136 protein-coding genes and 2 tRNA genes (1 of these 138 running past the window's edge) are annotated in these 111,470 nt (G+C 44.1%); 123 read left to right on the top strand and 15 right to left on the bottom strand.

What is annotated here, in order from left to right; genetic code table 11:
* Nucleotides 1-131: 131 nt before the first annotated feature.
* The 12 genes from fba to EDD59_RS08970 all read left to right on the top strand — a co-directional run bounded on the left by fba (nucleotide 132) and on the right by EDD59_RS08970 (nucleotide 14,994).
* Nucleotides 132-998, top strand: coding sequence for a class II fructose-1,6-bisphosphate aldolase (gene fba, locus EDD59_RS08915; RefSeq protein ID WP_132381084.1), 867 nt, complete (start codon nucleotides 132-134; stop codon nucleotides 996-998).
* Nucleotides 999-1,142: 144 nt separating this feature from the next.
* Complete coding sequence (locus EDD59_RS08920; RefSeq protein ID WP_132381086.1) at nucleotides 1,143-3,257, top strand: glutamine synthetase III family protein; 2,115 nt, start codon at nucleotides 1,143-1,145, stop codon at nucleotides 3,255-3,257.
* Nucleotides 3,258-3,301: 44 nt separating this feature from the next.
* Nucleotides 3,302-3,820: an HD domain-containing protein gene (locus tag EDD59_RS08925; RefSeq protein WP_132381088.1), complete on the top strand. Its 519-nt coding sequence runs from the start codon at nucleotides 3,302-3,304 to the stop codon at nucleotides 3,818-3,820.
* Between the two features lie 240 nt (nucleotides 3,821-4,060).
* Nucleotides 4,061-5,764, top strand: a complete 1,704-nt coding sequence (locus EDD59_RS08930; RefSeq protein WP_132381090.1) for an ABC-ATPase domain-containing protein — start codon at nucleotides 4,061-4,063, stop codon at nucleotides 5,762-5,764.
* Nucleotides 5,765-5,774: 10 nt separating this feature from the next.
* A complete protein-coding gene (locus tag EDD59_RS08935; RefSeq protein WP_132381092.1) occupies nucleotides 5,775-6,929 on the top strand; it encodes an exonuclease SbcCD subunit D in 1,155 nt (384 codons plus the stop codon).
* 1 nt (nucleotide 6,930) lies between these two features.
* Nucleotides 6,931-9,600, top strand: a complete 2,670-nt coding sequence (locus EDD59_RS08940; RefSeq protein WP_132381094.1) for an AAA family ATPase — start codon at nucleotides 6,931-6,933, stop codon at nucleotides 9,598-9,600.
* Nucleotides 9,601-9,708: 108 nt separating this feature from the next.
* The gene (locus EDD59_RS08945) at nucleotides 9,709-10,701 is read left to right on the top strand and encodes an ABC transporter ATP-binding protein (RefSeq protein WP_132381096.1); all 993 of its coding nucleotides are present in this window, start codon (nucleotides 9,709-9,711) and stop codon (nucleotides 10,699-10,701) included.
* Nucleotides 10,685-11,551 carry an ABC transporter permease gene (locus tag EDD59_RS08950; RefSeq protein ID WP_132381098.1) on the top strand — a complete coding sequence of 289 codons (867 nt, stop codon included), beginning with the start codon at nucleotides 10,685-10,687 and terminating at the stop codon, nucleotides 11,549-11,551. Before EDD59_RS08945 ends, EDD59_RS08950 begins: the two co-directional genes overlap by 17 nt.
* Before the next feature lie 12 nt (nucleotides 11,552-11,563).
* A complete protein-coding gene (locus EDD59_RS08955; protein ID WP_132381100.1) occupies nucleotides 11,564-12,958 on the top strand; it encodes a GldG family protein in 1,395 nt (464 codons plus the stop codon).
* 10 nt (nucleotides 12,959-12,968) lie between these two features.
* Entirely contained in the window at nucleotides 12,969-13,871 is a 903-nt protein-coding gene (locus EDD59_RS08960) for a DUF4340 domain-containing protein (protein ID WP_132381102.1), read from the top strand.
* A 121-nt stretch (nucleotides 13,872-13,992) separates the two neighbouring features.
* Nucleotides 13,993-14,400 (top strand): competence protein CoiA family protein, encoded by a 408-nt coding sequence (locus EDD59_RS08965; RefSeq protein ID WP_132381104.1) that lies wholly within the window; start codon nucleotides 13,993-13,995, stop codon nucleotides 14,398-14,400.
* Between the two features lie 354 nt (nucleotides 14,401-14,754).
* Nucleotides 14,755-14,994: a helix-turn-helix domain-containing protein gene (locus tag EDD59_RS08970; RefSeq protein ID WP_132381106.1), complete on the top strand. Its 240-nt coding sequence runs from the start codon at nucleotides 14,755-14,757 to the stop codon at nucleotides 14,992-14,994.
* A gap of 83 nt (nucleotides 14,995-15,077) precedes the next feature.
* Here the strand turns inward: EDD59_RS08970 and EDD59_RS18295 are convergent, their stop codons facing one another.
* The 8 genes from EDD59_RS18295 to EDD59_RS09005 form a co-directional block, all read right to left on the bottom strand.
* Complete coding sequence (locus tag EDD59_RS18295; protein ID WP_279233347.1) at nucleotides 15,078-15,203, bottom strand: hypothetical protein; 126 nt, start codon at nucleotides 15,201-15,203, stop codon at nucleotides 15,078-15,080.
* 144 nt (nucleotides 15,204-15,347) lie between these two features.
* The gene (locus EDD59_RS08975) at nucleotides 15,348-16,466 is read right to left on the bottom strand and encodes a site-specific integrase (protein ID WP_132381108.1); all 1,119 of its coding nucleotides are present in this window, start codon (nucleotides 16,464-16,466) and stop codon (nucleotides 15,348-15,350) included.
* Nucleotides 16,467-16,781: 315 nt separating this feature from the next.
* Complete coding sequence (locus EDD59_RS08980) at nucleotides 16,782-17,558, bottom strand: type II toxin-antitoxin system PemK/MazF family toxin (protein ID WP_132381110.1); 777 nt, start codon at nucleotides 17,556-17,558, stop codon at nucleotides 16,782-16,784.
* Nucleotides 17,559-17,632: 74 nt separating this feature from the next.
* Nucleotides 17,633-17,893: a hypothetical protein gene (locus EDD59_RS08985; protein ID WP_132381112.1), complete on the bottom strand. Its 261-nt coding sequence runs from the start codon at nucleotides 17,891-17,893 to the stop codon at nucleotides 17,633-17,635.
* 81 nt (nucleotides 17,894-17,974) lie between these two features.
* Nucleotides 17,975-18,328, bottom strand: a complete 354-nt coding sequence (locus EDD59_RS08990) for a thioredoxin domain-containing protein (RefSeq protein WP_132381114.1) — start codon at nucleotides 18,326-18,328, stop codon at nucleotides 17,975-17,977.
* Nucleotides 18,329-18,424: 96 nt separating this feature from the next.
* Nucleotides 18,425-19,150: a hypothetical protein gene (locus EDD59_RS08995; RefSeq protein ID WP_132381116.1), complete on the bottom strand. Its 726-nt coding sequence runs from the start codon at nucleotides 19,148-19,150 to the stop codon at nucleotides 18,425-18,427.
* A 52-nt stretch (nucleotides 19,151-19,202) separates the two neighbouring features.
* On the bottom strand, nucleotides 19,203-19,670 hold the full coding sequence (locus EDD59_RS09000) for an ImmA/IrrE family metallo-endopeptidase (RefSeq protein WP_330572014.1): 468 nt from the start codon (nucleotides 19,668-19,670) through the stop codon (nucleotides 19,203-19,205).
* An 18-nt stretch (nucleotides 19,671-19,688) separates the two neighbouring features.
* Nucleotides 19,689-20,177 carry a helix-turn-helix domain-containing protein gene (locus EDD59_RS09005; RefSeq protein ID WP_132381118.1) on the bottom strand — a complete coding sequence of 163 codons (489 nt, stop codon included), beginning with the start codon at nucleotides 20,175-20,177 and terminating at the stop codon, nucleotides 19,689-19,691.
* Nucleotides 20,178-20,342: 165 nt separating this feature from the next.
* Here EDD59_RS09005 and EDD59_RS09010 point away from each other — a divergent pair, with 165 nt between their 5' ends.
* Nucleotides 20,343-20,561, top strand: coding sequence for a transcriptional regulator (locus tag EDD59_RS09010; RefSeq protein ID WP_132381120.1), 219 nt, complete (start codon nucleotides 20,343-20,345; stop codon nucleotides 20,559-20,561).
* A 101-nt stretch (nucleotides 20,562-20,662) separates the two neighbouring features.
* Here EDD59_RS09010 and EDD59_RS09015 read toward each other — a convergent pair whose 3' ends face one another.
* On the bottom strand, nucleotides 20,663-21,148 hold the full coding sequence (locus EDD59_RS09015) for a hypothetical protein (RefSeq protein ID WP_132381122.1): 486 nt from the start codon (nucleotides 21,146-21,148) through the stop codon (nucleotides 20,663-20,665).
* 71 nt (nucleotides 21,149-21,219) lie between these two features.
* Between EDD59_RS09015 and EDD59_RS09020 the strand changes: the two genes are divergently transcribed.
* From EDD59_RS09020 to EDD59_RS09100, 19 genes are all read left to right on the top strand, one after another.
* Nucleotides 21,220-21,468 carry a hypothetical protein gene (locus EDD59_RS09020; protein WP_132381124.1) on the top strand — a complete coding sequence of 83 codons (249 nt, stop codon included), beginning with the start codon at nucleotides 21,220-21,222 and terminating at the stop codon, nucleotides 21,466-21,468.
* Nucleotides 21,469-21,482: 14 nt separating this feature from the next.
* Nucleotides 21,483-21,653 carry a hypothetical protein gene (locus EDD59_RS17770; RefSeq protein ID WP_165920899.1) on the top strand — a complete coding sequence of 57 codons (171 nt, stop codon included), beginning with the start codon at nucleotides 21,483-21,485 and terminating at the stop codon, nucleotides 21,651-21,653.
* Nucleotides 21,654-21,678: 25 nt separating this feature from the next.
* Nucleotides 21,679-21,819, top strand: a complete 141-nt coding sequence (locus EDD59_RS17775) for a hypothetical protein (protein ID WP_165920900.1) — start codon at nucleotides 21,679-21,681, stop codon at nucleotides 21,817-21,819.
* A gap of 15 nt (nucleotides 21,820-21,834) precedes the next feature.
* Nucleotides 21,835-22,017 (top strand): hypothetical protein, encoded by a 183-nt coding sequence (locus tag EDD59_RS09025; RefSeq protein ID WP_132381126.1) that lies wholly within the window; start codon nucleotides 21,835-21,837, stop codon nucleotides 22,015-22,017.
* 89 nt (nucleotides 22,018-22,106) lie between these two features.
* Entirely contained in the window at nucleotides 22,107-22,310 is a 204-nt protein-coding gene (locus tag EDD59_RS09030; RefSeq protein ID WP_132381129.1) for a hypothetical protein, read from the top strand.
* 13 nt (nucleotides 22,311-22,323) lie between these two features.
* The gene (locus EDD59_RS09035; RefSeq protein ID WP_132381131.1) at nucleotides 22,324-22,554 is read left to right on the top strand and encodes a PC4/YdbC family ssDNA-binding protein; all 231 of its coding nucleotides are present in this window, start codon (nucleotides 22,324-22,326) and stop codon (nucleotides 22,552-22,554) included.
* A 2-nt stretch (nucleotides 22,555-22,556) separates the two neighbouring features.
* Nucleotides 22,557-22,991, top strand: coding sequence for a hypothetical protein (locus EDD59_RS09040; RefSeq protein ID WP_132381133.1), 435 nt, complete (start codon nucleotides 22,557-22,559; stop codon nucleotides 22,989-22,991).
* On the top strand, nucleotides 22,991-24,217 hold the full coding sequence (locus EDD59_RS09045; RefSeq protein ID WP_132381135.1) for a DUF2800 domain-containing protein: 1,227 nt from the start codon (nucleotides 22,991-22,993) through the stop codon (nucleotides 24,215-24,217). Before EDD59_RS09040 ends, EDD59_RS09045 begins: the two co-directional genes overlap by 1 nt.
* A 91-nt stretch (nucleotides 24,218-24,308) precedes the next feature.
* Nucleotides 24,309-24,845, top strand: a complete 537-nt coding sequence (locus EDD59_RS09050) for a DUF2815 family protein (protein WP_132381137.1) — start codon at nucleotides 24,309-24,311, stop codon at nucleotides 24,843-24,845.
* A 6-nt stretch (nucleotides 24,846-24,851) separates the two neighbouring features.
* Entirely contained in the window at nucleotides 24,852-26,861 is a 2,010-nt protein-coding gene (locus tag EDD59_RS09055; protein ID WP_132381139.1) for a DNA polymerase, read from the top strand.
* Nucleotides 26,862-26,873: 12 nt separating this feature from the next.
* Nucleotides 26,874-29,360, top strand: a complete 2,487-nt coding sequence (locus tag EDD59_RS09060; RefSeq protein ID WP_132381141.1) for a virulence-associated E family protein — start codon at nucleotides 26,874-26,876, stop codon at nucleotides 29,358-29,360.
* A gap of 219 nt (nucleotides 29,361-29,579) precedes the next feature.
* Nucleotides 29,580-29,768, top strand: a complete 189-nt coding sequence (locus tag EDD59_RS09065; protein WP_132381143.1) for a UBA domain-containing protein — start codon at nucleotides 29,580-29,582, stop codon at nucleotides 29,766-29,768.
* Nucleotide 29,769: 1 nt separating this feature from the next.
* On the top strand, nucleotides 29,770-30,063 hold the full coding sequence (locus EDD59_RS09070) for a PDDEXK family nuclease (RefSeq protein WP_132381145.1): 294 nt from the start codon (nucleotides 29,770-29,772) through the stop codon (nucleotides 30,061-30,063).
* Nucleotides 30,044-31,417, top strand: a complete 1,374-nt coding sequence (locus EDD59_RS09075) for an SNF2-related protein (RefSeq protein ID WP_132381147.1) — start codon at nucleotides 30,044-30,046, stop codon at nucleotides 31,415-31,417. Before EDD59_RS09070 ends, EDD59_RS09075 begins: the two co-directional genes overlap by 20 nt.
* Nucleotides 31,414-31,596, top strand: a complete 183-nt coding sequence (locus EDD59_RS09080) for a hypothetical protein (RefSeq protein ID WP_132381149.1) — start codon at nucleotides 31,414-31,416, stop codon at nucleotides 31,594-31,596. Before EDD59_RS09075 ends, EDD59_RS09080 begins: the two co-directional genes overlap by 4 nt.
* A 5-nt stretch (nucleotides 31,597-31,601) precedes the next feature.
* Nucleotides 31,602-31,985 (top strand): hypothetical protein, encoded by a 384-nt coding sequence (locus tag EDD59_RS09085; RefSeq protein WP_132381151.1) that lies wholly within the window; start codon nucleotides 31,602-31,604, stop codon nucleotides 31,983-31,985.
* A 105-nt stretch (nucleotides 31,986-32,090) separates the two neighbouring features.
* A complete protein-coding gene (locus EDD59_RS09090; protein ID WP_132381153.1) occupies nucleotides 32,091-32,420 on the top strand; it encodes an LPS biosynthesis protein in 330 nt (109 codons plus the stop codon).
* A 128-nt stretch (nucleotides 32,421-32,548) separates the two neighbouring features.
* Nucleotides 32,549-32,806, top strand: coding sequence for a hypothetical protein (locus EDD59_RS09095; protein WP_132381155.1), 258 nt, complete (start codon nucleotides 32,549-32,551; stop codon nucleotides 32,804-32,806).
* Nucleotides 32,733-33,278, top strand: coding sequence for a TRM11 family methyltransferase (locus EDD59_RS09100; RefSeq protein ID WP_330572015.1), 546 nt, complete (start codon nucleotides 32,733-32,735; stop codon nucleotides 33,276-33,278). The genes EDD59_RS09095 and EDD59_RS09100 overlap by 74 nt, the downstream gene beginning before the upstream one ends.
* Nucleotides 33,279-33,374: 96 nt before the next feature.
* Here the strand turns inward: EDD59_RS09100 and EDD59_RS09105 are convergent, their stop codons facing one another.
* Nucleotides 33,375-33,785, bottom strand: a complete 411-nt coding sequence (locus EDD59_RS09105; RefSeq protein ID WP_132381157.1) for a cupin domain-containing protein — start codon at nucleotides 33,783-33,785, stop codon at nucleotides 33,375-33,377.
* Between the two features lie 149 nt (nucleotides 33,786-33,934).
* Between EDD59_RS09105 and EDD59_RS17780 the strand changes: the two genes are divergently transcribed.
* From EDD59_RS17780 to EDD59_RS09230, 26 genes are all read left to right on the top strand, one after another.
* The gene (locus tag EDD59_RS17780; RefSeq protein WP_165920901.1) at nucleotides 33,935-34,114 is read left to right on the top strand and encodes a hypothetical protein; all 180 of its coding nucleotides are present in this window, start codon (nucleotides 33,935-33,937) and stop codon (nucleotides 34,112-34,114) included.
* A gap of 143 nt (nucleotides 34,115-34,257) precedes the next feature.
* Nucleotides 34,258-35,298: a tyrosine-type recombinase/integrase gene (locus EDD59_RS09110; protein ID WP_132381159.1), complete on the top strand. Its 1,041-nt coding sequence runs from the start codon at nucleotides 34,258-34,260 to the stop codon at nucleotides 35,296-35,298.
* Nucleotides 35,299-35,307: 9 nt separating this feature from the next.
* Nucleotides 35,308-35,520 carry a hypothetical protein gene (locus tag EDD59_RS09115; RefSeq protein ID WP_132381161.1) on the top strand — a complete coding sequence of 71 codons (213 nt, stop codon included), beginning with the start codon at nucleotides 35,308-35,310 and terminating at the stop codon, nucleotides 35,518-35,520.
* Nucleotides 35,507-36,010 carry a helix-turn-helix domain-containing protein gene (locus tag EDD59_RS09120; protein WP_132381349.1) on the top strand — a complete coding sequence of 168 codons (504 nt, stop codon included), beginning with the start codon at nucleotides 35,507-35,509 and terminating at the stop codon, nucleotides 36,008-36,010. Before EDD59_RS09115 ends, EDD59_RS09120 begins: the two co-directional genes overlap by 14 nt.
* A gap of 143 nt (nucleotides 36,011-36,153) precedes the next feature.
* The gene (locus tag EDD59_RS09125) at nucleotides 36,154-36,654 is read left to right on the top strand and encodes a terminase small subunit (RefSeq protein WP_132381163.1); all 501 of its coding nucleotides are present in this window, start codon (nucleotides 36,154-36,156) and stop codon (nucleotides 36,652-36,654) included.
* Entirely contained in the window at nucleotides 36,644-37,915 is a 1,272-nt protein-coding gene (locus tag EDD59_RS09130) for a PBSX family phage terminase large subunit (RefSeq protein ID WP_330572018.1), read from the top strand. Before EDD59_RS09125 ends, EDD59_RS09130 begins: the two co-directional genes overlap by 11 nt.
* The gene (locus EDD59_RS09135) at nucleotides 37,916-39,319 is read left to right on the top strand and encodes a phage portal protein (protein WP_132381167.1); all 1,404 of its coding nucleotides are present in this window, start codon (nucleotides 37,916-37,918) and stop codon (nucleotides 39,317-39,319) included.
* Complete coding sequence (locus EDD59_RS09140) at nucleotides 39,270-40,691, top strand: minor capsid protein (RefSeq protein WP_132381169.1); 1,422 nt, start codon at nucleotides 39,270-39,272, stop codon at nucleotides 40,689-40,691. Before EDD59_RS09135 ends, EDD59_RS09140 begins: the two co-directional genes overlap by 50 nt.
* Nucleotides 40,660-40,899, top strand: a complete 240-nt coding sequence (locus EDD59_RS09145) for a hypothetical protein (protein ID WP_132381171.1) — start codon at nucleotides 40,660-40,662, stop codon at nucleotides 40,897-40,899. The genes EDD59_RS09140 and EDD59_RS09145 overlap by 32 nt, the downstream gene beginning before the upstream one ends.
* Nucleotides 40,900-40,967: 68 nt before the next feature.
* Complete coding sequence (locus EDD59_RS09150; RefSeq protein ID WP_132381173.1) at nucleotides 40,968-41,273, top strand: hypothetical protein; 306 nt, start codon at nucleotides 40,968-40,970, stop codon at nucleotides 41,271-41,273.
* Nucleotides 41,270-41,557: a ribosomal-processing cysteine protease Prp gene (locus EDD59_RS09155; protein ID WP_132381175.1), complete on the top strand. Its 288-nt coding sequence runs from the start codon at nucleotides 41,270-41,272 to the stop codon at nucleotides 41,555-41,557. The genes EDD59_RS09150 and EDD59_RS09155 overlap by 4 nt, the downstream gene beginning before the upstream one ends.
* Before the next feature lie 93 nt (nucleotides 41,558-41,650).
* The gene (locus EDD59_RS09160) at nucleotides 41,651-42,310 is read left to right on the top strand and encodes a capsid assembly scaffolding protein Gp46 family protein (RefSeq protein ID WP_132381177.1); all 660 of its coding nucleotides are present in this window, start codon (nucleotides 41,651-41,653) and stop codon (nucleotides 42,308-42,310) included.
* A gap of 5 nt (nucleotides 42,311-42,315) precedes the next feature.
* Nucleotides 42,316-43,191, top strand: a complete 876-nt coding sequence (locus EDD59_RS09165) for a N4-gp56 family major capsid protein (RefSeq protein ID WP_132381179.1) — start codon at nucleotides 42,316-42,318, stop codon at nucleotides 43,189-43,191.
* A 164-nt stretch (nucleotides 43,192-43,355) separates the two neighbouring features.
* On the top strand, nucleotides 43,356-43,685 hold the full coding sequence (locus EDD59_RS09170) for a phage head-tail connector protein (protein ID WP_132381181.1): 330 nt from the start codon (nucleotides 43,356-43,358) through the stop codon (nucleotides 43,683-43,685).
* On the top strand, nucleotides 43,682-43,984 hold the full coding sequence (locus EDD59_RS09175; RefSeq protein WP_132381183.1) for a hypothetical protein: 303 nt from the start codon (nucleotides 43,682-43,684) through the stop codon (nucleotides 43,982-43,984). The genes EDD59_RS09170 and EDD59_RS09175 overlap by 4 nt, the downstream gene beginning before the upstream one ends.
* Nucleotides 43,977-44,324, top strand: a complete 348-nt coding sequence (locus EDD59_RS09180; RefSeq protein WP_132381185.1) for an HK97-gp10 family putative phage morphogenesis protein — start codon at nucleotides 43,977-43,979, stop codon at nucleotides 44,322-44,324. The genes EDD59_RS09175 and EDD59_RS09180 overlap by 8 nt, the downstream gene beginning before the upstream one ends.
* Nucleotides 44,325-44,333: 9 nt before the next feature.
* Nucleotides 44,334-44,723 carry a hypothetical protein gene (locus tag EDD59_RS09185; protein ID WP_132381187.1) on the top strand — a complete coding sequence of 130 codons (390 nt, stop codon included), beginning with the start codon at nucleotides 44,334-44,336 and terminating at the stop codon, nucleotides 44,721-44,723.
* 11 nt (nucleotides 44,724-44,734) lie between these two features.
* Nucleotides 44,735-45,247, top strand: a complete 513-nt coding sequence (locus EDD59_RS09190; RefSeq protein ID WP_132381189.1) for a phage major tail protein, TP901-1 family — start codon at nucleotides 44,735-44,737, stop codon at nucleotides 45,245-45,247.
* 87 nt (nucleotides 45,248-45,334) lie between these two features.
* Nucleotides 45,335-45,715, top strand: coding sequence for a tail assembly chaperone (locus EDD59_RS09195; RefSeq protein ID WP_132381191.1), 381 nt, complete (start codon nucleotides 45,335-45,337; stop codon nucleotides 45,713-45,715).
* A 23-nt stretch (nucleotides 45,716-45,738) separates the two neighbouring features.
* Nucleotides 45,739-46,062: a hypothetical protein gene (locus EDD59_RS09200; RefSeq protein WP_132381193.1), complete on the top strand. Its 324-nt coding sequence runs from the start codon at nucleotides 45,739-45,741 to the stop codon at nucleotides 46,060-46,062.
* 1 nt (nucleotide 46,063) lies between these two features.
* Nucleotides 46,064-48,961, top strand: a complete 2,898-nt coding sequence (locus EDD59_RS09205; protein ID WP_132381195.1) for a tape measure protein — start codon at nucleotides 46,064-46,066, stop codon at nucleotides 48,959-48,961.
* Entirely contained in the window at nucleotides 48,954-50,483 is a 1,530-nt protein-coding gene (locus EDD59_RS09210; RefSeq protein ID WP_132381197.1) for a distal tail protein Dit, read from the top strand. Before EDD59_RS09205 ends, EDD59_RS09210 begins: the two co-directional genes overlap by 8 nt.
* Entirely contained in the window at nucleotides 50,483-52,804 is a 2,322-nt protein-coding gene (locus EDD59_RS09215; protein WP_132381199.1) for a phage tail spike protein, read from the top strand. Before EDD59_RS09210 ends, EDD59_RS09215 begins: the two co-directional genes overlap by 1 nt.
* Nucleotides 52,805-52,883: 79 nt before the next feature.
* Entirely contained in the window at nucleotides 52,884-53,105 is a 222-nt protein-coding gene (locus tag EDD59_RS09220; protein ID WP_132381201.1) for a hypothetical protein, read from the top strand.
* A gap of 3 nt (nucleotides 53,106-53,108) precedes the next feature.
* Complete coding sequence (locus EDD59_RS09225; protein ID WP_132381203.1) at nucleotides 53,109-53,393, top strand: phage holin family protein; 285 nt, start codon at nucleotides 53,109-53,111, stop codon at nucleotides 53,391-53,393.
* Between the two features lie 27 nt (nucleotides 53,394-53,420).
* Nucleotides 53,421-54,377 carry an RICIN domain-containing protein gene (locus EDD59_RS09230; protein ID WP_132381205.1) on the top strand — a complete coding sequence of 319 codons (957 nt, stop codon included), beginning with the start codon at nucleotides 53,421-53,423 and terminating at the stop codon, nucleotides 54,375-54,377.
* 252 nt (nucleotides 54,378-54,629) lie between these two features.
* On the opposite strand, the gene EDD59_RS09235 is transcribed toward EDD59_RS09230, so the two are convergent.
* A tRNA-Leu gene (locus EDD59_RS09235) sits at nucleotides 54,630-54,713 on the bottom strand.
* 317 nt (nucleotides 54,714-55,030) lie between these two features.
* On the opposite strand from EDD59_RS09235, the gene EDD59_RS09240 reads away from it, so the two are divergent.
* From EDD59_RS09240 to EDD59_RS09305, 14 genes are all read left to right on the top strand, one after another.
* On the top strand, nucleotides 55,031-55,993 hold the full coding sequence (locus EDD59_RS09240) for a beta-ketoacyl-ACP synthase III (RefSeq protein WP_132381207.1): 963 nt from the start codon (nucleotides 55,031-55,033) through the stop codon (nucleotides 55,991-55,993).
* Between the two features lie 131 nt (nucleotides 55,994-56,124).
* The gene (locus tag EDD59_RS09245) at nucleotides 56,125-56,349 is read left to right on the top strand and encodes an acyl carrier protein (RefSeq protein ID WP_132381210.1); all 225 of its coding nucleotides are present in this window, start codon (nucleotides 56,125-56,127) and stop codon (nucleotides 56,347-56,349) included.
* 22 nt (nucleotides 56,350-56,371) lie between these two features.
* Nucleotides 56,372-57,310 carry an enoyl-[acyl-carrier-protein] reductase FabK gene (fabK, locus tag EDD59_RS09250; protein ID WP_132381212.1) on the top strand — a complete coding sequence of 313 codons (939 nt, stop codon included), beginning with the start codon at nucleotides 56,372-56,374 and terminating at the stop codon, nucleotides 57,308-57,310.
* Nucleotides 57,303-58,223 carry an ACP S-malonyltransferase gene (gene fabD, locus EDD59_RS09255; protein WP_132381214.1) on the top strand — a complete coding sequence of 307 codons (921 nt, stop codon included), beginning with the start codon at nucleotides 57,303-57,305 and terminating at the stop codon, nucleotides 58,221-58,223. The genes fabK and fabD overlap by 8 nt, the downstream gene beginning before the upstream one ends.
* On the top strand, nucleotides 58,217-58,957 hold the full coding sequence (gene fabG / locus EDD59_RS09260; RefSeq protein WP_132381216.1) for a 3-oxoacyl-[acyl-carrier-protein] reductase: 741 nt from the start codon (nucleotides 58,217-58,219) through the stop codon (nucleotides 58,955-58,957). The genes fabD and fabG overlap by 7 nt, the downstream gene beginning before the upstream one ends.
* Nucleotides 58,958-58,979: 22 nt before the next feature.
* Nucleotides 58,980-60,218: a beta-ketoacyl-ACP synthase II gene (fabF, locus tag EDD59_RS09265; RefSeq protein WP_132381218.1), complete on the top strand. Its 1,239-nt coding sequence runs from the start codon at nucleotides 58,980-58,982 to the stop codon at nucleotides 60,216-60,218.
* A gap of 9 nt (nucleotides 60,219-60,227) precedes the next feature.
* Nucleotides 60,228-60,695: an acetyl-CoA carboxylase biotin carboxyl carrier protein gene (accB, locus tag EDD59_RS09270; RefSeq protein ID WP_132381220.1), complete on the top strand. Its 468-nt coding sequence runs from the start codon at nucleotides 60,228-60,230 to the stop codon at nucleotides 60,693-60,695.
* Between the two features lie 49 nt (nucleotides 60,696-60,744).
* Nucleotides 60,745-61,176, top strand: coding sequence for a 3-hydroxyacyl-ACP dehydratase FabZ (fabZ, locus tag EDD59_RS09275; protein ID WP_132381222.1), 432 nt, complete (start codon nucleotides 60,745-60,747; stop codon nucleotides 61,174-61,176).
* Nucleotides 61,177-61,191: 15 nt separating this feature from the next.
* Nucleotides 61,192-62,526 carry an acetyl-CoA carboxylase biotin carboxylase subunit gene (locus tag EDD59_RS09280; protein WP_132381224.1) on the top strand — a complete coding sequence of 445 codons (1,335 nt, stop codon included), beginning with the start codon at nucleotides 61,192-61,194 and terminating at the stop codon, nucleotides 62,524-62,526.
* Nucleotides 62,527-62,587: 61 nt separating this feature from the next.
* Nucleotides 62,588-64,285: an acetyl-CoA carboxylase carboxyltransferase subunit alpha gene (locus EDD59_RS09285; protein ID WP_132381226.1), complete on the top strand. Its 1,698-nt coding sequence runs from the start codon at nucleotides 62,588-62,590 to the stop codon at nucleotides 64,283-64,285.
* A 21-nt stretch (nucleotides 64,286-64,306) separates the two neighbouring features.
* Nucleotides 64,307-65,365, top strand: coding sequence for an NAD(P)H-dependent flavin oxidoreductase (locus EDD59_RS09290; protein WP_132381228.1), 1,059 nt, complete (start codon nucleotides 64,307-64,309; stop codon nucleotides 65,363-65,365).
* A 56-nt stretch (nucleotides 65,366-65,421) separates the two neighbouring features.
* Nucleotides 65,422-65,868: a MarR family winged helix-turn-helix transcriptional regulator gene (locus tag EDD59_RS09295; protein ID WP_132381230.1), complete on the top strand. Its 447-nt coding sequence runs from the start codon at nucleotides 65,422-65,424 to the stop codon at nucleotides 65,866-65,868.
* An 83-nt stretch (nucleotides 65,869-65,951) separates the two neighbouring features.
* On the top strand, nucleotides 65,952-66,536 hold the full coding sequence (locus EDD59_RS09300) for an HD domain-containing protein (protein ID WP_132381232.1): 585 nt from the start codon (nucleotides 65,952-65,954) through the stop codon (nucleotides 66,534-66,536).
* 99 nt (nucleotides 66,537-66,635) lie between these two features.
* On the top strand, nucleotides 66,636-67,364 hold the full coding sequence (locus EDD59_RS09305) for an NAD-dependent protein deacylase (RefSeq protein ID WP_132381350.1): 729 nt from the start codon (nucleotides 66,636-66,638) through the stop codon (nucleotides 67,362-67,364).
* Nucleotides 67,365-67,436: 72 nt separating this feature from the next.
* Here the strand turns inward: EDD59_RS09305 and EDD59_RS09310 are convergent, their stop codons facing one another.
* Complete coding sequence (locus tag EDD59_RS09310) at nucleotides 67,437-68,297, bottom strand: class I SAM-dependent methyltransferase (protein WP_132381234.1); 861 nt, start codon at nucleotides 68,295-68,297, stop codon at nucleotides 67,437-67,439.
* A gap of 457 nt (nucleotides 68,298-68,754) precedes the next feature.
* Between EDD59_RS09310 and yedF the strand changes: the two genes are divergently transcribed.
* Genes yedF through EDD59_RS09345 form a run of 7 tightly spaced genes read left to right on the top strand, consistent with a single transcriptional unit; the run spans nucleotide 68,755 to nucleotide 76,144 of the window.
* Nucleotides 68,755-69,372 carry a sulfurtransferase-like selenium metabolism protein YedF gene (gene yedF, locus EDD59_RS09315; protein ID WP_132381236.1) on the top strand — a complete coding sequence of 206 codons (618 nt, stop codon included), beginning with the start codon at nucleotides 68,755-68,757 and terminating at the stop codon, nucleotides 69,370-69,372.
* A 37-nt stretch (nucleotides 69,373-69,409) separates the two neighbouring features.
* Nucleotides 69,410-70,459 carry a selenide, water dikinase SelD gene (gene selD / locus EDD59_RS09320; RefSeq protein WP_132381238.1) on the top strand — a complete coding sequence of 350 codons (1,050 nt, stop codon included), beginning with the start codon at nucleotides 69,410-69,412 and terminating at the stop codon, nucleotides 70,457-70,459.
* Between the two features lie 42 nt (nucleotides 70,460-70,501).
* Nucleotides 70,502-71,956, top strand: a complete 1,455-nt coding sequence (gene selA, locus EDD59_RS09325) for an L-seryl-tRNA(Sec) selenium transferase (RefSeq protein ID WP_132381240.1) — start codon at nucleotides 70,502-70,504, stop codon at nucleotides 71,954-71,956.
* A complete protein-coding gene (selB, locus tag EDD59_RS09330) occupies nucleotides 71,919-73,835 on the top strand; it encodes a selenocysteine-specific translation elongation factor (protein ID WP_132381242.1) in 1,917 nt (638 codons plus the stop codon). The genes selA and selB overlap by 38 nt, the downstream gene beginning before the upstream one ends.
* The gene (locus EDD59_RS09335) at nucleotides 73,832-74,752 is read left to right on the top strand and encodes a selenium metabolism-associated LysR family transcriptional regulator (protein WP_132381244.1); all 921 of its coding nucleotides are present in this window, start codon (nucleotides 73,832-73,834) and stop codon (nucleotides 74,750-74,752) included. The genes selB and EDD59_RS09335 overlap by 4 nt, the downstream gene beginning before the upstream one ends.
* 5 nt (nucleotides 74,753-74,757) lie before the next feature.
* The gene (locus tag EDD59_RS09340; protein ID WP_243117376.1) at nucleotides 74,758-75,894 is read left to right on the top strand and encodes an aminotransferase class V-fold PLP-dependent enzyme; all 1,137 of its coding nucleotides are present in this window, start codon (nucleotides 74,758-74,760) and stop codon (nucleotides 75,892-75,894) included.
* A 13-nt stretch (nucleotides 75,895-75,907) separates the two neighbouring features.
* Nucleotides 75,908-76,144, top strand: coding sequence for a putative Se/S carrier protein (locus EDD59_RS09345; protein ID WP_132381246.1), 237 nt, complete (start codon nucleotides 75,908-75,910; stop codon nucleotides 76,142-76,144).
* A 58-nt stretch (nucleotides 76,145-76,202) separates the two neighbouring features.
* Here the strand turns inward: EDD59_RS09345 and EDD59_RS09350 are convergent, their stop codons facing one another.
* Nucleotides 76,203-76,760 (bottom strand): hypothetical protein, encoded by a 558-nt coding sequence (locus EDD59_RS09350; RefSeq protein ID WP_132381248.1) that lies wholly within the window; start codon nucleotides 76,758-76,760, stop codon nucleotides 76,203-76,205.
* Nucleotides 76,761-76,867: 107 nt separating this feature from the next.
* Nucleotides 76,868-77,455 (bottom strand): TetR/AcrR family transcriptional regulator, encoded by a 588-nt coding sequence (locus tag EDD59_RS09355; protein ID WP_132381250.1) that lies wholly within the window; start codon nucleotides 77,453-77,455, stop codon nucleotides 76,868-76,870.
* 515 nt (nucleotides 77,456-77,970) lie between these two features.
* On the opposite strand from EDD59_RS09355, the gene EDD59_RS09360 reads away from it, so the two are divergent.
* The 44 genes from EDD59_RS09360 (at nucleotide 77,971) to adhE (ending at nucleotide 110,252) form a co-directional block, all read left to right on the top strand.
* Complete coding sequence (locus EDD59_RS09360; protein WP_132381252.1) at nucleotides 77,971-79,221, top strand: glycine/sarcosine/betaine reductase component B subunit; 1,251 nt, start codon at nucleotides 77,971-77,973, stop codon at nucleotides 79,219-79,221.
* Between the two features lie 29 nt (nucleotides 79,222-79,250).
* Nucleotides 79,251-80,558, top strand: a complete 1,308-nt coding sequence (prdC, locus tag EDD59_RS09365) for a proline reductase-associated electron transfer protein PrdC (RefSeq protein ID WP_132381254.1) — start codon at nucleotides 79,251-79,253, stop codon at nucleotides 80,556-80,558.
* Nucleotides 80,559-80,626: 68 nt separating this feature from the next.
* Nucleotides 80,627-82,408, top strand: coding sequence for a D-proline reductase (dithiol) proprotein PrdA (gene prdA, locus EDD59_RS09370; RefSeq protein WP_132381256.1), 1,782 nt, complete (start codon nucleotides 80,627-80,629; stop codon nucleotides 82,406-82,408).
* Complete coding sequence (locus EDD59_RS09375) at nucleotides 82,408-82,857, top strand: CBO2463/CBO2479 domain-containing protein (RefSeq protein ID WP_132381258.1); 450 nt, start codon at nucleotides 82,408-82,410, stop codon at nucleotides 82,855-82,857. Before prdA (EDD59_RS09370) ends, EDD59_RS09375 begins: the two co-directional genes overlap by 1 nt.
* Nucleotides 82,858-82,882: 25 nt before the next feature.
* The gene (gene prdB / locus EDD59_RS09380) at nucleotides 82,883-83,608 is read left to right on the top strand and encodes a D-proline reductase (dithiol) protein PrdB (protein WP_132381260.1); all 726 of its coding nucleotides are present in this window, start codon (nucleotides 82,883-82,885) and stop codon (nucleotides 83,606-83,608) included.
* Nucleotides 83,609-83,853: 245 nt separating this feature from the next.
* Nucleotides 83,854-84,438: a TetR/AcrR family transcriptional regulator gene (locus EDD59_RS09385; protein ID WP_132381262.1), complete on the top strand. Its 585-nt coding sequence runs from the start codon at nucleotides 83,854-83,856 to the stop codon at nucleotides 84,436-84,438.
* Nucleotides 84,439-84,835: 397 nt separating this feature from the next.
* A tRNA-Sec gene (locus EDD59_RS09390) sits at nucleotides 84,836-84,933 on the top strand.
* 210 nt (nucleotides 84,934-85,143) lie between these two features.
* Complete coding sequence (gene prdC, locus EDD59_RS09395; RefSeq protein WP_132381264.1) at nucleotides 85,144-86,469, top strand: proline reductase-associated electron transfer protein PrdC; 1,326 nt, start codon at nucleotides 85,144-85,146, stop codon at nucleotides 86,467-86,469.
* 88 nt (nucleotides 86,470-86,557) lie between these two features.
* Nucleotides 86,558-88,426 (top strand): D-proline reductase (dithiol) proprotein PrdA, encoded by a 1,869-nt coding sequence (prdA, locus tag EDD59_RS09400; protein ID WP_132381266.1) that lies wholly within the window; start codon nucleotides 86,558-86,560, stop codon nucleotides 88,424-88,426.
* Between the two features lies 1 nt (nucleotide 88,427).
* A complete protein-coding gene (locus EDD59_RS09405) occupies nucleotides 88,428-88,727 on the top strand; it encodes a CBO2463/CBO2479 domain-containing protein (protein ID WP_132381268.1) in 300 nt (99 codons plus the stop codon).
* Nucleotides 88,724-89,449, top strand: coding sequence for a D-proline reductase (dithiol) protein PrdB (prdB, locus tag EDD59_RS09410; protein WP_132381270.1), 726 nt, complete (start codon nucleotides 88,724-88,726; stop codon nucleotides 89,447-89,449). Before EDD59_RS09405 ends, prdB (EDD59_RS09410) begins: the two co-directional genes overlap by 4 nt.
* Before the next feature lie 198 nt (nucleotides 89,450-89,647).
* Nucleotides 89,648-90,349 (top strand): proline reductase cluster protein PrdD, encoded by a 702-nt coding sequence (gene prdD, locus EDD59_RS09415; RefSeq protein ID WP_408632283.1) that lies wholly within the window; start codon nucleotides 89,648-89,650, stop codon nucleotides 90,347-90,349.
* 41 nt (nucleotides 90,350-90,390) lie between these two features.
* Nucleotides 90,391-90,855 carry a glycine/sarcosine/betaine reductase component B subunit gene (locus EDD59_RS09420; RefSeq protein WP_132381274.1) on the top strand — a complete coding sequence of 155 codons (465 nt, stop codon included), beginning with the start codon at nucleotides 90,391-90,393 and terminating at the stop codon, nucleotides 90,853-90,855.
* 611 nt (nucleotides 90,856-91,466) lie between these two features.
* Nucleotides 91,467-91,784: a 30S ribosomal protein S10 gene (gene rpsJ / locus EDD59_RS09425; protein WP_004607300.1), complete on the top strand. Its 318-nt coding sequence runs from the start codon at nucleotides 91,467-91,469 to the stop codon at nucleotides 91,782-91,784.
* Nucleotides 91,785-91,864: 80 nt separating this feature from the next.
* The gene (gene rplC, locus EDD59_RS09430; RefSeq protein ID WP_132381276.1) at nucleotides 91,865-92,545 is read left to right on the top strand and encodes a 50S ribosomal protein L3; all 681 of its coding nucleotides are present in this window, start codon (nucleotides 91,865-91,867) and stop codon (nucleotides 92,543-92,545) included.
* A gap of 31 nt (nucleotides 92,546-92,576) precedes the next feature.
* Nucleotides 92,577-93,197: a 50S ribosomal protein L4 gene (gene rplD, locus EDD59_RS09435; protein ID WP_132381278.1), complete on the top strand. Its 621-nt coding sequence runs from the start codon at nucleotides 92,577-92,579 to the stop codon at nucleotides 93,195-93,197.
* A complete protein-coding gene (gene rplW, locus EDD59_RS09440; protein WP_132381280.1) occupies nucleotides 93,197-93,496 on the top strand; it encodes a 50S ribosomal protein L23 in 300 nt (99 codons plus the stop codon). The genes rplD and rplW overlap by 1 nt, the downstream gene beginning before the upstream one ends.
* Nucleotides 93,497-93,534: 38 nt before the next feature.
* Nucleotides 93,535-94,377, top strand: a complete 843-nt coding sequence (gene rplB / locus EDD59_RS09445) for a 50S ribosomal protein L2 (RefSeq protein ID WP_132381282.1) — start codon at nucleotides 93,535-93,537, stop codon at nucleotides 94,375-94,377.
* A gap of 26 nt (nucleotides 94,378-94,403) precedes the next feature.
* On the top strand, nucleotides 94,404-94,685 hold the full coding sequence (rpsS, locus tag EDD59_RS09450) for a 30S ribosomal protein S19 (RefSeq protein WP_132381284.1): 282 nt from the start codon (nucleotides 94,404-94,406) through the stop codon (nucleotides 94,683-94,685).
* A 33-nt stretch (nucleotides 94,686-94,718) separates the two neighbouring features.
* On the top strand, nucleotides 94,719-95,105 hold the full coding sequence (gene rplV / locus EDD59_RS09455; protein WP_089982814.1) for a 50S ribosomal protein L22: 387 nt from the start codon (nucleotides 94,719-94,721) through the stop codon (nucleotides 95,103-95,105).
* 11 nt (nucleotides 95,106-95,116) lie between these two features.
* On the top strand, nucleotides 95,117-95,773 hold the full coding sequence (gene rpsC, locus EDD59_RS09460; RefSeq protein WP_132381286.1) for a 30S ribosomal protein S3: 657 nt from the start codon (nucleotides 95,117-95,119) through the stop codon (nucleotides 95,771-95,773).
* Nucleotides 95,773-96,210, top strand: coding sequence for a 50S ribosomal protein L16 (gene rplP, locus EDD59_RS09465; protein WP_132381288.1), 438 nt, complete (start codon nucleotides 95,773-95,775; stop codon nucleotides 96,208-96,210). The genes rpsC and rplP overlap by 1 nt, the downstream gene beginning before the upstream one ends.
* Complete coding sequence (rpmC, locus tag EDD59_RS09470) at nucleotides 96,200-96,400, top strand: 50S ribosomal protein L29 (protein ID WP_132381290.1); 201 nt, start codon at nucleotides 96,200-96,202, stop codon at nucleotides 96,398-96,400. The genes rplP and rpmC overlap by 11 nt, the downstream gene beginning before the upstream one ends.
* 99 nt (nucleotides 96,401-96,499) lie before the next feature.
* Nucleotides 96,500-96,784 (top strand): 30S ribosomal protein S17, encoded by a 285-nt coding sequence (gene rpsQ, locus EDD59_RS09475; RefSeq protein WP_333791671.1) that lies wholly within the window; start codon nucleotides 96,500-96,502, stop codon nucleotides 96,782-96,784.
* A gap of 70 nt (nucleotides 96,785-96,854) precedes the next feature.
* Complete coding sequence (gene rplN / locus EDD59_RS09480) at nucleotides 96,855-97,223, top strand: 50S ribosomal protein L14 (protein WP_132381295.1); 369 nt, start codon at nucleotides 96,855-96,857, stop codon at nucleotides 97,221-97,223.
* A 13-nt stretch (nucleotides 97,224-97,236) separates the two neighbouring features.
* Nucleotides 97,237-97,548, top strand: a complete 312-nt coding sequence (rplX, locus tag EDD59_RS09485) for a 50S ribosomal protein L24 (protein ID WP_089982808.1) — start codon at nucleotides 97,237-97,239, stop codon at nucleotides 97,546-97,548.
* A gap of 23 nt (nucleotides 97,549-97,571) precedes the next feature.
* A complete protein-coding gene (gene rplE, locus EDD59_RS09490; protein ID WP_132381297.1) occupies nucleotides 97,572-98,111 on the top strand; it encodes a 50S ribosomal protein L5 in 540 nt (179 codons plus the stop codon).
* A 13-nt stretch (nucleotides 98,112-98,124) separates the two neighbouring features.
* Nucleotides 98,125-98,310, top strand: coding sequence for a type Z 30S ribosomal protein S14 (locus EDD59_RS09495; protein ID WP_089982806.1), 186 nt, complete (start codon nucleotides 98,125-98,127; stop codon nucleotides 98,308-98,310).
* 172 nt (nucleotides 98,311-98,482) lie between these two features.
* Nucleotides 98,483-98,884 (top strand): 30S ribosomal protein S8, encoded by a 402-nt coding sequence (rpsH, locus tag EDD59_RS09500; RefSeq protein WP_132381299.1) that lies wholly within the window; start codon nucleotides 98,483-98,485, stop codon nucleotides 98,882-98,884.
* A gap of 179 nt (nucleotides 98,885-99,063) precedes the next feature.
* Entirely contained in the window at nucleotides 99,064-99,606 is a 543-nt protein-coding gene (gene rplF, locus EDD59_RS09505; RefSeq protein ID WP_132381301.1) for a 50S ribosomal protein L6, read from the top strand.
* Between the two features lie 18 nt (nucleotides 99,607-99,624).
* A complete protein-coding gene (rplR, locus tag EDD59_RS09510) occupies nucleotides 99,625-99,993 on the top strand; it encodes a 50S ribosomal protein L18 (RefSeq protein ID WP_132381303.1) in 369 nt (122 codons plus the stop codon).
* A gap of 15 nt (nucleotides 99,994-100,008) precedes the next feature.
* On the top strand, nucleotides 100,009-100,518 hold the full coding sequence (gene rpsE, locus EDD59_RS09515) for a 30S ribosomal protein S5 (RefSeq protein ID WP_132381305.1): 510 nt from the start codon (nucleotides 100,009-100,011) through the stop codon (nucleotides 100,516-100,518).
* Nucleotides 100,519-100,534: 16 nt separating this feature from the next.
* Complete coding sequence (gene rpmD / locus EDD59_RS09520; RefSeq protein ID WP_132381307.1) at nucleotides 100,535-100,714, top strand: 50S ribosomal protein L30; 180 nt, start codon at nucleotides 100,535-100,537, stop codon at nucleotides 100,712-100,714.
* Nucleotides 100,715-100,740: 26 nt separating this feature from the next.
* A complete protein-coding gene (gene rplO / locus EDD59_RS09525; RefSeq protein ID WP_132381309.1) occupies nucleotides 100,741-101,181 on the top strand; it encodes a 50S ribosomal protein L15 in 441 nt (146 codons plus the stop codon).
* On the top strand, nucleotides 101,181-102,533 hold the full coding sequence (gene secY, locus EDD59_RS09530) for a preprotein translocase subunit SecY (RefSeq protein ID WP_132381311.1): 1,353 nt from the start codon (nucleotides 101,181-101,183) through the stop codon (nucleotides 102,531-102,533). The genes rplO and secY overlap by 1 nt, the downstream gene beginning before the upstream one ends.
* Nucleotides 102,534-102,614: 81 nt before the next feature.
* Nucleotides 102,615-103,259, top strand: coding sequence for an adenylate kinase (locus EDD59_RS09535; protein WP_132381313.1), 645 nt, complete (start codon nucleotides 102,615-102,617; stop codon nucleotides 103,257-103,259).
* 132 nt (nucleotides 103,260-103,391) lie between these two features.
* A complete protein-coding gene (gene infA, locus EDD59_RS09540; RefSeq protein WP_132381315.1) occupies nucleotides 103,392-103,610 on the top strand; it encodes a translation initiation factor IF-1 in 219 nt (72 codons plus the stop codon).
* A gap of 119 nt (nucleotides 103,611-103,729) precedes the next feature.
* Nucleotides 103,730-103,843: a 50S ribosomal protein L36 gene (gene rpmJ, locus EDD59_RS09545; protein WP_073105013.1), complete on the top strand. Its 114-nt coding sequence runs from the start codon at nucleotides 103,730-103,732 to the stop codon at nucleotides 103,841-103,843.
* 318 nt (nucleotides 103,844-104,161) lie between these two features.
* A complete protein-coding gene (gene rpsM / locus EDD59_RS09550) occupies nucleotides 104,162-104,530 on the top strand; it encodes a 30S ribosomal protein S13 (RefSeq protein ID WP_132381317.1) in 369 nt (122 codons plus the stop codon).
* Between the two features lie 39 nt (nucleotides 104,531-104,569).
* Complete coding sequence (gene rpsK / locus EDD59_RS09555; protein ID WP_089982794.1) at nucleotides 104,570-104,965, top strand: 30S ribosomal protein S11; 396 nt, start codon at nucleotides 104,570-104,572, stop codon at nucleotides 104,963-104,965.
* Nucleotides 104,966-105,063: 98 nt separating this feature from the next.
* Nucleotides 105,064-105,657: a 30S ribosomal protein S4 gene (rpsD, locus tag EDD59_RS09560; RefSeq protein ID WP_132381319.1), complete on the top strand. Its 594-nt coding sequence runs from the start codon at nucleotides 105,064-105,066 to the stop codon at nucleotides 105,655-105,657.
* Between the two features lie 76 nt (nucleotides 105,658-105,733).
* Nucleotides 105,734-106,693: a DNA-directed RNA polymerase subunit alpha gene (locus tag EDD59_RS09565; RefSeq protein WP_132381321.1), complete on the top strand. Its 960-nt coding sequence runs from the start codon at nucleotides 105,734-105,736 to the stop codon at nucleotides 106,691-106,693.
* Between the two features lie 124 nt (nucleotides 106,694-106,817).
* Entirely contained in the window at nucleotides 106,818-107,348 is a 531-nt protein-coding gene (locus tag EDD59_RS09570) for a bL17 family ribosomal protein (protein WP_132381323.1), read from the top strand.
* 285 nt (nucleotides 107,349-107,633) lie between these two features.
* Nucleotides 107,634-110,252: a bifunctional acetaldehyde-CoA/alcohol dehydrogenase gene (gene adhE / locus EDD59_RS09575; protein WP_132381325.1), complete on the top strand. Its 2,619-nt coding sequence runs from the start codon at nucleotides 107,634-107,636 to the stop codon at nucleotides 110,250-110,252.
* 207 nt (nucleotides 110,253-110,459) lie between these two features.
* Here adhE and EDD59_RS09580 read toward each other — a convergent pair whose 3' ends face one another.
* A protein-coding gene (locus tag EDD59_RS09580) for a cell wall hydrolase (RefSeq protein ID WP_132381327.1) crosses the window boundary here: on the bottom strand, nucleotides 110,460-111,470 show its 3' portion. Its footprint extends 87 nt past the window's final position; only the last 1,011 of its 1,098 coding nucleotides appear in the window; its start codon lies beyond the right edge, outside the window; the stop codon is at nucleotides 110,460-110,462.

Here is a 111,470-nt window from a genome sequence, read left to right on the forward strand (position 1 = left end):
GGAGATCCAGATTACATGTCACCCAATTCAACGTTGAATGGCGGGGAACATTTGTTATATTTTCAGATTGTCTTTTTTCCCTTGATAAGCTATAATAAGAAAAGATTTGACAGAGAAGTGGAGGATATAATATGTTAGTATCAGCAAAAGAAATGCTTCAAAAGGCAAAGGCCGGCCACTATGCAGTAGGTCAGTTTAACATTAACAACCTGGAATGGACAAAAGCTATCCTGGCAACGGCTCAGGAATGTAACTCACCGGTAATTTTGGGTGTGTCCGAAGGGGCCGGAAAATATATGACCGGATACAAGACAGTTGCAAGTATGGTGAAGGCCATGCTGGAGGAAATGAACATTACCGTTCCAGTTGCTCTTCACTTGGATCACGGCAGTTATGAGGGATGTCTGAAATGTGTAGAAGCAGGATTTTCCTCCATTATGTTTGACGGATCTCATTACCCAATTGAGGAGAATGTAGCTAAGACTAAGGAGCTTGTAGGCATTGTAAAAGAACATGGAATGTCTCTGGAAGCAGAAGTCGGTTCTATCGGAGGTGAGGAAGACGGAGTTATCGGAAGAGGCGAGTGTGCTGACCCTCAGGAATGCAAGATGGTTGCAGATCTTGGGATCGATTTCCTCGCAGCAGGAATTGGTAACATCCACGGCAAATATCCTGAAAACTGGGAGGGACTAAGCTTTGAGACGCTGGATGCTATTCAGAAGCTGACAAAAGAGATGCCTCTGGTGCTTCACGGCGGCACAGGTATCCCGGATGATATGATTAAAAAAGCTATTGATTTAGGAGTCGCAAAAATTAATGTAAACACCGAATGCCAGTTATCTTTTGCAGCTGCAACGCGTAAATATATAGAAGCAGGAAAAGATTTGGAAGGAAAGGGCTTTGACCCGCGTAAACTATTGAAACCAGGCACAGATGCAATTGCTGCGACTGTGAAGGAGAAAATGGAATTATTCGGCTCAGTCGGAAAAGCTGAATAAAATTTAAAGTTTTGCTTGCCTTTTTTTGACGGTTGAGGTATACTGACACACGTAGATATGAACGAAGGCGTTCCAAGATGACTTGGAGTGCCTTTTTGTTTTAGAAAACAGGATTTATAAAAAGCAAAGAGGAAGGGAAGAATTATGAGCGCAGAATTGATCAACGTTGCGGATATTTTTGGGGAAAACGTGTTTAATGATACTGTAATGCAGGAACGTTTGCCGAAAAAGGTCTACAAAAATCTGAGAGAGACAATTGAGGAAGGGAATGAATTGGATCTTGCGACTGCTGATGTGATTGCACATGAGATGAAGGAATGGGCGATTGAAAAGGGGGCAACCCATTATACGCACTGGTTTCAGCCCTTGACAGGAGTGACTGCCGAAAAACATGACTCTTTCATTTCTGCTCCTCTCCCAAGCGGCAAGGTGCTGATGAGTTTTTCGGGGAAAGAACTGATTAAGGGAGAACCGGATGCATCCTCGTTTCCGTCAGGCGGGCTTAGGGCAACTTTTGAAGCAAGAGGATATACAGCCTGGGATTGTACGTCGCCTGCATTTATAAGAAAGGATGCGGGAGGGGCGACACTTTGCATCCCCACAGCATTTTGCTCTTACAAAGGTGAGGCGCTGGATCAGAAAACACCTTTACTGAGATCTATGGAAGCGATTTCCGTTCAGTCTTTAAGGCTTCTTCATCTTTTTGGAAACACTACATCAAAAAGAGTTACACCCTCTGTCGGTCCGGAGCAGGAATATTTTCTTGTGGATGCAGAGAAGTTTTTACAGAGAAAGGATTTAATTTATACAGGACGAACATTGTTCGGGGCAATGCCGCCAAAGGGCCAGGAGATGGATGATCATTACTTTGGCACTATCCGGCAGAGAGTTGCGTCCTATATGAAGGATATAAACGAAGAACTGTGGAAGGTAGGCGTTCCCGCGAAGACTCAGCATAACGAAGTGGCGCCGGCCCAGCATGAGCTGGCATCTATTTATTCGCCGGCCAATATTGCCGTTGACCATAATCAGCTGATTATGCAGACCATGAAAAGGGTGGCCTGCCAGCATGGCATGAAATGCCTGCTTCACGAAAAACCTTTTGCAGGTGTGAACGGTTCCGGCAAGCATAACAACTGGTCTCTGATTACAGACGATGGAATCAATATGTTGGACCCCGGCGTGACCCCTCACGAAAACACACAATTTCTGTTGGTTTTGATGTGCATTTTGAAAGCAGTCAACAAACATGCGGATCTTCTGCGTGAATCTGCCGCTGATCCGGGAAACGATCACAGACTGGGAGCAAATGAGGCACCTCCGGCAATTATTTCTGTTTTTCTTGGAGAGCAGCTTGCGGATGTGATGGAACAGCTGATTAGCACAGGAGAAGCAACCCACAGTATAAAGGGCGGCAGGCTGATGACCGGAGTTAAGACATTGCCGGATCTTACAAAGGATGCTACAGACAGAAACAGGACTTCGCCATTTGCATTTACAGGAAATAAATTTGAATTCCGCATGGTTGGCTCCAGAGATTCCATAGCTGCTCCAAATATTGTTTTAAATACTATTGTAGCCGAAGCATTTTCTGAGGCGTGCAATGTGCTGGAAGAAGCAAATGATTTTGAGTTAGCACTTCATGATTTGATCAAGGAATATGCAACAGAAAATCAGCGAATTGTTTTTAATGGTGACGGATATTCAGAGGCATGGGTGGAAGAGGCTGAAAGGCGGGAACTTCCAAATATTAAATCTATGGTGGAGGCTATTCCTGCGATGACGACAGAGAAGGCTGTAAATTTGTTTGAGAAGTTTAATGTATTCACAAAGGCAGAGCTGGAATCCCGCGCAGAGATTCAGTACGAAACCTATGCGAAAGCCATTAACATTGAAGCACGTACCATGATTGATATGACAAGTAAGCAGATTATTCCTGCAATCATGAAGTATACGAAGACACTGGCAGATACAGTTCTTGCCGTAAAAGAAGCAGGGGCAGATGCGTCTGTGCAGTTAGAGGTTTTAAGCAATGTTTCTGCATTGCTGACCCATACGAGAGATGCCCTGGAAGCTTTGATTAAAGTTACAGATGAAGCTGCAGGTAAAGAGGAGGGAGCTGCTCGGGCAAACTTCTATCATACGGACGTATTTCCGGCTATGGAAGTGCTTCGTGCACCGGTTGATAAACTGGAAATGATAGTAGATAAAGAGGTATGGCCGATGCCATCCTATGGTGATCTGATTTTCGAAGTGTAAGGTTCTAAGGCGTAATGTACATAAGAAGTGTGAAAGGCGTCGTGATGAAAAGTAGTGTGGCCATAGAAAAAATGATAGAGTTTTATGGGGGAAATCTGCATGATATCAATCATTTCCTGAAAGTATATGCTTATGCGAAGACTATAGGTGAATTGGAAAAACTAGATATCAAAACCCAGGAAACTCTTGAATTAGCGGCAGTTGTACATGATATTGCGTGCCCGCTCTGCCGTGAAAAATATGGCAGTACAAATGGGAAATACCAGGAGGCAGAAGGTGGTGCTTTGACAATGCAGTTTTTGAGGGAGCTTGAATGCGACGCAGAGATGACTGAAAGAATATGCTACTTAGTTTCGCATCATCACACATATACAGGTGTTGACGGGGTGGATTATCAGATACTGCTGGAAGCAGACTTCCTTGTAAATGCAGATGAAGCTGACATATCAAAAGAAGCAATAATCGAGATGATGAACCGGGTATTTAAGACGGAAACTGGAATATGTCTATTGAAATCTGTTTACGGACTCTCTGAAAACAAAAAAGAGAAGCAGTCATCTTGAGACACACTTCACACTAAAATTTAAAAAGTTTATACTTTTACAACATTGCCGCAGGGGTATCCCCTGTGGCTTTTTTCCGCAATTAGGAACAAGTTTATGGGATTGAAAAGGTTTGCGCGGCCGGAAAAAAGAGGTATAATAGGACAGACAGAAAAGTACACAGAAAAAATATTCAGAATATTCTGAATACGGAGCGCAAAAGGGTCTGACCCCTTTTAGTAGAGAAAGGAGTTTACGATTATGAAGACATCTACGGAGTTGAGGGATTTATTGAACAGGATTGATCGCAGGAGTTATCCCGCTTATAAAGATACAAAGGGGGCTTATCGGTTTCCGGGTTACCAGCTTTCCATTGACCATGTACAGGGGGATCCGTTCGCATCGCCCTCAAAGCTGAGTGTTCATATGGAAGGGAAGACTGCGGGCTTTCCCAGGGAGCTGTTTGAGACAGAGCACCGCAGGGCGGCGCTGCAGGACTATCTGACGAGACAGTTTGGTTGCGCGGCGGAACAGTATGCTTTCAAAGCAAAGGGCTCGGGCAAGAGCGGTCTGATTGCGGTGAGCCGTTGTGGGCAGGAGGTGCTGGAACGCACCGCATGTGTGATTGAGCCAGAGAGTGGAAATGTAATTCTCAGGCTGGAAGCAGGGTTCCCGGCGAATGGGAGAACGATTAATGCAAGGGAATTGATAAAGATATTGTTTGATTTTCTTCCGGAAAGTGTAGAAAGCTCACTTTATTATAAGAACAGTGATAAGAAAAGGATTCAGCAGACGGTATTTCTCACCGACGATCAGCAGTTTATCAGAGAACAGCTGCCAAAGATGGGGCTGATTGCTTTCGTGGCTGATGGATCAGTGCTGCCCAGAGAATCTGGGATTTCTTCAAAGCCTATGAAGGGTGCAGTTGTGTTCGAGTCTCCGAAGGAGCTGAAAGTGACTATGGAACTGCCGCACAGAGGAAAAATAACGGGGATGGGAATACGCCGCGGCATCACTCTGATTGTGGGCGGGGGCTATCATGGCAAGTCAACCCTTCTGAAGGCGCTGGAGCTGGGAGTTTACAATCATATTGCAGGTGACGGGAGAGAGTATGTTATCACGGATGACACTGCTGTGAAAATCAGGGCTGAAGATGGCAGGAGCATTAAGAAAACAGATATTTCCATGTTCATCAATGACCTCCCCAACGGAAAAGAGACGAAAGGATTCTGTACGGAAGATGCCAGCGGAAGTACATCCCAGGCAGCAAACGTGATAGAGGCCATGGAGGCAGGAGCAAAACTACTTCTGATTGATGAGGATACAAGTGCAACGAACTTTATGATCCGGGATGAGCTGATGCAGCGGGTAATTCACAGAGACATGGAACCCATCACACCGTTTATTGAACGGATAAAGGAGTTGTATGAGGAATATGGTATTTCTACGGTAATAGTGGCGGGAAGTTCAGGAGCATATTTCCATATTGCAGACTGTATCGTTCAGATGGATAGATATGTGCCCAAAGATATTACAGTGCCTGCAAAAAAAGAGGCAGAGAATTTCCCTATGCTTGAAGGGCCGGAAGAAAAAGCAGACAAGCCTGTATTTTCAAGGTGTCCGAGAGCTAACAATGCATTTCGCGGGGAGGGCAGGATTAAGATGAAAACAATGGGAAAAGAGGCCGTTCAGATTAACAGGGAAACTATAGATCTGCGCTATGTGGAACAGATTGTGGATAGTGAGCAGGTATCAGCTCTCGGATACTGCGTTCGGTATGCACAAAAGCATTTGCTGGATGGAAGGAAGAGCCTGCAGAAGACAGCAGAAGAGCTGGAGCAGAAGATTCGAAGAGATGGGCTGGCGGCTTTATGTGAGAACAGTTCAAATATTGCAAATCTTGCACTGCCGAGAAAGCAGGAAATCCATGCCTGTCTGAACCGCTGCCGGGGACTGAAATTATAGGAGGAACATTATGCGCTTTTTTCACTTATCCGATCTGCATATAGGCAGGCGGCTGCACTATTACAATCTGTTGGAGGATCAGAGATATATTTTAAATGAGGTGGCTGGTTATGTAGAGCAGATGCACCCTGATGCAGTTGTGATTGCGGGTGATATCTATGATAAAGCTGTGCCATCTGCGGAGGCAGTGTCACTTTTTGATGATTTTTTGACCAAACTGGCAGATATAGCACCCTATGCTGCGGTTCTGATTATTAGTGGAAATCATGACTCCTCCCAAAGGCTGGATTATGCCAGCCGGCTTCTTGGCCGCCAGAATATTTATATTGCAGGAGAACCCCCCGCTGAAAAAGAAGATCATTTAAAAATAGTGACTCTTTCAGATGAATATGGAGAAGTGAATTTTTATTTGCTCCCTTTTTTAAAACCAGGTTATGTAAGAAATGTGTTTGAGAAGGAAGCTCCGGAGAACTACAGCGAAGCGGTAGCCCGGATTCTGGAGCGTGAGGAGATAGACTGTACGAAGCGGAACGTACTGGTCTCTCATCAGTTTTATACCGGGAATGGCGATATACCAGATACCTGTGATTCTGAAATGTTTTCCGTGGGAGGAATTGATAATGTAGACATTCGTCCCCTGTTGCAATTTGATTATGCGGCTCTGGGACATATCCACCGAGCCCAACAGGTGGGGAAACCCTTTATCCGTTATTGCGGCACGCTTCTAAAATATTCTGTAAGTGAAGCCGAACATAACAAGACTCTTCACATGGTAGAACTGAAAGGAAAAGGAACGGAGATTCATGTGGAATTACTGCCCCTGCACCCTTTGAGGAATGTGTGCAGAGTACGTGGGGAAATGGACGAAATTCTGAAAAATGCCAAATTAGAAGACAAAGATGACTATGTCAGTATCACGCTGACTGACGAGATAGAGCCTTACAGGCCAAAGGAACAGCTGGAGAAAGTTTATTCTCATATCCTTGAAATTCGTATGGATAATACAAGGACAAGAAAACGTCTGGGAGAATTCGACATGAAGACAGAAATTACAGACCCTTTGACTTTGTTTAATGATTTTTTTCGGGAAATTCAAGGCAGAGAAATATCTGGGAAGGAACGGGACATTTTAGAGCAGGTATTGGACAGGGCGAAAGGAGAATAGTATGAGACCGGTGAAGTTGACAATGTCCGCTTTTGGCTCCTATGCAGGAGTGGAAGAGATTGATTTTACAAAAGTCCGGCAGGGCCTTTTTCTCATTACGGGGGATACAGGAGCAGGGAAAACAACCATTTTTGATGCTGTGACTTATGCTTTGTATGATAAGACGAGCGGAGGCAGGCGGGACGGAAATATGATGCGCAGCCAGTATGCCCCGGAGGATGTGGACACTTATGTGGAATATACATTTTCTTATAAGGAGAAGGAATATACAGTCAGAAGAAATCCGGAATATCTTAGAATAGGGAAGAGGCGGTCATCTGACGGGTCTCCCAGATATGTAAAGGAAACTGCAAAAGTGAGTCTGCTGATGCCGGATGGAAAAGAATATCAGGGAAAGAAAAAAGATATCAATCAAAAAATAGAAGAAATCATGGGATTGGATGTAAATCAGTTTACCCAGATTGCTATGATTGCCCAGGGGGATTTTCTGAAGCTTCTCCATGCGGAGTCCAGGGAGCGGAAACGAATCTTCTCCAGGATTTTTCAGACGAAATTATACTGGCAGGTACAGGAGGGGCTGAAGGAACAGGCAAAGCAGCTCTATATAAGTCTTGAGGATAATACAAAAGACTGCCGGCGGGAGATGGAGCGTGTGGAGCCCCTCCCGGATAGTGAAGAGAAAGCGATGTGGGATAGATTGCTGGCGTTGGAAATGCCGGCAGGGACAGATGTACTTCTTACATTGAAAGAAATATGCAGGCAAGGAAAGACATTGGAGATGGCTGCCCGGCAGCAGGAAGCGGAAATTCAAAGGAAAGTGGACGAACTGAATATCCTGATCCGAAATCAGGAAGAAGTCAACCATCTTTTCATACTGAAGGCGCAGACAGAAGATAAGCTTGCAGAATTGGAAGTGCAGAAAATAGACATGGAAGAACTCCGCCGACAGGTTGAAGAAGGAGCGAGAGCAGAGAAGGTATCAATAGAAGAAGAACAATATAAGCGAACCAGCGCAGAGTTGGATAACCTGAAACAGACAGTAGCAGAAACAAAGGGCTGGCTTGTGGGTCAGAAGGAAAAAACAGTGGCAGAAAAAGCGGAAGTAAAGCAAAAGGAAGAAGAACTTCTGCAGAAAGAGCCTGTGCTTCAGCAGCAGATTGTCACGCTTAAAGGTATCCTGCCAAAATACGCCCGAATACGCAGGCTTGAAAATTCTTATAATGAGCAGATGAAAAAAATGGAATTAATTCTGGAAGAATGCCGGAGAGCCTCTGTAGATTATGAAGAGAAATATCAACGTTTCTTTGAGGAGCAGGCAGGCATTCTGGCAGAAAAATTGAAGCAGGGGGAGCCCTGTCCTGTATGTGGTTCCACTGTACATCCCCAAAAAGCAGAGGTCTTGGACGGGGCGCCGGGTCAGAAAGAGGTAGAGCAGGCAAAGGTAAAAAGGGATAAAAAGGAAAAGGAGCGTTCCGATATTCAGGAGCAGTTCCAGGAATGTAAAAGTAACCTCCAATCCGAGAAAGGGAGTTTAAAGGAAGCTATTGGAGAAATCTGGAATGACTTGGATGCTTCAGAGGTGTGGATGGAGGAGGAACAGGTAAAAGGTAAGCTGCAGAAGCTTGAACTAGAGCTGCGGCAGAAGAAGGAAGACTTTCAAAAAAGAGAGAAGCATCTTCAGCGGTTAGTGGGAGAATTTAAGCACAAAAGCGGGCTTTTAGAAAGCCAGGAAAAGCAGCTTCAGGAATTGAATATAAAGCAGGAAGAACAAGAAAAGGATTTCCAGGCAGGGCTAAAAGAGCAGAAATTTTCAACTTATGCAAGCTACGTCCGGGCAAAAGAGTGGATAAACGGCAGGGGAGAAAGGAAGCGGCGCCTGAGCGAATATGATGCACGGTGCCTTGAGGTAAAAACCCGGCATGAAATGTTATGTCAGCAGAGCGCAGGAAAAGAGCCTGCCGAGTTGACGGAAGAAAAAGAAAAGTTGGAAGCATTGACAGCTTCTCAAAAGAACCAGAGAGAAAAATGGATTTCTCTCTATAGTAAAAACCAAAGGAACGAAGAAGCAAGAATGAAATTGAAAAAGTATTTTGGTGATAAGGAGAGCCTGACGGCTGAATATGAGATGGTAAATAATTTAAGCTGTACAGCAAATGGCAATTTGTCAGGAAGTGTAAAACTGGATTTTGAGACTTACGTGCAGCGAAAATATTTTAAACAGATTATTCAAGCAGCAAACAGACGCCTTAGTAAAATGACCTCCAATGAATTTATTCTGCAGTGCCGTGAGATAAAGGATTTGAGCAGCCAGGGCCAGGCGGGACTGGATTTGGATGTCTATCATCTTGTCAATGATTCAGTGAGAGATGTAAAAACTTTGTCCGGCGGAGAATCCTTTATGGCCTCCTTATCCATGGCGCTGGGTCTGGCAGATATTGTACAAAATACTGCAGGTGCCATCAGTTTGGAAACGATGTTTGTGGATGAAGGCTTCGGCTCTCTGGATGATGTGGCAAGAGACAGGGCAATTCAAATATTGCAGAAACTTGCGGGAGAAAAGGGTCTGGTCGGAATTATATCCCATGTGAATGAACTAAAAAGTCAGATAGAATGGCAGCTTGTAGTGAAAAAGACGGAGCGGGGGAGCCATGCACATTGGGTATTAGAATAAACGGACAAATAATCTGCCTCAAAAATTCCACATTTATAACACAAATATTTCACAAAGTTCTGCTAACCTTATCGTTATGTGAAATTCATATGACAGGGAGGTAAGGATTTGATAGAGGTAAAGAACTTAGTGAAAAAATATGGAAATCATCTGGCCGTAGATAACCTGAGTTTTAAGATTGACAAGGGGAAAATCTATGGCTTTTTGGGGCCTAACGGTGCAGGGAAATCTACCACCATGAACATTATGACGGGATACTTAGGGGCCACAGAAGGGGAAGTGTTGATTGATGGGCATGACATACTGCGTGAGCCTGAAAAAGCAAAAAAATACATAGGATATCTTCCTGAGATTCCCCCTCTTTACATGGAGATGACAGTGCAGGAATACCTAGATTTTGCGGCAGAGCTGAAAGGGATACCAAAGGAAAAGCGGGAATCCTCCGTGGAGGAGGTTCTAAAACTTGTAAAGCTTAAGGATGTCAGAGAACGTCTTATCCGCAATCTGTCCAAGGGGTACCGGCAGAGAGTGGGACTGGCACAGGCCATATTGGGTTTTCCGGATATCATTATTTTGGATGAGCCTACAGTGGGACTGGACCCAAAGCAGATTATTGAAATCAGAGAATTGATTCGAGATTTGGCAAAAAAGCATACAGTTATTTTGAGTTCACACATTCTGGCGGAGGTGAAAGAAGTCTGCGACTATATCATGATTATATCAAAAGGCAGGCTTGTTGCCAGTGACACCCCGGATAATCTGGAACACCTGTTGGATGATGCCGAATCCTTGGAGCTTCAGGCAAAAGCCGAACCCTCCCGTGTCAGGGAAATACTGGAGCCGATTCATGAGATTCTATCCATAAAGATGGAAAAAAGAACAGACGGAACTACATTTGCTTCATTGGATATAAAGGAAAATACGGATATCAGAGAAAAGGTATTTTTTGCATTTGCGGATCAGAAATGCCCGCTCCTTATGCTGAATACAAATCGTGCAAGCCTGGAGGAAATCTTCCTGGAGCTGACACAGAAGGAAGAGGAGCCTAAATCACAGGTTTTGGAAAAGAAGGAGGCGAAGACGGATGCTGGCCGTTTATAAAAGAGAGCTTAAAGGATATTTTCAGTCTATGATTGGATGTGTGTTTGTCGCATTTCTGGTGGGTTTTACAGGAATTTATTTTGTGGCATATAATCTGAATGCGGGATATCCGTACTTTTCATATACCTTGTCGGGCTCACTGATTGTATTTCTCGTAGGGATTCCGCTGCTCACTATGAAAAGTTTTTCGGAGGAACGAAAAAATAAAACGGATCAGCTGCTTTTAACTGCACCGGTGAGTCTTACTAAAATCGTGCTGGGAAAATACCTGGCTATGGTTTCTGTTCTGGCTGTTCCCAATATTATTTTTTGCCTTTTCCCGTTAATCATTAAACTGCAGGGGATAGCTTATCTGAAGGTGGACTATATATCGATTAGTGTATTCTTTCTCCTGGGGTGTGTATATATTGCTATTGGAATGTTTTTGTCTTCCCTGACAGAAAGCCAGATTATTGCTTTTGTCACGACTTTTGGTGTACTGCTGGCTCTTTATCTGTGGGATGGCATCCTGTCATTTCTGCCAAGATCAGCTTCCGGCGGAGTCATTGGGATTATTCTTATTTTGACAATAGTGGCAGCCTATATCCAGCACATGACCGGAAATTGGCTGATAAGTGGTGGGGTAGAACTGATTGGTGCTGCCGTCTGTGTTATTACCTATATTATGAAAGCCGGTTTATTCGAAAATATACTGAAGAAAATTCTAGGCAACCTTGCACTTGCAAATTTTTTTACGGACATTACTTCAAATAACATTGTAAATATCAGCGGAATCATTCTGTACCTGTCTATTATCGTAGTATTTATTTTTCTTACGATACAGACCATACAGAGAAGACGCTGGAGTTAGGAGGGGTAGAAGGTGCAAAAAATTAAAAAATTATTTCAGACAGCGGGAACTAAAAACGGAGCTTTCAGCGTAGGAATAACCATCATGGTAATCGCTGTCATAGTAGTGATAAATCTCATTTTCGGACAGCTGCCTGAAAAATACAGGAATATTGATGTCAGCAGTACAAAGATATATGAAATATCAGATACAAGCCGTAAGCTTTTAAAAAAGCTGGATTCAAAAGTGACTCTTACAGTACTGGCAGAAAAAGAAAATACAGATGACAGAATAAAAACATTTTTAAGCAAGTATGATGCTTTGTCCAAAAATGTTTCGGTAAAATGGATTGACCCTGTACTTCACCCGTCGGTATTGAAAGAGTATGATGTGGATAAAAATACAATTGTTGTATTAAGTGAGGCCTCAGGGAAGAGTACAAACGTTTCTTTTGACAGTATTATTGTGAAGGATGAATCGTCATATTATTACACAGGAACTGCATCTGAATCTCAGTTCGATGCTGATGGACAGCTTACAAGTGCTGTAAATTATGTGACCAGCGATGTAAACAAGACAATCTACCGGACAACCGGACATGGAGAGGCAACTTTGTCGGGCTCTGTTTCGGATATGATGAGTAAGAACAATTATAGTACGAAAGAGTTAAATCTTGTGATGGATGCTTCCATACCGGACGACTGTGACTTATTGCTGATGTATGCGCCTGCCACAGATTTATCGGCGGACGAATTGAAGACCATAAAAGATTATCTTTCCGGAGGCGGCAAGATTATGGTACTGCTGGGAGAAACCGGTACTTCAGATTTACCGAATTTGTCCTCCATCTTAAAAGAATACGGGATGCAGGAGGCAGAAGGCTATATTGCAGACCCGCAGAGATGTTATCAGAACAACTACTACTATATATTCCCCAACCTTTCACTGTCCGGTGATATGGCAAAGGGAATTTCATCCCAGATGGTACTTCTGATGAATGCAAAAGGCCTGAATATGGTGGATGCAGCCAGAGATACCATCACAACTGACTCCTTTATGACAACTTCGGAACAGGCTTATGCAGTGACAGAAGATAAGCAGACCCAGGGTACCTATACACTGGGGGCAGTGGCAACAGAAAAGACAGACAAAGCAGAAAGCCGGCTGACTGTTATCTCGGCAGCCAGTCTGATTGACTCTCAGATTACAGATACGTTTTCTCAGCTTGAGAATGTTACTGTGTTTATGAATGCAGTGGGCAATAATTTTGATGATGTGCAGAGCATCACAATTGAGCCAAAGAGCCTTGCACCGGAGTATAATACAGTGCAGCATGCCGGCCTGTTCAGTCTCCTGGTGGTATTTGGAATTCCGATTCTTGTGTTGGGTTCTGGGTTTACAGTCTGGTTTAGACGAAGAAAAGCTTAGGAGGAGAAACATGGAGCAGAAAAGGAAAAGGCTGTTTATACTTCTGTTTGGCGTTCTCCTGATTCTTCTGGCTGTTTATTTTGGCATTCAGGCACGAAATAAAAGTGAGGAAAAAAAGAAAGAAGCAAAAGCAGAGGCAGAGACTATTTATGTTACGGATATAGAGGATCTAAAAGAAATTAAATATAATGTTGGAAATGGCGATTTTAACTTAAAAAAAGAAGGCGGTACATGGTATGCTGCAAAGGATAAAGATTTTCCACTTGCGCAGAGTTATCCCAAGCAGATGGCAGAGACTTTCAGCAAATTAAAAGCAAAACGGGCATTGGAAGGCGGTGATTCTCTGGAGGATTACGGACTAAAAGATCCGGTGTATACAGTTGTACTGACAGATAAGCAGGGGAAGGAGACTACGCTGTATTATGGAAATGTAACTGGAGATGATTATTATATTACGGTTGATAATACAGGAAAGGTCTATACAGTAAACAATACGTCTATATCTGACCTTCAGAACAAACTGGAAGATATGGCACAATTAGATACTTATCCAAATATCGGAAGCGGCAATCTGAAAAAGGAGGTCATCACTCAAAATGGCAGTTCCACTACCTACGATTCAAAAAATGATGATGATTCTAAGAATATTGCGGCGGTTGCAGGAGGACTGGGAGCTGTCAAGTTAGGAGCTGCGGCGGACTATTCTGTGGCGGACAAAGACCTTTCGAAATTTGGCCTGGATGAGACAGCCAGAATTACAGTGGAAGCAACCTATACGAAAGACAAAAAAGATGAAGTCCTGACATTGTATATAGGCAGTGCAGACGGTAAGGGAAACCGGTATGTAATGATGAATGATTCAAGAATTGTATACCTGATATCAGAAGATATCTGCAACAATATTTTATACTAATTTAATATGCATTTTATTGACAATTGACAGGTGATGGAGGAGAATGTTCTATAGGCTGCTACAGAATTGAGCTCATGGCTGAGCTGCAGCTATAGGTTAGTAAAAGCGAGGATGGTAGATTATGAGAGAAAAGATGATGCGGTTTATGCAGGGAAGGTATGGAGTAGATACATTTTCTAAGTTCCTGCTTGTTGCTGGTTTGGTAGTTGTACTCTTCTCCTCCGTTTTTAGAGGAAGAATTCCCGGCACAATTTGCTATGTTGTGGGCTGGATTTTAATTATCTATTGCTACTTTAGGATGTTTTCAAGGAACGTCACAAAGAGATATAATGAAAATCAGACATTTTTAACAAAAACATATAAGATACGCAGTTTTTTTTACAGGCAGAAAAGTATATGGAGACAGAGAAAGACACACCATATATATAAATGTCCGACCTGTGGTCAGAAAGTCCGTATTCCAAGAGGAAAGGGGAAAATAGAGATCCGATGCCCAAAATGTAGTACCACATTTATTAAGAAAAGCTAAAAATTTATTCCCGCGAGCAACGAGCCAAGCGGAAATGCTTGCATTTTCATTTGGTGACTGCCGCGAGCTCAGCTTGCTGCTGGGTATTTGACTGAAATAGCGAAAGAGATAGACAAACCAGTCTGTCTCTTTTTATAGTTTACAACTAAATAAACAAACTTACTTGAAATAACTTACGCAAATCACGAAAGGTAAGAACATTGTTGATTATATATAATATGCGGCGGCATATTTCGTGTATTTGCCAGATTGACTTAAATTGTCGAAAAATATATAATATCAACATAGGTGAGGAGCATAAATAATGATTCCTGTGGATGATTTATAGATATTTGAGAAGGCAAGGTATGAACAATGACAGATAATATTATTGGACGTAATATAAAGTCTCTGAGAGGGCAACGAAATATGACACAAGAGCAGCTGGCACAGAAAATGTACATGAAGAGGCAGACACTTTCCAACTATGAGGTTGGAAAGAGGATGCCGGATATTTTTGAATTATGGGCTATGGCGGATATTTTTGAGGTATCACTTGACGAAATTGCAGGAAGGGGAACACCCTGTGCAAAAAAGCGGGACTGCAAGCGTTGACCTGATGTTCCGAAGAGATACGATGCTTTTGAACTAAGTGTATATCTTCGGGTATGCTGGCCGGTTCTGATTGCAGTCAGAGGCTATTTTTTAGCCCACGTCATTAGCTTTCTCCAAGGATCACCGAAATCAAAGCCAAGTATCCAGCAGAATGCAATATAATACAGGACACTCAGCAAGGCTGCCATAAAGAGTTTTATATATTTCATAATGCGTACCTCCTGCTCTTATTATATGATTATTAAACCCAATAAAAACAAAGGAAAATAAAAAAACTGCAATCCGCAAGGATTACAGTAAACCTGCGGAAGAAGAGACTTGAACTCTGTCAAACCGCGCCAAGAATGGCTAATTTACTGCGTTCCCTGTGGTTCGTGTTGCATTTCGTGTTGCATGTTTTCAAAGTGGTTTAAGGCTTTATTTGTCATTTTGTCTTGTACTTCCGGCAGAGCGTGTCTGTAAACCTCCTTAAGCACAGAATCATTCCCCCAGCCGCCTGACTGCATAATGTAGGCATCCGGTATCCCAAGGGCGTGCTGGATGGATGCGTTGTAGTGGCGTAAATCGTGAAAACGGAAGTGAGGCAACTCTGCGTGCTTCAGGACGGTCTTAAACCTGTTGGACAATTCATTTGGCGTAAGTCCTACGGTATCGTCCGGCATCTTCCGGACTTTCTTAATCACGAAACTTGGAAAGGTTACATAGCGATCGCCGGCATAAGATTTAGGCGCCTTGATTACCCAGTTAGAGTCTGGGTTCATCACCATTGTTTTGGACACGTGGATAGTGTTCTTCTTTAGGTCTCTTTTCCGGTCAAACGCACAAATTTCCCCTCTTCGCATTGCCCCAAAAGCCGCCAGCATAACAGGCACCTCCATTTGGGTGTCCTCTACTGCTGTCAGCAGACGCTTTATTTCGTCCTCTGACGGCACATAGATGTTAGGGCGTAGTTTCTTTGGCAGGCCAATCTGCAGCCTTAATTCGGGGCGATATCGGTTCATGACAGCAACGATAAGTCCATTCATATCCCTCACAGTCTTGGGAGACTTTTTAAGCGCAGCCGTGTTGATTATCTCCTGTATGATATCCTCGGTAAGGTCCTTTAATTTATAATTATCCAGAGGAACCATACAGTTTCGCTGCATACTCCGGTATTTGCGGATACTGGCAGGAGATAAGACTCCCGTGCGTTCTTCAATGTACTTTTCAAGAGCGTTCTTGAATGTGTATTGATACACGGGCCGGCTTCTGCCTTCTCTCTGTTCTGCGAACTGTGCCGCCTGTGCTTCTACACGCCGCTTTCCTGCCCTGGTTGGGTCTTCGCATGTAAAAGATTCGTAGATGCGTTTTCTTTTCTGTTTTCCCGTCTTTTCGTCAATGACCGGTTTTCCGTCTTTGCCGCAGAGGTCTTCGTAGTGGCTAAAAACTTGGCACCGCCAACTACCAGACGGCAGTTTTTTTGCTGTTGGCATAAAATCATCTCCTTTAAAGTATAAAAACAGTCTCCAAACAAACGTTCTTATTGCTTGGGCGCTCCGAAGATGATACAATATTCTTGGTTAAAAGAGTGCATATCTTCGGATATGTTCACCGTCTGGTGCTACCAACACTAGGCGGTTTTTCTATTATGTAACGTAAAAGACCTCGTATTTCTACGAGGTCTTAATAATGAATACCGCTCGCCAGCTGTCTGGGAGCTTTGTCTTCTATACTGCCGGTAAACGGCTTTGTTTTCTTTGCGTATTCATTATATACCTCAGTGTATGAAATTGTCAATGAAAATATACTTATCGCTGTCCTGTGAAATTATGTATAATTTCGGTATCAATTAAATCAAGTTTTTCATTTGAAAGTTTTACATTGCTCAAAACATCATGATTTGTTTTTGGATCATATATTCTGATTTTACTTATCGTTCTAATCTGTGATACGAGTGCTATACTGCCGATTTTCATTTTCTGGACTTCTTTATGCATGCGTGTTAGTAATTCCGCTTCTTTAGCAGCACCTACTGCCTTTTTTGTAATGTCTTCCATTTTGGCGATTGAAGAATCAATGCTATCTGGTTTCTGTTTTGCTATCTCTTCAAAATCAATGATGATATCATCAATTTTTTTCTGCAAGGTCAATATTTTAGAATTTAAGTTTCTGAAAAGCTCATTACCTAAATATATATTTCCCTTGTGTAGATGATTCAAGTCAGTCTTTTGCTTTACCGATGTGAGAGGGACAATAGTGACAACGGGTGAATTTACTGAGTTGTTTCTGTCGACTACAACGCAGTAGTGAAGTCCACCTTCCTCGCTTCCAACATTATACCCCAGGTGAGCCTTAATAATTTCGCCCCGTTTATATCGCCTCAGGCTCAAAGGAGAGAATTGAGCTTCGAACTCTAAAAAGGTAATCCAATCTTCGAGCCAATAGCTGAGCTTGTCTGATTTACCTTGGTTTCCTCTGTCCCCTCTGTCCCCATCGGTAATCAAAGCTGTCATGTATCGATCTAATGATTTTAATGCACTATCCTTATGCTTTATTAATTGCTCTTCGGATAAATTTCTCCCCATCTATATATGCCTCGTCTCTTTTTCTTTAGATTTATGTTGTACCCTTCGTCATAACACCGCTTATCACCTTGCCCTTATGCTGTTTTCTTCTTTAGTTCTTCAACATCTTTCTGAAGAGATTCTATCATTTTTAGAAGCAAGGTAGTGTTGTCATTTTCAAGCCGAGTAATTCTGTAATACTGATTTAATTCGTCAATATTCTTCTTGACTTCTGAAATCTGCTTTTCAAGGTATGACTGTGTTCTGCCGATTTCATCCAGCAGAAGATCTTCCGTCTTTTCGGCACGTGCGTCAATCAACTCGGCAATTGCCTGTAAATCTTTTTCGTCTAACATTTTGTCATCCTCCTTTTACGTCCTTCTCAAACCCGAAAGGGTTAACGGTCCACTTCCGTTGGTGCAGGGGCAGTTTTTTATTTATTGAACTTTCTTACCCTTAACAAGTGATATAATAGCAAGTATGACACATATCAGGCACCATGCGGCCCATATGTTTAGGTCTTTATAGCTTCCCGCCATTGTGAATCCAAACAAGGCACCAAGTCCAAACAATACTATGAGCGCAATGTTTCCGCCTTTGCTTCCCCTTCGAGAGGCAATAGACACAATCCCTCCGGCCAGTAACAATATCGCTACTATAACCCCAGCGGATCCACCAACTTCCCCGTTGGCCTCCAGTGAGTTAGATACGCCAGCAGCGCAGGACTGAAATGACACAAATACAAACATTACAATCGACAAGATTCCTGATACCAATTTCCAAGTTTTCATTTTTTAGTTCCTCTCTTTTCTTTAGATTTATCATTTGATTTATATTAAACCTTTGGCGAAACATCTTTTTGTTCTGCTTTATCCGGAGAATGCTTTTTACTTCGCTTCTCCAACGGGTACAAGTTGCACGGAGGTGCCTGAAATTTCAAGAGTTGTCCCTTCTTCAAACACAGCATTGTTAAATTGTGTAACACTCACCCCATCACTTGGGTCGGTTCCTATAATTTCGTTTAATCCGCCATCATACATATTATCTGAACTGACGTTCCCACTTGCTCCAGTACCAACTATATTATATGTTCCAGCTGGAAAGTCCGTACCCACAGTATAGTTCCCAGGTCCTAAATCAATTGCAGCAGCATCCGTAGCGGTTCTTGCTGTTATTCCTGACACTTGAGCATTTTCGGAAGTTGCGTGTAGTGTAACTGTTCCACCAAGAGACAATGTATCCCCGCTTGCTAATTTGAGTCCAGTAAAAGCATCAACGGAATACCCTTCTTCTGCAGGTGATCCCATTATCTCATTAAGTCCTCCAGTGTACATGTTTGATGAGGAAACATTTCCAGTTCCGCCAGTTGCTGTTAAATTGTATGTTCCGACGGGGATATCAATCCCTACGGCATAATTTCCTGCCGAAAGATCCACCTCATAATGTTCTTCAACAACTTTTGATTCTTCTTCACTGGAAGCGTCCTTCAACACATCCTTTACTTTTGCTTTTGTATCATCCACAGAAGGGGTGTCCGCTCCTGAGCTTCCGCACCCTGCAAATGATAGAGCTACCGTTGCAGTTAAAATAAGTGTTAAAATCTTCTTTCTCATAGTTCCTTTACCTCTTTTTCATTAGATTTATGTTATGCCTAAGCCTAACATCTTAAATTAATTTTCCCACTGACAAACAGGGAATAAACATAATATAGTAATTATCCACTCTTGTTCCTAATCCATATTTACTGCGGTAACAGTCTACACAGTCCTGTAAATATTCTTCGGTGACTTCCAGGTATTCCGCCGTTTCGGTACGCCCCCGACAACCGTGCTCAAAAGCATCAATAAGACCACGCAATCCTATCATCTGATTATATCCTCTGATTCGGGCCTGCCATTCTTGCTTTTCATCAGCAAGGTTGGAGATATATACAATATTTCCGATACCTGTATGGTGGTGCCCCAGTTCCTCTGCTAGTACACATGCCTTTTCAACAGATGTTTCTATATCTTGCCTGATTGCGATTCTACGCCCCTTTATTCGTCCATTGCTGGATTCTAGCGGCTTTTCTTTTACCATCAGTCCTTCATTGTGTGCTTCGTCTATAAGTGCTTCATATTTGGTCGTAATCAACACCCCCGTCCTCAGATTTTAAAAATCGTCATCGTCCATGATATCATCATCATGTTTTCGCATTTCATCAGTTACCTCTATATCAGTACGCTCATGAGCGGCAGCAACTTCCAAGTCATTATCCATTTTTTGAACTGAAAGTAATTTCTTTGTATAATTGTCAACTTTGTCCATGTTTGAATCATTTAACTGTATAAAGTCTTTAAAGTGGTTCACTTCCTTGTCGCTGAACCCCGAATAAAGAGCGCCAATGGCATTTGCCCGTGTGGCTCGCAAAGATTCCTCTGCCCATTCCTTTTCACTTTCATTTTCCCAGCCCATTAAACGAGCGGGGCTTGTGTTTAAGGCCTTTGCTAAAACAGACATTAAAGTAATAGGAAAGTTCTCAATTTCATTGCTTTCATACCTGTAAACTGTGGCTCGGTTCTTCCCTAGTCTTTCGGCTAATTCATCAACGCTCAATCCTAACTCCAGTCGCCTTTGCTTTATTCTATCTCCAATTGTCATGCCGATAACCGCCTTTCTAAGATACCATTATAATAACACACTGTTCGCATATTTGCAACAAAAAAATTGCGCAACATGCGAAAAATGTATTGACTTTTGAAACGTCATAGGCTATCATGTACTTAGTCGCATAGCATGCGAATACGGTGAAAGGAGGGAAAAATATTGGTCAACATCAATAGGCTTCGTGGAAAAATGGTAGAAAACGGAATTACTGTAGATGAATTGGCAGAGATAATGGGAATAGATAGGGCCACCCTATATAGAAGACTTAACTCTCAGGGAAAAGAATTTTCCATTAAAGAGGCAGACACCATTGTCAAAGCATTGAAGCTAGGCAAGGAAGAGGCAAGCAATATTTTTTTTAGTCAATTTGTCGCATGATATGCGAAACAATCAGAGAAAGGGAGGAGGTGTGAGAAATGAATGCAATGCAAATAGCCACCGTCGTGGTAAATATCGCAACAGTGGTAGTCATCATATGTCTAATCTGGTATATCAGAAAACATAGTGACGAATGACTTTGATTTTCGAAAGAGCCTGATGTGCTCCAGACAAGTTACTTTAATTGTCATGGTTCTGTATACAGAATCGAAGTAATACCCCAGATCCAGAGAATTATAGGGCTGAATCACCTGAGGGGAATCTAAAGGTTCTGCGTATTTATAGTCTGGGATTATGTACATGGGAATTTGTGTGGGCTCGTGAGTGAGCAGTGGAGATATATCTTCTCCTTTACTGTTTAAAAAGGCAATGTCAGCCACTGTTATTGAAACTGGCGAAGTATTGTGAATCGTAAACCATGCAATTGGCGGATCCATCTCATCAGAATGAAAGACGCCGCTGCCGATTACGATTTTACGGCGATTGAACCGATGGGTGTAATAAATGCTATATAATGCCAAAAGTAATGCCAGAAGGGCGATAACGAGGTTCAGAAAATCAAAATTAGTCAACAAATTTTTAAACATAACATCCCACTCCTTTTTACTGAATTATAGCAGAAATGGAGTTAATAGGGAAGAAAAAGAGGAGGTGTGACATGCCAAAATTATCAATGAGCAAAGATGAAGAGATGAACCGCATCATTCGGGGCAGTATCAAGAATGCACAAGAGCTTCAGGGAATGACTGTCGGCAAACTTGCAAAGTTAACGGGAATCCCTGTAAGCACATTGTACTATAAGATGCGGAATCCGACCGAATTTAACATCGGGGATCTGCGGACAATCTTTAAAGTGCTGCGGTACAGGGATGAAGAGAAGGAGAGGCTGGCAAGGGAAGCTATTTGAGAGGAGGACAAGCCATGTTGACACGAAAAGAACTTGATGCCGCTGCAGAAAAGATAGCAGAGCAACTGAAGGTAAATGATCCAGAGTTTTTGAAACGTCATGAGGAAATTATGTCGGACATTGAAAAAGCAAGGGAGGGGTTAGGTGAGAGCAAGAGACAGACCGAAGCCGGCCCTGACCTGTAGGCAGTGTAAGTTTTACAATCGGTGTATGGAAAGCAGCAGATTGTATCCCTGCCAAGAGTTTCAACCCCGAAAAGAGGACATGTCTCCTATAGACTGGATGGTGATCGGGGCGTTGATTATCGGGATATATGCCGGGATGATTTTAAGCTACATAGCGCTGGCGTGAAAGGAGGCGGCAAGAATGGTAGGAAAGTGGAAAGTACAATCAAATCCAGTTGGTGGCAATATGATGTATGCCGTATACAGATTAAGAGATGTGGATGCAGTAGACCACTCCGGCAACAGGGAATACGCTTCGGGTTATATTGAAGATAAGGACACAGCCCTCACGATTGCGGAAGGGCTAAACAGGAAAACAGAATAAAAAAGAGCGCTTACATATGCCCTGACCGGGGCGTAAGCACTCTGGTATCAATTCAACTACATTGTAGAACACAAGGAGAAAATAGTCAAATGGAAGATAAACAAAAAATATGCGACCTGCTTCTGCCGGCACTGCAGGCAACCAGGGGATTATCTGATGTAGTCAAGTTGGAATATGACGGTGCGCAGGAAATTGTTACAGCTACATTTGAAAACGGTTACCAGAAGACAGCTAATGTAGCTATGGATTCAGGCACAGCCATGATCAGGGATGTTATCTATCAGATCCGTTAGGAAAGGAGACTAAATGCCAGATAATTACGAAATTAAGAAGAACATCATCTCCTTGCAGAAAGTGAAGGATACGGATGTCTACCATATGGAACTGAATGTAATCAGCTGGTTTCATAAACCAGACAAGCTGGACATCCGGGGGTGGTCAGATGATCACACAAAAATGACAAAAGGAATCAGCCTCACAGAGGATGAATTCATAAAAATCGCCCATGCAGGGCTTGAAAAAATAGGAGGTAGGTAAGTATGTCACAGATAAACATCACATTTAAGGATTTTGCAGAAATGAAGGAATTCGCAAGGGAATTACTGAAAGGAGAAAATGCAGCACCCGTACAGGCAACTCCTGTAACAGCTACCACAGCTACGGCTTACGGCCAGCAGATTGCAGAGCATTTCCCAGAGGCAAACAAGAGCCAGGTGCAGCAGACGGCTCCCGCGGCACAGCAGGTACCAACAGCGCCACAACAGTCAGCCCCAGCAGTACAACAGCCAGAAGAGGAGACACCTGTAAAAAAGTCCTACACATTAGTGGAGGTAAGGTCAACCCTTGCGGCGTTGAACAAGGCAGGAAAAAAAGACCGGGTTCAGGAACTGATCAATAGCTTTGGGGCGGAAAAGCTGTCCCAGATAGGTGAGGAACATTACACAGAGTTGATGCAGAAAGCAGGTGAGCTTTAATGCCGGACGTACACGCAAAGTTAAGCGCCAGCGGGGCAAAGCGGTGGATGAGCTGTCCGCCCTCCGCCGAACTGGAATCGCAGTTCCCAGATAAGTCAAGCGAATACGCAGAGGAAGGCACCTTTGCCCACAGCCTGGCGGAACTGATCTTACGCTATAACAATAAGGAACTGACAAAGAAGACATTTACCACCAGATTAAACAGGCTGAAAAAGGATCATTATTACAGCCCGGAATTACAGGAATACATAGAGGACTATGCAAACCTCGTATGGGAACAGGTCAATGAAGCAAAGGTTTCCTGCCCTGATGCGCAGGCACTCTTTGAACAGAGGCTGGACTTTTCCGAATATGTGCCTAAAGGGTTTGGCACCGGTGATGTGGTTATCATTGCGGATGATCTGGTGCAGGTGATTGACCTGAAGTATGGAAAGGGTGTAGGCGTATCCGCAGAAGGAAACCCACAGCTTAGATTATACGGGTTAGGGGCCTACCTGGAGCATTCCATGCTGTACGATATCCAGAGAGTGAAAATGACCATTATTCAACCCCGGCTGGATAATATCTCCACAGAAGAACTGACAGTGGAGGAACTGCTTACCTGGGCGGAGACAGAAGTAAAGCCGAAGGCGGAGCTTGCGATGAAAGGTGAAGGAGAATTCTGTACCGGGGATCACTGCCGTTTCTGTAAAGCCTTTGCAGTGTGCCGGGTCCAGAAGGACCGACAGATGGAGCTCATGAAATATGAGTTTGCGGAGGGAGACCTTTTAGAGGATTCTGAGATTGGAGATATTCTTTCTAAGCTGGATCCACTGGTGAAGTGGGCGGAAGCAATCAAAGCGTATGCTTTTGATCAGGCCCTGTCCCATGGTGTGCATTATGACGGTTGGAAATTGGTAGAAGGCAGGAGCAACCGGAAGTATGCAGATGAGAAGCAGGCTGCCACTGTCCTGGAAGAAGCCGGCTATCAGGATATTTATAAGCTTAAAGGATTTACAGACATGGAAAAACTTGTGGGTAAAAAGAGATTTGCAGAACTCCTGTCTGATCTGATCATAAAACCTGAGGGCAAACCCGTACTTGTTTCGGAGAAGGACAAGCGTCCAGAGCTCAACAAAGCAGAGCAGGTCAAAGATGAATTCAGTGATGACGATTATGACTGTGCTCGGGAAATGAGAGAGTACAAACAGGCACATGATGGAAGTCTGGGAGGGCCGTCTTATTAGAAAGCCAGACTCAAAGATAAATTCGATACCGTAACAATCGAAACCAATTACCAATCAGTGGACGCAGAAGCGTAGAAAAGGAGAATAAAGTATGAGTGCAAAAGTAGTGACAGGAACTGTGAGATTTTCTTATTTAAATGTTTTCAGGAAAAGTGCATTGGATGAAAAATATTCCGTAACCTTATTGATTCCTAAAGACGATAAAAAGACCCTGAATGCAATTCGAAAAGCTATTGATACCGCAAAAAGAGAGGGGATTAAGGAGAAATGGAAAGGAAAAGAACCCAGAGATTTATGGAATCCGTTGAGGGACGGAGATGAGGAGAAGGCGGATGAACACCCGGAATACGCGGGAATGTATTTCCTCAAGGCAAAATCTGACAGCAAACCCATTCTTCTGGATGAATACAAAGATGAAATTCTGGATGAGACCGAACTGTACAGTGGATGCTGGGGGCGTGCAAATATTAACTTCTTTGCCTTCGACAACAACACCAAGGGGGTCAGTGCGGGCCTAAATGCTCTTCAAAAGAAACGGGATGATGATGCCTTTGGGGGCAGAGTCACTCTTGATGAAGCCAGAACCTCTTTTGACGAGGATAATGACGAAGACGATATGTTAGGATGATGAATCATGCAGGTAATGAATGTAGATATTGAAACCTACAGCAGTGTGGATATCAGGGAAGCCGGGGCCTATGCTTATGCAGAAGCTCCAGACTTCGAGATACTTTTGATTGGATATAAGATAAACAATGATCCGGTGAAGGTCCTGGACCTAAAAACAGGCCCCGCAAAACAAGGGGCTCTCCTAACGGAGAAGCAGAAAGCCTTTAGTCAAGAGTGTAACGCATTTTATAGCGCACTGACAGATCCGGATTATATCAAGACCGCTTACAATGCGAACTTTGAACGTACCTGTCTTGCATCTTATTTAAAACAGGCGATGCCTCCGGAGCAGTGGATGTGTACCGCAGTCCATGCAGCTACGCTGGGGCTTCCTGCTACACTGGGAGCCGTAGGTGATGCCCTGGGACTGCCGGAGGATCAGCAGAAAGATAAGGTGGGTAAAAGCCTGATCCAGTATTTCTGCAAGCCCTGTAAACCCACTAAGACAAACGGCGGGAGGACACGCAATCTTCCGGAACATGATAGGAAGAAATGGTCCTTATTTGTGGAATATAACCGGCAGGATGTCGTAACAGAGAACGCTATACGGGAGAAGCTTTCTATTTATCCAATTCCGGAGGACGAACAGAAACTGTGGTGTCTGGATCAGAGGATGAATGACAATGGGGTAAGACTGGATATGCCTTTTGTGGAAAATATACTGGATTATGATAAAACCTATCAGGAAAGGCTGCGGGAAGAAGCGGAAAGGATAACTGGACTTGACAACCCCAACAGTCTGGCTCAGCTGAAGAACTGGTATAAAGAAAACTATGGGATGAATATAAAATCCATAACCAAAGATACGATACCAGAGATAAAAGATACCTTGAAAGAAAAAGCTCAGACACAATCCGGCATCCGGATGCTGGAAATCCGGCAGGAGATGGGAAAGACCTCTACCAAGAAATACACCGCCATGAAGAACGCGGTATGCAGAGACGGCAGGCTAAAGGGAGTGCTGCAGTTTTACGGAGCCAACCGGACCGGCAGATGGGCAGGGCGTATCGTGCAGGTACACAACCTGCCTCAGAACAAGATACCAGATATTGACCTTGCAAGGGAACTTGTAGCGGAAGGGGACTTTAGTTCTCTGGAAATGCTTTTTGAAGGCATGCCCTTTGTGTTTTCCCAATTAATACGGACTGCGTTTATCCCTTCTGAAAGCTGCAGATTCTGTGTAGCTGATTTCTCTGCCATTGAAGCCAGAGTGATCGCCTGGCTGGCAGATGAACAGTGGAGACTGGATGTGTTCCGGACTCATGGAAAGATATATGAAGCCTCCGCTTCCCAGATGTTCCATGTACCCTTAGAGAATATTAAAAAGGGAAGCAAGCTAAGGCAACAGGGAAAAGTAGCTGAACTGGCGTTAGGCTACGGTGGAGCTTTTGGTGCAATCAAAGCTATGGATAAGGCAGGAAGTATCCCAGATGAGGAAATACCGATGCTGGTGGCGAACTGGAGAAAGGCAAGCCCGAAAATATGTAAATTCTGGAGAGAAGCTGAAACAGCAGCAAAAATGGCTATTAAAGAAAGACGAACGGTCAGATTAAAAAACGGGATTGCTTTTTCTTATATCAACCGGATATTGTTCATTCACTTATTGTCCGGACGAAAACTGGCTTATTTTGATGCCAAGATAGAACAGACAGATAAAGGAGAAAGCATTACCTATGCAGGCATTGAACAGCAGAGCAAGCGCTGGGGGAGATTGGAGACCTGGGGCGGGAAACTGGTAGAAAATATCGTACAAGCCACTGCAAGGGATTGTCTGGCGGTTACAATGCAGCAAGTCAGCCAAGCGGGATATTCAATCGTCATGCATGTACACGATGAAATTATCTGTGATGTGCCAAAGAAAGATACGGGCGCCCTGAAAAAAATAACAGACATCATGGCAGAATCCATTCCCTGGGCACCGGGGCTTCCCTTAAGGGGGGACGGCTATGAGACCGATTTTTATAAGAAGGATTAGGAGAGGCGAGACATGGGGATTCCATCAATAGAGGATTACAAAAAGAAAATAAAGCATGATGGTTCTCTTTCCATTGCTACAGGCAAAAGCCGGATGGAGAAGAACTGGAAAAATAAAAAAATCCTGTGGTCTGCCCTTCTTGCTAAACTGGAAACCCCTACAAGAACACCCGAGAGTTTGGTGGAGTATCTAAATCTGCCCAAGGCTGAACAGGATCATATCAAGGATGTAGGCGGATTTGTAGGCGGATCATTAAAGAATGGGCACAGGAAAGCAGACAGCGTAGCTGCCAGGCAGATCATCACGCTGGATGCAGATTTCGCACCGGGGGATTTACTGGATTCCCTGTATTTATATATAGACGGTGGATTTGCAGTGTACTCCACCCATAAGCACAGCCCGGAAAAACCAAGGCTCAGGGTTCTGATACCATTGGATCGGGAAGTATCACCGGACGAGTATGAAGCAATCGCAAGGAAGATTGCAGAGGGAATCGGGATTGATTACTTTGACGATACTACCTACCAGCCGAGCCGGCTCATGTACTGGCCGAGCGTGGCATCTGACGGGGAATATATCTTTACCTACGAAGATGTACCGTGGCTGTCAGCCGACAGCGTGCTGTCACAGTATCCAGACTGGATGGATACAAGTTATTGGCCGGAAAGCAGCCGAACGGTGGAAAACCGGAAAAGAACAGCAAAGAAGCAGGGGGACCCTTCGGAAAAGAAGGGGTTGATAGGGGCCTTCTGCAGGTCCTACACCATAGAGGAAGCCATACAGGGGTTTCTGCCAGATACATACATACCCTGTGCATTACCGGGAAGATATACCTATGCAGAGGGCAGCACAGCGGCAGGACTGGTACTATATGATGATAAGTTTGCCTACAGCAACCATGCAACGGATCCGGCCGGCGGAAAGCTCTGCAATGCCTTTGATCTGGTAAGGATCCATAAATTTGGAATGCAGGATGAAGACGCTGCACCAGATACGCCAAGCACCAAGCTACCCAGTTACAAATCCATGATGGAGTTCCTCCAGGATGAGGACAAAACCAAACTGACACTGGGGAGGGAGAGAAAACAACAGGCTCTTATGGATTTTTCCGATGACGCTGACGGTGATGGATGGATGACAGACATCGAGTGGGATAAAAAAGGGAGTATGAAGAACAGCCTGAATAATATCCTGCTGATCATGGAGCATGATCCGGATCTTAAATCCATTGTATTTAACCAGATGGCAGACAACCTTGAAATTCGGGGAGGAATACCCTGGAAGAAGCAGGGAAAGTTCTGGAGGGATGCGGATGATGCCCAGCTGGAAGCTTATCTTGCAAAGGCCTATACAGAGTTTTCAAAGGCGAAGATACTATCCGGAATCACCAAGGTGGCGGATGACCGGAGTTATCATCCGGTGCGGGAATACCTGGACAGCCTTCCTGATTGGGATCAGGTGCCGAGGGTGGATACCCTGCTTGTAGATTACCTGGGGGCGGAGAACACACCTTATGTCCGGCAAGTGACCAGAAAGACGCTCTGTGCAGCGATTACCAGGGTAAAGCATCCGGGATGCAAGTTTGATACAGTACTGGTTCTCTGTGGTCCTCAAGGGATAGGAAAGAGCACTCTGATATCCAAAATAGGAGGAGAGTGGTTTTCAGACAGCCTGAACCTGGGTGACACGAAAGACAAGACCGCTGCAGAAAAGTTGCAGGGTTACTGGATCATAGAGATAGGTGAAATGGCAGGAATGGGCAGTGCAGGAGTAAAGACACTCAGAAGCTTCATTACTACCCAGGATGACCGATATAGAGCGTCCTACGGACGCAGGGTAAGCTCCCATCCAAGGCAGTGTATTTTAATAGGAACCACAAATGCAGAAGAAGGATATCTAAATGATGTAGAAGGCGGAAGACGGTTCTGGCCTGTCAACACACCCCGTATAGGAAATAAAAGGGTGTGGGATCTGACATCCGATGAGGTTGACCAGATATGGGCAGAAGCAAAGCAGTATATAGAAGAAGGAGAAACCCTCATCTTATCCGGGGATGCAGCTGACGAGGCCTTGAAGCAGCAGAAGGCTGCCATGATAGCGGATCCACGGGAGGAGAAAGTAAGAGAGTACCTGGATGTCATGCTGCCGGAGGACTGGTACAGCCGTGATCTGGATGCACGCAGGGACTTTTTATATGATTCGGAATTCCCGAAACCCGATACACCTTTAAAACGGGAGTTCATCAGCCCTCAGGAGATATGGTGTGAATGCTTTGGGTATAACCTGACGAGAATGGAAACCAAGGACACTTACATTATAAAAAAGATCATGACGAGAATGGAAGGCTGGGTCTATTCCGGAGAAAGAGAGCGTCTCGGTGCGGTATATGGAAGGCAGAGAGTGTATAAAAGAGTGGGACAACCCCCGGGACAACCCGGGACAACCCCCGGGACAACCTCCAATTTTGGGACAACCTCCAATACAGGTGGGACAACCTAAAAATGAACTTGTCCCATAGTTGTCCCAGTGGTTGTCCCGATAAAAAGCAAGTAGCCACAAGGGATTAAGGCTTGTTGGGACAACTGGGACAGTCTAAAACCCCTATAGATATAAAATAATAGAAATATAGGATATATAACGTAATATCACGCAATATATGCGTCATAACGCGCGAGAGTGTCACATTGTCCCATAGCCCCAGAAAGGAGAATAGCCGAAATGAATGATCAGTGTGCAAGCCGGCTGAGAAAAGAATTGATGAATAAAGGTGATATGCCAATAGATGATATACGAGGGGAAGCCAGAAAGATGGGTTTCACGAAGACAGAGCTAAAAGAAACCAGAAAGATTTTAGGTGTTCGTCTTCACACTACATACCAGGGGTATTTCTGGTGCTTGGAGGTTTGAAATGCTAGAAAAAGATATAGAAGCCTGGCTGAATAAAAAAATCAGAGAACTTGGAGGAATGTCTTTCAAGTTTGTATCCCCAAACAATCCGGGGGTTCCGGATCGGATTTATATCTTCCCCGGAGGAAAAATATATTTTGTAGAGCTGAAGACGGAAATCGGAAGAATGTCAAATATTCAGAAATGGCAGAGAGAACGGTTCACAAAGATGGGCTGCAGGTTCTACCTGGTGAAAGGGATGGATCAGGCAAAAAAATTCATAGAGGAGCTGAAGCATGAAATACCGGCCGCATGATTACCAGGAATATGCAAGTGAAAAAATCATAGAGCTTCCGGAAACGGGTTTATTTCTGGATATGGGTCTTGGAAAAACAGTGACCACACTGACCGCCATTGATGAACTGATGTTTGATAGATTTGAGGTCAGCCGGGTGCTGGTGATAGCGCCTAAAAGAGTAGCAGAGGACACCTGGACGACCGAAACAGAAAAATGGGATCACCTACAGCACTTAAAAATATCCAGAGTGCTGGGAACACAAAAGGATCGGATAGAAGCATTGCAGACGGAGGCAGACATCTATGTGATCAACCGGGAAAATGTTGTATGGCTGGTGGAGCAGTACAGAAAGGACTGGCCCTTCGACATGGTGGTCGTGGATGAGCTGTCCAGCTTCAAGTCCAATAAAGCAAAACGGTTTAAGGCGCTGAAGCGGGTACGCCCCCTGATAAAACGTTTTGTAGGCCTGACTGGGACTCCCACGCCCAACGGATTATTGGATCTCTGGCCCCAGATGTATCTGATAGACAGAGGCGAACGGCTGGGAAAGACCATATCCAGCTATAGGGACCGGTACTTTTATCCAGGGAAATCAAATGGCCATGTAGTGTATACCTATGAATTAAAAACAGGAGCCGGGGACGCCATACAAAACAGGATTGCTGATATCTGTATTTCCATGAAGGCGGGGGATTATTTAAAGATGCCGGAGCTTACGGTGAATGACATCCCTGTCAGATTATCCGGACCAGAGATGGCTACTTACAAGGAATTGGAAAGAGAAAAATTGATGGAGGTAGATGGTCTGCAGATTACGGCGCTGACAGCCGCAACAGTTTATAACAAGCTGCTGCAGATGGCAAATGGCAGTGTTTATTCAGATATGGGGGATCCCGTAGAGATCCATCAGAGAAAGCTGGAGGCACTGGAGGAGATACTGGATACCGCAAATGGACAGCCTGTCCTGATATTTTATAATTACCGACACGACTATGATCAGCTGATGCGGAAATTCAAAAAGTATGATCCCCAGACACTAAAGGGGCAATCAGACATCCGGTCATGGAATGACGGAAGAATTCAGTTACTGCTGGCACAGCCTGCCAGTATGGGGCATGGCTTAAACCTGCAGGCCGGGGGGCACATCATAGTCTGGTATGGACTGAACTGGAGCCTGGAACTGTATCAGCAGGCAAATGCAAGGCTGTACAGGCAGGGCCAGAAAAAAGGTGTGATTATCCATAGACTAATTACTTTAGGGACTGTTGATGAAGATGTCATACAGCGTTTAGAAAATAAAGATGCCACGCAGGAAAGCCTGATGCAGAGCCTGAAGGCAAGGATAAAACGGATAAAGGAGGAAGCCAGATGACAGATGCAGCAAAGCAAAAAATATTAGCAAAGTACTGGGATACAGAAGTTACCTGTCCTGGATGCGGAGAAGAGATACGAGATTCAGATGATCTGTCCAAGGTCGAATATGTTCGAACGAAGAGGAAGACGGATATCTTCTTCCACGCGGAGTGCTTCGGAAAGATATGGAGGGAGTGAGACATATGGGAAAAGTAGATGATTATACTTCTGGACGTGCGGCGGGAATGCTGTTAGCCAGAGATATTGTGAAGAAAGACGGTCTGGAAGAACTGGAAAAAGAAATCCACTTCCGGAATATCACCGGGATAAATACGATACTGTCCAAGAAAGAACTGGACAAGGCCTGCGAGAAAATAAAGGTGCGGACGCTTGACACCATGCTGACTATCGCTGTGGCAACGCTTCATGATGAGTTCGGTTTCGGGCAGGCACGGTGCAAGCGGTTCATTGACAGGCTGAACCTGAAAGCGGATTGCCTGGTTGATGATATGGCATCCTGGGACGATTATGTGAAGCTGATTAAGGATGAGATCGGCATTGAGATGACAATCCGGGATAATGATTAAAATTAGAATTTTGTAGATTATCGTACATTGAAAACTTAATATTGATAGTTGGTAGAATTTGAGTTAAAATTATAATCAAAAGAGATTTGTAGAGGTGAAGTTGTTATGATTATAGATGGAAATGAAATAGAGAAAGAAGCTATGAAAGCTTTTCATCAAGGAAACAGAGCAGAGGGTTTGAAGATTCAAGAAGAATTTGCGGCAAAATTCCGAGAAGAATATAAAGAAAAAGATCATTGCTCATGCAAAAAGGCTTGCAGATATCATGGTAATTGTAAAGAATGTGTAGCTATTCACAGAGCGCATCAAGAACACTTACCAAATTGTATGCGACCGATTGTAAATCAAAAGCTTAGACTTCTTTCGGAACTTACCGAACATACACTTGCAAATGAAATAGAGCCGCCAAAAGAAATTTTGAGACGGGAAAAATAAGTGAATAATTTATGAAACTACTAACTATCAGTGTTGAGCTGGTAGTTTTTTTATGTGGAAATTTAATCTATTAAACTGAAATTTAGGAGGAAAAATGGAAATAGAGAAAGCAAAACAGGTTTTAGCTTATGGGCAGACAGCGGAGAGGTTGTTGCCTGGATGCCACTGCCGGAACCGTACAAGCCATTATAGGAGGAATTATGGTAGGAAGAAAAGAAAACGGACACATTTATGTTAATGATTTGGATATGAGGATATTTTTTGATGATTTGTTTTCGCACTGTAAAACGGAAGAGGAGATAGATTTCGTACTTGAAAACATACAGACTATTGTGGAAGATTCAGCGGAAGAACAAGAAGAAAGAGTTGGAGCGTCCGGCTGCTGAGCCGGGGAAAGAGGTAGAGATGGAGCCTATATTAGATGCTTGCTGTGGGAGCAAGATGTTCTGGTATGACAAAGATAATCCATTTGTGATATTCATGGACAACCGAGAGGAAAACGACATCTTATGTGATGGTAGAAAACTCATAGTGAAACCGGATATTGTAGCAGATTTTAAAAACATGCCGTTTCCTGACAATACATACGGGTTGGTAGTGTTTGACCCGCCGCATCTTATAAGCGCGGGTGCAGATTCATGGCTGGCCAAGAAGTATGGAGTATTGCCAAAGGAATGGAAACCGTATTTAAAAGCTGGATTCGATGAATGCATGAGGGTTTTGAAACCGGGCGGAGTATTGGTCTTTAAATGGAATGAGGACCAAATTAAAACAGCGGAGGTGCTAAAGGTATTTGAAAGGCAGCCTTTGTTTGGAGATAGAAGAAGTAAAACCAGGTGGACCTTCTTCATGAAGTAAACCGCCAGTTAGCTGATTTGAAGAAATGAAAACAAGACCAGGACAAGAGTGGCTATTAATTAGCGCATCAAAATAAAAAGTGATGCGCCAGAAAGATTAGTATCCAGAGTTGTCTGAATCAAATTTTGTGTGATGAACTGTGCCGAATGGATGCTGTGGAGGAGCATAGATAGAAAAAAGTTTTAAATCACAACATCCATTGTTCTTTAGATTGTGCCATGTTCCGGCAGGAATAATAATGGCTGATTGACTAGAAACGTTATACTGATATTTAAGATAATCCTTTTGATTGCCCATCATCATGAGTCCACCACCGCATTCAATATAAAGAAATTGATCAAGATGGGGATGCATTTCTAATCCGATTTCAGAATTTGGAGGTATACACATTAAAGTAAGTTGAAGGTTTGCACCTGTCCATCTGGTGGTACGAAAATTATTGTTAAAAAAAGTTTCTCTTTTGAGATTTGTAACAAATGGGTTATCCCCACAATCATAAATATTCATGATATCACCTCTATAATAGAATATGTAAGGCTCTAGAAACAGTGCAAATTTGAAAGCGAAAAAAAATAAAGAATATGGCAAGAGAAAATGCCCAATATGTAAGGGTAAGGCTTAGTCAGTAAATCAGCGTTTAGAGAAAGGAGACATTAATGAAATTCAGTAAAGATAAATTCCGTAGGAATGCGCCCCACGCTATTCGGAAGGCGTTGCCAGAATCCCATCGGGATGTGTTGGACGGTATGGAAGTAGATAGGTGCGAGATTGAATACACGGTTGACGGGGAAGAGTACAGTCTCTACCCAGTAGAGCCAGATTGGTGTGAAGAGTAACCGGAAGTAGGGAGCCGGTAGAAATGGGTGAGTGAACGTTGACAATAAAACAAGCAGTAGACCGTCCGGGAAGACACTATCTACTGCTCACTTACCTAAGGACAGTATACCATAGCAGTCCTTGGGATACAAGGAGGATTATTATGGCAAATACACAGGCAATTAAATCACAGATGCGCGATTCAATCTTAGTAGCAATGAGTCAGTATATGGATGCAGCGATACTGGATATTCTCAAAAAAGTAGTGGAGGAGCAGTTTGTACGGGTCAATATGGAGGAAATAACAACCCTGCCGGCAGAAGTTACGCGAACTATAGATGAGCAGAACAAGTATGTTATACAGCTATTCTGCATCAAGAAAGAGGCTCTTCGGGAAGAGACGAAGTACAATTATCTTAATGCCGTTAAGAAACTTCTGACACAGGTGGACAAGGCTCTGACAGATATGACGGACATTGACATTGCGTACTATCTCCGGTGGTATGAGACACGCAACGTTGCAACTACGGGAAAGCGCAACTTGAATAGTACAATCAACAACGAGCGCAGATATTTGTCAGCGTTCTTCAGCTGGATGCGGCAACAGAAGTTGATATATGACAATCCGGTGGAAAGTACCGAAAAGAAACGTGAGGATAGGAAGCCGATAGATTTCTTTGAGCCGGCCGACATGGAAGTCCTGCGAGAGGGATGCAAGACCAAAAGGGACCGGGCGATTATAGAGGTGCTGCGGAGTACAGGGTTGCGTGTCGGAGAGTTCTGCAACATAGATATTTCGGATGTAGATTTTAGGACGGGGGATGTCTGGGTACGCCGGGAAAAGGGAGGAAAGCATACACCAGCCTACCTAGATGATGTGGCTATGTACTACCTCCGTGAGTACCTGGACGAGCGGACAGACAAAGCACCGGGGCTGATCGTAAGCACCAGGAACCCACACGGTAAAATGTCACCATGCGGAATCAGGACAGTATTGAAGAATATTGCCGAGAGACAGGGCATGACTGTTAGGGTATATCCACATAAGTTAAGAAAAACGCTGGGAATGACACTTAAGAACAAAGGTTACGATATCGGGATTATCCAGGAGGTGCTGGGACACAACAGCCCTACTACTACCAGCAAGTATTATGCAGAGTCCACTAAGGATACTTTGCGAAGCATCCGCAGGCAGGCGGCATAAGGAGGTATTATGAGTGTAGAGAAAATGAAGAGGGCGAAGCGCAAGGCCGCTGATGTCCGAAAAACGGAAATGAAAGACATGTCGAAAAACACAGACAAAAATGCCAGGGAGTGGATGAAGCGTCCAGCTTATCAGAAGAGCAGACTGTCTTCAGCGGCAAAGGCATTGATCAGGGCCCAGGCAGAGCAGATTTTTAGAAAAGAGGATGATGCGGGTGAATAAAGAGACAGCAGAACAGTTGGTAAGGGCGGCTGCTTTAGATGCCGTCCGGGAATTTGAAAAAGAGCAGAAAAAGAATAAAAGGGTTCATGTTTTTCAAAATGCCAAAAAGCTTATGGAAAACTATAATCGGATATGCCAGAGCGTCCGGGAGGGTGTGTCTGAGATATCTGATATGGACAACAGTATTGAACTGGAGGAGTTTACAGAAGAGGACATCTACATAAACAGCATCCTCAAAAGCAAGTTGCGAAGCATTGTCATGATAGCACATATTGACAAATGTCTAAAACTTTTGGAAGAGGAAGAGTATCAAAAGGGAACTCCTGAGAAATATTTGGCTTTTAAATATTTTTATTTGGACGAAATGACTTATGAGAACGTCGAAAAAGTATATGGATACGGCGAGAGAACTGTGAGGCGCTGGGTTACTGAACTTACAGGCATATTGGGAGTGTATTTATTTGGTTCCGATGCAATTATGCTTGAGTAAGAAATTTATATTTGTCAAAAACGTGTCATTGACATGTCCGGTTGACCGTGTTACAATGATAGTATCTAAAATTGTATAAATTTGCGGGCACTCTTTAAAAGGGTGCCTTTTTTATTGCAAAAAATGAAGGTGAGGTGAGCCTGATGGCAAAGTTAACAGCAAAACAGCAGAGATTCGTAGAAGAATATTTGATAGACTTGAACGCTACTCAGGCAGCCATAAGAGCAGGATATTCTCCGGGGACAGCGAAAGACATAGGATGTCAAAACTTAGCAAAACTCAACATTTCGGATGCCATCGCAAAGAAAATGGCTGAACGGTCAAAAAGAACTGGAATCAACCAGGACAGAGTTGTCCAGGAACTGGCACGAGTTGCCTTTGTGAATATGGGTGAGCTTGTGGATCCGAAAGACGGCTCTATCCGAAGCAATGCTACCGACGATGATCTTGCATGCATTGAATCGGTCAAGGTCAAACAATCAGACAGCGACACCGGATCCAGTACAGAGAGAGAAGTGAAAGTTGCATCCAAACTGAAAGCACTTGAGTTGCTGGGTAAGCACCTTGGCATGTGGAATGATAAGCTGAATGTGAACCTGAATCTTCCGGTGTTCTATGAAGGGGAAGAGGATATTGAAGAATGAGAAGGTTATCAAGATATTTCTCCTCGCCATAATCGGAAAAGGGTATAAGACATTCTGGAACTTCAAAGGCAGGTACAGGTGCTGCAAGGGGTCCCGTGCATCTAAGAAGTCGAAGACCACGGCTCTCTGGTACATCTACAACATGATGAAGTGCCCAGGGGCGAATACACTGGTTGTCAGGAAGACATACAGAACGCTGCATGATTCCTGCTTTACGGAATTAAAGTGGGCGGTGCACCGGCTGCAGGTAGATCACTTATGGAATTTCAAGGAATCACCATTGGAAGCCGTATATAAGCCAACCGGACAGAAGATATATTTCCGGGGCTTGGATGATCCACTGAAGGTTACATCCATTACCGTAGACGTTGGTTATCTTTGCTGGATGTGGATAGAAGAGGCATACGAGATCATGAATGAATCTGATTTTGATATGCTGGATGAATCCATCCGTGGTGAGTGCTCTGATAATCTGTTTAAGCAGATTACGCTGACTTTCAATCCCTGGAATGAGCATCACTGGTTGAAGAAAAGATTCTTTGATGCTCCTCCAGATCCGGATATACTGGCCATTACCACAAATTACAGGTGTAATGAGTGGCTGGACAAAGCTGACTTAAGGGTATTTGAGAGAATGCGGAAGAACAACCCCAGGCGGTACGCTGTTGCAGGTTTAGGCGGCTGGGGTATAGTTGAAGGCCTGGTATATGAAAACTGGCGGGAGCAGGAATATACGCTATCAGAAGTACGAAGTAAATACGAATTAGAATCAGCACTGGGATTAGATTTCGGTTACACAAATGATCCTAGTGCTCTTTTTGTGGGTTTCATTGACAAGAAAAACAAGAAGCTTTTTGTGTGGGATGAAATGTACAAAAAAGGTTTGAGTAACAAGAAAATTTCCGAGAACATCTCTGTTATGGGGTACAGCAAAGAGAAAATTATTGCTGACTCCGCTGAGCCAAAGTCCATTGATGACCTGAAAGAATTAGGCTTGCGGGTAAGGCCTGCTGAGAAGGGCAAGGACTCCATCAATAATGGGATTCAGTTTATTCAGGATTTTGAGATTATTATACATCCAAGATGCGTGAACTTCCTGACTGAGATAAGCATCTACACATGGGACAAGGACAAATTCGGAAAGAAATTAAATGTTCCGATAGATGACTTCAATCACCTTATGGATGCCATGCGATATGGACTTGAGCCATACAGCCGGAACCACAAAGTTAAGTTAAAAACATTTCGAGGAGGGATATAAATGAGCGATGCAAAAGTTACACGTATGAACAGCAGGCGGCCGTATAAGTTGCCGGAACCACTGATCTGTGATGCGGATGCAGTGATAGATATCTCCCTGGTGCATAAGTACATAGACAAGCACGAGGAGCGGCTGCCGAGGTATAAGTACCTGGAAAATCTCTATAAGGGATTTCACGATGTATTCAACCTTCCGGAAAAGGAATCGTGGAAACCGGATAATAGACTGGCCGTGAATTTTCCCAGGTACATCACAGATACCTTCTTGGGGTATGCATACGGTGTTCCGGTGAAGCGGTCGCATCCAAAAGAGAATATTGACGAAGCGATTAAAGAGTTTGACCAGAGCAATGACATGGGAGACCATGACTTTGAGCTAGAGAAGCAGGCCTGCATTTATGGCCATGCTTATGAGTACCTTTATCAGGATGAAGAAAGCCAGACGAGGATCGCAACGGTTAAGCCTAAACATGGCTTCATCGTGTATGATGATACAGTTCAGAGAAGAGCCATGTTTGAGGTGAGATATGGATACAAAGGTAACGGTACAATCAGAGTCGGAGAGGTCATGACACGGGATGAGTTTTATGAGTTCACTGGAAGCACGATGAATGAGGGCATAATAAATCCTTACGGCCGGCTGCCAATGATTGAGTATGCACTGAACCAGGAACGCATCAGTTTGTTTGAAGGCATTGCCGGCATGACAGAGGTCTATAACAAGACAATCGGTGAGAAAGCCAATGATGTTGACTCTTTTGCGGAGGCCTATCTTGCGATTTTGGGAGCAGAACTTGACGATGACGGAATATACAGGATCCGGGATAACCGGATCATCAATCTGTACGGTACTGATGATGCAAAAGATATTGTTGTACAGTTCCTGCAAAAGCCTACGGCAGATGGCTCCCAGGAGAACCTACTGGACAGACTGGAAAAGCTGATCTATCAGACAAGTATGGTGGCAAACATTTCTGATGAGAACTTTGGGCAGGCTTCTGGTACTGCACTAGCCTACAAGTTGCAGGCTATGAGCAATCTGGCACTTACTGCTGACCGAAAGATGATAAAAAGCATGTCTGCCAGATATAAATTATTCTGTTCCCTGCCTACGAATGTTCCGGATCCGGATGCCTGGAAGGATATTGATTACAAGACAACCAGAAACATCCCCAAGAATCTGCTGGAGGAAGCACAGACAGCACAGGCCCTTGACGGTATTACTTCCCAGGAGACCCAGCTATCTGTTTTAAGCGTTGTGGGGAATGCATCCGATGAGATTAAGAAGATGGAAAAGGAACACGAGAAAGCGCAGGAAACAGCTACAGGCAACGATTTATTGGAGAGGTTGAGAGATGGACAGCAGGACATACTGGAGCCAGAGAGAAGCGGAACAGCTTCGTAAAAATATCAAAGACGAGCTGGTGTACAATAAAAAAATCAAAGAGACCTATGATTACATGCTGGATAATATCCAGAAAGAGATCAATGGCTTTTATGCCCGTTATGCTACTAAAGAGGGGATAACCTTAAGCGAGGCAAAGAAGCGTGTTAGTCAGCTTGATATCGATGCTTACGGGCGAAAGGCTAAGCGGTATGTAAAGGATAAAACCTTCACGAAAGAAGCCAATGAAGAGATGCGGTTGTACAACGCCACCATGAAGATTAACCGATTGGAACTCTTAAAAGCGAACATTGGTCTTGAGCTGGTGGATGGTTTTGACGAATTGCAGAAGTATTTTGACACCACGCTGACAGATCGGACATTGGCAGAGTTCAAGCGCCAAGCTGGAATCCTTGGCAAGTCGGTTCTGAACAACGAAAAGACAGCACATTCCATCGTGAATGCCTCTTACCAGAATGCAAAGTTCTCTGACCGGATATGGATGTACCAGGATATGTTGAAAGCAGAATTGTCCAGTCAGCTAAAAATTGGTCTGATACAAGGGAGAAATCCCAGGGAGCTGGCAAGGCATATCTCTAAAGTGTTTGGAGTGAGCCGGAATAATGCGGAGAGACTTATGCAGACAGAGCTTGCCAGGGTACAGACAGAAGCCCAGAAGCAGTCCTATGAGAGAAACGGCTATGATCAGTACGAATTCATTGCTGAACCTACCGCTTGTCCCATATGCCAGGCGCTGGACGGGAAAGTATTCGATGTTAAAAAGATGCTGCCCGGGGAGAATGCATCTCCCATCCATCCACATTGCCGCTGCAGTACTGCAGCACACATGGACAAGGAAGAATTCGACAAGTGGCTGGATTTTTTGGGCAAGGGCGGAACTACGGAAGAATGGGAGAAGATTAAAGCAAAAAGTGTTGTAAAGTCGATGAAAAGTGGTAAGATAATATCAGGAGCGGTAAGTGGTGCAAGAAATCCATATGGAAAGGCTGCGGATGTACATGCTAAAAAGTATTATGGATCAGTCAGGAAGATGACTACGGATGTCTCAAGGATTGCAAAGAATACAGGATACTCAAAGGAAGAGATCCGGGCAATTAAGAATTATCTGTTTGTTGATGAGCATGATTTGGGGGATAACGGCGTTAAACAGTTCGATCCGGATTATATGATCGCAGAATCGTGGCAACGTCTTATAGACGGAAAACCAGAATCCCACGATTTGACTTTAATAATCCATGAGATAATGGAGAGAAAGCTGATAGAGCAGGGCCTATCCCAAGACGAAGCGCATAATCAGGCCACTGCTAAATATAATTACGATAAGGAGGCAAGCGAGTTCTATGGTAAGATTAAAAAATTTAAAAAAGAATAGCGCTACGGTAGAGTGCGATATTATTCCGGAAGACAGCGAACAGCGCGGTCATATCGTAGTAAATTTAGTTTCTGGGGAGCTGGAGGGATATTCCTTGCCAGAGGGGTATGAATGGTGTAAAAATCACGTTCACCACGCACAAACGACTTTATACGAGCTGGCCAAGGAAAAGGATATGCCAGATGAAAAATTAGTAATGTGGTATTAGATAGCATCAGTCGATAATGACCGGTGCTATTTTTATATCCAATTTTAAGAGAAAGGATGGTGAAGACAATGAAATTCCGGAAAAAGCCTGTAGTGGTGGAAGCGTTCTGTTTTAAAGGAGCCGACTCTGAAATTAACGCTCCTGATTGGTTTGCGCAGGCATTACAGAATGAGAAAGCAATATTGGATCGTGCTTTAAAAGACGGACATGCGCATGTCTATGGCTGCACGATTGACACGCTGGAGGGTAAGATGCATGCAAGGATTGGTGATTACATTATTCGTGGTGTGAACGGGGAGCTGTATCCATGCAAGCCGGATACTTTTCGTAAAACATATGAGGCAGTTGAAGTGAGAGGAGGAATGATAAATTGATTGAAGTAAATGTCCAAAAGGACAGCATATCAGTAATCGGGCATGCAGGGTATGCTCCACCGGGGCAGGACATTGTGTGTTCTGCGGTAACAACCCACGTACAGGCCTTGGCAGCTTCCATAGATAATCTGACGGATGATACCCCAGATTATACGATTGCCCCAGGAGTATTTATTTTAAAAATTAAGGATTTATCGGAGAAGTCGCGAACTCTGGTAGATTCTTTTTTTATTGGTATCTGCGGTATTGTGGATGCCTATCCGGATTACGTCCGGATTGTATAAACTTTGTCTTTTTTCCGTTAGACATTAAATAAATGGATTGGGCCGGCGGGCATTGTACGATAGACCATTAAAAACCAGATGGAGGAAAAGAAAATGAAGTATATGAATAATCACTATGGGGAATCAAGAATCTTTGAGAAAGCGTCCTTACAGCTATTTGCAGAGGATGATACTGAGGACGAAGAAGAGGATCCGGACGATGACCCTGAGGACGGTGAGGACGAAGAGGAAGAGAACGAAAAGGCAGACAAGAAAGGAAAGGGCGATGGCAGGCTCTACACAAAGAAGGAGCTGGGGGCCATTGTTGCCAGAGAAGTTCAGAAAGTCTTAAAGGAAAAGAAGCCAAGTCAATCCGAGGCTGAAAAGCTGGAAAACATGACAGAGGAACAGAGAAAGCATAAATCCGATTCCGAGCTGGAAGAACTAAAGCGTAAGGTGGCCCGGATGGAATTGTCTAAAGTTGCATCCAAGGCCTTAAAGGCTGCTGACATTGATGTGACAGATGAAATCCTTGATTTTGTTGTTGGCGATGATGCTGAGAGCACTAATGAAAAGATTGAGAAATTCATTGAGGTAAAAAATGGGATTGTTAAGTCTACCGAAAAGGAGCGGAGTAAGGGGAAAACTCCTAAGGTTGCTACCAATGAAGGAAAGCAGCTGACCCGTGAGGAACTTGCCAAAATGTCCTATAAGGATGTACTGGCATATAAAACTAAGAACCCGGAAGGGTACAAAAAAGCAATGGAGGAATAGAAGATATGAAATATAAAGTATTTAAAACACTGCAGTTATTTGCAGACGAATTGACTACACTTGCACAGATGGTTGATCCGGAAGTCATGGGGCAGATGATTTCTGCGCAGCTTCCGAAAGCTATTAAATTTTCAGGTATCGCTCCAATCGATACGACTTTGGAGGGCAGACCTGGATCCACAATCACGGTACCGAAGTTTAAATACATCGGTGACGCTGCGGATGTGGCTGAGGGAGCCGCTATTGACTATAGCATGCTTGAGACCGAGGATGCTAAGTACACAATCAAAAAGGCTGGTAAGGGTGTAAAGCTGACAGATGAGGCTGTACTTAGCGGATACGGTGATCCGGTAGGGGAAGCACAGAGACAGGTGAGAATGTCAATTGCATCTAAGGTGGACAACGATATTGTTGCGGCTGCCCAGACAACCACACTGTCTGTATCACATGCAATTGACCTTGACCTGATTGATCAGCTTGAAGCAACTTTCGAGGATGCTCCGGACGCTATTGAGGATGAGGATTCCGGTTCTGTGGGCGTATTGTTCCTGTCCTACAAAGATGCGGCTAAACTGCGTAAGGCGGCTGCCGAGAACTGGACAAGAGCTAGTGAATTAGGAGACAACATTCTGATTAGTGGTGCTTTTGGCGAAGTACTGGGGTGGGAGGTTGCCCGCTCTAAGAAAATCACGGATGGTACTGGACTGGCAGTAAAGACAGGTGCTTTAAAGACATTCCTGAAGCGCTCTGTGACGGCTGAGAAAGAGCGTGATATTGACCATAAACTTACTAAGTTCAACGCTGACCAGCACTATGTTGTTGCTCTGGTGGATGAAACCAAATGTATTAAGATAGCAGCTGACGGTGGCTCGGGGGAATAACGGGCCGTAGCCTGCCAACCCAGCCTAGCTATACAGCAGAAAACCTAGAGTCCATGACTATAGCGGGTATTAAGGCTCTTGCTGGTAGTCTTGGCTACGGCATAACGAAGGCGAAGAAAGATGATATAATCGGTGAGTTTTTAAACCAGCAAGGCGGTGATTAAATGGCTACCATTGAGGATGTAAAGATCCTACTGGACATTACGGATAACGATATGGATGAAAAGCTCAGCCTGATTATCAGCAATGCTGAAAAACAGATCCTTGCTTATTTGCCAGAGGGTACAGTAACAGTACCGGATCCATTGCAGTACATCGTGACTGAGCTTGCGATTGTACGGTTTAACCGGATTGGCAACGAAGGTATGTCCAGCTACAGCCAGGAGGGAGAGAGTATCACATACGGGGACGATATTGCCCCGTACCTGGCTGCTATTCAGGCATGGATTAGCACACAGGAGAACAACAAGAGAGGAGTGGTAAAGTTTATATGAGATATGACGTGCCAATATCTTTTGTAAAAGAAACCGATAAACATTATGATCCGGTAGCGGGGGAGTGGATCCAGGGAGAGCCCGTCCGTACAAAGAAATATGCGAATGTAACCCATATGGGCGCAGAACGCCAGCAGGCCGTGTTCGGCGATGTGAAAGCCAACCGGCTTGTTGTCCGTTTGCAGAGAGTTTATAAGGCACCCTATGATTATATAGAGATAGACGGCAAAAGCTATCACACGGACACAGAGAGGCTTCCTAGTGATACGCAGAGTTTAGTGGTGATGCAGAATGGCTGATATTAAAGTGGTTGGGATTGAGAAGTTGGAGAAGCAGCTCAAGGAGAACATTTCACTCGGAGCTGTGAAGCAGGTGGTAAAGAAGAGTGGGACAACACTGCAAAAGGAAGCTGAGAGGATAGTGCCTGTTGCACCAGTCAACGGGGGGACACTTAAACGAAGCATAACCGGTCCAGAACTAACAGACGGAGGCTTGACTGCCAAGGTGGAAGCTACAGCTGAGTACGCCGCATATGTGGAATATGGCACTCGCTACATGAAGGCACAACCGTACATGCGACCGGCACTTGAAAAAGCTGAAAAGGAATTTCAGACAAACATGAAAAAGCTTATAAAATAGGAGGTGGATATGGACAAGACAGCAGAACAGGCCATACATGACAAGCTATGGCAGATTGTATCCCCTCTGGTGGGCGGAGAAGTCTATGAGAGCCGCCCCATGACGGAGGTGGGATATCCCTTTGCAGACTTTGAGGACTTCTTGTCCAGTTTCACGGGGACGAAAAACGGAGCCTTTGCAAGAACAGCGGTAGATCTTAATCTTTGGGATGCTGAGGATAAACGGAAAGATATATCTCAAGCAGGAGGCTCACTTTTCACACAGGCAATGCAGCTAAAAGAGGCTTTTGGGTACAAAATATCCATGAGGGTTAGTGATTCCACTATCAGAGTAATACAAGACAGAACCGTATCACCACCAATCTGGCGGTGCATGGTACATTTAGAATTTGACATATAGGAGGTAGACAAATGGCAGTTATACAGGGAAAAAGAATTGCATATTTATATCGTCTTCTGTCAGAGGCAAAGACGAATGATGCGATGGCAATGGCATTCACAACAGAAAATAGCACATCCATTTCAAGGGATTCTGATACTGTTTCTACAAAGAGCGGCGTGATCAGAGTGCCCAAGGATGCGGAAACGGAAATCAAAGCAACGGCAATTTTTGCCAGTGAGAATGATGAAATTGCTAAGAAAATAAAAGCAGCAGTAAATGGCGGGGACAAGCTGGAGATTTGGGAAGTAAATCTTGATGATCCGGGTGAGGATACAAATGAGGGCAAGTTTGCGGCTACATATTATAATGGGTACGCCACTAGCTATGAGTTGACATCCAACAGTGAGGATCATGCTGAGGTTGCTCTTGAGTTCGCCATTGAGGGCACAGGGGTTGACGGCTATGCGACCGTAACAGATGATCAGCAGGCCATTGCCGATCTGGTATTTAAGGATACCACTAAAGACACGTCGGGGGAATAATACCCCCGACTGAATCGGCCATAGTAGGAACGGGGGTCGTGGATTCGGCCATTGTAGGAAACTATTAAATACATGGAGGAAGATTAAATGTTTGACCTAACAATTAATGGAGAAGTATATCAGTTCAATTTCGGAATGGGGTTTTTACGAGAGATTGATAAGAAAGTATCGGCTATAGTTGATGGAGCTACAGGTGTAAAACAGGACATGGGCTTGCGGTATGCTGTAGCAGGTGTTATCGACGGAGACCCCAAGGCTGTGGTTGATGTGCTGGAACTGGCAAACAAAGGCCAGACCCCGCGTCTGACAAAAGCGGCTTTGGATGCTTTTGTAGAAGACGAAAACACCGACATTGATGCTTTATTTGAGGATGTAAAGGGTTTTTTATCGAAAGCAAATGTTACCAAGAAGGTGACGTTGGAGCTATTGGAGAGGGCAGAAGCAGAAAGGGAGAAAGCAGGACTGTAAACATTGGAGAGTTGTACCACGATGTGGCAATAACCTGTTTTCGGTATTTCGGTTTTAAGAGCCTTACAGAGGTGGATCAGCTGACGATTCCAGAATATGAGTTACTGATAGAAGCACACAGCTTGCGAATGGTGGATGAAGAATACAAGCGCCATGAGCAGGCATTTTTAAATTACCAGGTGCAGGCGCAGAAGTCTGCCGGGAAATACAAGACAAAGCCTGTTTATGATAGCTTCGAGAAGTTTTTCGATTATGACAAGGTTTTAGCCAGGGTAAAGAAGAAAGAGAAAAAGCCGGCTGAACGGTTTGCCGGCATCGGCAAATTATTGAAGAAAGGAGGGGCATAAAATGGGAGATTACTCTGTAAAGGCCATATTGTCTGCAACGGATAATGGCTTTTTGTCAACAATGAAAAGTGCCATGGGATACACCAATAACCTTAAAAGCACGCTCACAAGCGGTCTTGGATTTGGAATCATGATGGGTGCAGGACAGAAAGCCTTTTCAGCCATTAGCGGCGGTCTTACCGGGTTGATCGGGGATATGAGTAGCGCTGGTGCAACATGGAAGACTTTTGAGGGAAACATGCGAATGAGCGGTCATGCGGAGGCTGATATAAAATCTGTAAAAAAGGAATTGAGCGATTTTGCTGTGCAAACTATTTACAATTCATCCGATATGGCCAGCACTTTCGCACAGCTGGACGCAGTAGGAACTAAAAACACCACTAGCCTGGTGAAAGGCTTCGGTGGTCTTGCGGCCGCAGCAGACGATCCGAAACAGGCCATGAAGACATTGAGTCAGCAGGCTACACAGATGGCTGCAAAACCTACCGTAGCCTGGCAGGACTTTAAGCTGATGTTGGAACAAACCCCTTCTGGGATTTCACAAGTGGCGAAGACAATGGGCATGTCCACATCAGATTTAGTAAAGAACGTCCAGGATGGAAAGATTGCAACAGAGGATTTCTTTGATGCGATAGAGAAGACCGGAACAAATGCACATTTCTCAGAGCTTGCGACGCAGTACAAGAAAGTAAGTGAAGCAGCTGATGGATTAAAGGAGACTATGCAGAATAAACTTCAACCTGCTTTTGATGTTCTATCTGGTGTGGGGATCAAGGCCATCAGCAAGATAACTGATTCTTTTGATTCCATAAACGAAGATGCTTTAGCGGGGAAAGTTACGGCTATGGTTACTAAAGTGACCCCTTACTGGGATGCATTTAAAGATAGTGCAATCAAAGTCAAAGACGCGTTTGGGGACGCTTTTGGCGCAATCGGGGATAGCCTTGGAAAACTTACGGGGAAATTCGGCTCTGATGACAGTGTTGATAAATTTTCTGGAACTGTGGAAAAAGCTGCGGGCGCATTAAAAAGGTTTGCTGGGTTCTTGGAAGACCATTCAGATATAATTGCAAAGGTGCTTTCTAAGCTCCCCCAACTGTTAATAGCGTACAAAGGGTTTAAAGTAGTGAAATCCATTGCACCCGGGCTAGGGCTTTTTGCCAAGGGAATTACCAGCCTGGCAGGAAAAGGCATCGGAGCAATTGCAGGAAAACTGTTTGGGATTGCCGGAGCACAAAAGACGGTCGGAACAGCCAGCACGACAAGCGCAGGTGGGGTTATGAAATCTGCAGTTGCATTTCTTGCTATGGGGGCAGGAGTCCTACTCATTACGGCCGGAATCGGCCTATTGGTATATTCTGCCATCCAACTTGCACAGGCAGGCCCTATGGCGGCAGTCGCTTTACTTGGACTGGTCGCTGTAGTCGCTTTATTTGCGGTAGGGGCCGCAGCTTTAGGCCCAGCACTTACAGCTGGTGCAGTGGGATTTATAGCTTTTGGCGCGGCAATCGCCCTGGTAGGGGTAGGTGCATTATTAGCGTCCGTAGCACTAACGCTTGTTGCAGGAGTACTCCCCACAGTTGTAGCTTATGGATCACAAGGAGCGGGGGCAATTGCCTTGCTTGGTGCAGGTATGATTGCCTTTGCTGCAGGCGCAGCGATAGCAGGTGTGGCGTGTGTAGTTCTCGGAGCCGGCCTGCTTGTAGTTGGAGTGGCCCTGGCATTAGTTGGCGTCGGTGTCCTCGTGGTAGCAGCCGGAGTTATGTTACTTGCGGCCGGAACAATGGTATTAGGCGCGGGAATGATGCTCACAGGGGCGGCCCTGATGGTAGTTGCAGGGGCATTGCCCACAGTCGCAGCGGGAGCATTGGCAAGTACGGTGGCTTTTGCGGCTATGTTGGCTGTATCGTTACTGTTAGGTGCATCACTGTTGCTTATATCGGTTCCACTATTATTAATCGGGCCAGCGTTTCTTTTGGCATCGGTCGGAGCACTGGCATTTGGTGTAGCAATGACAGGAGGGGCTGTAGGATGCGCTGCTATGGCAGTCTCACTGAAACTGGTTAATTCAAGCATGAAATCCATAGCAAGCAATGCAAAGGCGGCAGAAACGTCTATTTCAAGCATGAGAAAATCGGTCAATATAGTAAATGACGGATTGGACGCTCTTGGGAATAAGGCGAAATCAGCGATTAATAAGTTCACCAGTGCTTTTCAAAATGGCGCTGGACAGGCGCAATCCGCAGCCACTACAATGGCAAACGGAGTAACAAACGGAACAAAAGCGGGGCTCGCTCCACTTCCCTCTGTGGCAACCTCTGCAATGAGCAGATTTAATTCAGCGTTGCGGGCCGGAGGAAATGCAGCGGTATCTCTAATGAGAAGCACAGCAAGTTTCATTGTGTCCACAGCAAGTTCAGCGGCAAGTGGAATGTACGGTGTTGGCTATAACATCGGCGCAGGACTTGCATCTGGTATGAGTGCCAGCCTCGGTTATGTTGAGTCAGTGGCATCGCAGCTGGCATCTGCAGCTGAAAGAGCCGTTAGGGCAAGAGCCAAGATACATAGTCCGTCAAGAGTGTTTGCAAAATTAGGAACGTTTGTCGGTCAGGGTTTTGCAAACGGAATAGAATCCATGCAAAGTACAATTGAGCGTGTAAGCAATAATATGGTAGCTATCCCGGATGTGCCTGCTTTTGCCGGCATGGATTCCTATTCATTTGGTAGCCAAGAGCTGCGGAGTGATTATGAATACCGCCCTGTAGTCTACGTGAATGCAGAAGTGACCAGCGTTATGGACGGCCGCGAGGTAGGTTACGGAACCGCAAAATATGTAGAAGAGAAAAACAATTTTGATACTACAAGAAAGAACCGTATAGGAGGGAAGACGAATGTATGAATTTAGAGACACAATAGACAACAGCGAACAGGATGTCTCCCTCTTAGGGGAGGCCCTCTCTATAGATGGCGAGTATATTGAAAACCATATCCCCGGATATCGCACGCTTGCTGTGAGTGGCCGGGAAAGCCTGGAATATGACGTGACAGATGAAGACCGCCCCATTGGAATTGACGGAATGGAATATTACGGGAAAAGACAGCCTGACAGGACAATTACGGTGAAGTTTTCCCTGCAGGCGGATACAGCGGCTATTTTCATGGCTCGTTACCGACAACTGAAGAATTTCTGCCAGGGCGATAACCGGGAGCTGCGATTCGCAGATGAACCTAATGCGCATTATGTTGGCACACTGGTTACAGTAGATGAACCAGAATCAGGGCAGTTATACGTGGTGGGAGAAATGTCATTTTACTGTGCTGATCCCTATCTGATATCGGATGTTCTGGATTCGGACACAGCAGCCACGGAAAGTGGAATACTGACAGCACATGTGGACAATGACAGCAGTGCGGCAGTGTATCCGATCTATCGCATTAAGCATGTTACGGAAAATGGATATCTTGGCATTGTACATCCGGGTGGTGCTTTTGAAATGGGTAACAGAGAGGAAGCTGACACGGAAACTTATCAGCAAAGCGAAGTTTTAACAAAAGGAATGTCCGATTATGTGCAGTATACCGGTGATAATCCAAAAAACACGGCAATCAAAAATAATGGAACACTAAATCTCGCAAGTGATGGATACTTAAGACTTGGCTCTGCAGGTTCTGGCTCGCATTGGCATGGCGGATGCAGAAAGTGGGACTTACCAGCCGATAGTAATGGAGAGGCCGGGGCAAAAAACTTTTATCTATGGTTCAGATTGCAATTTATGACGGGTTTGATTGCGCAGACAGGCCTTATACAAGTCATGCTGACAGACACAAGTAATAACATTATAGCGGCTTTTGAGGTGCACAAAGACGATATGGTCGGTAACAAGGCCTATGCACAAGCTTGGGTTGGTGGCAATTCTTTAAGAGAAGCATTTAAGTGGGATTTTACTCCAACGATCTATGAAAAGCAAAATGGTTTTATCTATGCTAAAGGCTACGAGGATATTTTAAAAATAGGCAGTAAGATACGTTTTTTTTATTATGGCAAATATTATGAAATCAGCGTGCCGGAACTGGCGAATGTAAAAGTAGCATCCGTACAGGTGTTTATCGGGCAATACGCCGCCAGGAACACATCTAAGCAGCTGGTTACAGTTATGGGCGTTGGAGAGCTTAGAGGGCGCAAGGACTATGTAAATAAATTAAAAGATATCCCGAACCGCTATGCTGCTGGGAGCGAGATTGTAGTGGACACAGAATCCGACTCTATTTTAGTAAGCGGTTTGCCGGCGAACGATGAAAAAGTAGACGGGGCTGAATTTCCCTCATTACCTGTTGGCAAAACAGATATAGAATTTTACACGTCTTCTTGGTGCGAGAGTCCGCCGGAAGTAACCGTGGAATACAGAAAGAGGTGGTTATAGTGCTGATAAGCGTACATGACAAGAATTTAAGGCGGGTTACATATTTGGATAATGAAAAGCTGAAGACAATGCATTATTTTGATGATACGTGGCACCGATACTTGACGGAAGCCACTTCAACATTTGATTTTTCGGTGCCGAAAACAGGAAATACAGATATAGAATTTCTTACAGAAAAGGGATATGTTTCTTTCCACTATGAGGGTAAAAGTTATCTTTTCAATATAATGAAAGTTGAAGAAACTGAAAAGAAACTGACTTGTTACTGTGAGAACTTAAACTTGGAACTCTTGAATGAGACCAGTCTGGAATATAAAGCGCCGGGGGCAAGGACATTTGCACAGTATATTAATCTTTTGGGGTTGCAGTACGCACAACTGGAAATCGGAATCAATGAGGTGTCTGATCTGTCCCGATCATTGGAATGGACGGGGCAGGACACAAAGCTTGCCAGGCTCTTATCGCTGGTAAACAAATTTGATGCAGAATGCGAGTTTGTAACACATTTGAACAAAGACGGAACCTTAGACAAAATTGTATTAAATGTCTACCGCAAACATGACGATAGCCACCAGGGCGTTGGGACAAGGCGAAAAGATGTTACTCTGTACTATGGTAAGGAAATTAAGGAAATCCGCAGAACGATTGATAAGACAGGACTCTATACTGCAATCAAGCCGATAGGGACTGACGGGCTGACAATTAAGGACTTGGATAAGACAGAAAATGATGATAACGGAGTTGCTATGTTTCGGAGTGCCAAGGGAGATACGCACATCCTCTGCCCGCCAATGCGAGATGAGTACCCGTCACAGGTGGTTGACCCGACAGGAGACAGGTACATCAATCTTGATTGGACGTATGAGACAAAAAATGTAAATACATTATACGGCCAGGCATTGGCAAAGTTGAAATCCGTCTATATGCCAGCGATAACTTACGAGGTGGACGGTTTTATAAAACTGGAAATCGGGGATACCATCAAGATGCATGATGCCGGATTTACTCCTCTGCTGCTGTTGGAAGCGAGAGTGAGCGAACAGGAAATTAGCTTTTCTAAGCCGGACAGAAACAAGACCATATTTTCAAACTTCCGGGCACTGGAAAACAAGCTGTCAGCTGATATACAGAGCAGGTTGGAAGCTCTTATACAGGATGCAATACCATATACGGCAGACATTATTACAACGAATGGACTTGTCTTTAAAAATGGAGAAGGTTCCACGACATTAACTGCCAGGGTGTCCAGAGGAAATACCATTTTAACAAGCTTATTTGTGCAGTGGTATAAAGACGGAACGCCATTATCTGAAGAAAATAGCATTACTGTAAGTGCCTCGGATGTGGACGAAAAAGCAGTATATCGTTTCGAGGTTTTAGACGCTGGCGGAGAGATAATGTGTTTTGCAGAAGTAACTATTGTGGATGTGTCTGACGGAGAACCGGGTGCACCAGGCATAAGTCCTGTTGTGACTGTAAATGAAGACACCTCTCTGACAATTGAGGATGCGGAAGGAGCAAAGACAACGCCACCTCTTAAGGGAAATGACGGGGCAAAAGGCGAGCCTACCGGGATAACGGTATCTGATACAGAGCCGACTACAAAATATATGGGGATGCTATGGAAGCATACAGGGACTGTCTCTGGGCTTGTGAAAAATGCCACTTATAGATGGACTGGAACCGCATGGGAACTATATATGTTTATAGCCAAAAACCTGCAGGTGGATAATCTGGCGGCCATATCCGCAAACCTTGGAACAATTACTGCCGGAACGATAAATGGCGTTGAAATTAATAGCAGTGAGTTCAACAGTGATTTTATAGTTGGCGTGTCCACACATACCCGTTATAACGGACGGATGACTCTTACCTCCGGGCGTATATATATAATTTACGATATAGAACGAAATATCGGCGCAACGGATTGGACGAGGACGGGCAGCGGACAAGTCGAGTATGATTACTCTGGCATGTCTGCCGTAGAAAGAGATGCCGACGGATACATAACCTCAAATTATAGTTTAAGCCCGTATAAAGTAAACACCGATATAGCTGCCATATCGGATAAACTTGGCTCTTTATTTACAAAAGTAGTTGCAAGCGGAAGAGTGACTGTTACATCTACTGGTGCCACATGGCTTGCCATAGCGGATGTGCCAAACTACAGTTCATCCAATAAATATTTTGTATTGGCCAATTGCCTTACAGAGGCTATCATCCCATATGTGCGAAGAAAAGATGGAAAAATAACCGCTTATGGCCCAACCATAAGATCTGGCTCAAGCTACACCGTAGATTATGTTGTAATCCAGCGGTAGGAGGATATATGGATATCAGAGGCAGACCGTAAAGGTCTTATTTTTATGGATTTGAAATAAATATGGAAAAGGAGAGATTATGGACCCACAAATTGTAGTTGCATTAATTTCATTGGCGGGGAGTGCACTGGGGACATTTGCCGGCATAGCTGTAAGTTCTAAGCTTACGAACTATCGTTTGGAGCAATTGGAGGGGGAAGTGAGGATGCACAACAATTTTGCCCGCAAGATGCCGGTGATTGAAGAGCAGATCAAGGTAGTAAATCATAGGATTCAGGATTTAGAAGAAAAGGAGAAATAGCTTATGGATTTATCATTTTTAACGAACTACATTAACCCGTTAATTTTGGGTATTTGCCTCATGGTAGGCTATGTAATCAAAACCGCTGTCCCCAAGCTGCCTAACCGGTACATACCTCTGTCAGCCTTGATTTTGGGGACGGTAATCGCTATAGTAATGAATTATCATGGAATCAACGCAGAAGTGATCCTGGGTGGCATGATAAGTGGCTTGGCAAGTACAGGGTTGTATGAGATGCTGAGGAATTTATTAGATAAAGACGGCAAAAAGGATACAGAGGGCGAGTAATCGCTCTCTTTTTTTGGAGGTAAAAACATGCTTAAGAAGGAAGTAGCCGTACAGTTGATGCGGCATTTAGTAGAACATGATTGGCATGGTTATAGTCAAGTCTCACGATGGGGAGATGGAGAAGGTACCTGCGATATCAGCATCGGCGGAAAAGTGTACAAGCTAGAGCAAGGAGACCGTGATTGCTCCTCTGCCGTGATATCCGCATACCAGGCGGCAGGAATCAACTGCGGAGGCGCAACTTATACAGGAAACATGCGTAAATGCATGACTGGAACGGGAAACTTCAAGTGGCATCCCATGTCTAGTGGATTTACGGCTCAAGCCGGCGATGTATATTTGAATGAAGCCGACCACACAGCTATGTGCTTGTCTGCTGTCCCAGATATGCTGATGCAGTTTTCAATCAGTGAAACTGGTGGGATTGACGGAGCAGAGGGAGACCAGACTGGAGAAGAAAGTAATATACGGTCTTACTATAATTACCCGTGGGACGGCATCCTTGAGTGCGTCAATAAAGAGTCTGTTGGATCCTCAGCATCAGTCGTAGCAAAACCTAAGGTTTCTTCAAAAGTGGAAATGAGAGAACAAACCGGTGGAGACAACCAACGGTTCTATATCGAAGATGCTGGCAACGGCTGCGTTCGTCTGAGAAATAAAAGTTTGGGATTATATTTGGACATCCCTAATGGAAATGCCAAAAACGATTCCGTGTTGCAACTATACAAGAAGAATAGTACGGATGCGCAGCTCTGGAGAGTGGTATATAAGGTACACGGACTGGCACAATATGCTTTACTTGAGCCTAAGCTGGCTCCGAGAAAATATGTAAGTGTAGAAGGCAACGGAATTAATGGAAAAACGAAAGTAAAACTGTGGGATGACCTAAAAAACAGTAAACAAAAGTTCTGGATCAAACAAGCTGACGACGGGGCTTATGTTTTCGTACATACGTACAGTCTGAAAGCGATTACCGCTGTATAAAAACAAGGCCCGGAGCTGTAATGGCCCCGGGCTGATATATTGTATCATTTTCGTGTTGTATTTGTGTGTATCTATTACCATTTTACCGACTTCTACGCTGGTTTTCGTGTTGCATGTCGTGTTGCATAGCATTCTAAGATGCTATATTTTGTCTTGCAATATTAGAATAATTACAATATACCAGAATCCCACAAGCCCAGTAAATACGGGGGAAAATAAAAAAACTGCAATCCGCAAGGATTACAGTAAACCTGCGGAAGAAGAGACTTGAACTCTCACAGGATAAACTCCCACTAGAACCTGAATCTAGCGCGTCTGCCATTCCGCCACTTCCGCTCGACACATGATATAATAGCATAGAACACCTGCCTTTGTAAACCCCTAATTTTATCTTCTTTGTAAAAAGAGGTTACTGTATTTTTCTATTTTATCTTGACAAAGGAGAACAATGTGATATATACTTTGATAATCAAAATATTTTAAAACAAAGATATTTGGAGCTAAAATCAAAGACCCCGCAGCAAGCTGACGGGGCATCAAACTTGCAGCGCAGCAAGCTGCGGGGTTTTTGACCCTCGCGGCAGTTGTCAAATAGAAATGCAGGAATTTCCGTTTGGCTCGTTGCTCGCAGGAATAAAACATGGAGACATAATATGGTTGGAAAGATATGTGGAACCGGTTCATATGTGCCGGCTCATTTTCTGGATAATGACGATTTAGCAAAGATTGTAGATACAAATGATGAATGGATCCGGGAACGGACAGGAGTTGTCAGAAGGCACGTAATAGAGGAGGAGACGGTAGTGTCCATGGCGGTGGCCGCCTCACGAAGAGCTCTGGAAAACAGCGGTATTGCCCCTGCAGAGTTGGATCTCATTCTGGTTTCTACTTTTAGTTCTGAGACAGTACTGCCCTGTGCTGCCTGTGAAGTACAGAGGGAAATCGGTGCAGTGAATGCTACCGCATTTGACTTGAATGCTGCCTGTACGGGATTCGTATTTGCCTACAATACTGCCCAGGCTTATATTGCTTCCGGTATGTGCCAGACCGTACTGGTGATAGGCTCCGAGAGTTTATCTAACCTGCTCAACTGGAGAGACAGAAGTACCTGCATCCTTTTTGGCGACGGAGCCGGAGCCACAGTGCTTAAGTCGGAGGAGGGGGTTTTGTACCGGCCGGTGACTCACTCGGACGGAAACAGGGGGAATGCTCTTACCTGTATGAGCAGACACCGCAAAGACTGGCTTCCCGGGGAGGAGGATCTGGATTCCTATATGAAGATGGACGGCCGGGAAGTATTTAAGTTTGCGGTGAGACAGGTGCCGGAGGTAATCCTGGAGGTCTTGAAAGAGGCGGACATATCATTAAATGAGGTTAATTATTTTATCCTCCACCAGGCAAACAAAAGAATTATTGAAGGGGTGGCAAGACGGCTGGAACAGGATATTGACAAATTCCCCATGAATCTGGATGAATATGGGAACACATCTTCGGCCAGTATCCCCCTCTTATTGGATGAGATGAACCATAAGGGGATGTTGAAGACGGGGCAAAAGCTGGTAATAGCGGGCTTCGGCGGGGGGCTTTCCTGGGGAGCGGCCTGCCTTGAGTGGTAAGAAAAGTAAGTAATTCCCGGTTTTGCCGGATTACATAAAAAGTAACTGTTCAGAGCCAAACTTGAAAACCTGCGGTTTTCTTACTGTTTGCTTTGAGCATTCACAAAAAATAAGAAGGGAAATTTAAAATTATGTTAGAAAAAGTAAAAGAAATTGTAGCAGAGTCATTGGGAGCAGATATTGATACACTTACAGAGGCAACTTCGTTCAAAGAAGATCTGGCGGCAGATTCACTGGATTTGTTTGAAGTGGTTATGGCATTTGAGGAAGAATTTGGCGTGGAGATTCCCTCGGAAGATCTGGAGCAGATTGCTACGATCGGGGATGTTATAAAATATCTGGAAAGCCATAAATAATAGTAACAGAGAGGTTGTTCGTATGAAGACAAAAGTAACCGAAATTTTAGAAATTGAATATCCAATTATCCAAGGTGGAATGGCATGGGTTGCTGAATATCATCTTGCAGCCGCCGTATCAGAAGCAGGCGGGCTTGGGCTGATAGGAGCAGCGAGTGCCCCTGCCGATTGGGTACGTGAACAGATCAGGTCAGCGAAAAAGCTGACAGGGAAACCCTTTGGCGTAAACATTATGCTGATGAGTCCTTATGCAGATGAGGTTGCAAAAATTATAGTTGAGGAAGACGTAAAGGTGGTAACTACCGGTGCGGGTTCTCCGGAAAAATATATGAAGCTGTGGAAAGAAGCAGGAGTGAAAGTGATTCCAGTTGTTGCTTCTGTGGCACTTGCAAAACGCATGGAGCGCTGCGGTGCGGATGCCCTTGTGGCGGAAGGCGCAGAGGCCGGGGGACATATTGGTGAGAACACAACCTTATGTTTGGTACCCCAGATTGTGGATGCGGTAAATGTTCCGGTTATAGCGGCAGGAGGCATTGCCGACGGCAGAGGAATTGCAGCGGCCTTTATGCTTGGCGCGCAGGCTGTACAGATGGGAACTCATTTTGTGGTTACGAAAGAATCTATGGTTCATGAAAATTATAAGCAGTGTATTCTGAAAGCGAGAGATATCGACTCTCGAGTGACTGGTCGTTCCACAGGACACCCGGTGCGTGCACTGCGCAATCAGATGACAAAAATCTATCTTCAGAAAGAACAGGAGGGCGTCGGCTTTGAGGAGCTGGAGCTTCTGACACTGGGAGGACTGCGGAAAGCCGTTGTAGAGGGTGACGTTGTAAATGGCAGCGTGATGGCAGGGCAGATAGCCGGAATGGTGAAGGAAGAATTAACCTGTCAGGATTTGATTCAGAAGCTGGTAAGTGAAACGGACAGTCTGATTGGAGGAAAAGGATTCTATGAGTAAGACTGCATTTATGTTTCCCGGCCAGGGCACCCAAAAAGCTGGGATGGGAAAGGATTTCTATGAAAACAGTCAGACGGCAGCGGGGATTTTTGATAGCGCTTCTAAACTGTTGGATATAGATATGAAAGCACTATGCTTTGAGAAAAATGATTTGCTGGACCAGACAGAGTATACCCAGGCTGCACTTGTTACAACCTGCCTGGCAATAACAGCGGTTCTGAAGGAAAAGGGCCTTAAACCGGATGTGACGGCGGGATTAAGCTTGGGTGAATACTGTGCCGTAGCTGTGAGCAAAGGAATGAGTACAGATGATGCTGTCCGGGCGGTCAGACAGCGGGGAATTCTGATGCAGACGGCAGTTCCCGGCGGACAGGGCTCTATGGCGGCGGTACTCGGCATGGATGCTCAACGGATTGAGTCCGTACTCGCCGGTATAGGCGGCGTAAGCATTGCTAATTATAATTGCCCGGGGCAGATTGTGATCACCGGATGGAAGGAGAGCGTAGAGCACGCCTCGGAGGCTTTGATGGAAGCAGGTGCAAAGAGGGTGCTGCCTTTAAATGTAAGCGGGCCTTTTCACTCCCCTCTTCTAAAGGAGGCAGGGAGAAAATTGGGAGCAGTTTTAGAATCCATAGAACTGCACAGTCTACAGATTCCTTATGTTACAAATGTGACTGCAGGGTATGTAGATGATGTCAGAGAAATAAAGCCGCTGCTTGAAAAGCAGGTAACATCTTCTGTGCTCTGGCAGCAGAGCATGGAGAATATGATAAAAGACGGGGTGGAGGTCTTCGTGGAAGTGGGACCCGGAAAAACCCTTGCGGGATTTATGAGAAAGATTAACAGAGATGTAAAAGTTTACAATGTGGAAACCTGGAGAGATGTAGATAAGGTGGTTGGTGAATTATGTTAGAAGGAAAAGTGGCAGTTGTCACAGGGGCCTCCCGGGGGATTGGGAAGGCTGTCGCACTGAAGCTGGCAAAAGATGGCGCTGCCATTGCAATTAATTACAATGGATCCCGGGAAAAGGCGGATGAGGTGAAGACAGAAATTGAACAGGGAGGAGGAAAGGCGGAAATATTCCAGTGTGATGTTTCCAACTTTCACGCCTGTGAAAACTTCCTGGGAGAAGTCATTAAGAAGTTTGGCCGGATTGATATTCTTGTCAACAATGCAGGAATAACCAGGGACGGTTTGCTGATGAGAATGTCTGAGGAGGATTTTGACGCTGTTTTGAATACGAACTTGAAAGGTACGTTTCATTGTATCCGTTTTGCTGCCAGACAGATGATAAAGCAGAGGAGCGGACGGATTATCAACCTCTCTTCTGTATCGGGAGTCGTGGGAAATGCAGGGCAGGCCAATTATTCGGCTTCTAAAGCAGGGGTCATCGGGCTTACAAAATCTGCTGCCAGAGAGCTGTCATCCAGAGGTGTGACTGTGAATGCAGTTGCACCGGGATTTATTTGCACAGAGATGACAGATGTGCTTCCCGAGAAGACTAAGGAGGAAGCTGCAGCAGGAATTCCCCTGGGACATTTCGGCAAGCCGGAGGATATCGCGGAGGCGGTTGCATTTTTGGCTTCGGAAGAGGCTGGTTATATCACAGGCCAGGTGCTGTGTGTAGACGGCGGAATGGCAATGTAAAAAAGTAATATAGGAGATGAATATGAAAAGACGAGTTGTAGTAACCGGAATGGGAGCAGTGACTCCAATCGGTAATTCAATAGAGGAATTCTGGAGCGGGATCCGTGAGGGCAAAGTCGGTATTGGACCGATTACCAGATTTAACGCATCTGAATATAAAGTACAGATTGCGGCAGAAGTAAAAGACTTTGTGGCAAAAGAGCGCATGGATTTTAAATCAGCAAAGCGCATGGAGCCATTTTCCCAATATGCGGTTGCTGCAGCGAAGGAAGCGTTTTCGGATGCGGGAGTCGATATGATGCAGGAGGATCCTTACCGGGCCGGTGTGATTGTGGGTTCCGGAATCGGGAGCCTTCAGGTGATAGAGGAAAATTATACAAAAATTGTGGAGAAGGGTCCCAGCAGGGTAAATCCATTGATGGTTCCACTGATGATATCTAATATGGCTGCCGGGAATGTATCTATCCAGCTTGGGCTAAAAGGAAAGTGTTCAAATGTGGTAACGGCTTGTGCTTCAGGAACCAACTGTATCGGGGATGCATTTCGTGCAATCCAGTATGACGACGCGGATATTATGGTGGCTGGCGGAACAGAAAGTGCTATTTGTCCCACTGGAATTGCAGGGTTTTCGGGATTGACCGCACTTTCCACATGCCCGGACCCTATGCGGGCATCCATACCGTTTGATAAGGATAGAGATGGGTTTGTGCTCGGCGAGGGTGCCGGAATCGTTGTGCTGGAGGAGTTGGAACATGCAGAAGCCAGAGGGGCACGTATTTATGCAGAGCTGGTCGGATATGGGTCTACAGGGGATGCATATCACATCACATCACCTGAGGAGAGTGGTGAAGGAGCACAAAAGGCTATGGAGCTGGCTATAAAGGAGGCCGGGATATCACCGGAACAGGTAGATTATATCAATGCACACGGAACAAGTACTCAGAAAAATGATCTGTTTGAGACAAGAGCAATTAAGCAGGCCTTGGGAAGCGCAGCTAAAGATGTGGTCGTAAACTCTACCAAGTCTATGATAGGCCACCTCCTGGGTGCGGCAGGGGGCGTTGAATTTGTTGTGTGCGTAAAGAGTATTCAGGATGGATACATCCACCAAACCATGGGAACTAAAGAGATCGGTGAGGGATGTGATTTGAACTATGCAGTAGGTGCACCGGTAGAAAAAGAAATAAACTATGTGCTTACCAACTCTCTCGGTTTCGGCGGACACAATGCAACCTTATTAGTAAAAAAGTATGAAGGATAGGGGAGAGCCATGAAAACAGAGCAAATATTAGAACTGATAGAAGCAGTCTCTGACTCAGCATTGACAGAATTTAAATATGAAGAAGGCGGTGTAAAACTTTCCCTGAAAAAAGCAACAGATTTTTCAGAAACGTCCGCAGTGCCAGTATCGCAAAGCAAGCCTGTTTTGGCGGGGATCTCGGAAATTTCGAAAGCAGAGGCAGTTGTGTCTCCCGGAAAGGAAGAAGAGACCAGAGCTGTTGAAGGAAATATAGTAAAATCCCCACTGATCGGAACCTTCTACACAGCCCCCTCTGAAGATGCTCCCGCCTTTGTAAATATAGGGGACGATGTTAAAGAAGGGCAGGTACTCGCCATCGTAGAGGCTATGAAACTAATGAATGAAATAGAAAGTGACTTTGCCGGAACGATAACAGATATATTGGTGGAAAACGGTGACGCAGTAGAATATGGGCAGCCATTATTTGTTATTAAATAGACAATCATGAAAAAGGGGACTGTCCCCTTTTTAAGAAAGCAGGTTGAAAATGAATAGATTGGATATAAAGCAAATTCAGGAGATTATCCCTCACAGACACCCTTTTCTTCTGGTTGATTATATTGAAGATTACGAGCCGGGACAGTATGCGGTGGGATACAAATGTGTGACATACAGAGAAGATTTTTTTAAAGGACATTTTCCGGAACATCCTGTCATGCCAGGCGTCCTGACAGTGGAGGCGCTGGCCCAGGTAGGAGCGGTCGCTATCTTAAGTGAGGAAAAAAATAAAGGGAAGACTGCTTATTTTGGCGGTATCCAGAAATGCAAATTTAGAGGAATGGTGATTCCGGGGGACAAAATTAAGCTGGAAACAAAAATTATCAAAAGCAAAGGGCCTGTCGGTATCGGCCAGGCGGCTGCCTCCGTGGACGGTAAAGTTGTAGTCAGTGCAGAACTAACATTTATTGTCGGGGATTAAGGAGATGTACAGGGTATGATTGAAAAAGTATTGATTGCAAACCGGGGGGAAATCGCTGTGCGTATTATCCGTGCCTGCAGAGAAATGGGTATAGAGACGGTCGCCGTTTATTCAGAGGCAGACCGGGAGGCCTTGCATACACAACTTGCGGATGAGGCAATCTGTATTGGCCCGGCATCCTCATCAGAGAGCTATCTGAACATGGAGCATATTATAAGCGCTACACTGGTATCCGGTGCGGATGCCATTCATCCGGGATTTGGATTTTTGTCGGAGAACAGCAGATTTGCAGAATTATGTGAGCAGTGCAATATTACATTTATCGGCCCCGATTCCAGTGTAATCCGTAAAATGGGGAACAAACAGGAAGCCAGGAATACTATGGTGGCTGCAGGTGTACCTGTTATTCCAGGCAGCCAGGAGCCCATTTTCGATGCAAAAAAAGGTGCTGCAGCAGCTGAAATAATTGGATATCCTGTCATTGTAAAGGCAGCTCTTGGAGGCGGGGGAAAAGGAATGCGTGTAGCTGAAACCTCCGGAGAATTTGAAAGCAGCTTCAATACAGCTCAAAAAGAAGCACAGATGGCCTTCGGAGACGGCACAATGTATATTGAACATTTTGTTCGGCATCCAAGACACATAGAATTCCAGATTCTTGCGGACAAACACGGCAATGTGGTACACCTTGGAGAGCGGGACTGCTCTATTCAGAGAAACCACCAGAAAATGATAGAGGAATCCCCATCTATAGCACTCTCTCCCGAAATGCGGAGAAAAATGGGAGAGGCTGCCGTAAAAGCAGCAAAAGCTGCCAACTATTCGAGTGCCGGGACCATAGAATTTCTTCTGGAAAAAAACGGTGAATTTTACTTTATGGAGATGAATACGAGGATTCAAGTGGAGCATCCGGTGACAGAGTGGGTGACGGGGATTGATTTGATTAAAGAGCAAATCCGCATAGCGGATGGAGAAGTGTTAAATTATACCCAGGACGATATTAAAATAACCGGCCACGCCATAGAGTGCCGTATCAATGCTGAGAATCCGAAAAAAAACTTCCGTCCGTCCCCCGGAACTATTACGGATATGTATCTTCCCGGCGGAAAGGGAGTGCGCATCGATTCTGCTATTTACAGTGGATATACAGTAACACCTTATTACGATTCTATGCTTGCCAAATTGATCGTACACGCGGGAAATCGTGAGGAAGCAATTCAGAAAATGCAGAGTGCACTTGGGGAGATTATCATAGAAGGCATAGAGACAAATGTAGATTACCAGTATGAGATACTACATCACCCTGACTTTGAATCGGGAGATATAGACATAGAATTTATAGAAAAATTGTAAGAATAGTCTGAAAACGGGGCTCAAAAGGGTCTGACCCCTTTGGGAGGTGAGGAGCTGTCGTATGAAGTTACAGAATATGTTTAAGAAGACAAGAAAAAAGAATTACATCTCTCTAAGAGATTCTAAACCGGAAGTTCCAGATGGACTTCTCAGCAAATGTAATAAATGTGGCTCGCCTATTATGACGGAGGATGTGAAAAATGGTTTTTACATCTGCCCGAAATGCCGCGGTTATTTTCGTATCCAAGCCTGCCGGCGGATTGAGATGCTGGAGGATGAGGGCTCCTTTGAGGAATGGGACAAAGGACTTACCACGGCAAATCCTTTAAATTTTAAAGGATATGAAGAAAAAATACAGGCATTGCAAAAGAAAACGGGGTTGGAGGAGGCCATCGTCACAGGAAAGATTAAAGTTAACGGCCTGGATACTGTAATCGGTGTGTGTGACGGCCGCTTCATGATGGCAAGCATGGGAGAGGTCGTGGGTGAAAAAATCACTCTTGCCGTAGAGCGCGCAACTAAGGAACAGCTTCCCGTTATATTGTTCGCCTGCTCGGGGGGAGCAAGAATGCAGGAAGGAATTGTATCCTTGATGCAGATGGCGAAGACTTCCGCCGCATTGAAACGCCATAGTGATGCAGGACTTCTTTACATCTCCGTTCTGACGGATCCTACAACAGGCGGGGTTACTGCAAGCTTTGCAATGCTGGGTGATATTATTCTGGCAGAGCCGAATGCTCTCATTGGATTTGCAGGACCACGGGTCATAGAACAGACAATCGGTGAAAAGCTGCCCAAAGGATTTCAGCGCTCCGAGTTTTTACTGGAACATGGTTTTATTGATAAAATTGTAGAACGCGAGAATATGAAAGAGACTCTATCACAGATACTGAGGCTGCACAGTAAGGATACAGCTCCGGAGAATGTGAAGGTCAATTTTGCAGAAGTTTCTAAAGAAATGGCAAAGGAAGCTTCTTCTATGAGCGCTTGGGACCGGGTCTTAGTTTCCCGGAGAAAAGACCGTCCTGTGGCAGATGATTATATTGAAAGATTATTTGAGGAATTTATGGAATTCCATGGAGACCGCTATTTTAAAGATGATAAAGCGATTATAGGGGGCACGGCATATTTCCACGGTCGTCCGGTAACTGTCATTGCACAGGCAAAGGGCAGAACCACTAAAGAAAATATAGAGCGAAATTTCGGCATGCCGTCCCCTGAAGGATATAGGAAGGCCCTTCGTCTGATGAAGCAGGCGGAGAAGTTTGGACGCCCTGTTATATGTCTTGTAGATACACCGGGTGCATTCTGCGGTCTAGAGGCTGAACAAAGAGGGCAGGGTGAGGCCATTGCAAGAAATATATTTGAAATGTCAGGTTTAAGGGTGCCGGTGATTTCTGTAGTAATCGGAGAAGGCGGCAGCGGCGGTGCCTTGGCCATGGCAGTTGCCGATGAGGTATGGATGCTGGAAAACTCTGTGTACTCTGTACTCTCTCCGGAAGGATTTGCAAGTATCCTGTGGAAGGACAGCAAAAGGGCAGGCGAGGCAGCTGAAGTAATGCGCCTGACAGCCGGCGATTTACTGAAATTGGAAGTAATAGAAAAGGTAATTGCGGAGCCGGAGAACTATACGCGGGAAAATCTTGATAAAGTCTGCGGTCAGCTGGAAATTTTTTTAAGTGATTTTCTAAAAGTGTATACAAGCTTTTCTATAGATGAGCTTGTAGAAAAACGCTATCAGAGGTTTCGGAGAATATAGAGGTAAGGAGAATTTTTTAATATGAATCCATTTAAAGTAGGAGAAAAAATAACCAGGGTTCCTCTGATTCAGGGAGGGATGGGGGTCGGAATTAGTCTTGGAAATCTGGCAGGCTCTGTAGCGGCAGAAGGTGGTGTCGGAATTATCTCCACTGCCCAGATTGGATTCAGGGAACCGGATTTTGAAAAGAATCCTGTCAAAGCAAACGAAAGGGCCATTCAAAAAGAAATGGATAAAGCTCGGAAAATCTCTCCTGAAGGAATTATCGGGTACAATATCATGACAGCTCTTAAAGAATTTAAGAATCATGTTGCCGCAGCTGTGAAAGCCGGTGCTGACGTTATTATTTCGGGGGCGGGGCTGCCAACAGAACTTCCCAGACTGACAGAAGGGAGCAGCACGCAGATTGCACCCATCGTATCTACTGAGAAATCGGCAAAGGTTATCTTAAAATATTGGGACAGAAAATACCAGAGAACGGCTGACCTGGTTGTCATTGAAGGGCCAAAGGCCGGAGGGCACTTAGGTTTTAAGAAAGATGAACTGCAGTACTACTCGCCGGAAGTGTACGATGAAGAGGTTAGAAAGATTATAAAAATTATCCGGGGATACGAAACAAAGTATCAGAAAAAGATTCCGGTTATTCTTGCAGGGGGAATTTATGACAGTGACGATGTGAAACATGCCGCTGGGCTGGGGGCGGACGGAGTGCAGGTGGCAACGCGGTTTGTTACGACGAAAGAATGTGATGCCCCCGCAGAATATAAAGGTGCATATTTGAAGGCAGAAAAAGAAGACATCGTAATTGTAAAAAGCCCCGTGGGCATGCCGGGACGCGCAATCTTGAATCCGTTTATAAAACGTGTTATGCTAGGAGAAAAGATACCCCATACACCATGTCATGGCTGTCTTGCGAAGTGTAGTCCGAATGATATCCCCTATTGTATTACGGACAGTCTGATAAATGCCGCGAAGGGCAAGGTGGACCAGGCACTATTGTTCTGCGGAGCCGATGCATATAAGGCTAAGCGTATAGAGACGGTAAAGGAAGTAGTAGATTCTCTGTTTGATAACAAATAGTGTTTTGACCATGTCTTGACAGTAGAAGAGGAATCAGAAAAAGGAGCACCGCATCCGTGAATGCATATGAGACGATTAACGACATCCTCGTTCATTTATTTAATGAAATCTGGGAGCTGGAAGAAAAAGCTATTATCACTGAGGAATTTAAGGATATCAGCAACAATGACATGCACATCATAGAAGCTGTCGGACTTGGAAGCGATAGTACGATGTCTATGGTAGCCAGGAAACTCGGCATTACTGCCGGGTCTCTTACTACGTCTGTCAACAGCCTTGTGAACAAAAAATATTTAGTGCGTGAAAGAAGCGAGTCTGACCGACGTGTAGTCTATGTCCGGCTTACAGAGAAGGGGAGGAAAGCATTTTTTCATCATAAGGACTATCACATGCAGATGACAGACGCTGTAGTCAAAAGCCTGGATGCAGATGAAATACCGGTGCTTCTGAAAACATTGAACAGCTTGTCAGAGTTTTTCCGCGGCTACGAGACCAAAAAGTAAATCTTTAACGGGCACTTTGACGTTTGGAAAAAAGTGGAGTACAATACGGTTTATAACAGAGGTTGAAGGAGAAGGGTAAAGAGATGACAAGACTAGAGCAGCAGCTTGAATTTATCAGAGAGATTGACAAGGTAAAGAATATTTACAGGCAGACTTATCTGGCGGATGGGCAGCGGAAAGAAAATGATGCAGAGCATTCCTGGCATATTGCATTGATGGCGGTTCTTCTGAAAGAGTACGTACCAGGGGTGGATTTGACGAAAGTAATAATCATGGTGCTGATCCACGATCTGGTTGAAATTGATGCAGGGGATACATATGCCTACGATTCTGCCGGAGCAGAGACGAAAAGGGAGAGAGAAGTTCAGGCAGCCGAACGGATTTTTGGTATCCTCCCAAAAGACCAGGAAAAACTTTTCCGCGATTTGTGGGAAGAGTTTGAGGAATATAAAAGTACAGAGGCAAAGTATGCTCATCTGCTGGATAATTTTCAGCCTTTGCTGCTCAACGATGCAGCAGATGGCATAAGCTGGGCAGAACATGGGGTGAAGAAGTCGCAAATCTATAAGAGGAATGAAAAAATAGAGGAGACTTCGGAAGATATCTGGAAGTGCATGAAAGACATTGTGGACAAACACATCCAAAAAGGAAATGTGCAGGACTGCTAGTACGCTATTTTACTGAAAGTTAATCAGACAGCACACTAGTGTACTGAGACAGTAAATGAAACAAAACGGTTTATCGGTATGAGAGATGGGGGCATCGGAATGTATGAAAAAGAGATAGAGCAGCTGCAGGAAATTATTGATGAAAGTAAAAATATCGTGTTTTTTGGAGGAGCGGGAGTATCGACGGAGAGCAACATTCCTGATTTCAGGAGCGCAGAAGGCATTTATCATCAAGCATATAAATATTCCCCTGAACAGGTAGTGAGCCACAGCTTTTTTATGCAGCATCCTGAAGCCTTTTACGACTTCTACAAAGAAAAAATGATGGTACTGGATGCAAAGCCGAATTCTGCCCATTTAAAATTGGCAGAACTTGAAAAAGCCGGCAAGCTGAAAGCTGTCATCACCCAAAATATTGATGGTCTTCACCAGGCTGCCGGGAGCGAAAAAGTGTATGAGCTTCACGGGAGCATTCATCGAAATTATTGCATGAAATGCCATAAATTTTATAGCGCGCAATACGTAAAAGATGCGCCCGGAGTTCCCTACTGTAAATGCGGCGGCGTTATTAAACCAGATATCGTTCTGTACGAAGAAGGTCTGGATCCGGAAACCATAGAGGGAGCTGTACAGGCGATTGCCAATGCAGACACCCTGATAATCGGCGGCACATCGCTGGTTGTCTATCCGGCAGCAGGCTTTATCGACTACTTTCATGGAAAGCATTTAGTAGTGATTAACAAGTCCGAAACAGCCAGAACTGTCTGGGCAGAATTAAATATTCCAGGCCCTATCGGAGAAGTGTTGGGAAGAATAAAAGGGGTCTGACCCTTTTGCGCTCCGTTTTCTCAATTGTTTCAAACAATTGAGAATTCGGCATCCAAAAGGGTCAGACCCCTTTTAACATTTTTCCCAGCGGCCGGATGCTCCGCAGGGGAGTACCAGTTTGTTACTGCTCACAGGAAGTCCGATTTCCTGTGAATCCACGGTTCCGCCCCATGCCTTTAGCTCTGTAGAGAGCATGTAGGTCAGGACTGCAGGTGCCAGGCCTGTGGTATATGAGTTGATGAGGAAGAAGATAGCATCCTTTGACAGGATCTGGGTACAAAGCTTGATTAAAGGATGGATCATATCTTCAATTTTCCATATTTCGCCTTTGGGCCCTCTTCCGTAGGAAGGGGGATCCATTATGATTGCATCATAAGTATTGCCGCGGCGGTGTTCTCTTTCAACGAACTTCACACAATCGTCCACCAGCCAGCGGACAGGGGTGTCTCCCAACCCAGATGAAGACGCATTCTCCTTTGCCCAAGTGACCATACCCTTGGATGCATCTACATGGGTAACTTGGGCACCGGCAGCAGCAGCGGCAAGCGTGGCACCGCCTGTATAAGCAAACAGATTCAATACTTTCACAGGATGTCCGGCTCCCTTGATTTTCCTGGAAAACCAATCCCAATTCACAGCCTGTTCAGGAAAAAGACCGGTATGCTTAAAGCTGAATGGTTTCAGGTTAAATGTGAGATTCTTATAATGAATTTGCCACTGTTGGGGCAGATTAAAAAATTCCCATTCTCCTCCGCCCTTTTTGCTGCGGTGGTAATGTCCATTTGGCTGATTCCAGCTCTTATTTGTCCGCGGGGTATCCCAGATAACCTGGGGATCGGGGCGCACCAGAAAAAAATCCCCCCAGCGTTCCAGCTTCTCACCTCTTGAACAATCTATGACCTCATAATCTTTCCATTCATCTGCAATCCACATATATGTTATCCTTTCTTTGAGTTCCGCCTGCATAAAAATAAAAATCAGCAGAAAACTACACATATCATCTCATAAATACCTTTTTTTTTCAACCGAGAGTTAGAGCATCGACACAATTTGGATAACAGTTTGGCCATATCAATTCTCAGCAGCATATGTATACGAAAGCAAACTTCCGCCTGCCTACGCTGCCGAAAATCCGCATAACTGAACTATTACAAATTCGACTTTACTGAATCATAAATCAGTGATAGAATACATCTATAAGGCGATCTCGCCATAGTCAAAGACCCCGCAGCAGTCGCCAAATGGAAATGCAAGCATTTCCCCTTGGCTTGTTGCTCGCGGGAATAAATGTGCAGCAAATAACAGAAATGGCGAATCAAATTGTAAAACAATTCAGAAAACGGGCCTCAAAAGGGTCAGACCCCGTTTTAAAGTGAAAGGAGAAACAGATATGATTACAGTAAATGCTATGGGAGATGCCTGCCCAATTCCGGTAGTGAAGACGAAAAAGGCAATGCAGGCGATGACAGAGCCGGATACTTTGGAGGTGCTTGTAGATAATGAGATTGCGGTACAGAATGTGACAAAGATGGCAAAAAGTTCCGGCGGTGATGTGACTTCTGAGAAGCTTGGCGAAAAGGAGTTTAAGATAGTTATCAAGATGAGCCAGGTTATGTCTGAGCTTAAAGCACAAGAGAAAGAGGAGGACGTGGATTGTATGCCGGACAGGAGAAAAGATACGATAGTTGTTATTTCCTCTGACAGAATGGGAAGCGGTAACGATGAGCTGGGGAAGGTACTGATAAAGGGCTTTATTTTTGCGGTAACACAGCTTGATGAGCTCCCTAAGGCAATACTTTTTTATAATGGCGGTGCACGCCTGACTTCTGAAGGTTCAGATTCTCTGGAGGATTTGAAGGGACTGGAAGCCCAGGGGGTAGAGATTATGACCTGTGGGACATGCCTGGATTATTACGGACTGAAAGAAAAGCTTCGGGTGGGCTCAGTAACCAATATGTACAGTATTGTAGAAACAATGAATAATGCAGGAAAAATTATTCGTCCATAGCAGGGTGAAGCAGACTGGAAAGAAAGGTGGATATAGCATGAAAACAGGCAAGGAAATACGTCTGACTCAGATGGCAAAAACAGCCGGATGAGCGGCTAAAATAGGTCCTGAGACCCTTGCCCAGGTTCTGGGTAAGCTGCCTAAATTCCAGGATGAGAATCTCATGGTTGGAATTGAAACATCAGATGACGCGGCAATCTACAAGGTTACGGAGGACATCGCAATGATTCAGACCGTGGACTTTTTCACTCCGGTCGTAGATGATCCTTATACGTTTGGCCAGATTGCGGCGGCAAATGCCCTGAGTGATGTCTATGCGATGGGCGGGGAGCCGAAGGTTGCCTTAAATATTGTCGGCTTTCCAAACTGCCTGGACCCGGAGATTTTGGGTGAAATACTAAAAGGCGGAGCGGATAAAGTAAAGGAAGCCGGTGCAGTTCTGGTGGGAGGACACTCTGTTCAGGATGATGAACCGAAATATGGGCTAAGCGTATCTGGTTTTGTGCATCCGGATAAAATATTCAAAAATTACGGATGCAGACCGGGGGATGTGCTCATATTAACGAAACAGATCGGGAGCGGCATCATCAATACGGCGGTAAAAGCCGAGATGGCTTCTGCATTGGCCGAGAGGGAGTCCGCCATAGTTATGGCTTCCCTGAATAAAAAGGCCAAAGAGGCGCTGGAGTCTTACCCTGTCAATGCATGTACGGACATTACCGGTTTCGGGCTTCTGGGTCATTGTATGGAGATGGCTTCCGCAAGTGATGTGACAATGGAAATCTATGTCCATGACGTTGCATATATGAAGGAAGCAGCAGATTATGCAAAAATGGGCCTGGTGCCGGCTGGCACGTACAAAAATAGAGAGCACAGTATAGAGCTGGTAGATGCAGGAAATGTGGATGAATATTATTTAGACTTGTTATATGATCCGCAGACTTCCGGCGGACTCTTGTTTAGCCTGCCGGAAAAATATTTATCGGAAGCTTTAGCAGATTTAAAAGAAAAAAAACTTGATACGGAAGTTTCGGTTATCGGGAGAGTTACAGAAAAGAAAGAAAAATTTATCTGCCTATGCCCATAATGTGAGGCTGACGGTCAGAAAATATGTCATAGGGAGTGGGGAATGGATAAAAATCTGTTATTCCGCAGAATTCCAAAGGTGGACATTCTGATGGAAGAAGAATGTATTAAAAAACTGGTAGAAGAGTACGGCTATGATAGTGTGCTGGAGGCTGTCCGAATAGAGCAGGACAAGCTCCGGGCTTATATTGGCACTTGTGAAAATGAAGAGGAGGGCCAAAGCAGAATTGACGGACTTCTAGAGAGAATAGAATTAACCGTTTTGGCCATGAACAGGCCGAATATGACACGTGTCTTAAACGGCACAGGGACGATTCTGCATACGAACCTGGGGCGTGCCCCTCTGGGCAGTGAACACCTGCAACGGGTCATTTATATAGCAGGCGGGTACTCTAATCTGGAGTATGACCTGGAGGCGGGAAAACGGGGAGAGCGGTATTCTCATTTTGAAAAACTGCTCTGCAGGATTACCGGGGCGGAGGCAGCTATGGCTGTCAACAATAATGCTGCGGCCGTCTTGCTGATTTTAAGCTCCCTGGCAAAGGGCGGAGAGGCTGTTGTGTCCCGTGGAGAGCTGGTGGAGGTGGGGGGAAAATTCCGGATCCCCGATGTGATGGAGCAAAGCGGTGCGTCTCTGGTGGAAGTGGGAGCAACCAATAAGACCCATTTATCAGATTATGAGAAGGCAATCACGGAGGCGTCGAAAGCACTGCTGAAGGTGCATACAAGCAATTACCGTATTGTCGGGTTCACGGAGTCTGTCCCGGTAGCGGAGCTGGTACCTCTCGGGCGGCAGCATGGCATACCGGTCATTGAAGACTTGGGGAGCGGCGTACTGGTGGATTTGAGCAAGTACGGCCTGACCTATGAACCTACAGTACAGGATTCTGTGAAAAACGGAGCAGACGTGGTGTGCTTCAGTGGTGATAAGCTGCTGGGCGGCCCCCAGGCCGGGATTATTGTTGGGAAGAAGATTTATATTGATCTGATGAAGAAAAACCCTCTTACGAGAGCTCTGCGCATTGACAAATTTACGGCGTCGGCCCTGGAGGCTGTTCTCAGAGAATATTTGTCGGAAGAGAAAGCAATACAAAATATACCGGTTTTAAATATGATTACAAGGACACCGGAAGAAATAAAGCAAAAGGCAAAAAAGTTCCACAGAATGTTAAAGCGGGCCGGACTGAAGGCGGAAATTGGTATTGAAGAATGTGAATCTCAGATTGGCGGAGGATCTTTGCCTCTGGAGCGCATTCCAAGTACGGGGGTGACGATCCATCCTCTGGAGATTAGTACACCTGAGTTGGAAGAGAGACTCAGGCATTTTCCGGTGCCTGTGATAGGACGGACTGTAAACGACAGAATCCTGCTGGATATGAGGACTTTTGAAACAAGGTATATGACCTACTTTGCAAAAGTTCTGAAGGAGCTGAATGTTCTGGAAAAGGAAGGAAACGGATATGAAGCACATTATTATCGGGACAGCGGGCCATATTGATCATGGGAAAACTACCCTGATAAAAGCGCTGACCGGACGGAATACGGACAGATGGGAGGAGGAGCAGCGCAGAGGAATCACCATTGACCTGGGCTTTACGTATTTTGATTTGAAAAATGGAACCCGGGCTGGGATTATTGATGTTCCCGGCCATGAGAAATTTATCAACAATATGGTTGCAGGTGTAGTGGGGATGGATTTGGTGCTGCTTGTAGTTGCGGCCGATGAAGGCATTATGCCGCAGACAAGAGAGCATATAGATATTCTGGAAATGCTGGGTGTAAAAAAGAGCATTCTTGTCCTGAATAAATGTGATCTTGTGGATGACGAGTGGCTGGAGATGGTGGAAGAGGAAATTCAGGAGGAATTAAGCGGAACATTTCTCGAAAATGCTCCTGTAGTAAAAGTTTCCGCTGTGACAGGCCAGGGTATTCCGGAATTGATTGATAGAATTGAACACGTGAGTGAGGAAGAAGTAGAAGAAAAGGATGTGCATACGATTCCCAGGCTGCCTGTAGACAGAGTATTCTCCCTGTCTGGTTTTGGTACCATTGTGACAGGGACTCTGATAAGCGGAGTCATTCGAAAAGAAGATACTCTGGAGATGTTCCCAGGCGGACAGGAGTGTAAAATACGGAGTATTCAGGTGCACAGCTGTCCGGTGGATACGTGTTATGCAGGGCAGCGTGTGGCAATTAATATTTCCAATCTAAAGAAAAAAGAACTTAAAAGAGGGTGTGTACTGGCTCCTACGGGGAGCATGAAGGATTCCCGGCTTATGGACGTGAAGCTTGAAGTTCTCAATTCCAGCATGCGGATGCTCTCCAACAACATACGTCTGCATTTTTTCAGCGGTACCAGTGAGGTATTGTGTCGCGCTGTTTTATTAGGGGATGAAACACTTGGACCGGGCGAGAGTGGGTATGTGCAGCTTCGCATGGAAGAAGACGTGGCATTTCGGCGTGGAGACCGGTTCATTGTGCGTTTCTATTCTCCTATGGAAACTGTTGGCGGCGGCGTGATTCTGGAGCCCAACGCAGCAAAGAAAAAACGGTTCTCACCGGAAATACTTGAGAGTTTGAAACAAAAAGAGTCCGGCAGTGCCACAGATGTAATTGAACTGCATGTGAGGGATTACCGCGACACGATGGCGACAGTGTCTGAACTTGCCAGACTCACCGCTCTCTCTGTGGAAGAAGCGGCAACTGCGGTGAGGGAACTGGAAAGCCAGGGCCTTGTATGCGTATTTCCCATGAAAAAGGATATTTATGTATGGCACAGCAGAGATGAACAGGAGTACAGAGAACAAATCTTGAAAGCCCTGGAAAATTTCGTGAAGAAATATCCGTACCGTTATGGAATGCCAAAAGCGGAAGTGCACAGCACATTTATGAGGAAGGTAAAGCCAAATGTGTTTGACAGGTATATAGAGTTCCTGACAGAGCATGAACTATTAACACGTTGTGGAGAATACCTGGCGCCTATAGGATATAAGGTGAACAAGGATGAGACTTACGGGAAGGTAAGAAAAAAGCTTTTCAGTGTCTTAGAATCTGCCCGATATGATTTCCAAAAAGTTACGGATATTAATTTTGGCAATGTGCCGCCCCAGACAGTGGAGGACATTCTTCTGCTTATGGCGGGCGATGGGGAAATCGTAAAGGTAGCGGAGGAAATGTACACCTTAACTGCATACATGGAGGCTGCAAAAGAAAAGATTGTAAGCAAGCTGAAGGCAGACGGAAAAATTACTATTGCAGAGATACGTGATATGTTTGGCACAAGCAGAAAAAGCGCAAAACCGATTTTAGAATATATGGACAGCATCAAAGTGACCAGGAAAACCGGTGCGGAGAGTGAAAGGATATCGAACCTATGAATCTGAAACAATTAGAAGCGTTTGTATCAATAGCGGACGAGGGAAGCTTTTCCCGGGCGGCCAAAAGCCTCTTTTTGACCCAGCCTACTGTAAGTGCACATATTTCTTCTCTGGAGCAGGAACTGAATGTACGTCTGTTTGTAAGGAATACGAAGGAAGTTCATCTGTCGGAAGACGGAAAAGTGCTGTACGGCTATGCAAAACAAATGATTTCTCTGGAAAAGCAGATAGAGATGGCTTTCGATAAAACCCGGAAAGAAGGAAGCCACTGCATCCGCATTGCAGCATCCAGTGTCCCGGCCCAGTATCTGGTTCCGCAGATACTGGAGAGGTTCAGCAGAAAATACCCACAGGAGCAATTCAAGTTAATGGAAACAGACAGCGCCAAGGTTGTGGAACAGGTTGTGAATTATAACGTGGATATAGGGTTTACCGGAACGGTGTTTGAAAAAAAATACTGTGAGTATATACCTTTTTATGAGGATGAATTGGTTGTGATTACCCCTAACTCTGAGAAATTCAGAAAGCTGAAAGAGGCAGAAAACAATCAGCCCGGAGAAAGTAATGAAAGCAAGATGTGGATACAGAATGAAGCTGTTATTTTAAGAGAGGAGGGTTCCGGTACCCGCAAAGAGGCAGAAAGACTTCTAAAAAGTATGGGAATCAATATTGATAAACTGAATATTGTGGCAAGCATGGAAAACTCAGAAACAATAAAGCGTTCTGTCAGCAGAGGAATCGGAATTTCTGTTTTATCCCGTCTGGCAGCAGAAGAGGAACTGCGGGAAGGGAAGATATTGGGATTTTCTCTCGGAGGCGGCAATAAAGGGAGCAGGAACATTAACATAGTTTATAATAAAAACTTCCAGATGTCTGCCCTCACTGAAAAATTTCTGCGGATTGTCAAAGGAGAGTGAGTTTGGTGATATACATGGATAATGCGGCGACAACGCTGCATAAACCGCCCCAGGTGGCAAAGGCCATAGTCCAGGCCCTGAATTCAATAGGAAACGCAGGAAGGGGGGCTACGGAAGCATCTCTTGGGGCGTCCAGAGTCATTTATGATACAAGAGAGAAGCTGTGCCGTCTTTTTGGCGGGGAAAGTCCGAATCGGATTGTGTTTACGGCAAATTCAACGGAAAGCCTGAATATTGCGATTAAGGGGATTTTGAATCCGGGCGATCATGTGATCACTACAGTCCTGGAGCATAATTCTGTCCTCCGTCCCCTGTATGAGTGCCGGGAACGGGGAATTGAGTTGACGATTCTGGGATGTGACGGGAAAGGAAATATTTCCTGTGAAAATATAGAGAGTGCAGTCAAGGAAAATACAAGAGCAATCGTCTGTACTCACGGCTCAAATTTAACCGGAAATATGATTGATATAAGTGCTGTGGGTGCTATTGCCGAAAAGCACCATGTATTGTTTGTAGTGGATGCTTCTCAGACGGCAGGGGTATTTCCTGTCGATGTGCAGAAAATGAAAATAGATATTCTTTGCTTTACGGGGCATAAAAGCCTGCGGGGCCCCCAGGGAACAGGCGGAATGTATGTTAGGACCGGAGTTGGAGTAAGGCCTCTGCTGAGCGGCGGCAGCGGTGTGGATACCTACAATATCCATCATCCAAAGGAGATGCCGACGGCTTTGGAGGCAGGCACGCTGAATGGACATGGGATTGCCGGGTTAAATGCCGCCCTTTCCTATCTGGAGGAAATAGGTATGGATTCAGTCCGGGCGCAGGAGCTTTCTCTAATGCGTATGTTTTATGAGGGGATATGTGGTATTCCGGGTGTAAAGGTTTATGGCGATTTCGAGACAAGACAGAGATGCCCTATTGTATCTTTCAATATTGGAGACTACGATTCCTCTGAAGTGAGCGATGAGCTGTTTTCAGTTTATGGTATTGCAACCCGGCCCGGGGCACACTGTGCACCGCTGATGCATAAAGCCCTTGGAACAAAAGACCAGGGAGCTGTAAGATTTAGCTTTTCCCATTACAATACAGAGGAAGAAGTGCAAACGGCAATTGAGGCTGTTAGAAAATTAGCGGAAGATTGAAAGAGAAAATGATATGAGAAAAAAAGAATTGAAATTAATTGTCACATTTCACACGACCACAGATGCAATGGCGATGGAAAAAATGTGTAAAGAACAGAATATTTCCGGACGTCTGATCCCGGTGCCCCGTGCAATTTCGGCGGGCTGCGGACTTTCCTGGTGTGCTGATCCAAAGCAAAGTGAGATAATTAGCACCGAAATGAAGCGTGCCGGCATAAAAGCACAGGCATTGCAGGAGTGCATGGTCTGATAGGAAAACAAACTGTATAGGGGATGGGAAAAATAGAAGGTGCCGCAGCGGGCACCTTCTATTTTTCCCGGGGATTTTTCCAAAGCCAGAGAGCGATGACAATCCCGGCTATGTATAAAATGTTGATGAGAATGGAAGGGTTGTCTTTTAATAGAGATACAATTGCAACAGCGGCAGCCAGAGAAATAGTCAATTCAAATGCTTTTAAAATCCGTCTGTCCCGGATATCTTTGGTTTTCTGCAAAAGTTCGCTGCGCTGCTGCTCAAGCTGCAGATACTCCATGAGATGCGCATTGTCTATATGCGCGAGAATCCATTCATCTCTTGAAAATTCTCTATCTTTTCTTTTGAGGCGCAGAAATCCTTTAGAGGACGTGCTATCCTCCGGCATCTCATCCTCATCAACCGTCTGCGAATGAAATTTGGCGGCAGGCGGGACTTCCCTGGCAGGTTCAGGCTCTGTCCTGCAATCCTGAGAAGTTGTTTTCGGGCCGTCTGAGGTTTCCTCGGAATTCATGTGTATATCTTCAGGGGTTACATGTGTATCTTCAGAATCAACAGAAGCTCCTGTGGGGTTTTCAACAATTTCTTCATTTGTAGTAATATCTTCGGACATAGATTATTCCCCTTTATCATAAGTTTTTCTTAATTATACCAGTTTTCGACAGAAAAAACAACGGAATGCAGTGTATTGCCGGACTGCAGCATGTGCCTTTCTGTTCTCTAAATCCCGCGCCGAAAATTATCCAGTACGTGGGGCAGCAGTTTATCACTGTATTCCGACAGGGAATATTTTCCTGCACACAGAGCCCAGTCATAGAGCAGTGCCCGCTCATACATAGCATAGATTTTAACAAGCTCATCCACAGAAGATGTTGCTTTGAACTCTCCGGACTGAATGCCTGCATCAATAATCTCTGTTATTATCTGAAAATAATACCGGTCTGCATCCAGAAGGGAACGGTTATCTTTGGTAACCAACTGAGAGGAGAGCAGTGATGCCAGTAAATTCAAGTCAATGCTGTTCTCAATCATATAAAACAACTCATGATTCAAAAGGAGCAACTTGTCCTCAGCAGAAAGTGAGGGATCCATTGTAGGGTTGATTTCTTCATACTTTTGGTCAAAAAGGACGGAAAGAGTGGAGAGAAGAGCGTCCTTCCCCTTAAAGTAATGATAGAAAGTACCCTTGGATGTCCTGGAAAGCTTGAGAATATCCTCCACAGTCGTATCATCGTATCCATTTTTGTAGAATAGTGTCCAGGCAGCTTTTACGATTCTGTCTTTCGTCGTCTGTTTTTTTCTTGGCATAAAAATACTCTCTTCCTTAATTCAAAACTTCTAGTGCACTAGTGTCTTTAGTAGTATAGCATAAGTTTAAAACGATGACTATGTAAAGAATAGAAGAAAATATGTTTAAAAATATGAACTTTGTTTATAAACCGACAAAATTGTGTCATAAAATAGACAAAAAAGTAACAATGGAAGAGCGAAAGATAAATAACGGTAATGTTTAAATCCATAATTACTACTAAATAGTGTTTGAATTAGAAGGATTACAGAAGAAAAAAGTCAGAAAACAAAATAGAAAAAATCAATATATTGGAATTACTAACAAAATAAAACTATAAGTAAAAATATTGACTTGTTATTTTTTTATCGTATAATAATATGTAGGAAACAGACTATAGTCGGGACTAAAGACTAAACTGTAGTCTAACTAAATTTTGATTATAATTTAAGTATTCCACGGACGGCAGCCGAAGTCAAACATTCCTGACTACGGTTCATTATTCTTGTGAAAATAAGTGCTTAGGAGGGAGCGTATGGGACTTGGTCCGAGTATTAAAATGACAACACTGCATCATTTTCGATGTCCGGTGACAGCAGTATTATCCCGGGAAGAAAACCTGGAATTTCCGGGAATTATTGTTGATGGGGTTTCAGAAGTCTGTGATGACAAGATTTATACGGCAAAGCGGGTTGCAGACATTGCGGAAGCTATGCGCGCCGATGCGGCAATTGTAGCAATTGACGGCTGGGGGAACCACCATGTGGATTTTATAAATGTGATAGAGCAGCTTGGGTTAAGAGGTATCCCCAGCGTAGGCTTAAGCTATGTAGGCCTGCAAGGGAGACTGGTATGCAGTAATAGTTATGTGGATTGCGTCGTAGATTTTAATAAATCTGAATCGGGTTATGAGTCTTGTGTCGTAGGACAGAATAACTTGACTGACATGGACGCGGTAAAGGCGGTCGCATTATTGAAAAATAAGTTGAAGAAAGCCGGAAAAGCGGTGACATCTGAAGATTTTGGGGAAAACAGGACGCTTCGCAGACTGACAAGAAAGGCATTCCAGATAAATGAGGTGAGATTCGGAGAAAGGACAGCCATATCACGAGGGGGAATACTTACAATCCGGAAAGGAATTGAAAAGAGTATTGCTGCCGCTGAACCAAGAATCCAGGATATTAAAGTTAATATTGTGCAGCCGGGTGAGCACGATTTCTTTGTGAATTCTAATCTTGATTACGCCCCGATTGCATGTAAGGTGCGCGGTGAATTAGGAGAGGGAGTTACATATCTTCTTTCAGGAGTCACGGTTATGCTGACAGGCGTGGAAGAAAACAGTGGCTTCCAGCCATCTAATATAGGCTCTTCGGAAGGAATTCTAAAGGAACATGTGGTTCTGGATGAGGCGGGCACTCCCGGGTCGACTGATATTTTGCTGCATGTAGACATTTTGTTTCAGGAAGGAGAAGGACGCACAGCGGAAGGGATTATGGCTGGGCATCGTTCTGCGGACCTGATTGTACAGGAAATCAGGAAAGAAATGCAGAGTCTGGACAATCTACCGTATATAAGAGAAGAATACAGGGATGTGGCAAAACCGGGAAAAAGAAAAGTTATACTAGTAAAAATAGTGTCAGGGCTGGGAAACATGTATGATACTGCGATGTTTCCTTATGAGCCGGGCGGATTTCTGGGGGCACACAACATGATGACCTCTGGGAATATTCCGTATGTCATTACGCCAAATCAGTGCAGGGATGGGGCAATCCATTCTCTGCTGTGAAAATTAAATACATTAGGAGGAATACAAAAATGCAAAAAGAGTATCACATGCTGCTGAGCCAAAGCATAGGTGCACCCAGTGAACCGATCGTAGCCGAAGGCGACACAGTCAAGAGGGGACAGATGATTGCAAAATGTCCGGAGGGAAAGCTGGGAGCTAATCTGCATGCCAGCGTGTCCGGAGAAATCTCTGCTGTGACAGACACTTATATAGCGGTTACTGCAGACCAGGTACAGACAGCGGACTTTGCTCCACTTCGATCTGAGACACCCCTTGACCTGATAAAGGAGGCTGGAATTGTAGGGCTTGGCGGGGCAGGATTTCCAACCTATGTAAAACTGGGAAAACCATTTAAAGAGGGGGGCATTGTTATTGCAAATGCGGCAGAATGTGAGCCAATTCTGGAGCATAACATTAAGGCTATTGAACAGAATGCCGAACAACTGATCAGAGGCCTAAAGATTGCAATGGAAGTTGCTCATGCCGAGAAGGGCGCAGTTGCCATTAAAGGAATTCACCCAAAAGCGGTTGAAAAAGTGAAATCAGCCATTGATGTTGACAATATATCTGTTACAGTGCTGGATAATATGTATCCTATGGGAGAAGAGAGAGCGATAGTGCGTGAAGTGTTGGGGCCGGTGCTGGAGATCGATAAACTGCCTATGGCAGCCGGAGCGATTGTGATAAATGCGGAAACCCTCTGCCGCATCCAGGAAGCGGTGGATCTTAAAAAACCTCTGATTGATAAAGATATGACGGTAGCTGGAAAAATTACCGGGGATCTCATTCAGGTTTTTCGCAATGTTCCTATTGGAACAACAGTTGCAGAAATGTTTGAAAAGGCGGGGGGCATCGGACCGGAGTATGGAGAGCTCATAATGGGCGGTCCATATACAGGCTTAAGAACCACGCTGGGTTCACCTGTTGTGAAAACAACCGGAGGGATACTGGCAGCAGAGGAATTTTGGAGAGGTCCTGAAAAAATAGGATTGCTGGTATGCGCATGCGGTGCCGATAAGGAGCGTCTGGAACAGATCGCGGAAAGTATGGGATGTGAAGTGGCAGGAGTGGAATACTGCAAGCAGGCAAAAGAGCCAAAACCAGGTGCGCCGAGGAAGTGTGAGAACCCCGGGAAATGCCCCGGCCAGGTTGAAAAAGTCTTGGCACTTAAAAAGGCTGGAGCTCAAGCCCTGCTAATCAGCAATTGTACAGACTGTACCAATACAGTTATGTCATGTGCCCCACAGTTAAAATTGCCGGTATACCACTGCACGGATGGTGCACTGAGAGCTGTTAACATGAAATTGATCCGCAGAATGAAAACTGAAAGTAAATAGTACTTTCCATTCCCGCAAAAAATAGTGGAGAATGTTAAGAATATAAAAGAAAAAAGGAGTGTAAAAAAATGTCAATCACAAAGGAAACCGTAAAGGCCCACTTGAAGGATCCTGCAATTTTATGCTGCCGCAGGCCGAAAGGGACAGTGATCGGACCGGCAGATCTTGAAGATCCAACCTTGTTTGATGATATGGTCGATGCCGGATTACTTACTTTAAGCAATGATGGGCTGACAATTGAGCAGGTATTGGGCACCACCCTAGCTGGTGACTGCGAGGCGCTGACCCCGATTACACCGGGTAATTTAAACAGCGTAAATGAAGTTGCACAAAAGGCAGAAGAGGCAAAAGCACCGGAAGAAAATTTGGCTCTGAAGGTGCCGGAAACTGTAAAAGCAAGTGTAGGAGGAAATGGTATGATTCATCTTGAGGTTGATAAATTAGAGGGGCTGAGCCTTGACATTCCGGCAGGCATCGCTTTTAACGGCGCACCGGTCTCACAGGCAGAACCGGCGGCAGAGGCAGCGGGAGAGAAGAAGGTTATCCGTAAACTGTTGAAGCAGCATATTAAAATTACGGATACTGAAATAGGAACAGAGACATCCATTAAAGATGGTAAGGTTACGATTGACGGAAGCATTGTAGAAAAAGCTGTTTTAGAAGATCCATTATGCAAAAGTTTGACTCTTGACGTTATCAAACCTGATAATCATCATATCTATACGGAGACAATCATGGATGTTTGCCCCATTGCTACAAAGGTCGAAGGGGAGCATCTTGGCGAAGGTGTTACAAAAGTGGCCGACGGTGTAGTATTCATGCTGACCGGAGTAGATGAAGACGGTGTTCAGATTCATGAATTTGGCTCTTCAGAAGGATATCTTGATGAAAAGATGTATTTTGGACATCCGGGATGCGCTGATGAAGGCGATATTATTATCCGCTGCCATGCAGTAATCGAGAGATTAAAAGGTATGTCCCGTTCAGGCCCGTTTGCAGCACACAAATGCCAGGATTACATAATACAGGCACTCCGTGATGCATTAAAGGATTATGACGGAGAAGTAGTCCGCGAAGAAGAGTGTGAGGATGTGCGCCGTAAAGGAAGCCCTCGTGTAGTTCTTGTAAAAGAAATTATGGGACAGGGTGCAATGCATGACAACATCATCTGCCCCACAGAGCCCTGCGGTGTTGCCGGCGGCCAGAAGAATGTAGACTGCGGCAATGTTCCGATTATATTAACACCAAATCAGGTGCGTGACGGTTCTATTCATGCCCTGACCTGCATTGGACCTGCCACAAAAGAGATGACACGCCACTATATCCGTGAACCGCTTGTAGAAGGTCTTGCTGCCGATGAAGAACTGGATCTTGTCGGCGTGGTATTCATAGGTTCGCCTCAGGTCAACGATGAGAAGTTATGGGTATCTGAAAGACTGGGAACCCTCCTTGAGAGTATGGATATTGACGGCTGCATCATCACAACAGAAGGCTTTGGAAATAACCATATTGACTTTATAGAACATATCGGCCAGGCAGGTAAACGCGGAATTCCGGTTGTCGGTGTATCCTTCTGTGCATATCAGGGACAGCTGGTAGTGGGCAACAAATATGCGGCAGCAATGGTTGAGGAAAACATGGACAAAGGCGGATTTGAAAATGATGTTGCAGGCTGCTCCTGTATCACTCCGGAAGTTGCAGCACGTGCAATACAGATGCTGAAAAACAGAATGGCAGGAGTTGATATTGCACCGGCTGAAAAGAAATGGAATAATGATGTAATCAATGCAAACAACAAACTTTTAGGATTGCCGGAAACAGTTCTTCTCGACAATGGGACCATGCACTAATGGTGGAGTATCAAATTAATCCGACCCTTATGGGCGGGGTGATAAAAGAAATATCTGAGGATGGGTGCGTAAAGATTAACCTGAATGGGCGTCTGGGTGTCATTAAAGTGCCGCGGCGTCTGATCATAGACGATATTAAGCTGGAACCCGGACACAAGCTGCAATTTTATTTTAGTTATATTCAGATTGTGGAGGATCCATATGAATATGACAGCTCAGATATAAATCCTGATTTTGGAATCAACCCTACACTGCTGGGCGGAAAACTAACTATTGTAAATGATACAGCTGTTGAAGCTGAGATAATGAATGACCTGGGAAGCATCGCTGTACCGCGCCGCTGGGTATTTACCCCTGTTGCACTTGAAGAAGGACAGAATTGCGAATTCTACTTCAGTTGTATGCGGTTGGACGGAAAAAAGGAACTCCCGGAGAAATCCATTAAATAATCGAAATTAAAAGGAGGCAAATTTCATGAAATTAACAACGAAGGAAGGCATGCAGTCTGAAATCTTTGTGCCGGTTACTCCCAAACCGGTGTTCACAGAGCTCAAAAAACCTTTGAGTGAGTGTAAGGTTGCATTTATTACTGCAGGCGGTATCCATAAAAAGAGCCAGAAGCCATTTAACACATCTGGAGACTTCTCCTATCGCACGATTGAGTTTGACACACCGTCATCAGAGCTGATGGTTACCCATGGCGGATTCGACAACTCAGACATCAATAAGGACGTAAATGCTATGTTCCCAATAGACCGTCTGCATGAGCTGCTGAAAGAAGGGTTTATTGGATCCCTTCCAAAAGAGACATATACATTTATGGGCGGCGGCGGAAACGTCGAAAAATTCAGAAATGAGACCGGTCCGGAAATTGCCAGAAAATTAAAAGAACAGGGAGTCGACGTTGTTCTTTGCACAGGCGGATGTGGAACCTGTCACCGTTCTGCAACAATTGTAACGCGCTGTTGTGAAGAAGCCGGGATGAGCTGTTGTGTAATTGCTGCACTTCCTCCCATCGCACGCCAGCAGGGAGCCCCGCGTATTACAGCTCCTCATGTGCCGATTGGCTCCAATGCAGGTGAGCCTAACAATATCCCACAGCAGACAGCCATTGTGAAGGAGTCTTTAGAGTGGGTACGTGACTGTCCAAGCTTTAATGCCACAAAGGTTCTTCCATATGAATACAGGCATAATGTGTAAACATTTTTATAAGATGTTTTAGCTGAAAAAGGCATGTGAAGCCAGGCAAATGGTTTCACATGTCCTTGGTTAGCAACCGTAGTGTGGTTGTTTAACAAGGACGGTACCCTTGGGGTGGAATCGAGCTGATGGCTGAACTGTTACTTTTTTGAAGGTGCTTTTCGGATAAATCTTGAAATGGAAATACTTTTATATTATTATAATCAATATGTATATTAGAAATAAACTATAAGTGGGGTGCAGATGTGTCAGAAGAAATATCAGTAAAGGAACGTATTATTGATGTATCACTGAAATTATTTTACGAAAAAGGGTATGATAATACAACAGTGGACGAGATTATACAGGCGTGTGGAATTTCCAAGGGAGGATTTTACCATTATTTTCAGACAAAGGGAGATTTGCTGAGCTCCTTATCTTATATGTTTGATTCCCAGTATGAAAAAGCATTGAAAAAGATGGATTCGAAGATGAACAGTTTTGAAAAGCTGATATATTTATCCAGATATCTTTTTTGTTATATTGAAGAAAGAGTTCCAGTAGACATTCTTTCACTTGTATATTCTACGCAAGTGATTAAGAAAGGAGAAAAGCATCTGCTTAATCAGAACAGAGTGTATTATAAAACCTTGAATACGATTATAAAAGAAGGCCAGAAGAATGGGGACATCATTCGGGAGAAGTCATTGGGCGAATTAACAAAGCTATATGCAATGCAGGAAAGAGCCGTTCTCTATGACTGGTGCATCTGTGAGGGGAGTTATCCGTTATCGTCCTATGGGATAGATATGCTGAAATTCTTTTTGAAAAACATAAAAGGCAATGGGTAACTAGAGCTGCAGGAGTACACTTTAGTATCAGAATTCACTTCTTGATTTTCTGTAGGATTGGGGGGAACTGCCGGTTGCTGCAGCGCCTTCTAAATGCTTTCTACATTCTCACAGCAGGTTATTGATGTCATACATATTCCTCTTTATACAGCCTTTGGAAATTTTTAATGAAGAACTATAGGAAATGTCTATAATTAAGAAGCGGGAAGGGATATATAAATTGGTTTTGTAAAAAGGTTGTTTGAAGTTGTTTAAACACGAAAACGAGGAATATTGATAAAAAGAAAACAAATAGACCAGATTCTAGTACGTAGTTTATTTTATAACAATTATCATGCACAAAACACTTGAAAAAACAATGGATATTTGTTAATATAAAAACATAGATAGAGTGCATGGGGGTAGAAGGGTAACTGGTGTGCCTCCTGGTCTTCAAAACCAGTGTTGGGCGTTCGTAGCGTCCTGGGTGGGTTCGATTCCCACATGCCTCCGCCAAAAATTAACTTGTGAAATATTTCTCAAAAAGTATGTCATAGATGTTATCAATAAGTCAAAGACCTCGCAGCAAGCTGATGAGGCATCAAACTTACAGTGCAGCAAGCTGCGGGGTATTTGACCCTCGCGGCAGTCGCCAAATGGAAATGCAAGCATTTCCGCTTGGCTCGTTGCTAGCGGGAATAAAAACCAAGAAGGAGAAAAAGTGTCATGGGGAATTTACAGTTTTTACTGAGACAACATGTGGGCGCACCTTGCGAACCGGTTGTCAAAAGCGGCGACAAAGTAAAAAAAGGTACTTTGATTGCAGCGCCGGCTGGACTGGGTGCAAATATCTTTTCCAGTGTATATGGAACGGTGCAGGATGTTGCCGGGGATCGGATTATTATTGAGCCTGATAAGGTTCAGGAGGAAGAGTTTGTGCCGATTCAGGACGGAAGCCATCTGGATATGGTGAAGGAAGCAGGCATTGTCGGAATGGGAGGTGCAGGCTTTCCCACGGGAGTAAAGCTAGGCACGGACTTGAACGGAGGATATATTCTGGTTAATGCTGTCGAGTGTGAGCCCGGGCTGTATCATAATATCCGGCAGATTGAAGACAATATAGAAATGACTCTCAAAGGTGTAAAATACTGCATGGAAATTTCTAATGCGGCAAAGGCAGTATTTGCAATTAAGGCAAAGAACAAGAAAGCGGTAGAGACGCTCCGGAAAGCGGTTCATGATGAAGATAATATTTTCATACATTTGCTTCCTGATATTTATCCGATGGGGGAGGAACGTGCTGTAGTTAGAGAAGTTTTGGGGAAGCTTCTTGATCCGACTCAGCTTCCTTCAGCCGCAGATTCTATTGTGGTTAATGTAGAGACAGCGCTGCGTGTGGCTGAGGCAATTGATTTGAAGAAACCATGCTTCAGCAAGAATCTGACTGTAATCGGAAAGCTTCATGGCGGCAATGCACCTCATGTTTACATGGATGTTCCGGTAGGAACCAGTGTGGAAGAATTAATTGAGCGTTCCGGCGGAATCGACGGTGTATATGGCGAGGTTATTATGGGCGGACCATTTACCGGACATTCCACGGCACTGGATGTTCCAATCACGAAGACTACCGGGGGGATTATTGTGACAATGGAATTCCCAGATCTGCATGGTGCACCTGTAGGCCTGCTGATATGTGCGTGTGCTGGCAACGAGGCACGAATGAGGGAGGTCTGTACCAAGATGAACGGAAATGTTGTATCCGTTGGTACCTGCAAGAATGCCTTTGAGATGAAGAACGGTACATTAAAATGTCAGGATCCGGGAAATTGCCCGGGGCAGGCACAGAAGTGTCTGCAGTTCAAAAAAGACGGGGCAGAGTACATTATTATCGGAAATTGCTCAGACTGTTCCAACACAGTTATGGGGTCTGCACCAAAAATGAAATTAAAGGTATTCCACCTGACTGACCATGTCATGAGAACGATTGGACATCCGTTATACCGGAGATTAACTGTTTCTAAACAGGAAGCGCAGTTGCCGAACGGAAAATAAACTGCGGATCCTGATGGAAAATAAATTAATACTACTATATGATTCGGTTTGAGTGCCGTTTCATGTAAGATTAAAGGAGGAAAGAAGTATGTCAATTACAGCTGAAACAGCAAAAGAACATGCAAAAGACCCTGCGGTGCTCTGCTGCAGAGCCGAAGAAGGCACCGTAATTCAGGCAGCTAATCTGGAAGATCCGGCTATCTTTGATGATTTGGTAGATTCCGGTCTTTTAAATCTGGATGGTGCGTTGACAATTGAACAGGTACTGGGCGCTAAGCTTACAAAGACCTGCGATTCATTGTGTCCTTTGACAGCCGATGTTTTGGAAGGGATAAAAGAGATAGAGATACCTGCACCGGTGAAGGAAGAGCCAAAGGAAGAAGCACCTGCAATAGAGGAGCTGCAGGCAGTTGTGGCACCTGCAGTGCAGAATGTGCCGGGAGGAGTGCTGAAGATTCATATTGGGGAAGGAAAAGATATCGATATTGAGCTTCCGACAGGCTTAGGCGGCGGCGGTGCCGTTGTTCCGGCTCTTGCACCGGCAAAGGCAGAGGCGGCACCTACAGGGATTCAGGAAGCGGAAAAGCCGGCCGAGGAGAAAGTAGTAAGAAGCCTTACAAGAAAGCATTATAAGATTACAGAAGTAAAACGTGGACCGGAGACAAAAATCGAAGGAACTACATTGTATATCCGTGAGGGTATAGAACAAGAGTGCATTGACTCTCAGAAACTGGTACTGGATCTTAAGATTGATGTCATCACTCCGGAGCAGTATCACACATATTCTGAGACAATCATGGATGTACAGCCCATCGCATGCAAGGAAGGCGAATCAGAAGTCGGAAGCGGTGTAACAAGAGTTCTGGACGGTGTTATCATGATGGTTACAGGAACAGATGCCAACGGAGTGCAGATTGGGGAATTCGGCTCTTCAGAGGGATACCTGGATGAGAATATCATGTGGAGCCGTCCCGGCGCACCTGAAAAAGGCGAGATATTTATCAAGACTCAGGTGACGGTAAAAGAAGGTACAAATATGGAAAGGCCGGGACCACTTGCAGCTCATACGGCAACAGATCATATTACACAGGAAATCAGAGAAGTTATGAAAGAATTAGATGATTCTCTTGTGACAGATACAGAGACTTTTGACCAGGTAAGAAGGCCTGGAAAGAAAAAGGTAGTCATTGTAAAGGAAATCATGGGACAAGGCGCTATGCATGACAATCTTGTCCTCCCTGTAGAACCAGTTGGTGTACTTGGTGCAAAACCGAATGTAGACCTGGGAAATGTACCGATTTGTGTATCTCCGCTGGAGGTTCTGGACGGTTGTATCCATGCTTTAACCTGTATTGGACCCGCATCTAAAGAAATGTCCAGACATTACTGGAGAGAACCATTGGTTCTTGAGGTGCTGCATGATCCTGACGTAGACCTCTGCGGTGTCATCTTCGTTGGAAGTCCACAGATTAATGCGGAAAAGTTCTATGTTTCTAAACGTGTGGGCATGATGGTAGAAATGATGGACGTAGATGGTGCATTTGTCACAACAGAAGGCTTTGGAAATAACCATATCGACTTTGCGAGTCATCACGAGCAGATCGGAATGCGGGGAATTCCTGTTGTAGGTATGTCATTCTGTGCAGTTCAGGGCGCACTGGTTGTCGGAAATAAATATATGACCAATATGGTAGATAATAATAAATCTGAATCCGGTATTGAGAATGAGGTGCTTGCCTGCAATACACTTTGCCCTGAAGATGCAATCAGAGCTCTTGCTATGCTGAAGAATGTAATGCTGGGTGAAGATGTGGCAGCTGCAGAAAAGAAATGGAATCCAAATGTTAAGTCTACAAATGTAGAGTTAATTTCAAATGTGACAGGCAAGCCGGTTGAACTGGTGAAGAATGAGCAGTCACTGCCAATGAGCCAGAAGAGAAAAGAGAAATACGACTAAAATGAAAGAATTACAGTTTGGCGATAAGATTATACGTATGGAAGGGGTAATTGTTGAGGTTCACGACGGCTGCGTCGGAATCGATTTGAAAGGCAGGCTTGGATATCTGAAGATACCAATGCGTATGCTAATTACAGATTATCCGCTGTTGGTGGGACAGGAAGTTGCCTGGAACATGAGCTTTATAGAGCAGCTGGGCCCGGAAGCCAACGACAAATACGTAAGCAATCTGGATATCTATAACAGACGACAGGAAGAAATGCGTAAAGCAAACGCAAATAACAAGGAGGTAGAAGAATGAGTTTGGTAGCCACAAAAGGTTTACAATCAGAAATTTATGTTCCAATTACTCCTCCGGCAGTTTGGACACCAGTAACAAAAGAATTGAAGGATATGTCCATTGCCCTTGCTACTGCAGCAGGAGTGCACTTAAAGAGTCAGGAAAGATTTAATCTGGCAGGTGACTCTACTTGGAGAAAAATAACAAACGATACACCGTCAAGTGATTTAATGGTATCTCATGGTGGATATGACAATAGTGATGTAAATAAAGATATCAACTGTATGTTTCCGATCGACAGAATCCATGAGCTGGCAAAGGCAGGGTTTATCAGAGCCTGTGCACCGGTACATGCAGGATTCATGGGAGGCGGCGGAAACCAGGAGAAATTCAAACATGAAACAGGACCTGCTATAGCACAGATGCTTAAAGAAGAAGATGTTGATGCAGTAATCCTGACCGCTGGCTGAGGCACCTGCCACCGCTCTGCAGTATTGGTGCAGAGAGCGATTGAAGAAGCTGGAATACCTACAATCATTATTGCAGCTCTTCCGCCGGTTGTTCGTCAGACCGGTACACCTCGTGCCGTAGCTCCGCTGGTACCTATGGGTGCCAATGCAGGTGCTCCTCACGATGTAGAAATGCAGACGAATATCGTAAAAGCGGCACTTGAGCAGCTCGTCAAGATTGAAACACCAGGTAAAATAGTACCATTGCCTTTCGAGTATGCAGCAAAAGTGTAACCTGAATTGTATCTTGTAATGAGACAAAAGGGGCATTCCAACAGGAATTGTCCCTTTTGTTTCAAACAATAACAAAAACAAGCCTCAAAGGGGACTGTCCCCTTTGCAGCTTCTGCGAAGGAGGTGTTTGTATTGGAGGAAAAGGAGAAGCAGCTTCGCCGTCTTGTGATTAAAGCATTTCATATAAGTGGTGTCCACATGGGTACCGAGAATAATGTGACCCCGGATGGAGTCCTTTCTGTAAATAAAGATTTCGGTGAAGGTCTTCTGAAAGAGGAACCGCTGATTGAGGATATAAGCATCAAAATTATTGAGCCGGGAAAGCATGATTTCTGGACCAACACGATTATGGATATCATACCGGTATCGACAAAGGTCTTGGGCAAACTGGGGGAAGGTATTACTCATACACTTACAGGTGTATATGTGATGCTGACCGGTGTGGATACTGAAGGCAAGCAGACTCACGAGTTTGGATCATCGGAAGGTACTTTGAAAGATCAGTTGTATCTGAACCGGGCGGGAACACCGTCTGATCAGGACTACATTATATCTTTTGATGTTACCTTGAAGGCTGGAATGGGACAGGAGCGCCCGGGGCCCATGGCAGCTCACCGGGCATGCGACAGGTTTATTCAGACCTATCGGGACAAACTGAAAAAGGTGAAAGGGGATTTGTGCACGGAAAGACATGAATATTATGATGTCGCGCGCCCCGGGAAGAAGAAGGTTCTTATTATAAAACAGGTGGCCGGGCAGGGAGCTATGTATGACACTTGGCTGTTTCCTCATGAGCCATCGGGGGTTGAAGGCGGGCGGTCTATTATAGATATAGAAAATATGCCGGTTCTTCTGACACCGAATGAATACAGAGACGGTATTATACGCTCTATGCAATAACGTTTCACTCATTATATTAAAGAAGAAAAGGAGATGTGCATATGGGAATCGGTCCATCTACTAAAGAAACAACACTTCACCATTTCAGAGACCCTCTGCTGGATGTGGTTTCTGCAGACGAGGACTTGGATTTGCTTGGAGTTTTAGTGGTGGGAACACCAGATGATAATGCAGATAAAATCTTTGTGGGAACACGGGCGGCAGTCATGGCAGAATGCATGCGCGCTGATGGCGCCATCATTTCGTCGGATGGCTGGGGAAACAGCGATGTGGATTACGCTAATACCTGCGAGCAGCTGGGGACCCGCGGCATTGAAGTAACAGGGTTAAAGTTCAGTGGACAAAACGGCGGGTTTGTTGTGGAAAATAAATATCTGTCAGGAATCAGAGACATTAACAAAAATCCGGAAGGACTTGAGTCCTGTATTGTCGGAGAAAATAATCCCACAGAGTTAGACGCAAGGGCAGTCACTGCGATGCTTAAATTGAAAATGAGACAGAAGTAGTCAGATTGTGTTACTACAAATTTCGTGAAAACGAAAAACACGGCCACAACCGTGTTTTTCGTTTTTGGTATGTCATTGAGAGGTTTTCCTCGTTGCATTGCAGTTTGCACTATATACAAATCTGGGGAATGTCCTACAATGAGGATGTATATATTAATTGGAGTTTATCGTCGCAAGAAAGTTCTTGGGGAAACAGTCAGCGATGATATAACTGCAATAGCAACCATAGTATGCTTGAAAACCACTATATCACTTTACCACGGTAATGTCAAGAAAAAAAGATTGTATTAAAAAAAATACAATTATTAAAAAAAACTGCTTGAAATAATTGGGCAAATACTATATACTAATGAAGCTGTGACATGATAGCTGTGAAGCGTGAGGTTGCTGCCGAGTGTATGAAGCATGATGGCAGGTTTTCCGCGGAGCGAATGTCAAGTTAGGAAACTGGCGACAAGTCACTGTACGAATCAAAACTGATTACCATTTATCTTATTATCTGATAGAGGTATGAAACAACGTGTGAGTTTCTCGCGACACACACGGGAGAGTGTACAGTCACCGCTTGTCGTACTTAAGTTAAATAGTACGAAAAGGAGGCGACTTTTTTTATGGCAAGTCAAGTAATGAGAATCACATTGAAGGCATATGATCACCAGCTGGTTGATGCATCTGCAAAGAAAATCATCGAAACTGTAAAGAAGAACGGATCACAAGTGAGTGGACCGGTGCCACTTCCGACTAAGAAGGAAGTTGTAACAATCTTAAGAGCTGTACACAAGTACAAAGACTCCAGGGAGCAGTTCGAGCAGAGAACTCATAAGAGACTCATTGATATCATCACGCCAACACAGAAGACTGTGGACGCATTGTCCAGACTGGAAATGCCGGCAGGTGTCTATATCGATATCAAAATGAAAAACAAGTAAGTTTTAGCAAACATGCAGTATTCCTAAAATTTAGGATGAGCGCGCAAGCGTTCCGCTGTAAATCACAGGAGGTTTTTATAATGAAAAAAGCTATTTTAGCGACAAAAATCGGAATGACTCAAATCTTCAACGAAGACGGGCTGTTGACTCCAGTAACCGTATTGCAGGCAGGACCATGTGTGGTGACACAGGTTAAGACAGCTGATAATGATGGTTACAGTGCAGTTCAGGTTGGATTTGCTGACAAAAAGGAAAAGATTGTCACAAAAGATAAGAGCGGCAAGAAGGAAATCGCACACAGAAACGGTGTCACAAAGGCTGAAAAAGGTCACTTTGACAAAGCGGGCGTTTCAGGGAAGAGATTTGTAAAGGAATTCAGACTTGAAAACGCTGAAGAATATACATTGGCTCAGGAAATCAAGGCAGATATTTTCACTGCGGGGGATAAGATCGATGCTACTGCAATTTCCAAAGGTAAAGGTTTCCAGGGCGCAATCAAGCGTCACAATCAGAGCAGAGGACCTATGACTCATGGTTCTAAGTTCCACCGTCACGCTGGTTCCAACGGTTCAGCATCTGACCCAAGCAAAGTATTCAAGGGCAAAAAGATGCCTGGTCAGATGGGTAACAAGAAAATCACAGTTCAAAACCTTGAAGTTGTCAGAGTTGATGCTGAAAACAATCTGCTTTTAGTAAAAGGCTCAGTTCCGGGACCGAAGAAATGTCTGGTGACAATCAAAGAAACTGTAAAGGCTAACTAGTCTGACTGACATAGAAAGGAGGAACACACAGATGGCAAACGTATCTGTTTATAATATCGAAGGTAAAGAAGTTGGTACAATCGATCTGAACGATGCTGTATTTGGTGTTGAGGTAAATGAACATCTTGTACACATGGCAGTTATAAACCAACTTGCAAGTAATCGTCAGGGAACACAGAAAGCGAAGACACGCGCAGAAGTTTCCGGGGGCGGAAGAAAACCATGGAGACAAAAAGGAACGGGTCATGCAAGACAGGGTTCAACAAGAGCTCCACAATGGACAGGCGGCGGAGTTGTATTTGCTCCGGTACCGAGAGACTATTCATTTAAAATGAACAGAAAAGAAAAAAGGGCAGCACTAAAATCAGCTCTTTCTTCCAGAGTAGAGGATAAGAAGTTTATCGTAGTTGATGAGATGAATTTTGATGAGATTAAAACAAAGAGATTCCAGGAAATTTTGAGCAACCTGAATGTGGATAAGGCACTGGTTGTTTTGGAAGACGGGGACAAAAATGCTGAAATTTCTGCAAGGAACATTTCAGGTGTGAAGACAGCCAAGTCAAATACGATCAATGTATATGACATCTTAAAATACAACACAGTAATCGCTACGAAAGCTGCTGTTGCAAGTATCGAGGAGGTGTATGCATAATGGCTAACGTTCAATATTATGATGTAATCCTTAAACCGGTAATTACAGAAAAGACAATGGAGCTTATGGCTGACAAGAAATATACATTTCTGATCCATACAGAAGCTACAAAGTCACAGGTTAAAGAAGCTGTTGAAAAGATGTTCGCGGGAACAAAGGTAAAAAATGTAAATACTATGAATCTTGATGGAAAGACAAAGAGACGTGGTACGACTTACGGAAAGACAGCCAAGACAAAGAAAGCAATTGTCCAGCTGACAGAAGACAGCGCTGAGATTGAGATATTCCAAGGACTTTAAGGTAACAAATAACATGCAAAACGAAAGGAGAGAAAGTAATGGGAATCAAAACATATAACCCATATACACCTTCCAGAAGACAGATGACTGGCTCTGACTTCTCTGAAATCACAAAGACCACTCCTGAGAAATCTTTGCTGGATTCCAAGAGCAGAAAGGCCGGCCGCAATAATCAGGGTAAAATCACAGTCAGACACCGCGGAGGCGGAGCTAAGAAAAAATATAGAGTTATAGACTTTAAGAGAAGAAAAGATGGCATTCCGGCAACTGTAATGGGGATTGAGTATGACCCGAACAGAAGTGCGAATATTGCATTGATCAGTTATGCAGATGGCGAAAAGGCTTACATCCTTGCTCCGGAAGGATTAAAGGATGGAATGAAAGTGATGAACGGACCGGAAGCAGAAGTAAGAGTAGGTAACTGCCTGCCACTTTCCGAAATCGCAGTTGGTACTCAGATTCACAATATTGAGATGTATCCGGGAAAAGGCGGACAGCTTGTCCGTTCAGCAGGAAACAGTGCACAGCTGATGGCAAAAGAGGGAAAATATGCAACACTCAGACTTCCCTCCGGTGAGATGAGAATGGTTCCAATTATTTGCAGGGCAACTGTTGGTGTTGTAGGCAATGGGGATCATAGTCTGATTAACATTGGTAAAGCAGGCCGCAAGCGCCACTTGGGCTTCAGACCTACAGTACGTGGCTCTGTTATGAATCCAAATGACCATCCGCATGGTGGTGGTGAAGGTAAGACAGGCATCGGCCTTCCGGGTCCGTCAACACCTTGGGGCAAACCTGCACTGGGGCTTAAGACTCGCAAGAAAAATAAACCTTCTAACAAGATGATTGTAAGAAGAAGAGATGGAAAAACGATTAAATAATTCAGATTACAAGGAGGTTAGAACATATGGCTCGCTCACTTAAAAAAGGACCATTTGCAGACGAAAGCTTACTGAAAAAAGTAGATGCTATGAATGCTGCAGGTGATAAATCAGTTATTAAGACATGGTCACGTCGTTCTACGATCTTCCCGTCATTTATCGGCCACACATTTGCTGTCCATGACGGAAGAAAACATGTGCCTGTATATGTCACAGAAGATATGGTAGGACACAAACTCGGAGAATTTGTCGCAACTAGGACATACAGAGGACACGGCAAGGACGAGAAAAAGTCAAGAATAAGATAAATCATTTAAGATATTCGAAAGGAGGGTTCATCCATGGCAAAAGGACATAGATCCCAAATCAAGAGAGAAAGAAACGAGCAGAAAGATACAAGACCATCAGCTAAGATTTCTTACGCAAGGGTGTCAGTTCAGAAAGCTTGCTTCGTATTGGATGCCATCAGAGGTAAGGACGTACAGACAGCACTTGGTATTTTAACTTATAACCCAAGATATGCTTCAAGTGTAATAGAAAAGTTATTAAAATCAGCAATTGCAAATGCTGAGAACAACAATGGTATGAATGTTGAGAACCTTTATGTTGAAGAGTGCTTCGCTAATAAAGGGCCAACAATGAAGAGAATTAAACCAAGGGCACAGGGAAGGGCTTACAGAATCGAGAAGAGAATGAGTCATATCACCATCGTGCTTAATGAAAGATAAGGAGGGAAATAATGGGACAGAAGGTTAATCCTCATGGCTTAAGAGTCGGCGTTATTAAAGACTGGGATTCTAAATGGTATGCAGAAAAAGATTTTGCAGACAACCTGGTAGAAGACCATGCAATTAGAAAATTCCTTAAAAAGAAATTATACAGCGCAGGTATTTCCAGAATAGAAATTGAGAGAGCATCTGAGCGTATTAAAATTGTTATTTATACAGCAAAACCCGGTGTAGTAATCGGAAAAGGCGGTTCTGAGATTGAAAAAGTAAAGGCGGAACTGAGACAGTTTACAGATAAGAAGTTAATCGTAGATATCAAAGAAGTCAAGAGACCGGATAAAGATGCTCAGCTGGTGGCCGAGAATATTGCACAGCAGCTGGAAAATCGTATTTCATTCAGACGTGCTATGAAATCCTGTATGTCAAGAACAATGAGGTCTGGAGCACTCGGTGTGAAGACATCCGTTTCAGGGCGTCTTGGCGGTGCTGATATGGCTCGTACAGAGTTCTACAGTGAAGGGACTATTCCGCTGCAGACATTAAGAGCAGACATTGATTATGGATTCGCAGAAGCTGACACAACTTACGGAAAAGTCGGTGTAAAGGTATGGATTTACAAAGGCGAAGTTCTTCCGACTAAAGGAGATAAGGAAGGGAGCGATAAATAATGTTAATGCCAAAAAGAGTAAAACGTCGTAAACAATTCCGTGGCACCATGAAAGGCAAGGCCTTGAGAGGTAACACGATTTCCTACGGTGAATATGGTATCGTTGCGATGGAGCCGTGCTGGATTCGGTCTAATCAGATTGAGGCAGCCCGTGTTGCCATGACACGTTACATCAAGCGTGGCGGTAAGGTCTGGATTAAGATCTTCCCAGATAAGCCGGTAACAGCAAAACCAGCAGAAACTCGTATGGGTAAAGGAAAAGGAGCATTGGAGTACTGGGTAGCGGTAGTAAAACCGGGCCGTGTAATGTTCGAAATTGCAGGAGTATCTGAAGAGACAGCTAAAGAGGCACTTCGTCTTGCAATGCATAAGTTGCCCTGCAAATGCAAAATCGTTTCTCGCGCAGACTTAGAAGGCGGTGATAACAGTGAAAATTAATACATTTGTAGAAGAATTAAGAGAAAAATCTGTAGAAGAATTAAATGAAGAATTAGTAGCTGCTAAGAAGGAACTTTTTAACTTAAGATTCCAGAATGCAACGAATCAATTAGATAACACAAGCAGAATCAAAGAAGTGAGAAAAAATATCGCTCGTATCCAGACAGTGATAACAGAGGCCGGCCGATAGGCTGATAGTGATTAGTGAGGTTTTTCCGAACTTAGCACGTAAGCCGTTCTTTGAGATTAGCGAGGTTCTTTCGAGCTTAGCGAAAAGAACTTCATTATAATGAAACCGTTTGAAAGGAGTAAAGCTGTGGAAGAAAGAAATCTTAGAAAAACCCGTACAGGCAAGGTTGTTAGTGATAAAATGGACAAAACAATCGTTGTTGCAGTTGAAGACCACGTTAAGCATCCACTCTATAAGAAAATCATGAAAAAGACTTACAAGTTGAAAGCTCATGATGAAAACAATGAGTGTAACGTTGGAGATACAGTAAAGGTTATGGAAACAAGACCACTCTCTAAAGATAAGAGATGGAGACTTGTGGAAGTTATGGAAAAAGCAAAATAAGCGACTGCATTTTTTGCAGGCATCAGATAGCATGAAAGGCTGTCATATATATTAAAGGAGGTTTACCTGCATGATACAACAAGAAAGTAGACTTAAAGTAGCAGACAACACAGGTGCCAGAGAGGTACTGTGTATCCGTGTACTTGGCGGTTCTACAAGAAGATATGCCAACATCGGAGACGTAATCGTTGCCAGCGTTAAAGATGCAACACCAGGCGGCGTTGTAAAAAAGGGTGACATTGTTAAAGCTGTAGTTGTCCGCACTGTTAAGGGTGCACGTCGTAAAGACGGCTCCTATATCAGATTTGACGAGAATGCTGCTGTTATTATAAAAGACGATTTGAACCCACGTGGAACACGTATTTTTGGGCCAGTAGCCAGAGAGCTTAGAGACAAGCATTTCATGAAGATTGTTTCTTTGGCTCCGGAAGTACTCTAGGGAGGTGTTTAAGATGTCAACAATGAAAATCAAAAAGGGCGACACCGTAAAGGTTATTGCCGGTAAAGATAAAGATAAAGAAGGCAAAGTTATTGCTGTAAATAAAAAAGAAGGAAAAGTTCTGGTTGAAGGTGTCAACATGCTCACAAAGCACACGAAGCCAAGCGCTGCTAATCAGAATGGCGGTATTATCCACCAGGAAGGACAGATCGATATTTCTAATGTGATGTATGTACACAAAGGAGAGGTTACAAGAATCGGCTTCAAGATGGACGGAGATAAGAAGGTACGTGTTGCTAAATCAACAGGCGATATCATTGATTAATTCGAGGAAGGAGGTCCAGAACTTTGAGTAGACTGAAAGAACAATATCAAAATGAGATCATTGGCGCAATGATCAAGAAATTTGGATATAAAAATATTATGGAAGTGCCGAAGCTTGACAAAGTCGTTGTCAATATGGGTGTCGGCGAAGCAAAGGAAAACGCAAAGGTATTAGAGTCAGCTGTTGCTGATATGGAGAAGATTTCAGGACAGAAAGCAGTTCTTACAAAAGCGAAGAACTCAGTTGCAAACTTCAAGATCAGAGAAGGTATGCCGATTGGATGTAAGGTTACTTTAAGAGGCGAGAGAATGTATGAATTTGTTGACCGCCTGGTAAATCTTGCCCTGCCCCGTGTACGTGACTTCAGAGGCGTCAATCCGAACGCATTTGACGGCAGAGGAAATTATGCACTTGGCATCAAAGAGCAGCTTATTTTCCCTGAAATTGAGTATGATAAGGTGGACAAAGTCAGAGGTATGGATGTAATTTTTGTTACAACGGCCAAGACTGACGAGGAAGCCCGTGAATTATTGACACAGTTCAATATGCCATTCACTAAGTAAAGGAGGGAAATTCATGGCAAAGACATCAATGAAAATTAAACAGCAGCGCAAACCAAAATATTCTACAAGAGAGTACAGCCGCTGCAGAATCTGCGGACGCCCGCATTCCTATTTAAGAAAATATGGAATCTGCCGTATTTGCTTCCGGGAGTTGGCATATAAAGGACAAATCCCAGGCGTGAGAAAAGCCAGTTGGTAGGCTGACAGTGATTGGCGAGGTCTTTTCGAGCCTAGCACGTAAGCCGTTCTTTGAGCTTAGCGAGGTCTTTCACGAGCTTAGTGAAAAGAACTTCCATGTATTCACGAGCTTAGTGAAAAGAACTTCCACGCTTTTATTTAACCGATAAAGAAATTAAGGAGGTCAATAATCAATGACTATGAGTGATCCAATCGCAGATATGCTTACAAGAATTCGTAATGCAAATACTGCTAAACATGATACAGTTGATGTTCCTGCATCTAAGATGAAAATCGCGATTGCCAATATTCTGCTCGACGAAGGTTATATTGTAAAATATGACATTGTAGAAGACGGGAGTTTTAAGACAATCCACATCACATTAAAATACGGTGCAGACAAGAACGAAAAAGTTATTTCCGGTCTGAAGAGAATATCCAAGCCTGGACTTCGCGTATATGCCAACAGTGCAGACATCCCGAAAGTATTAGGCGGACTCGGAACAGCTATTATTTCTACAAACAAAGGTGTTATTACAGACAAAGAAGCTAGAAAACTCCGCGTAGGCGGAGAAGTACTGTGCTTTGTATGGTGATGCACTGTGAAGCCTGAGAAAGAGGAAACACCACAGCTACTAGGCTCGAAAGAACCTCACCAAGTGGGCCGGGTGTACGTTCGCACTAAACTCGGAAAGACCTCGTTAAGTGCTCACAGCAACTGAAAACAGAGGAGCCTGTCAGCTTCTCCGAAAATTTAAGTTATAGGAGGTAAGGTATGTCACGTATAGGAAGACTGCCAATCGCAGTTCCTGCAGGTGTAACTGTAGATATTGCGGAAAATAACGTAGTGACTGTAAAAGGTCCTAAGGGAACTCTCGTAAAAGAGCTTCCTGTTGAAATGGAAATCAAACAAGAGGGCGAAGAAATTATCGTCACAAGGCCAAATGATTTAAAGAGAATGAAATCTTTACATGGTCTGACAAGAACGTTAATCAATAACATGGTTGTTGGTGTAACAGAAGGATATAAGAAGGTCCTGGAAGTCAATGGTGTTGGTTACAGAGCAGCAAAAGCAGGGAACAAACTGACGCTTAGCTTAGGATATTCTCATCCGGTAGAGATGATTGATCCGGAGGGTATTGAGACAACTCTGGAAGGTCAGAACAAAATCACTGTATCAGGTATTGATAAAGAAAAAGTAGGTCAATTCGCAGCTGAAATCAGAGATAAAAGAAGACCGGAGCCGTACAAGGGCAAAGGTATCAAATATGCTGATGAAGTTATCAGGCGTAAAGTCGGTAAGACTGGTAAGAAATAAATAAGGAGGGTGTGAAAAATGGTTAGTAAGAAATCAAGAACCGAAGTTCGTAGAAAAAAACATATGAAATTACGTAACCGTTTCAGCGGTACAGCGCAGAGACCACGTTTGGCTGTGTTTAGAAGTAATACGCATATGTATGTACAGATCGTTGACGATACGGTCGGGAACACTCTGGTTGCAGCTTCCACTCTTCAAAAAGATGTGAAAGCAGAACTGGAAAAGACCAACAATGTTGAAGCAGCGGCATATTTGGGAAAAGTAATTGCTGAAAAAGCAAAAGAAAAAGGTATTACAGATGTTGTCTTTGACAGAGGCGGCTTTATATACCAGGGAAAAGTTAAAGCATTAGCAGAGGCGGCCAGAGAAGCCGGGCTGAATTTCTAGGAAGGGAGAACACATATGAGACAGGAACGTATTGATGCTGGACAAATGGAATTAAACGAAAGAGTAGTATCAATCAAACGTGTTACCAAGGTTGTTAAAGGTGGTCGTAACTTCAGATTCACAGCTTTAGTGGTTGTTGGCGATGGCAATGGCCATGTTGGTGCAGGTTTGGGAAAAGCTACTGAGATTCCTGAGGCTATCCGCAAAGGGAAAGAAGATGCAGCTAAGAAGCTAATTAAGGTTGCATTAGATGAAAATGACAGTGTCACACATGACACTATTGGGAAATTCGGAAGTGCTTCCGTATTATTAAAGAAAGCTCCGGATGGTACCGGTGTTATTGCCGGAGGTCCGGCACGTGCGGTAATTGAGCTGGCAGGAATCAAAAATATCCGTACGAAATCTTTAGGATCTAACAATAAGCAGAACGTCGTTCTCGCTACAATTGAAGGGTTGAAAGGAATAAAGACTCCGGAGGAAGTCGCAAAACTTCGCGGTAAATCAGTAGAAGAGATCGTAGGCTAATAGGAGGTAAGTTAAAATGGCAAATTTAAAAGTTACACTAATAAAGTCTACAATCGGTGCCGTACCAAAGCACAGGAGAACTGTTGAAGCGCTGGGTCTTAAAAAACTCAACAAGACAGTTGTGTTACCTGATAATGCAGCTACCAGAGGTATGGTACAGCAGGTTAGACATTTAGTGAAAGTTGAAGAAGCTTAAATAAAAGAAGATAAGGAGGTAATAGTATGGACTTATCAAACTTGAGACCAGCAGACGGCTCTAAGCAGAGTGATAATTTCAGAAGAGGCCGGGGACACGGTTCTGGAAATGGTAAGACAGCCGGCAAGGGCCACAAGGGTCAGAAAGCTCGTTCAGGGGCAACCAGGCCAGGCTTTGAAGGTGGTCAGATGCCTTTATACAGAAGAATACCAAAGAGAGGTTTCACTTGCAGAAACTCTAAAGAAATCGTAGGTATTAACTTAAATGCTTTAGAAGTATTTGAAGATGGCGCTACAGTTTCAATTGAGACTTTAATCGAAAGCGGCATTGTTAAAAATTCAAAAGACGGTGTAAAAATTCTTGGAAATGGAGAGTTAACTAAGAAGCTTAACGTTCAGGCAAATGCATTTAGTGCAAAAGCAGCTGAAAAGATAGAGGCCCTTGGTGGAAAAGCAGAGGTGATCTAATGCTAGAAACAGTGCGGAGAGCATTTCAGATAGAAGATATCCGTAAAAGACTATTCTATACCTTTTTAATGCTGGTCGTTGTGAGATTTGGCTCCGAATTGCCTACACCAGGTGTGGATCCAACCTACATCCAGAATTTTTTCGCGAATCAATCCGGTGATGCATTCAATTTCTTTGATGCATTTACCGGGGGTTCCTTTACGCAGATGTCTGTGTTTGCACTGAGCATTACACCATACATCACATCTTCGATTATCATGCAGCTTCTAACCATTGCGATTCCTAAATTGGAGGAGATGCAAAAAGAAGGAGAAGATGGAAGAAAGAAAATTGCAGCAATTACCCGTTATGTCACAGTAGCTCTTGCTTTGATTGAATCTATTGCTATGTCAGTAGGATTTGGACGTCAGGGGCTTCTTATGGAATATAATTTTGTGAATGCTGCTATTGTAGTATGTACACTTACAGCGGGCTCTGCTTTCCTAATGTGGATTGGCGAGCGCATCACAGAAAAAGGTGTGGGAAACGGAATTTCCATTGTCCTGCTTATCAACATTCTTTCCCGTGTGCCAAATGACTTTGTTACTCTTTATGAACAGTTTATAAAAGGACAAAGCATTGCCAGCGGAGGCCTGGCAGCAATTATAATTGTCGGGGTACTGCTGCTTGTTGTTGTGTTTGTTGTTATACTTCAAGGCGGTGAAAGAAGGATTGCTGTTCAATACTCACAGAAGGTGCAGGGCAGAAGGACCTATGGCGGTCAGTCTACACATATTCCCCTAAAGGTTAATACAGCAGGCGTTATTCCGGTTATCTTTGCATCATCACTTATGCAGTTCCCTGTAGTGATTGCTTCATTCATAGGAAAGGGCAGTGGTACAGGAATCGGAAGCCAGATCTTAAGAGGAATGAGTTCCAATAATTGGTGTGACCCGGACAACCCGGTTTATTCGCTTGGCCTGATTGTTTATATTGCACTGAGTATATTTTTTGCCTATTTCTATACCTCCATTACATTCAATCCTATGGAAGTGGCAAACAATATGAAGAAGAGCGGCGGTTTTATCCCCGGAATCCGTCCGGGCAGGCCGACTGTTGATTATCTGCAAAAAATATTAAATTATATTATATTCATTGGTGCATGCGGGCTTGTCATTGTACAGGTGATACCTTATTTCTTCAATGGTGTATTTAATGCGAATGTATCATTCGGCGGTACATCTTTGATTATTATTGTGGGTGTGGTTCTGGATACGCTAAAGCAGATCGAATCGCAGATGCTTGTACGAAATTACACAGGATTCTTGAATAATAAAGGAAGCAGTATGAAAAACAGTTTCCTTGGTTATTAATTGAAACTACTTAGCTCGCTTAAGTTTCATCTTTCAGGGATGAAACAGGCGGGTTAATGTACTATATGGAGGAACACATATATGAAGATAGTTATGTTAGGCGCCCCCGGAGCAGGTAAAGGAACACAGGCAAAGAAGATTGCAGAAAAATATAAAGTACCGCATATTTCTACAGGAGATATATTCAGGGCAAATATTAAAGATCAAACAGAGCTGGGCCAGAAAGCAAAAACGTACATGGACCAGGGTCTGTTGGTGCCGGATGAACTTGTTGTTGATCTGGTTGTAGACAGAGTGAATCAGCCAGACTGTGATTCAGGATATATTTTGGACGGATTTCCCAGGACAATTCCACAGGCAGAAGCGCTGGATAAGGCGTTGGAGGAGTTGGGACAGAGAGTGGATTATGCAATTGATGTTGAAGTGCCGGATGAAAATATTGTCAGGCGCATGTCGGGAAGACGTGCATGCGTAGACTGCGGTGCAACATATCACATGGTATATGCTCCGACAAAAAAGGAAGGCGTCTGTGATAGGTGTGGAGGCAGCCTGATTTTGAGGGATGATGACAAACCGGAGACAGTAAAGAAACGTCTGGATGTTTATCATGAACAGACACAGCCCCTCATTGATTACTATAAATCTGCAGGGATTCTCAAAGAGATAGACGGAACCATAGATATAGAGGATGTGTTTTCTGAAATCGTGAAGATACTGGGAGAATAGTAGAAATAGTGTGATAAAGATTGTATAGATGTTATAATTGATGTTAATTCTGAATATATATATCTGGCAGATGGTGGAAATAGAACTGTCTGCCGGAAAAGAAATTGGAATGCATCCGCAGGAGGATTAAGTATGTCAAAAACTGACGTAATTGAAATTGAAGGGATAGTAGCTGAAAAACTGCCAAATGCAATGTTTAAGGTAGAGCTGGAGAATGGCCATATTGTACTGGCGCATATCAGCGGAAAACTTCGTATGAACTTCATCAAGATTTTGCCGGGAGACAAGGTAACGTTGGAAATGTCCCCGTATGACCTGAGTAAGGGCAGAATTGTTTGGAGAGATAAATAAAAAAGTATTGACTTTGACTAAAGTAAGGTGTTATACTATGAAATGGCTGTTTTTGGATAGGTGTGCCTAAAATCAGTCTGAAACGTACAGCTGAGCAAAGGATGGAAGGAGGATTTGACATGAAGGTTAGATCATCAGTAAAACCAATTTGTGAAAAATGCAAGATTATTAAAAGAAAAGGAAGCGTCAGAGTAATCTGTGAGAATCCGAAACACAAACAAAGACAGGGCTAATACAGAGCAGGGGATAGTTTGTGTATGAATTAGGCGGCTGACAGCACGATACACCAGGCGGTGTGTGGGGCTGTTTAATATACAGTAAGGATACACCATACTGCTTAAGATGCAGGTACCGTAAGTGGTGGGTTTTTATCCTGTATATTGCTTATAATACCCGGTTTTTGCAGAACATTTATTTGCGCCGGGAAAGGGTATACATGATAGGATGTATACCTGGATGCTCAAAAGGAAGAAGGAAGCACCTTTCCTGTAGCCGAAGAGCATCCCAGTTAGGGACAATATGATAACAGATTTGAAATGGAGGAAAGACACATGGCTCGTATTGCAGGTGTAGACTTACCAAGAGACAAACGTGTAGAAATTGGTTTGACTTATATCTATGGAATCGGCAGAACAAGTTCAAACCGTATTCTTGCAGAGGCAGGAGTGAATCCTGACACTCGTGTAAGAGATTTAACCAGTGAAGAGGTAAAGAAAATCAGCGAAGTAATTGATGAGACTCAGACCGTAGAAGGTGATCTGAGAAGAGAGATTCAGCTGAATATCAAGAGATTGAAAGAAATCGGCTGCTACCGCGGAATCCGTCATAGAAAAGGCCTTCCGGTGCGTGGTCAGAAGACAAAAACTAATGCAAGAACATGTAAAGGTCCAAAGAGAACTGTAGCTAACAAGAAAAAGTAAACGATATTAATGAGAATTTGAGAAAGTAGGTTAGTTTAAATGGCTAAAAAAGTTACCAAAAAAGTGACAAAAAAACGTGTCAAGAAAAACGTTGAACGGGGACAAGCACACATCCAGTCATCTTTTAACAATACAATTGTTACATTGACAGATGCACAGGGGAATGCTCTTTCATGGGCAAGTGCGGGCGGTCTTGGATTTAGAGGTTCAAGGAAATCTACTCCATATGCAGCACAGATGGCAGCTGAGACAGCAGCAAAAGCAGCATTAGTTCATGGTCTGAAGACGGTAGATGTTTTCGTAAAAGGTCCTGGTTCAGGAAGAGAAGCAGCAATCCGTGCTCTTCAGGCAAACGGAATTGATGTAACAAGCATCAGAGACGTAACACCGGTACCACATAATGGATGCCGTCCTCCGAAACGCAGAAGAGTTTAGCCTCTGGAGTGTTTTGGATATTTACTATGAGAAACGTAAGGCGCGGATATTGTACCTAAGGGTATTTTTCCGCGGATAATAATAGGAGGAAGCTAAATATGGCAGTAAATAGAGTTCCGGTTCTTAAAAGATGCCGTTCCTTAGGTATGGATCCAATCTATTTAGGAATTAGTAAGAAATCTAACAGACAGTTGAAAAGATCAAATAGAAAAATGAGCGAGTATGGCCTTCAGCTGCGTGAGAAGCAGAAAGCAAAGTTTATCTATGGTGTATTGGAAAAACCTTTTAGAAACTATTATGCGAAAGCAAAGAAGATGGAAGGCATGACAGGTGAGAACCTGATGATTTTTCTGGAGAGCAGACTGGACAACGTAATGTTCCGTATGGGATTTGCAAGAACAAGAAAAGAAGCAAGACAGATTGTTGATCACAAGCATGTAATGGTAAACGGCAAACAGGTGAATATTCCTTCTTACCTTGTAAAGGCCGGAGATACAATTGAAATCAAAGAAAAACACAAAGGAAGTCAGAGATACAAGGATATTCTTGAAGTAACAGGCGGGAATATAATTCCTGACTGGCTGGAGGTTGACGCTGAGAATCTGAAAGCTACAGTGAAAGAACTTCCCAAAAGAGAGGCAATTGACGTGCCCGTTGATGAAGTGTTAATCGTCGAGTTATATTCTAAATAATCCCTGATTGGATTAAGCTTGGCACTTAACATGAGTACCCCTCAACATATTTTAGCCCATAAGGAGGGTCTGTGTAGTGTTTGATTTTAATAAACCTAATATTGAAATTACTGAAATTTCAGAAGATAAGAAGTATGGAGAATTTGTTGTGGAGCCTCTGGAAAGAGGATATGGAACAACCCTTGGCAATTCCCTAAGGAGAATCATGCTTTCTTCTCTGCCGGGAGCCGCAATCAGTTCTGTTAAGATTGAGGGAGTTCTGCATGAATTCAGTTCCATTCCGGGTGTAAAAGAAGATGTAACCGAGATTATCATGAATCTGAAATCATTGGCAATTAAGAATACATCAGAATCAGACGAAGTAAAGACTGCATATATCGAATTTGACGGTGAAGGCGTTGTGACAGGTGCCGACATTCAGGCGGATTCCGATATCGAGATTATGAATCCTGACCAGGTCATTGCCACTTTAAGCGGCGGCAAGGGCAGCAAATTGTACATGGAACTTACCATTACAAAAGGCAGAGGATACGTAAGTGCAGACAAGAACAAAAATGAAGACTTGCCTATTGGTGTTATTCCGATTGATTCCATCTACACACCGGTAGAGCGTGTGAATCTTACAGTTCAGAACACACGTGTCGGCCAGATTACAGACTATGACAAACTTACATTAGATGTATGGACAAAAGGTACATTGCTTCCTGATGAGGCTGTCAGCTTGGCAGCAAAGGTGCTTAGTGAGCATCTGAAGTTATTCATAGATTTATCAGAAGTGGCTCAGGCTGCTGAGGTGATGATTGAGAAGGAAGACGACGAGAAAGAGAAAGTACTGGAAATGAGCATTGATGAACTTGAACTTTCTGTCCGTTCTTACAACTGCCTGAAGAGAGCAGGTATCAACACCGTAGAAGAGCTTACGAACAAAACACCGGAAGATATGATGAAGGTGCGTAATCTTGGACGTAAGTCATTAGAAGAAGTATTGGCTAAGTTGAAGGAATTAGACCTTGAACTGAATCAGGGTGATGAGTAAGCGCCCCTGCCTGTGAATTATTTTTTGAATTTTCCTGTCAGTAAGCCCGATGTGCATGACAGGGCATTTGATTAATAAGCCCGAAGATGCATAACCAAATGTTTCACAATGGAGGATTAAAACAATGGCAAAATATAGGAAGCTTGGCAGAACATCTAGCCAGAGAAAAGCTCTGCTCAGAAGTCAGGTAACAGCACTGCTGAGCAATGGTAAGATTGTTACTACAGAAGCTAAGGCAAAGGAAATCCGCAAGATGGCAGAAGGTCTGATTGCTGCAGCGGTGAGAGAAAAAGACAATTTTGAAGAAGTAACAGTAAAAGCAAAAGTTGCACGCAAAGACAAAGATGGAAAGAGAGTCAAAGAAGTCGTTGACGGTAAGAAAGTTACTGTATATGATGAGGTTGACAAAACAATAAAAAAAGATTCACCGAGCAGACTTCATGTGAGAAGAGAGATGCTGAAAGTTCTTTATCCGGTAAAGGAAATTCCGGCTAAAGGAAAAAAGAAAAACGTGAAAGAGATTGATTTAGTTGATAAACTATTCTCTGAGATTGCTCCTAAATATGCTGACCGCAATGGCGGATACACCCGAATTGTAAAAATCGGACAGCGTAAAGGCGATGCTGCAATGGAAGTGCTGATTGAGTTAGTATAACATTCATTAATATTTGACAGAAAAAAGAAAAAAGAGGAGACAAAAATATGGTTAATGTCCATATTTTCGTCTCCTCTTTTTTTAATTGTAAAACAATTCTGAAAACGGTGCTCAAAAGGGACTGTCCCTTTTGACTTCCCATGTGCAATTATTACAAATAATGTCAATATTTTAACGTTAAAAATATAACGTTAAAATATTGACAATAAGTTCATAATTATGTAAACTAGTTACATGCCAGACATAAAACTAAAGCAGAATTCAATAACAGGAGGAAGAATAGAAATGGCGAAAAAGGATAAGGCAGTTCTGCCTGATATTGTGGACAGTGCAGAAACACTTGAAGCGAAGATGAAGTCAATGCGGCAGGCACAAAAGGTGTTTGCTACATACACGCAGGAGCAGGTAGATAAGATTTTCTTTGAGGCAGCTATGGCGGCTAATAAACAGCGTATCCCCCTTGCTAAGTTGGCGGTGGAAGAAACGCAAAGAGGTGTTGTAGAGGATAAGGTTATTAAGAACCACTATGCGGCAGAGTACACCTATAATGCGTACAGACACACAAAGACTTGTGGTGTTGTTGAGGAGGATCCGGCATATGGAATTAAGAAAATTGCAGAACCTCTTGGATTGATTGCGGCAGTTATTCCTACCACAAACCCTACGTCCACTGCAATTTTTAAAACATTAATCAGTTTGAAAACAAGAAATGCTATCATTATCAGCCCTCATCCGGCTGCGAAAAAATGTACTATAGAGGCAGCTAAAATTGTACTTGATGCTGCCGTAAAAGCAGGGGCACCGGAAGGAATCATTGGATGGATAGATGCACCTTCCCTTGACCTTACGACACAAGTTATGCGGGAGTCAGATGTTATTCTTGCAACAGGCGGACCGGGTATGGTAAAGTCAGCATATTCATCCGGAAAACCTGCATTGGGAGTAGGATCTGGAAATACACCGGTCATTATTGATGATACGGCAGACATAAAAGTGGCCGTAAATTCCATTATCCATTCTAAGACGTTTGACAATGGCATGATTTGCGCCTCCGAGCAGTCGGTGACGGTTCTTGAGAGCATATATGATGAAGTAAAAAAAGAATTTGCTTATCGCGGGTGTTATTTTCTAAAAAAGGGAGATGAGCTTGATAAGGTGCGCAAGACTATTATCGTCAATGGCGCACTTAACTCGAAAATTCCTGGAATGTCAGCATATGATATTGCAAAAATGGCAGGTGTAGACGTTCCGGCTGACACAAAGATTTTGATTGGGGAAGTGGAATCGGTGGAACCTTCAGAAGAATTTGCACATGAAAAGCTGTCCCCTGTCCTTGCCATGTACAAAGCAAAAACTTTTGATGAGGCCCTGCAGAAGGCTGAGAGGCTTGTAGCTGACGGCGGATATGGACATACATCTTCTCTCTATGTGCATCCAAGTCAAAAGGAAAAGTTGGCAAAGCATGCAGAGGCGATGAAGACCGGACGAGTATTGATAAACACACCTTCTTCACAGGGAGGAATCGGCGATCTCTATAACTTTAAACTGCTTCCTTCTCTTACCCTTGGATGCGGCTCCTGGGGCGGTAACTCTGTATCTGAGAACGTAGGAGTAAAACATCTGCTAAATATAAAGACAGTTGCCGAGAGGAGAGAGAATATGCTTTGGTTCAGAGTACCTGAAAAGGTTTACTTTAAGAAAGGATGTATGCCGGTAGCGCTGGATGAGCTTGGGACGATTATGCATAAAAAGAAAGCTTTTATCATAACAGACTCTTTCTTGTACAAGAATGGTTATGTGGATGCTGTTGAGGCAAAATTGGATGAGATGGGAATTCAGCATTCATGTTTTTTCGATGTTGCGCCCGATCCGACTCTGCAGTGTGCAAGAAAAGGAGCAGAGATGCTCTCCGCTTTTGAACCGGATACAATCATTGCCTTGGGCGGCGGTTCTGCAATGGATGCAGGAAAGATTATGTGGCTTATGTATGAGCATCCAGAAGTAAACTTTGAAGATCTGGCTATGGATTTTATGGATATCCGCAAAAGAGTATTTACTTTCCCCAAAATGGGAGAGAAGGCATATTTTGTAGCAATTCCTACTTCTGCGGGAACAGGTTCCGAAGTGACACCCTTTGCCATTATTACAGACGCAGATACGGGTGTAAAATGGCCCCTGGCGGACTACGAACTTCTTCCCAACATGGCAATCGTAGATGTTGATAATATGATGACACAGCCCAAAGGCCTGACCAGCGCTTCAGGAATTGATGTTATGACTCATGCCATTGAATCCTATGTTTCCATTATGGCTACAGACTTTACCCAGCCCTTGTCCATGAAGGCTGTAAAGACAGTATTCGACTATCTGCCCTCTGCGTATGATAATGGAGCAGATGACCCAATAGCCCGTGAAAAGATGGCTGATGCTTCTTGTATGGCGGGTATGGCATTTGCAAATGCATTTCTGGGAGTTAACCATTCTATGGCACATAAACTGGGTGCTTTCCACCATCTGCCCCATGGTGTTGCCAATGCGGTTCTGCTCACGGAGGTTATGAGATATAACGCGGCTGAAGCACCTGCCAAGATGGGAACCTTCTCTCAGTATCCATATCCGGATGCTCTGGCAAGATATGCTGAGCTGGGACGCTTTGCAGGGTGTACCGGCAAGGATGATAATGAAGTCTTTGAAGATTTTATTGCAAGGCTGGAAATGTTGAAGGAAAAGATAGGAATCAAAAAGTCTATCAAAGAGTATGGTATTGACGAGAAGTACTTCCTTGATACATTGGATAATATGGTTGAGCAGGCCTTTAATGATCAGTGTACAGGAGCTAATCCGAGATATCCATTGTTGAAAGAGATAAAAGAGATTTATCTGAAATGTTACTATGGAAAATAATTAGCAGGGCACCATTTAGGAAATAAGGACAGAAGTCAAATACTCCGCAGCAAGCGGATGGGGCATCAAACTTGCAGCGCAGCAAGCTGCAGAGTATTTGACCCTCGCGGCAGTCGCCAAATGAAAATGCAAGCATTTCCGCTTGGCTCGTTGCTCGCGGAAATAAAAATGAGGATACCGCAAAGAGCGGTATCCTCATTTTTATTTCTACCAGCTTGGGAAGAACAGATTATTTCCTATGTTTACTCCAGGTCTGTTTGCTGTACCTGCATAGAGAAAGAAATAACAGTCAGCTACTTCTGCCAGCCTGGCGCCGCTAATTGCATCCTGAGCCACGCTGTATGCAAGATCACTCGGGCCGTTTGAAAGTACGGTGTCAATGCGTCCGGTCTGTACAGGTTCAAATTGTCCGTAGGCATACACCACATCTGAAATCGAATTAGGGAAGGAGGGACTCTGTACACGATTCATAATGACTGTTGCCACGGCCAGCATAGAATTGTAGTCATGCATCGCCTCACAGTCTAATATTGCGGCAAATATATCCAGCTCGCTTCCCGATACACTTGTACCGCCCGTGTTGATAACAGTACCGCCCGAACCCCTCCCCGGGGTATTAGAAACATTCGCTGCTACAGCTTCTGCCGCGGCGGCTGCCTTTGCTTGTGCTTCTGCGGCAAGTCTTGCGGCTTCGTCCGCACGGAGCTTTTCCAGTTTGGCATTGTAAGTGTTCAAGTCCGTAGATGTAGCGGCTGCCTTTTTTACTAACTCATCCTGACGCTCTTTAAGATCTGTCTGCAGCTGCTGCATGGAATTCTGCTGTGCTTCCAAAGTATCTTTTTGGTCAGAAATCTTTTTCTGGGTCTTTTGTAGTTCAAGAAGCATGTCCCGGTCATAGTCACTGATATTTTGTATAAAGTCTGCTTTATTCAGGAAGTCTGACATATCCTCCGCTGAAAAAAGTATCTGCAGCAAGCTTGAATTGCCGGTCTCATACATATACTTAATACGGGATTTCATATCTTCGTATTGCTTTGCTTCGTTTGCCTCTGCTTCGGCTAAGGAATCTTTTGTCCTTTGAATTTCGCCATTGGTAACTTCAACTTGCATTTCATTCGTGGAGATCTCATCACTTATGGAGAGAAGTTCATTATTGATACCTGCAAGCTGCCCCTTCAAATCTGAAGTTTTGCTTTCCAGACTTTCCTTGTCTTCGGC

It is taken from the genome of Muricomes intestini, from assembly GCF_004346165.1.
Taxonomy (GTDB): domain Bacteria; phylum Bacillota; class Clostridia; order Lachnospirales; family Lachnospiraceae; genus Muricomes; species Muricomes intestini.

Excerpts from the sequence above, each read along its gene's own strand:
- fba (WP_132381084.1), top strand. The coding sequence starts at position 132 with ATGTTAGTATCAGCAAAAGAAATGCTTCAAAAGGCAAAGGCCGGCCAC.
- EDD59_RS08920 (WP_132381086.1), top strand. The coding sequence starts at position 1,143 with ATGAGCGCAGAATTGATCAACGTTGCGGATATTTTTGGGGAAAACGTG.
- EDD59_RS08925 (WP_132381088.1), top strand. The coding sequence starts at position 3,302 with ATGAAAAGTAGTGTGGCCATAGAAAAAATGATAGAGTTTTATGGGGGA.
- EDD59_RS08930 (WP_132381090.1), top strand. The coding sequence starts at position 4,061 with ATGAAGACATCTACGGAGTTGAGGGATTTATTGAACAGGATTGATCGC.
- EDD59_RS08935 (WP_132381092.1), top strand. The coding sequence starts at position 5,775 with ATGCGCTTTTTTCACTTATCCGATCTGCATATAGGCAGGCGGCTGCAC.
- EDD59_RS08940 (WP_132381094.1), top strand. The coding sequence starts at position 6,931 with ATGAGACCGGTGAAGTTGACAATGTCCGCTTTTGGCTCCTATGCAGGA.
- EDD59_RS08950 (WP_132381098.1), top strand. The coding sequence starts at position 10,685 with ATGCTGGCCGTTTATAAAAGAGAGCTTAAAGGATATTTTCAGTCTATG.
- EDD59_RS08960 (WP_132381102.1), top strand. The coding sequence starts at position 12,969 with ATGGAGCAGAAAAGGAAAAGGCTGTTTATACTTCTGTTTGGCGTTCTC.
- EDD59_RS08965 (WP_132381104.1), top strand. The coding sequence starts at position 13,993 with ATGAGAGAAAAGATGATGCGGTTTATGCAGGGAAGGTATGGAGTAGAT.
- EDD59_RS08970 (WP_132381106.1), top strand. The coding sequence starts at position 14,755 with ATGACAGATAATATTATTGGACGTAATATAAAGTCTCTGAGAGGGCAA.
- EDD59_RS18295 (WP_279233347.1), bottom strand. The coding sequence starts at position 15,203 with ATGAAATATATAAAACTCTTTATGGCAGCCTTGCTGAGTGTCCTGTAT.
- EDD59_RS08975 (WP_132381108.1), bottom strand. The coding sequence starts at position 16,466 with ATGCCAACAGCAAAAAAACTGCCGTCTGGTAGTTGGCGGTGCCAAGTT.
- EDD59_RS08980 (WP_132381110.1), bottom strand. The coding sequence starts at position 17,558 with ATGGGGAGAAATTTATCCGAAGAGCAATTAATAAAGCATAAGGATAGT.
- EDD59_RS08985 (WP_132381112.1), bottom strand. The coding sequence starts at position 17,893 with ATGTTAGACGAAAAAGATTTACAGGCAATTGCCGAGTTGATTGACGCA.
- EDD59_RS08990 (WP_132381114.1), bottom strand. The coding sequence starts at position 18,328 with ATGAAAACTTGGAAATTGGTATCAGGAATCTTGTCGATTGTAATGTTT.
- EDD59_RS08995 (WP_132381116.1), bottom strand. The coding sequence starts at position 19,150 with ATGAGAAAGAAGATTTTAACACTTATTTTAACTGCAACGGTAGCTCTA.
- EDD59_RS09005 (WP_132381118.1), bottom strand. The coding sequence starts at position 20,177 with ATGACAATTGGAGATAGAATAAAGCAAAGGCGACTGGAGTTAGGATTG.
- EDD59_RS09015 (WP_132381122.1), bottom strand. The coding sequence starts at position 21,148 with ATGTTTAAAAATTTGTTGACTAATTTTGATTTTCTGAACCTCGTTATC.
- EDD59_RS09020 (WP_132381124.1), top strand. The coding sequence starts at position 21,220 with ATGCCAAAATTATCAATGAGCAAAGATGAAGAGATGAACCGCATCATT.
- EDD59_RS17770 (WP_165920899.1), top strand. The coding sequence starts at position 21,483 with ATGTTGACACGAAAAGAACTTGATGCCGCTGCAGAAAAGATAGCAGAG.
- EDD59_RS17775 (WP_165920900.1), top strand. The coding sequence starts at position 21,679 with ATGGAAAGCAGCAGATTGTATCCCTGCCAAGAGTTTCAACCCCGAAAA.
- EDD59_RS09025 (WP_132381126.1), top strand. The coding sequence starts at position 21,835 with ATGGTAGGAAAGTGGAAAGTACAATCAAATCCAGTTGGTGGCAATATG.
- EDD59_RS09030 (WP_132381129.1), top strand. The coding sequence starts at position 22,107 with ATGGAAGATAAACAAAAAATATGCGACCTGCTTCTGCCGGCACTGCAG.
- EDD59_RS09035 (WP_132381131.1), top strand. The coding sequence starts at position 22,324 with ATGCCAGATAATTACGAAATTAAGAAGAACATCATCTCCTTGCAGAAA.
- EDD59_RS09040 (WP_132381133.1), top strand. The coding sequence starts at position 22,557 with ATGTCACAGATAAACATCACATTTAAGGATTTTGCAGAAATGAAGGAA.
- EDD59_RS09045 (WP_132381135.1), top strand. The coding sequence starts at position 22,991 with ATGCCGGACGTACACGCAAAGTTAAGCGCCAGCGGGGCAAAGCGGTGG.
- EDD59_RS09050 (WP_132381137.1), top strand. The coding sequence starts at position 24,309 with ATGAGTGCAAAAGTAGTGACAGGAACTGTGAGATTTTCTTATTTAAAT.
- EDD59_RS09055 (WP_132381139.1), top strand. The coding sequence starts at position 24,852 with ATGCAGGTAATGAATGTAGATATTGAAACCTACAGCAGTGTGGATATC.
- EDD59_RS09060 (WP_132381141.1), top strand. The coding sequence starts at position 26,874 with ATGGGGATTCCATCAATAGAGGATTACAAAAAGAAAATAAAGCATGAT.
- EDD59_RS09065 (WP_132381143.1), top strand. The coding sequence starts at position 29,580 with ATGAATGATCAGTGTGCAAGCCGGCTGAGAAAAGAATTGATGAATAAA.
- EDD59_RS09070 (WP_132381145.1), top strand. The coding sequence starts at position 29,770 with ATGCTAGAAAAAGATATAGAAGCCTGGCTGAATAAAAAAATCAGAGAA.
- EDD59_RS09075 (WP_132381147.1), top strand. The coding sequence starts at position 30,044 with ATGAAATACCGGCCGCATGATTACCAGGAATATGCAAGTGAAAAAATC.
- EDD59_RS09080 (WP_132381149.1), top strand. The coding sequence starts at position 31,414 with ATGACAGATGCAGCAAAGCAAAAAATATTAGCAAAGTACTGGGATACA.
- EDD59_RS09085 (WP_132381151.1), top strand. The coding sequence starts at position 31,602 with ATGGGAAAAGTAGATGATTATACTTCTGGACGTGCGGCGGGAATGCTG.
- EDD59_RS09090 (WP_132381153.1), top strand. The coding sequence starts at position 32,091 with ATGATTATAGATGGAAATGAAATAGAGAAAGAAGCTATGAAAGCTTTT.
- EDD59_RS09095 (WP_132381155.1), top strand. The coding sequence starts at position 32,549 with ATGGGCAGACAGCGGAGAGGTTGTTGCCTGGATGCCACTGCCGGAACC.
- EDD59_RS09105 (WP_132381157.1), bottom strand. The coding sequence starts at position 33,785 with ATGAATATTTATGATTGTGGGGATAACCCATTTGTTACAAATCTCAAA.
- EDD59_RS17780 (WP_165920901.1), top strand. The coding sequence starts at position 33,935 with ATGAAATTCAGTAAAGATAAATTCCGTAGGAATGCGCCCCACGCTATT.
- EDD59_RS09110 (WP_132381159.1), top strand. The coding sequence starts at position 34,258 with ATGGCAAATACACAGGCAATTAAATCACAGATGCGCGATTCAATCTTA.
- EDD59_RS09115 (WP_132381161.1), top strand. The coding sequence starts at position 35,308 with ATGAGTGTAGAGAAAATGAAGAGGGCGAAGCGCAAGGCCGCTGATGTC.
- EDD59_RS09120 (WP_132381349.1), top strand. The coding sequence starts at position 35,507 with ATGCGGGTGAATAAAGAGACAGCAGAACAGTTGGTAAGGGCGGCTGCT.
- EDD59_RS09125 (WP_132381163.1), top strand. The coding sequence starts at position 36,154 with ATGGCAAAGTTAACAGCAAAACAGCAGAGATTCGTAGAAGAATATTTG.
- EDD59_RS09135 (WP_132381167.1), top strand. The coding sequence starts at position 37,916 with ATGAGCGATGCAAAAGTTACACGTATGAACAGCAGGCGGCCGTATAAG.
- EDD59_RS09140 (WP_132381169.1), top strand. The coding sequence starts at position 39,270 with ATGGACAGCAGGACATACTGGAGCCAGAGAGAAGCGGAACAGCTTCGT.
- EDD59_RS09145 (WP_132381171.1), top strand. The coding sequence starts at position 40,660 with ATGGTAAGATTAAAAAATTTAAAAAAGAATAGCGCTACGGTAGAGTGC.
- EDD59_RS09150 (WP_132381173.1), top strand. The coding sequence starts at position 40,968 with ATGAAATTCCGGAAAAAGCCTGTAGTGGTGGAAGCGTTCTGTTTTAAA.
- EDD59_RS09160 (WP_132381177.1), top strand. The coding sequence starts at position 41,651 with ATGAAGTATATGAATAATCACTATGGGGAATCAAGAATCTTTGAGAAA.
- EDD59_RS09165 (WP_132381179.1), top strand. The coding sequence starts at position 42,316 with ATGAAATATAAAGTATTTAAAACACTGCAGTTATTTGCAGACGAATTG.
- EDD59_RS09170 (WP_132381181.1), top strand. The coding sequence starts at position 43,356 with ATGGCTACCATTGAGGATGTAAAGATCCTACTGGACATTACGGATAAC.
- EDD59_RS09175 (WP_132381183.1), top strand. The coding sequence starts at position 43,682 with ATGAGATATGACGTGCCAATATCTTTTGTAAAAGAAACCGATAAACAT.
- EDD59_RS09180 (WP_132381185.1), top strand. The coding sequence starts at position 43,977 with ATGGCTGATATTAAAGTGGTTGGGATTGAGAAGTTGGAGAAGCAGCTC.
- EDD59_RS09185 (WP_132381187.1), top strand. The coding sequence starts at position 44,334 with ATGGACAAGACAGCAGAACAGGCCATACATGACAAGCTATGGCAGATT.
- EDD59_RS09190 (WP_132381189.1), top strand. The coding sequence starts at position 44,735 with ATGGCAGTTATACAGGGAAAAAGAATTGCATATTTATATCGTCTTCTG.
- EDD59_RS09195 (WP_132381191.1), top strand. The coding sequence starts at position 45,335 with ATGTTTGACCTAACAATTAATGGAGAAGTATATCAGTTCAATTTCGGA.
- EDD59_RS09205 (WP_132381195.1), top strand. The coding sequence starts at position 46,064 with ATGGGAGATTACTCTGTAAAGGCCATATTGTCTGCAACGGATAATGGC.
- EDD59_RS09210 (WP_132381197.1), top strand. The coding sequence starts at position 48,954 with ATGTATGAATTTAGAGACACAATAGACAACAGCGAACAGGATGTCTCC.
- EDD59_RS09220 (WP_132381201.1), top strand. The coding sequence starts at position 52,884 with ATGGACCCACAAATTGTAGTTGCATTAATTTCATTGGCGGGGAGTGCA.
- EDD59_RS09225 (WP_132381203.1), top strand. The coding sequence starts at position 53,109 with ATGGATTTATCATTTTTAACGAACTACATTAACCCGTTAATTTTGGGT.
- EDD59_RS09230 (WP_132381205.1), top strand. The coding sequence starts at position 53,421 with ATGCTTAAGAAGGAAGTAGCCGTACAGTTGATGCGGCATTTAGTAGAA.
- EDD59_RS09240 (WP_132381207.1), top strand. The coding sequence starts at position 55,031 with ATGGTTGGAAAGATATGTGGAACCGGTTCATATGTGCCGGCTCATTTT.
- EDD59_RS09245 (WP_132381210.1), top strand. The coding sequence starts at position 56,125 with ATGTTAGAAAAAGTAAAAGAAATTGTAGCAGAGTCATTGGGAGCAGAT.
- fabK (WP_132381212.1), top strand. The coding sequence starts at position 56,372 with ATGAAGACAAAAGTAACCGAAATTTTAGAAATTGAATATCCAATTATC.
- fabD (WP_132381214.1), top strand. The coding sequence starts at position 57,303 with ATGAGTAAGACTGCATTTATGTTTCCCGGCCAGGGCACCCAAAAAGCT.
- fabG (WP_132381216.1), top strand. The coding sequence starts at position 58,217 with ATGTTAGAAGGAAAAGTGGCAGTTGTCACAGGGGCCTCCCGGGGGATT.
- fabF (WP_132381218.1), top strand. The coding sequence starts at position 58,980 with ATGAAAAGACGAGTTGTAGTAACCGGAATGGGAGCAGTGACTCCAATC.
- accB (WP_132381220.1), top strand. The coding sequence starts at position 60,228 with ATGAAAACAGAGCAAATATTAGAACTGATAGAAGCAGTCTCTGACTCA.
- fabZ (WP_132381222.1), top strand. The coding sequence starts at position 60,745 with ATGAATAGATTGGATATAAAGCAAATTCAGGAGATTATCCCTCACAGA.
- EDD59_RS09280 (WP_132381224.1), top strand. The coding sequence starts at position 61,192 with ATGATTGAAAAAGTATTGATTGCAAACCGGGGGGAAATCGCTGTGCGT.
- EDD59_RS09285 (WP_132381226.1), top strand. The coding sequence starts at position 62,588 with ATGAAGTTACAGAATATGTTTAAGAAGACAAGAAAAAAGAATTACATC.
- EDD59_RS09290 (WP_132381228.1), top strand. The coding sequence starts at position 64,307 with ATGAATCCATTTAAAGTAGGAGAAAAAATAACCAGGGTTCCTCTGATT.
- EDD59_RS09300 (WP_132381232.1), top strand. The coding sequence starts at position 65,952 with ATGACAAGACTAGAGCAGCAGCTTGAATTTATCAGAGAGATTGACAAG.
- EDD59_RS09305 (WP_132381350.1), top strand. The coding sequence starts at position 66,636 with ATGTATGAAAAAGAGATAGAGCAGCTGCAGGAAATTATTGATGAAAGT.
- EDD59_RS09310 (WP_132381234.1), bottom strand. The coding sequence starts at position 68,297 with ATGTGGATTGCAGATGAATGGAAAGATTATGAGGTCATAGATTGTTCA.
- yedF (WP_132381236.1), top strand. The coding sequence starts at position 68,755 with ATGATTACAGTAAATGCTATGGGAGATGCCTGCCCAATTCCGGTAGTG.
- selA (WP_132381240.1), top strand. The coding sequence starts at position 70,502 with ATGGATAAAAATCTGTTATTCCGCAGAATTCCAAAGGTGGACATTCTG.
- selB (WP_132381242.1), top strand. The coding sequence starts at position 71,919 with ATGAAGCACATTATTATCGGGACAGCGGGCCATATTGATCATGGGAAA.
- EDD59_RS09335 (WP_132381244.1), top strand. The coding sequence starts at position 73,832 with ATGAATCTGAAACAATTAGAAGCGTTTGTATCAATAGCGGACGAGGGA.
- EDD59_RS09345 (WP_132381246.1), top strand. The coding sequence starts at position 75,908 with ATGAGAAAAAAAGAATTGAAATTAATTGTCACATTTCACACGACCACA.
- EDD59_RS09350 (WP_132381248.1), bottom strand. The coding sequence starts at position 76,760 with ATGTCCGAAGATATTACTACAAATGAAGAAATTGTTGAAAACCCCACA.
- EDD59_RS09355 (WP_132381250.1), bottom strand. The coding sequence starts at position 77,455 with ATGCCAAGAAAAAAACAGACGACGAAAGACAGAATCGTAAAAGCTGCC.
- EDD59_RS09360 (WP_132381252.1), top strand. The coding sequence starts at position 77,971 with ATGGGACTTGGTCCGAGTATTAAAATGACAACACTGCATCATTTTCGA.
- prdC (WP_132381254.1), top strand. The coding sequence starts at position 79,251 with ATGCAAAAAGAGTATCACATGCTGCTGAGCCAAAGCATAGGTGCACCC.
- prdA (WP_132381256.1), top strand. The coding sequence starts at position 80,627 with ATGTCAATCACAAAGGAAACCGTAAAGGCCCACTTGAAGGATCCTGCA.
- EDD59_RS09375 (WP_132381258.1), top strand. The coding sequence starts at position 82,408 with ATGGTGGAGTATCAAATTAATCCGACCCTTATGGGCGGGGTGATAAAA.
- prdB (WP_132381260.1), top strand. The coding sequence starts at position 82,883 with ATGAAATTAACAACGAAGGAAGGCATGCAGTCTGAAATCTTTGTGCCG.
- prdC (WP_132381264.1), top strand. The coding sequence starts at position 85,144 with ATGGGGAATTTACAGTTTTTACTGAGACAACATGTGGGCGCACCTTGC.
- prdA (WP_132381266.1), top strand. The coding sequence starts at position 86,558 with ATGTCAATTACAGCTGAAACAGCAAAAGAACATGCAAAAGACCCTGCG.
- EDD59_RS09405 (WP_132381268.1), top strand. The coding sequence starts at position 88,428 with ATGAAAGAATTACAGTTTGGCGATAAGATTATACGTATGGAAGGGGTA.
- prdD (WP_408632283.1), top strand. The coding sequence starts at position 89,648 with ATGGGTACCGAGAATAATGTGACCCCGGATGGAGTCCTTTCTGTAAAT.
- EDD59_RS09420 (WP_132381274.1), top strand. The coding sequence starts at position 90,391 with ATGGGAATCGGTCCATCTACTAAAGAAACAACACTTCACCATTTCAGA.
- rpsJ (WP_004607300.1), top strand. The coding sequence starts at position 91,467 with ATGGCAAGTCAAGTAATGAGAATCACATTGAAGGCATATGATCACCAG.
- rplC (WP_132381276.1), top strand. The coding sequence starts at position 91,865 with ATGAAAAAAGCTATTTTAGCGACAAAAATCGGAATGACTCAAATCTTC.
- rplD (WP_132381278.1), top strand. The coding sequence starts at position 92,577 with ATGGCAAACGTATCTGTTTATAATATCGAAGGTAAAGAAGTTGGTACA.
- rplW (WP_132381280.1), top strand. The coding sequence starts at position 93,197 with ATGGCTAACGTTCAATATTATGATGTAATCCTTAAACCGGTAATTACA.
- rplB (WP_132381282.1), top strand. The coding sequence starts at position 93,535 with ATGGGAATCAAAACATATAACCCATATACACCTTCCAGAAGACAGATG.
- rpsS (WP_132381284.1), top strand. The coding sequence starts at position 94,404 with ATGGCTCGCTCACTTAAAAAAGGACCATTTGCAGACGAAAGCTTACTG.
- rplV (WP_089982814.1), top strand. The coding sequence starts at position 94,719 with ATGGCAAAAGGACATAGATCCCAAATCAAGAGAGAAAGAAACGAGCAG.
- rpsC (WP_132381286.1), top strand. The coding sequence starts at position 95,117 with ATGGGACAGAAGGTTAATCCTCATGGCTTAAGAGTCGGCGTTATTAAA.
- rplP (WP_132381288.1), top strand. The coding sequence starts at position 95,773 with ATGTTAATGCCAAAAAGAGTAAAACGTCGTAAACAATTCCGTGGCACC.
- rpsQ (WP_333791671.1), top strand. The coding sequence starts at position 96,500 with ATGAAACCGTTTGAAAGGAGTAAAGCTGTGGAAGAAAGAAATCTTAGA.
- rplN (WP_132381295.1), top strand. The coding sequence starts at position 96,855 with ATGATACAACAAGAAAGTAGACTTAAAGTAGCAGACAACACAGGTGCC.
- rplX (WP_089982808.1), top strand. The coding sequence starts at position 97,237 with ATGTCAACAATGAAAATCAAAAAGGGCGACACCGTAAAGGTTATTGCC.
- EDD59_RS09495 (WP_089982806.1), top strand. The coding sequence starts at position 98,125 with ATGGCAAAGACATCAATGAAAATTAAACAGCAGCGCAAACCAAAATAT.
- rpsH (WP_132381299.1), top strand. The coding sequence starts at position 98,483 with ATGACTATGAGTGATCCAATCGCAGATATGCTTACAAGAATTCGTAAT.
- rplF (WP_132381301.1), top strand. The coding sequence starts at position 99,064 with ATGTCACGTATAGGAAGACTGCCAATCGCAGTTCCTGCAGGTGTAACT.
- rplR (WP_132381303.1), top strand. The coding sequence starts at position 99,625 with ATGGTTAGTAAGAAATCAAGAACCGAAGTTCGTAGAAAAAAACATATG.
- rpsE (WP_132381305.1), top strand. The coding sequence starts at position 100,009 with ATGAGACAGGAACGTATTGATGCTGGACAAATGGAATTAAACGAAAGA.
- rpmD (WP_132381307.1), top strand. The coding sequence starts at position 100,535 with ATGGCAAATTTAAAAGTTACACTAATAAAGTCTACAATCGGTGCCGTA.
- rplO (WP_132381309.1), top strand. The coding sequence starts at position 100,741 with ATGGACTTATCAAACTTGAGACCAGCAGACGGCTCTAAGCAGAGTGAT.
- secY (WP_132381311.1), top strand. The coding sequence starts at position 101,181 with ATGCTAGAAACAGTGCGGAGAGCATTTCAGATAGAAGATATCCGTAAA.
- EDD59_RS09535 (WP_132381313.1), top strand. The coding sequence starts at position 102,615 with ATGAAGATAGTTATGTTAGGCGCCCCCGGAGCAGGTAAAGGAACACAG.
- infA (WP_132381315.1), top strand. The coding sequence starts at position 103,392 with ATGTCAAAAACTGACGTAATTGAAATTGAAGGGATAGTAGCTGAAAAA.
- rpmJ (WP_073105013.1), top strand. The coding sequence starts at position 103,730 with ATGAAGGTTAGATCATCAGTAAAACCAATTTGTGAAAAATGCAAGATT.
- rpsM (WP_132381317.1), top strand. The coding sequence starts at position 104,162 with ATGGCTCGTATTGCAGGTGTAGACTTACCAAGAGACAAACGTGTAGAA.
- rpsK (WP_089982794.1), top strand. The coding sequence starts at position 104,570 with ATGGCTAAAAAAGTTACCAAAAAAGTGACAAAAAAACGTGTCAAGAAA.
- rpsD (WP_132381319.1), top strand. The coding sequence starts at position 105,064 with ATGGCAGTAAATAGAGTTCCGGTTCTTAAAAGATGCCGTTCCTTAGGT.
- EDD59_RS09570 (WP_132381323.1), top strand. The coding sequence starts at position 106,818 with ATGGCAAAATATAGGAAGCTTGGCAGAACATCTAGCCAGAGAAAAGCT.
- adhE (WP_132381325.1), top strand. The coding sequence starts at position 107,634 with ATGGCGAAAAAGGATAAGGCAGTTCTGCCTGATATTGTGGACAGTGCA.